This window comes from Microbacterium murale (assembly GCF_030815955.1).
Classification (GTDB): Bacteria; Actinomycetota; Actinomycetes; order Actinomycetales; family Microbacteriaceae; genus Microbacterium; species Microbacterium murale_A.
This window is the reverse complement of record NZ_JAUSXK010000001.1, coordinates 1,471,288-1,581,592: the sequence shown is the minus strand read 5'-3', so window position 1 is coordinate 1,581,592 and position 110,305 is coordinate 1,471,288. Positions and strand designations below refer to the sequence as shown.

116 protein-coding genes (2 of these 116 running past the window's edge) are annotated in these 110,305 nt (G+C 66.6%); 68 read left to right on the top strand and 48 right to left on the bottom strand.

What is annotated here, in order from left to right:
* The 5 genes from QFZ46_RS07770 to QFZ46_RS07750 form a co-directional block, all read right to left on the bottom strand.
* Window positions 1–742, bottom strand: the 5' portion of a protein-coding gene (locus QFZ46_RS07770; RefSeq protein ID WP_307360085.1) for a carbohydrate ABC transporter permease. 98 nt of this gene lie to the left of the window's left edge; the window shows 742 of its 840 coding nt (coding positions 1–742); it begins with the start codon at window positions 740–742; its stop codon lies off the left edge, out of view.
* Window positions 739–1,674, bottom strand: coding sequence for a carbohydrate ABC transporter permease (locus QFZ46_RS07765; RefSeq protein WP_307360082.1), 936 nt, complete (start codon window positions 1,672–1,674; stop codon window positions 739–741). The genes QFZ46_RS07770 and QFZ46_RS07765 overlap by 4 nt, the downstream gene beginning before the upstream one ends.
* Window positions 1,671–2,738 carry a LacI family DNA-binding transcriptional regulator gene (locus tag QFZ46_RS07760; RefSeq protein WP_307360079.1) on the bottom strand — a complete coding sequence of 356 codons (1,068 nt, stop codon included), beginning with the start codon at window positions 2,736–2,738 and terminating at the stop codon, window positions 1,671–1,673. The genes QFZ46_RS07765 and QFZ46_RS07760 overlap by 4 nt, the downstream gene beginning before the upstream one ends.
* A 181-nt stretch (window positions 2,739–2,919) precedes the next feature.
* Window positions 2,920–3,579: a VOC family protein gene (locus QFZ46_RS07755; protein WP_307360078.1), complete on the bottom strand. Its 660-nt coding sequence runs from the start codon at window positions 3,577–3,579 to the stop codon at window positions 2,920–2,922.
* 66 nt (window positions 3,580–3,645) lie between these two features.
* Entirely contained in the window at window positions 3,646–4,563 is a 918-nt protein-coding gene (locus tag QFZ46_RS07750) for a DUF808 domain-containing protein (RefSeq protein ID WP_307360077.1), read from the bottom strand.
* A 183-nt stretch (window positions 4,564–4,746) separates the two neighbouring features.
* Here QFZ46_RS07750 and msrA point away from each other — a divergent pair, with 183 nt between their 5' ends.
* A complete protein-coding gene (msrA, locus tag QFZ46_RS07745; protein ID WP_307360076.1) occupies window positions 4,747–5,295 on the top strand; it encodes a peptide-methionine (S)-S-oxide reductase MsrA in 549 nt (182 codons plus the stop codon).
* 49 nt (window positions 5,296–5,344) lie between these two features.
* Here the strand turns inward: msrA and QFZ46_RS07740 are convergent, their stop codons facing one another.
* From QFZ46_RS07740 to QFZ46_RS07695, 10 genes are all read right to left on the bottom strand, one after another.
* Entirely contained in the window at window positions 5,345–5,671 is a 327-nt protein-coding gene (locus tag QFZ46_RS07740; protein WP_307360075.1) for a DUF5655 domain-containing protein, read from the bottom strand.
* 133 nt (window positions 5,672–5,804) lie between these two features.
* Window positions 5,805–6,779, bottom strand: coding sequence for a glycoside hydrolase family 130 protein (locus tag QFZ46_RS07735; RefSeq protein ID WP_307360073.1), 975 nt, complete (start codon window positions 6,777–6,779; stop codon window positions 5,805–5,807).
* 15 nt (window positions 6,780–6,794) lie between these two features.
* Complete coding sequence (locus QFZ46_RS07730; protein ID WP_307360070.1) at window positions 6,795–7,637, bottom strand: carbohydrate ABC transporter permease; 843 nt, start codon at window positions 7,635–7,637, stop codon at window positions 6,795–6,797.
* Complete coding sequence (locus QFZ46_RS07725) at window positions 7,634–8,530, bottom strand: carbohydrate ABC transporter permease (RefSeq protein WP_307360068.1); 897 nt, start codon at window positions 8,528–8,530, stop codon at window positions 7,634–7,636. Before QFZ46_RS07725 ends, QFZ46_RS07730 begins: the two co-directional genes overlap by 4 nt.
* 4 nt (window positions 8,531–8,534) lie before the next feature.
* Window positions 8,535–9,803, bottom strand: coding sequence for an extracellular solute-binding protein (locus tag QFZ46_RS07720; RefSeq protein ID WP_307360066.1), 1,269 nt, complete (start codon window positions 9,801–9,803; stop codon window positions 8,535–8,537).
* Entirely contained in the window at window positions 9,800–10,831 is a 1,032-nt protein-coding gene (locus tag QFZ46_RS07715) for a LacI family DNA-binding transcriptional regulator (protein ID WP_307360064.1), read from the bottom strand. The genes QFZ46_RS07720 and QFZ46_RS07715 overlap by 4 nt, the downstream gene beginning before the upstream one ends.
* A 164-nt stretch (window positions 10,832–10,995) precedes the next feature.
* Complete coding sequence (locus QFZ46_RS07710; RefSeq protein WP_307360061.1) at window positions 10,996–12,279, bottom strand: hypothetical protein; 1,284 nt, start codon at window positions 12,277–12,279, stop codon at window positions 10,996–10,998.
* 10 nt (window positions 12,280–12,289) lie between these two features.
* Entirely contained in the window at window positions 12,290–13,339 is a 1,050-nt protein-coding gene (locus QFZ46_RS07705; protein WP_307360059.1) for an NAD(P)-dependent alcohol dehydrogenase, read from the bottom strand.
* Between the two features lie 43 nt (window positions 13,340–13,382).
* Window positions 13,383–14,186 carry an alpha/beta fold hydrolase gene (locus QFZ46_RS07700; RefSeq protein WP_307360058.1) on the bottom strand — a complete coding sequence of 268 codons (804 nt, stop codon included), beginning with the start codon at window positions 14,184–14,186 and terminating at the stop codon, window positions 13,383–13,385.
* A gap of 34 nt (window positions 14,187–14,220) precedes the next feature.
* The gene (locus tag QFZ46_RS07695; protein WP_307360056.1) at window positions 14,221–14,769 is read right to left on the bottom strand and encodes a MarR family winged helix-turn-helix transcriptional regulator; all 549 of its coding nucleotides are present in this window, start codon (window positions 14,767–14,769) and stop codon (window positions 14,221–14,223) included.
* Between the two features lie 72 nt (window positions 14,770–14,841).
* Here QFZ46_RS07695 and idi point away from each other — a divergent pair, with 72 nt between their 5' ends.
* The 11 genes from idi to QFZ46_RS07640 all read left to right on the top strand — a co-directional run bounded on the left by idi (window position 14,842) and on the right by QFZ46_RS07640 (window position 24,142).
* Window positions 14,842–15,396: an isopentenyl-diphosphate Delta-isomerase gene (gene idi / locus QFZ46_RS07690; RefSeq protein ID WP_307364530.1), complete on the top strand. Its 555-nt coding sequence runs from the start codon at window positions 14,842–14,844 to the stop codon at window positions 15,394–15,396.
* Complete coding sequence (locus tag QFZ46_RS07685; RefSeq protein ID WP_307360053.1) at window positions 15,389–16,450, top strand: polyprenyl synthetase family protein; 1,062 nt, start codon at window positions 15,389–15,391, stop codon at window positions 16,448–16,450. Before idi ends, QFZ46_RS07685 begins: the two co-directional genes overlap by 8 nt.
* Complete coding sequence (locus QFZ46_RS07680; RefSeq protein ID WP_307360051.1) at window positions 16,447–17,328, top strand: phytoene/squalene synthase family protein; 882 nt, start codon at window positions 16,447–16,449, stop codon at window positions 17,326–17,328. Before QFZ46_RS07685 ends, QFZ46_RS07680 begins: the two co-directional genes overlap by 4 nt.
* On the top strand, window positions 17,325–18,884 hold the full coding sequence (crtI, locus tag QFZ46_RS07675) for a phytoene desaturase family protein (RefSeq protein ID WP_307360048.1): 1,560 nt from the start codon (window positions 17,325–17,327) through the stop codon (window positions 18,882–18,884). The genes QFZ46_RS07680 and crtI overlap by 4 nt, the downstream gene beginning before the upstream one ends.
* Window positions 18,881–19,204 carry a lycopene cyclase domain-containing protein gene (locus QFZ46_RS07670; protein ID WP_307360046.1) on the top strand — a complete coding sequence of 108 codons (324 nt, stop codon included), beginning with the start codon at window positions 18,881–18,883 and terminating at the stop codon, window positions 19,202–19,204. The genes crtI and QFZ46_RS07670 overlap by 4 nt, the downstream gene beginning before the upstream one ends.
* Complete coding sequence (locus tag QFZ46_RS07665) at window positions 19,201–19,536, top strand: lycopene cyclase domain-containing protein (protein ID WP_307360043.1); 336 nt, start codon at window positions 19,201–19,203, stop codon at window positions 19,534–19,536. The genes QFZ46_RS07670 and QFZ46_RS07665 overlap by 4 nt, the downstream gene beginning before the upstream one ends.
* The gene (locus QFZ46_RS07660; RefSeq protein WP_307360041.1) at window positions 19,529–20,419 is read left to right on the top strand and encodes a prenyltransferase; all 891 of its coding nucleotides are present in this window, start codon (window positions 19,529–19,531) and stop codon (window positions 20,417–20,419) included. Before QFZ46_RS07665 ends, QFZ46_RS07660 begins: the two co-directional genes overlap by 8 nt.
* On the top strand, window positions 20,416–21,888 hold the full coding sequence (locus QFZ46_RS07655) for an SDR family oxidoreductase (protein ID WP_307360039.1): 1,473 nt from the start codon (window positions 20,416–20,418) through the stop codon (window positions 21,886–21,888). Before QFZ46_RS07660 ends, QFZ46_RS07655 begins: the two co-directional genes overlap by 4 nt.
* A complete protein-coding gene (locus QFZ46_RS07650; RefSeq protein ID WP_307360036.1) occupies window positions 21,885–22,364 on the top strand; it encodes a pyrimidine dimer DNA glycosylase/endonuclease V in 480 nt (159 codons plus the stop codon). The genes QFZ46_RS07655 and QFZ46_RS07650 overlap by 4 nt, the downstream gene beginning before the upstream one ends.
* Window positions 22,361–23,620 (top strand): ferrochelatase, encoded by a 1,260-nt coding sequence (locus tag QFZ46_RS07645; protein ID WP_307360033.1) that lies wholly within the window; start codon window positions 22,361–22,363, stop codon window positions 23,618–23,620. The genes QFZ46_RS07650 and QFZ46_RS07645 overlap by 4 nt, the downstream gene beginning before the upstream one ends.
* A gap of 132 nt (window positions 23,621–23,752) precedes the next feature.
* Window positions 23,753–24,142: a hypothetical protein gene (locus tag QFZ46_RS07640; protein ID WP_307360031.1), complete on the top strand. Its 390-nt coding sequence runs from the start codon at window positions 23,753–23,755 to the stop codon at window positions 24,140–24,142.
* Here QFZ46_RS07640 and QFZ46_RS07635 read toward each other — a convergent pair.
* On the bottom strand, window positions 24,133–25,836 hold the full coding sequence (locus tag QFZ46_RS07635; protein WP_307360030.1) for an AMP-binding protein: 1,704 nt from the start codon (window positions 25,834–25,836) through the stop codon (window positions 24,133–24,135). The genes QFZ46_RS07640 and QFZ46_RS07635 overlap by 10 nt on opposite strands.
* A 135-nt stretch (window positions 25,837–25,971) precedes the next feature.
* On the opposite strand from QFZ46_RS07635, the gene QFZ46_RS07630 reads away from it, so the two are divergent.
* A complete protein-coding gene (locus QFZ46_RS07630) occupies window positions 25,972–27,444 on the top strand; it encodes an MATE family efflux transporter (RefSeq protein WP_307360028.1) in 1,473 nt (490 codons plus the stop codon).
* 59 nt (window positions 27,445–27,503) lie between these two features.
* Here the strand turns inward: QFZ46_RS07630 and QFZ46_RS07625 are convergent, their stop codons facing one another.
* Window positions 27,504–27,980: an Lrp/AsnC family transcriptional regulator gene (locus QFZ46_RS07625; RefSeq protein ID WP_307360026.1), complete on the bottom strand. Its 477-nt coding sequence runs from the start codon at window positions 27,978–27,980 to the stop codon at window positions 27,504–27,506.
* Between the two features lie 112 nt (window positions 27,981–28,092).
* Here QFZ46_RS07625 and QFZ46_RS07620 point away from each other — a divergent pair, with 112 nt between their 5' ends.
* Window positions 28,093–29,328 carry a trans-sulfuration enzyme family protein gene (locus QFZ46_RS07620; protein ID WP_307360024.1) on the top strand — a complete coding sequence of 412 codons (1,236 nt, stop codon included), beginning with the start codon at window positions 28,093–28,095 and terminating at the stop codon, window positions 29,326–29,328.
* A 111-nt stretch (window positions 29,329–29,439) separates the two neighbouring features.
* On the opposite strand, the gene QFZ46_RS07615 is transcribed toward QFZ46_RS07620, so the two are convergent.
* Genes QFZ46_RS07615 through QFZ46_RS07605 form a run of 3 tightly spaced genes read right to left on the bottom strand, consistent with a single transcriptional unit; the run spans window position 29,440 to window position 31,996 of the window.
* Window positions 29,440–30,303, bottom strand: coding sequence for a metal ABC transporter permease (locus QFZ46_RS07615; RefSeq protein ID WP_307360022.1), 864 nt, complete (start codon window positions 30,301–30,303; stop codon window positions 29,440–29,442).
* On the bottom strand, window positions 30,300–31,043 hold the full coding sequence (locus QFZ46_RS07610) for a metal ABC transporter ATP-binding protein (protein WP_307364528.1): 744 nt from the start codon (window positions 31,041–31,043) through the stop codon (window positions 30,300–30,302). The genes QFZ46_RS07615 and QFZ46_RS07610 overlap by 4 nt, the downstream gene beginning before the upstream one ends.
* Window positions 31,044–31,072: 29 nt before the next feature.
* Window positions 31,073–31,996, bottom strand: a complete 924-nt coding sequence (locus QFZ46_RS07605; RefSeq protein ID WP_373457640.1) for a metal ABC transporter substrate-binding protein — start codon at window positions 31,994–31,996, stop codon at window positions 31,073–31,075.
* Window positions 31,997–32,212: 216 nt separating this feature from the next.
* On the opposite strand from QFZ46_RS07605, the gene QFZ46_RS07600 reads away from it, so the two are divergent.
* Window positions 32,213–32,857, top strand: coding sequence for a ClpP family protease (locus QFZ46_RS07600; protein WP_307360020.1), 645 nt, complete (start codon window positions 32,213–32,215; stop codon window positions 32,855–32,857).
* Window positions 32,854–33,444: a ClpP family protease gene (locus QFZ46_RS07595; protein ID WP_307360018.1), complete on the top strand. Its 591-nt coding sequence runs from the start codon at window positions 32,854–32,856 to the stop codon at window positions 33,442–33,444. Before QFZ46_RS07600 ends, QFZ46_RS07595 begins: the two co-directional genes overlap by 4 nt.
* An 8-nt stretch (window positions 33,445–33,452) precedes the next feature.
* Here the strand turns inward: QFZ46_RS07595 and QFZ46_RS07590 are convergent, their stop codons facing one another.
* From QFZ46_RS07590 to QFZ46_RS07575, 4 genes are all read right to left on the bottom strand, one after another.
* Window positions 33,453–33,908, bottom strand: coding sequence for a hypothetical protein (locus tag QFZ46_RS07590; protein ID WP_307360016.1), 456 nt, complete (start codon window positions 33,906–33,908; stop codon window positions 33,453–33,455).
* Window positions 33,909–34,045: 137 nt separating this feature from the next.
* Window positions 34,046–34,408 (bottom strand): helix-turn-helix domain-containing protein, encoded by a 363-nt coding sequence (locus QFZ46_RS07585; RefSeq protein ID WP_307360014.1) that lies wholly within the window; start codon window positions 34,406–34,408, stop codon window positions 34,046–34,048.
* Window positions 34,409–34,518: 110 nt separating this feature from the next.
* A complete protein-coding gene (locus QFZ46_RS07580) occupies window positions 34,519–34,989 on the bottom strand; it encodes an acyl-CoA thioesterase (protein WP_307360012.1) in 471 nt (156 codons plus the stop codon).
* 54 nt (window positions 34,990–35,043) lie between these two features.
* Window positions 35,044–35,919, bottom strand: a complete 876-nt coding sequence (locus tag QFZ46_RS07575) for a helix-turn-helix transcriptional regulator (RefSeq protein ID WP_307360010.1) — start codon at window positions 35,917–35,919, stop codon at window positions 35,044–35,046.
* 284 nt (window positions 35,920–36,203) lie between these two features.
* Here QFZ46_RS07575 and QFZ46_RS07570 point away from each other — a divergent pair, with 284 nt between their 5' ends.
* Both QFZ46_RS07570 and QFZ46_RS07565 read left to right on the top strand, forming a co-directional pair.
* Window positions 36,204–37,223 carry a zinc-dependent alcohol dehydrogenase family protein gene (locus tag QFZ46_RS07570; protein WP_307360008.1) on the top strand — a complete coding sequence of 340 codons (1,020 nt, stop codon included), beginning with the start codon at window positions 36,204–36,206 and terminating at the stop codon, window positions 37,221–37,223.
* A gap of 25 nt (window positions 37,224–37,248) precedes the next feature.
* Complete coding sequence (locus tag QFZ46_RS07565) at window positions 37,249–37,650, top strand: (R)-mandelonitrile lyase (RefSeq protein ID WP_307360005.1); 402 nt, start codon at window positions 37,249–37,251, stop codon at window positions 37,648–37,650.
* 3 nt (window positions 37,651–37,653) lie between these two features.
* Here the strand turns inward: QFZ46_RS07565 and QFZ46_RS07560 are convergent, their stop codons facing one another.
* Window positions 37,654–38,094 carry a DUF6194 family protein gene (locus QFZ46_RS07560; RefSeq protein ID WP_307360003.1) on the bottom strand — a complete coding sequence of 147 codons (441 nt, stop codon included), beginning with the start codon at window positions 38,092–38,094 and terminating at the stop codon, window positions 37,654–37,656.
* Window positions 38,095–38,134: 40 nt separating this feature from the next.
* Between QFZ46_RS07560 and QFZ46_RS07555 the strand changes: the two genes are divergently transcribed.
* Window positions 38,135–38,824 carry a MerR family transcriptional regulator gene (locus QFZ46_RS07555; RefSeq protein WP_307360001.1) on the top strand — a complete coding sequence of 230 codons (690 nt, stop codon included), beginning with the start codon at window positions 38,135–38,137 and terminating at the stop codon, window positions 38,822–38,824.
* A 3-nt stretch (window positions 38,825–38,827) separates the two neighbouring features.
* Here the strand turns inward: QFZ46_RS07555 and QFZ46_RS07550 are convergent, their stop codons facing one another.
* Entirely contained in the window at window positions 38,828–39,799 is a 972-nt protein-coding gene (locus tag QFZ46_RS07550; protein WP_307359999.1) for an acetylxylan esterase, read from the bottom strand.
* A 246-nt stretch (window positions 39,800–40,045) separates the two neighbouring features.
* On the opposite strand from QFZ46_RS07550, the gene QFZ46_RS07545 reads away from it, so the two are divergent.
* Window positions 40,046–41,476 (top strand): cell division initiation protein, encoded by a 1,431-nt coding sequence (locus tag QFZ46_RS07545; RefSeq protein WP_307359996.1) that lies wholly within the window; start codon window positions 40,046–40,048, stop codon window positions 41,474–41,476.
* Between the two features lie 28 nt (window positions 41,477–41,504).
* On the top strand, window positions 41,505–42,347 hold the full coding sequence (locus QFZ46_RS07540) for a sulfurtransferase (protein ID WP_307359993.1): 843 nt from the start codon (window positions 41,505–41,507) through the stop codon (window positions 42,345–42,347).
* 39 nt (window positions 42,348–42,386) lie between these two features.
* Here QFZ46_RS07540 and QFZ46_RS07535 read toward each other — a convergent pair whose 3' ends face one another.
* Window positions 42,387–43,862 carry an HNH endonuclease signature motif containing protein gene (locus tag QFZ46_RS07535; RefSeq protein WP_307359992.1) on the bottom strand — a complete coding sequence of 492 codons (1,476 nt, stop codon included), beginning with the start codon at window positions 43,860–43,862 and terminating at the stop codon, window positions 42,387–42,389.
* Between the two features lie 138 nt (window positions 43,863–44,000).
* Complete coding sequence (locus tag QFZ46_RS07530) at window positions 44,001–44,354, bottom strand: nuclear transport factor 2 family protein (RefSeq protein WP_307359989.1); 354 nt, start codon at window positions 44,352–44,354, stop codon at window positions 44,001–44,003.
* A 111-nt stretch (window positions 44,355–44,465) separates the two neighbouring features.
* Between QFZ46_RS07530 and QFZ46_RS07525 the strand changes: the two genes are divergently transcribed.
* Window positions 44,466–45,248 (top strand): helix-turn-helix domain-containing protein, encoded by a 783-nt coding sequence (locus QFZ46_RS07525; RefSeq protein ID WP_307359988.1) that lies wholly within the window; start codon window positions 44,466–44,468, stop codon window positions 45,246–45,248.
* 180 nt (window positions 45,249–45,428) lie between these two features.
* On the top strand, window positions 45,429–47,243 hold the full coding sequence (locus QFZ46_RS07520; RefSeq protein WP_307359986.1) for a DUF1349 domain-containing protein: 1,815 nt from the start codon (window positions 45,429–45,431) through the stop codon (window positions 47,241–47,243).
* 531 nt (window positions 47,244–47,774) lie between these two features.
* Here the strand turns inward: QFZ46_RS07520 and QFZ46_RS07515 are convergent.
* The 6 genes from QFZ46_RS07515 to QFZ46_RS07490 form a co-directional block, all read right to left on the bottom strand.
* Window positions 47,775–48,713, bottom strand: coding sequence for a carbohydrate ABC transporter permease (locus QFZ46_RS07515; protein WP_307359985.1), 939 nt, complete (start codon window positions 48,711–48,713; stop codon window positions 47,775–47,777).
* Window positions 48,703–49,677, bottom strand: coding sequence for a carbohydrate ABC transporter permease (locus tag QFZ46_RS07510; protein ID WP_307359984.1), 975 nt, complete (start codon window positions 49,675–49,677; stop codon window positions 48,703–48,705). The genes QFZ46_RS07515 and QFZ46_RS07510 overlap by 11 nt, the downstream gene beginning before the upstream one ends.
* A 6-nt stretch (window positions 49,678–49,683) precedes the next feature.
* On the bottom strand, window positions 49,684–50,988 hold the full coding sequence (locus QFZ46_RS07505) for an ABC transporter substrate-binding protein (RefSeq protein WP_307359982.1): 1,305 nt from the start codon (window positions 50,986–50,988) through the stop codon (window positions 49,684–49,686).
* 47 nt (window positions 50,989–51,035) lie between these two features.
* Window positions 51,036–52,661 carry an FAD-dependent oxidoreductase gene (locus tag QFZ46_RS07500; protein WP_307359981.1) on the bottom strand — a complete coding sequence of 542 codons (1,626 nt, stop codon included), beginning with the start codon at window positions 52,659–52,661 and terminating at the stop codon, window positions 51,036–51,038.
* Window positions 52,648–53,799 carry a LacI family DNA-binding transcriptional regulator gene (locus QFZ46_RS07495; protein WP_307359980.1) on the bottom strand — a complete coding sequence of 384 codons (1,152 nt, stop codon included), beginning with the start codon at window positions 53,797–53,799 and terminating at the stop codon, window positions 52,648–52,650. Before QFZ46_RS07495 ends, QFZ46_RS07500 begins: the two co-directional genes overlap by 14 nt.
* Window positions 53,800–53,958: 159 nt before the next feature.
* Window positions 53,959–54,870 (bottom strand): helix-turn-helix domain-containing protein, encoded by a 912-nt coding sequence (locus QFZ46_RS07490; protein WP_307359979.1) that lies wholly within the window; start codon window positions 54,868–54,870, stop codon window positions 53,959–53,961.
* Window positions 54,871–55,168: 298 nt separating this feature from the next.
* Between QFZ46_RS07490 and QFZ46_RS07485 the strand changes: the two genes are divergently transcribed.
* Window positions 55,169–55,831 (top strand): acyl-CoA synthetase, encoded by a 663-nt coding sequence (locus QFZ46_RS07485; protein ID WP_307359977.1) that lies wholly within the window; start codon window positions 55,169–55,171, stop codon window positions 55,829–55,831.
* Complete coding sequence (locus tag QFZ46_RS07480; RefSeq protein WP_307359974.1) at window positions 55,828–56,187, top strand: hypothetical protein; 360 nt, start codon at window positions 55,828–55,830, stop codon at window positions 56,185–56,187. Before QFZ46_RS07485 ends, QFZ46_RS07480 begins: the two co-directional genes overlap by 4 nt.
* A gap of 33 nt (window positions 56,188–56,220) precedes the next feature.
* Here the strand turns inward: QFZ46_RS07480 and purB are convergent, their stop codons facing one another.
* Window positions 56,221–57,570: an adenylosuccinate lyase gene (purB, locus tag QFZ46_RS07475; protein ID WP_307359971.1), complete on the bottom strand. Its 1,350-nt coding sequence runs from the start codon at window positions 57,568–57,570 to the stop codon at window positions 56,221–56,223.
* Between the two features lie 57 nt (window positions 57,571–57,627).
* The gene (locus QFZ46_RS07470) at window positions 57,628–58,092 is read right to left on the bottom strand and encodes a low molecular weight protein-tyrosine-phosphatase (protein WP_307364524.1); all 465 of its coding nucleotides are present in this window, start codon (window positions 58,090–58,092) and stop codon (window positions 57,628–57,630) included.
* A gap of 244 nt (window positions 58,093–58,336) precedes the next feature.
* On the opposite strand from QFZ46_RS07470, the gene QFZ46_RS07465 reads away from it, so the two are divergent.
* Both QFZ46_RS07465 and QFZ46_RS07460 read left to right on the top strand, forming a co-directional pair.
* On the top strand, window positions 58,337–58,600 hold the full coding sequence (locus tag QFZ46_RS07465) for a hypothetical protein (protein ID WP_307359968.1): 264 nt from the start codon (window positions 58,337–58,339) through the stop codon (window positions 58,598–58,600).
* Window positions 58,597–59,883, top strand: a complete 1,287-nt coding sequence (locus QFZ46_RS07460) for a hypothetical protein (protein ID WP_307359966.1) — start codon at window positions 58,597–58,599, stop codon at window positions 59,881–59,883. Before QFZ46_RS07465 ends, QFZ46_RS07460 begins: the two co-directional genes overlap by 4 nt.
* A 59-nt stretch (window positions 59,884–59,942) precedes the next feature.
* Here the strand turns inward: QFZ46_RS07460 and QFZ46_RS07455 are convergent, their stop codons facing one another.
* Window positions 59,943–60,344, bottom strand: coding sequence for a phage holin family protein (locus QFZ46_RS07455; RefSeq protein WP_307359965.1), 402 nt, complete (start codon window positions 60,342–60,344; stop codon window positions 59,943–59,945).
* Between the two features lie 81 nt (window positions 60,345–60,425).
* On the opposite strand from QFZ46_RS07455, the gene QFZ46_RS07450 reads away from it, so the two are divergent.
* The 5 genes from QFZ46_RS07450 to QFZ46_RS07430 all read left to right on the top strand — a co-directional run bounded on the left by QFZ46_RS07450 (window position 60,426) and on the right by QFZ46_RS07430 (window position 65,438).
* Window positions 60,426–61,511, top strand: coding sequence for a histidinol-phosphate transaminase (locus QFZ46_RS07450; RefSeq protein WP_307359963.1), 1,086 nt, complete (start codon window positions 60,426–60,428; stop codon window positions 61,509–61,511).
* A gap of 85 nt (window positions 61,512–61,596) precedes the next feature.
* Window positions 61,597–62,742, top strand: a complete 1,146-nt coding sequence (locus QFZ46_RS07445; protein WP_307359962.1) for a thiamine pyrophosphate-dependent enzyme — start codon at window positions 61,597–61,599, stop codon at window positions 62,740–62,742.
* Window positions 62,739–63,719 carry an alpha-ketoacid dehydrogenase subunit beta gene (locus tag QFZ46_RS07440; protein ID WP_307359959.1) on the top strand — a complete coding sequence of 327 codons (981 nt, stop codon included), beginning with the start codon at window positions 62,739–62,741 and terminating at the stop codon, window positions 63,717–63,719. Before QFZ46_RS07445 ends, QFZ46_RS07440 begins: the two co-directional genes overlap by 4 nt.
* A 23-nt stretch (window positions 63,720–63,742) precedes the next feature.
* On the top strand, window positions 63,743–65,077 hold the full coding sequence (locus tag QFZ46_RS07435) for a dihydrolipoamide acetyltransferase family protein (protein ID WP_307359957.1): 1,335 nt from the start codon (window positions 63,743–63,745) through the stop codon (window positions 65,075–65,077).
* Window positions 65,078–65,246: 169 nt separating this feature from the next.
* Window positions 65,247–65,438, top strand: coding sequence for a hypothetical protein (locus tag QFZ46_RS07430; RefSeq protein ID WP_307359955.1), 192 nt, complete (start codon window positions 65,247–65,249; stop codon window positions 65,436–65,438).
* A gap of 36 nt (window positions 65,439–65,474) precedes the next feature.
* Here QFZ46_RS07430 and QFZ46_RS07425 read toward each other — a convergent pair whose 3' ends face one another.
* Complete coding sequence (locus tag QFZ46_RS07425) at window positions 65,475–66,695, bottom strand: ROK family transcriptional regulator (RefSeq protein ID WP_307359952.1); 1,221 nt, start codon at window positions 66,693–66,695, stop codon at window positions 65,475–65,477.
* A gap of 100 nt (window positions 66,696–66,795) precedes the next feature.
* On the opposite strand from QFZ46_RS07425, the gene QFZ46_RS07420 reads away from it, so the two are divergent.
* From QFZ46_RS07420 to QFZ46_RS07335, 18 genes are all read left to right on the top strand, one after another.
* Window positions 66,796–68,121 (top strand): ABC transporter substrate-binding protein, encoded by a 1,326-nt coding sequence (locus tag QFZ46_RS07420; protein ID WP_307359948.1) that lies wholly within the window; start codon window positions 66,796–66,798, stop codon window positions 68,119–68,121.
* Window positions 68,118–69,074: a carbohydrate ABC transporter permease gene (locus QFZ46_RS07415; protein ID WP_307359946.1), complete on the top strand. Its 957-nt coding sequence runs from the start codon at window positions 68,118–68,120 to the stop codon at window positions 69,072–69,074. Before QFZ46_RS07420 ends, QFZ46_RS07415 begins: the two co-directional genes overlap by 4 nt.
* Entirely contained in the window at window positions 69,074–69,949 is an 876-nt protein-coding gene (locus tag QFZ46_RS07410) for a carbohydrate ABC transporter permease (protein ID WP_307359945.1), read from the top strand. The genes QFZ46_RS07415 and QFZ46_RS07410 overlap by 1 nt, the downstream gene beginning before the upstream one ends.
* Window positions 69,950–69,995: 46 nt before the next feature.
* Window positions 69,996–71,681, top strand: coding sequence for a glycoside hydrolase family 13 protein (locus tag QFZ46_RS07405; RefSeq protein WP_307359942.1), 1,686 nt, complete (start codon window positions 69,996–69,998; stop codon window positions 71,679–71,681).
* A gap of 156 nt (window positions 71,682–71,837) precedes the next feature.
* On the top strand, window positions 71,838–72,851 hold the full coding sequence (locus tag QFZ46_RS07400) for a metal ABC transporter solute-binding protein, Zn/Mn family (RefSeq protein ID WP_307359940.1): 1,014 nt from the start codon (window positions 71,838–71,840) through the stop codon (window positions 72,849–72,851).
* A 41-nt stretch (window positions 72,852–72,892) separates the two neighbouring features.
* Window positions 72,893–73,687, top strand: coding sequence for a metal ABC transporter ATP-binding protein (locus tag QFZ46_RS07395; protein ID WP_307359938.1), 795 nt, complete (start codon window positions 72,893–72,895; stop codon window positions 73,685–73,687).
* A 112-nt stretch (window positions 73,688–73,799) separates the two neighbouring features.
* On the top strand, window positions 73,800–74,684 hold the full coding sequence (locus QFZ46_RS07390; RefSeq protein WP_307359936.1) for a metal ABC transporter permease: 885 nt from the start codon (window positions 73,800–73,802) through the stop codon (window positions 74,682–74,684).
* Window positions 74,685–74,693: 9 nt separating this feature from the next.
* Window positions 74,694–75,113, top strand: coding sequence for a Fur family transcriptional regulator (locus tag QFZ46_RS07385; protein ID WP_307359934.1), 420 nt, complete (start codon window positions 74,694–74,696; stop codon window positions 75,111–75,113).
* Complete coding sequence (locus QFZ46_RS07380; protein ID WP_373457639.1) at window positions 75,110–76,153, top strand: permease; 1,044 nt, start codon at window positions 75,110–75,112, stop codon at window positions 76,151–76,153. Before QFZ46_RS07385 ends, QFZ46_RS07380 begins: the two co-directional genes overlap by 4 nt.
* Window positions 76,146–76,943, top strand: coding sequence for a TIGR03943 family putative permease subunit (locus QFZ46_RS07375; protein WP_307359933.1), 798 nt, complete (start codon window positions 76,146–76,148; stop codon window positions 76,941–76,943). Before QFZ46_RS07380 ends, QFZ46_RS07375 begins: the two co-directional genes overlap by 8 nt.
* Window positions 76,933–78,666, top strand: a complete 1,734-nt coding sequence (locus QFZ46_RS07370; protein ID WP_307359932.1) for a hypothetical protein — start codon at window positions 76,933–76,935, stop codon at window positions 78,664–78,666. The genes QFZ46_RS07375 and QFZ46_RS07370 overlap by 11 nt, the downstream gene beginning before the upstream one ends.
* Before the next feature lie 4 nt (window positions 78,667–78,670).
* Window positions 78,671–79,333, top strand: coding sequence for a DNA-3-methyladenine glycosylase (locus QFZ46_RS07365; RefSeq protein WP_307359930.1), 663 nt, complete (start codon window positions 78,671–78,673; stop codon window positions 79,331–79,333).
* Between the two features lie 132 nt (window positions 79,334–79,465).
* Window positions 79,466–79,702 carry a 50S ribosomal protein L28 gene (gene rpmB / locus QFZ46_RS07360; RefSeq protein ID WP_307359928.1) on the top strand — a complete coding sequence of 79 codons (237 nt, stop codon included), beginning with the start codon at window positions 79,466–79,468 and terminating at the stop codon, window positions 79,700–79,702.
* Window positions 79,702–79,872 (top strand): 50S ribosomal protein L33, encoded by a 171-nt coding sequence (gene rpmG / locus QFZ46_RS07355; protein WP_033105718.1) that lies wholly within the window; start codon window positions 79,702–79,704, stop codon window positions 79,870–79,872. Before rpmB ends, rpmG begins: the two co-directional genes overlap by 1 nt.
* A 2-nt stretch (window positions 79,873–79,874) precedes the next feature.
* Window positions 79,875–80,180 carry a 30S ribosomal protein S14 gene (rpsN, locus tag QFZ46_RS07350; protein ID WP_307359925.1) on the top strand — a complete coding sequence of 102 codons (306 nt, stop codon included), beginning with the start codon at window positions 79,875–79,877 and terminating at the stop codon, window positions 80,178–80,180.
* 339 nt (window positions 80,181–80,519) lie between these two features.
* Window positions 80,520–81,341, top strand: coding sequence for an endonuclease domain-containing protein (locus tag QFZ46_RS07345; RefSeq protein ID WP_307359924.1), 822 nt, complete (start codon window positions 80,520–80,522; stop codon window positions 81,339–81,341).
* A gap of 319 nt (window positions 81,342–81,660) precedes the next feature.
* The gene (locus QFZ46_RS07340; protein WP_033105720.1) at window positions 81,661–81,948 is read left to right on the top strand and encodes an HU family DNA-binding protein; all 288 of its coding nucleotides are present in this window, start codon (window positions 81,661–81,663) and stop codon (window positions 81,946–81,948) included.
* A gap of 152 nt (window positions 81,949–82,100) precedes the next feature.
* On the top strand, window positions 82,101–84,107 hold the full coding sequence (locus tag QFZ46_RS07335) for a cytochrome c oxidase assembly protein (RefSeq protein WP_307359921.1): 2,007 nt from the start codon (window positions 82,101–82,103) through the stop codon (window positions 84,105–84,107).
* Between the two features lie 4 nt (window positions 84,108–84,111).
* On the opposite strand, the gene QFZ46_RS07330 is transcribed toward QFZ46_RS07335, so the two are convergent.
* Entirely contained in the window at window positions 84,112–85,170 is a 1,059-nt protein-coding gene (locus QFZ46_RS07330; RefSeq protein WP_307359919.1) for a hypothetical protein, read from the bottom strand.
* Between the two features lie 71 nt (window positions 85,171–85,241).
* Here QFZ46_RS07330 and QFZ46_RS07325 point away from each other — a divergent pair, with 71 nt between their 5' ends.
* On the top strand, window positions 85,242–86,633 hold the full coding sequence (locus tag QFZ46_RS07325) for an ATP-dependent DNA helicase (protein WP_373457638.1): 1,392 nt from the start codon (window positions 85,242–85,244) through the stop codon (window positions 86,631–86,633).
* On the opposite strand, the gene QFZ46_RS07320 is transcribed toward QFZ46_RS07325, so the two are convergent.
* Both QFZ46_RS07320 and QFZ46_RS07315 read right to left on the bottom strand, forming a co-directional pair.
* Window positions 86,630–87,277: a biliverdin-producing heme oxygenase gene (locus QFZ46_RS07320; protein WP_307359915.1), complete on the bottom strand. Its 648-nt coding sequence runs from the start codon at window positions 87,275–87,277 to the stop codon at window positions 86,630–86,632. The genes QFZ46_RS07325 and QFZ46_RS07320 overlap by 4 nt on opposite strands.
* A gap of 46 nt (window positions 87,278–87,323) precedes the next feature.
* A complete protein-coding gene (locus QFZ46_RS07315) occupies window positions 87,324–87,638 on the bottom strand; it encodes a DUF2470 domain-containing protein (protein ID WP_307359913.1) in 315 nt (104 codons plus the stop codon).
* 99 nt (window positions 87,639–87,737) lie between these two features.
* On the opposite strand from QFZ46_RS07315, the gene QFZ46_RS07310 reads away from it, so the two are divergent.
* The 4 genes from QFZ46_RS07310 (at window position 87,738) to QFZ46_RS07295 (ending at window position 91,370) form a co-directional block, all read left to right on the top strand.
* On the top strand, window positions 87,738–89,021 hold the full coding sequence (locus QFZ46_RS07310; protein WP_307359911.1) for a serine hydrolase domain-containing protein: 1,284 nt from the start codon (window positions 87,738–87,740) through the stop codon (window positions 89,019–89,021).
* A 30-nt stretch (window positions 89,022–89,051) separates the two neighbouring features.
* A complete protein-coding gene (locus QFZ46_RS07305; RefSeq protein WP_307359908.1) occupies window positions 89,052–89,894 on the top strand; it encodes a tryptophan-rich sensory protein in 843 nt (280 codons plus the stop codon).
* Between the two features lie 63 nt (window positions 89,895–89,957).
* Window positions 89,958–90,527, top strand: coding sequence for a Dps family protein (locus QFZ46_RS07300; protein WP_307364520.1), 570 nt, complete (start codon window positions 89,958–89,960; stop codon window positions 90,525–90,527).
* 12 nt (window positions 90,528–90,539) lie between these two features.
* Entirely contained in the window at window positions 90,540–91,370 is an 831-nt protein-coding gene (locus tag QFZ46_RS07295; protein WP_307359905.1) for a DUF72 domain-containing protein, read from the top strand.
* 4 nt (window positions 91,371–91,374) lie between these two features.
* Here QFZ46_RS07295 and QFZ46_RS07290 read toward each other — a convergent pair whose 3' ends face one another.
* Both QFZ46_RS07290 and QFZ46_RS07285 read right to left on the bottom strand, forming a co-directional pair.
* A complete protein-coding gene (locus tag QFZ46_RS07290) occupies window positions 91,375–92,571 on the bottom strand; it encodes a 4-hydroxybenzoate 3-monooxygenase (RefSeq protein ID WP_307359902.1) in 1,197 nt (398 codons plus the stop codon).
* A gap of 122 nt (window positions 92,572–92,693) precedes the next feature.
* Window positions 92,694–93,443: an IclR family transcriptional regulator gene (locus QFZ46_RS07285; protein WP_307359900.1), complete on the bottom strand. Its 750-nt coding sequence runs from the start codon at window positions 93,441–93,443 to the stop codon at window positions 92,694–92,696.
* A gap of 107 nt (window positions 93,444–93,550) precedes the next feature.
* Between QFZ46_RS07285 and QFZ46_RS07280 the strand changes: the two genes are divergently transcribed.
* From QFZ46_RS07280 to pcaC, 6 genes are all read left to right on the top strand, one after another.
* Window positions 93,551–94,306 carry an IclR family transcriptional regulator gene (locus QFZ46_RS07280; protein WP_307359897.1) on the top strand — a complete coding sequence of 252 codons (756 nt, stop codon included), beginning with the start codon at window positions 93,551–93,553 and terminating at the stop codon, window positions 94,304–94,306.
* Window positions 94,307–94,389: 83 nt separating this feature from the next.
* Window positions 94,390–95,208, top strand: a complete 819-nt coding sequence (gene pcaH, locus QFZ46_RS07275; RefSeq protein ID WP_307359896.1) for a protocatechuate 3,4-dioxygenase subunit beta — start codon at window positions 94,390–94,392, stop codon at window positions 95,206–95,208.
* Entirely contained in the window at window positions 95,208–95,804 is a 597-nt protein-coding gene (gene pcaG / locus QFZ46_RS07270; RefSeq protein ID WP_307359894.1) for a protocatechuate 3,4-dioxygenase subunit alpha, read from the top strand. Before pcaH ends, pcaG begins: the two co-directional genes overlap by 1 nt.
* Window positions 95,804–97,144 carry a lyase family protein gene (locus QFZ46_RS07265; protein ID WP_307359892.1) on the top strand — a complete coding sequence of 447 codons (1,341 nt, stop codon included), beginning with the start codon at window positions 95,804–95,806 and terminating at the stop codon, window positions 97,142–97,144. The genes pcaG and QFZ46_RS07265 overlap by 1 nt, the downstream gene beginning before the upstream one ends.
* Complete coding sequence (locus QFZ46_RS07260) at window positions 97,141–97,923, top strand: alpha/beta fold hydrolase (RefSeq protein WP_307359890.1); 783 nt, start codon at window positions 97,141–97,143, stop codon at window positions 97,921–97,923. Before QFZ46_RS07265 ends, QFZ46_RS07260 begins: the two co-directional genes overlap by 4 nt.
* On the top strand, window positions 97,920–98,309 hold the full coding sequence (gene pcaC / locus QFZ46_RS07255; protein WP_307359888.1) for a 4-carboxymuconolactone decarboxylase: 390 nt from the start codon (window positions 97,920–97,922) through the stop codon (window positions 98,307–98,309). Before QFZ46_RS07260 ends, pcaC begins: the two co-directional genes overlap by 4 nt.
* A 53-nt stretch (window positions 98,310–98,362) precedes the next feature.
* Here the strand turns inward: pcaC and QFZ46_RS07250 are convergent, their stop codons facing one another.
* Genes QFZ46_RS07250 through QFZ46_RS07235 form a run of 4 tightly spaced genes read right to left on the bottom strand, consistent with a single transcriptional unit; the run spans window position 98,363 to window position 101,859 of the window.
* A complete protein-coding gene (locus tag QFZ46_RS07250; RefSeq protein ID WP_307359884.1) occupies window positions 98,363–99,310 on the bottom strand; it encodes a VOC family protein in 948 nt (315 codons plus the stop codon).
* On the bottom strand, window positions 99,307–100,422 hold the full coding sequence (locus QFZ46_RS07245) for a 4-oxalomesaconate tautomerase (RefSeq protein WP_307359881.1): 1,116 nt from the start codon (window positions 100,420–100,422) through the stop codon (window positions 99,307–99,309). Before QFZ46_RS07245 ends, QFZ46_RS07250 begins: the two co-directional genes overlap by 4 nt.
* Complete coding sequence (locus tag QFZ46_RS07240) at window positions 100,409–101,113, bottom strand: 4-carboxy-4-hydroxy-2-oxoadipate aldolase/oxaloacetate decarboxylase (RefSeq protein WP_307359880.1); 705 nt, start codon at window positions 101,111–101,113, stop codon at window positions 100,409–100,411. Before QFZ46_RS07240 ends, QFZ46_RS07245 begins: the two co-directional genes overlap by 14 nt.
* Window positions 101,110–101,859 (bottom strand): PIG-L deacetylase family protein, encoded by a 750-nt coding sequence (locus QFZ46_RS07235; RefSeq protein WP_307359879.1) that lies wholly within the window; start codon window positions 101,857–101,859, stop codon window positions 101,110–101,112. The genes QFZ46_RS07240 and QFZ46_RS07235 overlap by 4 nt, the downstream gene beginning before the upstream one ends.
* A 155-nt stretch (window positions 101,860–102,014) precedes the next feature.
* Between QFZ46_RS07235 and ligM the strand changes: the two genes are divergently transcribed.
* Both ligM and QFZ46_RS07225 read left to right on the top strand, forming a co-directional pair.
* On the top strand, window positions 102,015–103,418 hold the full coding sequence (ligM, locus tag QFZ46_RS07230) for a vanillate/3-O-methylgallate O-demethylase (protein WP_307359876.1): 1,404 nt from the start codon (window positions 102,015–102,017) through the stop codon (window positions 103,416–103,418).
* 94 nt (window positions 103,419–103,512) lie between these two features.
* Window positions 103,513–104,400, top strand: coding sequence for a bifunctional methylenetetrahydrofolate dehydrogenase/methenyltetrahydrofolate cyclohydrolase (locus QFZ46_RS07225; RefSeq protein ID WP_307359874.1), 888 nt, complete (start codon window positions 103,513–103,515; stop codon window positions 104,398–104,400).
* A gap of 25 nt (window positions 104,401–104,425) precedes the next feature.
* Here the strand turns inward: QFZ46_RS07225 and QFZ46_RS07220 are convergent, their stop codons facing one another.
* Window positions 104,426–105,352 (bottom strand): LysR family transcriptional regulator, encoded by a 927-nt coding sequence (locus QFZ46_RS07220; RefSeq protein ID WP_307359872.1) that lies wholly within the window; start codon window positions 105,350–105,352, stop codon window positions 104,426–104,428.
* Between the two features lie 140 nt (window positions 105,353–105,492).
* Here QFZ46_RS07220 and QFZ46_RS07215 point away from each other — a divergent pair, with 140 nt between their 5' ends.
* The 5 genes from QFZ46_RS07215 to QFZ46_RS07195 all read left to right on the top strand — a co-directional run.
* Window positions 105,493–106,845, top strand: a complete 1,353-nt coding sequence (locus QFZ46_RS07215) for an aminomethyl transferase family protein (RefSeq protein WP_307359869.1) — start codon at window positions 105,493–105,495, stop codon at window positions 106,843–106,845.
* A gap of 172 nt (window positions 106,846–107,017) precedes the next feature.
* The gene (locus tag QFZ46_RS07210; RefSeq protein ID WP_307359868.1) at window positions 107,018–107,482 is read left to right on the top strand and encodes a MaoC family dehydratase; all 465 of its coding nucleotides are present in this window, start codon (window positions 107,018–107,020) and stop codon (window positions 107,480–107,482) included.
* The gene (locus QFZ46_RS07205; RefSeq protein WP_307359867.1) at window positions 107,479–108,384 is read left to right on the top strand and encodes an SDR family NAD(P)-dependent oxidoreductase; all 906 of its coding nucleotides are present in this window, start codon (window positions 107,479–107,481) and stop codon (window positions 108,382–108,384) included. The genes QFZ46_RS07210 and QFZ46_RS07205 overlap by 4 nt, the downstream gene beginning before the upstream one ends.
* Window positions 108,353–109,978 carry an AMP-binding protein gene (locus QFZ46_RS07200; RefSeq protein ID WP_307359865.1) on the top strand — a complete coding sequence of 542 codons (1,626 nt, stop codon included), beginning with the start codon at window positions 108,353–108,355 and terminating at the stop codon, window positions 109,976–109,978. Before QFZ46_RS07205 ends, QFZ46_RS07200 begins: the two co-directional genes overlap by 32 nt.
* A gap of 21 nt (window positions 109,979–109,999) precedes the next feature.
* Window positions 110,000–110,305, top strand: the 5' portion of a protein-coding gene (locus tag QFZ46_RS07195; RefSeq protein ID WP_307359864.1) for an amidohydrolase family protein. 570 nt of this gene lie beyond the right edge of the window; 306 of the gene's 876 nt are visible here — the first part of the coding sequence; the start codon lies at window positions 110,000–110,002; its stop codon lies beyond the right edge, outside the window.

Below are 110,305 nucleotides of genomic sequence, written 5' to 3'. Positions count from 1 at the left end.
CGGCCAGCGGGCCGAGCTGCGTCTGCCCTTCGGCACCCAGGAAGGAGCGCAGCGCGATCGGAAGCGTGTAGAGTTCAGGGCTCTGCAGCAGCACGAGGGCGAGGAAGAACTCGTTCCACGCCGAGACGAACGTGAACATCGCGGTTGCGACGAGACCTGGTGCGAGCAGCGGAAGGACGATCGTGCGGAGGATCGTGATCCGCGACGCGCCGTCCATCTCACCGGCCTCCTCGAGCTCCGGCGGGATGGCGGCGACGTATCCCTGCAGCATCCAGAGCGTGAACGGCAGCGTGAACGTGACGTAGACGAGGATCAGGCCGAACAGGGTGTCGTTGAGGTTGATCGAACGGAGCACCAGGAACAGCGGGATGATGATCAGGATCGAGGGGAAGACCTGGCTCGTGAGGATCCAGACCGTCCCCGCCGCGCGAAGCTTGCCCCTGAGTCGGGCGAGGGCGTATGCCATCGGCATGGACAGCAGCACCGTGATCACCATCGTCGCGATCGAGACCAGGAGGGAGTTTCCCGCCGCGGGCAGGAGATTCTGCCGCTCGAGCGCTGAGCCGTAGTTGCTGAAGTCCCAGTTGGCCGGCAGCAGGTTGACGGCGAGGGAGTTCAGTTCTCCCGACGACTTGAACGACGCCGACAGCAACCACAGCAGAGGGAATCCGAGGAAGAGCAGGAACGCAGCGAGGGCCGCGTACATCAGCACCGTCGCGTACCAGGGGCGCTTCGTGGTCATGAGCGCTCTCCCTTCGTCTGGCGGAACTGGTTGATGAGATAGAGCGACAGGATCAGCAGGATCGCGATGACGAGCACGTCGCCCATCGCGGATGCGTATCCGATCTCACGGTTGCGGAACGCCTCCAGATAGGTGAACAGGGGAGGGATCATCGTCCGTCCGCCCGGGCCGCCCTCTGTGAGCACGTAGATGAGCCCGAAGGAGTTGAACTGCCAGATGAAGTCGAGGGCCGTCACGGCGATGATCACGGGCCGCAGCGCGGGGAGCGTGATGTGCCAGAACCGGCGGAAGGCTCCGGCGCCGTCGACGGCCGCTGCTTCGTGCTGCTCTGCCGAGATCGACTGCATTCCGGCCAGCAGCAGCAGCACCGTGGTCTGCGGGATGCCTGCCCAGACGCCGACGACGATGACGGCGGGCAGCGCGGTCGAGAAGTCACCGAGCCAGTTGACTCCGGGGATGCCGACCGCCTCGAGGGCGCCGTTGAGGGGCCCGGAGTTGGGGTTGTAGATCATCCGCCACACGATCGCGATGACCACCGGCGGCATCGCCCAGGGGATCAGTGCCAGAACGCGGGTGAGACCCTTCAACCGCAGGTCGCTGTTGAGCAGCAGCGCGAGTGCCATTGCGCAGACGAGCGTCAGAAGGGCGACTGAACCGGCCCAGACGAGGCCGATGCCGAAGGAGCCCCAGAAGCGGTGATCGCCGAGCAGCTCGATGAAGTTGCCGAAACCGATGAAGTTGATCTCCGCGTTCCGCTTCAGCGTGGCGTCCGTGAAGCCGAGCGCCACACCGCTGACCAGCGGGATGACGGAGAAGATGATGATCGGCAGGAGCGCGGGAACGACGAGGGCGATGGCCTCGCGGCGTTGCGCGCGGGTGCGGTGACCGATCCGCTTCGTCTGTCGAGGTGGTTTCGTGGCGATGGTGCTCATCCGGCTGCCCTCTCTTCGTCGAGCTCGGTGGAGTCGGTCTCGTGATGAGGAGCGCGACCCTGTGCACGCGCACGGGAGAGTGACGAACCACGAACGACCAGTGCCGGTGCGACGGTGACGGTGTGCGCGGCGCGGGAGGGTTCGGCGATGCGCGCGAGCAGAAGCTCCGCCGCGACACGACCGCGCTCGTCGGCGCCGAGGTCGACGCTGGTCAGGCCTGGGCGGATGACTCCGGTGAGCTCGGTGTTGTCGATGCCGGTCACAGCGATGTCGTCCGGGACGGTCAATCCGAGGTCTTCCGCAGCACGGATCGCACCGATCCCGATCAGGTCGTTGGCGGCGACGATGGCGTCGGGCCGCCGATCGCCGTCGAGGACTCGGCGAGCGGCGGCGTACCCCGCTGCGATCGTGAAGTCGTCGGCGTCGATGCTGCGTGTCGAGACGAGCGGGTGCGCGGTGACGGCGGTGTTGAAGCCGTCGCGGCGGAAGGTGCCAGGCGTCGTGTCGCCTGGACCGTTCACGAAGGCGATATCACGTCGGCCTTCGGCGACGAGGTGATCGACCACAAGCCGCATCGCCGTGACCGAGTCGGCCCGGACCGTGTCGAGGCTCGTGCCATCGGGCAGGCGCCCGAGAACCACGACCGGTGTCGGCGTCTTCGCGAGAGCGGCGAGAAGCTCGTCGGTGACGCGGAGCGGCGAGAGGATCATGCCGTCGACGTAGCCACGCCCGAGATCGCGCACGACGTCGACGGATGACGACGACGTACCGGTCGATGACAGGACCAGGCGGTACCCCGATGCGGACACCACGCGCTCGATCGCGGTCATCATCTCGACATAGACCGGGTTGCCGATGTCAGCGACGGCGTAAGCGAGCTGGTGCGTACGGCCGAGTTTGAGCGACCGTGCGGTCGCATCTGCGACGTACCCGAGTGTCGCAGCCGCGTGCTGCACCTTCGCGATCGTCTCGGCGCTCGCGATCTGGCCGTTCAAAGCCCGTGACGCGGAAGCGATCGATACACCCGCATACTCGGCGACCTGAGTGATGGTGACCCGGACCACGCGCTCTCCCTTGAGTGCTGTAAACGTTTCCAACGATTCACAAACTATGCCACCGAGGTGGTTCGCTGTCAAGATCACACGTCCGCGGCGCAGCGCGGGGTCGAGTCCGTGCCTCTGGTCAGAGGCGGTTCACGACTTGTGGATGACAGCGGAGATCACCCCGGCTGCCGGGAAGCGGGCATCACCCCTCGATGTCTGCCCACCCCGCGATATCGACGCCGTGGTTGTCGGGCGAGGCGATGGTCCACGACTCGGGTGCCGTGTCAACGTCAGCGATGCGCCCGCCCGCAGCAACCGCTGCTCGAACGCGCCCCTCCGCCTGATCCGCCGGCACCGAGACATCGATGTGCGTCCGGCCACGCCCTGGTCGCGCCGGGCTGAGCTCGTGAAACCAGAGATGCGGTCCGCGCCGCAGCGGATCGATCAGATCCTCATCTCCGACTCGGCGGTAACCGAAGGCCGCTTCCCAGAACGGTCGGGTGTCGACTCCGGCATCCTGCGCCACCGCGATGCCCACCACCATCAGCATGCTGGGGTCTGCGACCAATCCCATTGATCGGGCCGCCGCGCTGACTGTGACCGCGAGGTCGGCATCCTTGCGACTCAGGGCGCCGTCGGGGCGCGAGCACGACCTGATCACCACGCCTTCTGGACGCACGTCCACATCCGGCTCATGGCCGACGGTCGTGGCGGCGGCCGAGATCGCGCCGACGAACTCTGCTGCCTGTGCGAATGACGAGGTGCGGTAGAACGCATGCGCTCCCCAGAACAGCACGCGCCAATCCTCAACACCGGCCGTCGCGTGGAACTCTTTAGGCAGGAGCTGCTCGAAGACGTCCATGCCGTCGAGGCTACGCCCGCTCTTATTCCAGGAGAAGGCCGCCCGGCGTGCGCTCGGCACTGCGGACTAGGCGGCCACCGCCGTCGGCGATTCTTCGCCCTCGTGGAAGCTCGGCTTCTTGCCCAGAATCCGTCCGATCAGCAGCACGACCCCGACGACGATGAGGCCGACGACAAGCCCGGCCACGGCCGAGACGAACGTCTCGCCGACCCACGCGATGACCCCTCCGGCCGGCGCGAGGAAGTCATGGATGCTGTGCAGCATGTCGCTGAAGAATGTCAGCCCGACCTCGCCGAGGTTCGCGAGCAGCAGGTGTCCGCCGACCCACAGCATCGCCACGGTGCCGACGACGCTGATGACCCTGAACACCGCAGGCATCGACCGTACGATCCGTGTGCCGGTGTGCCGCACGCGTCGGGAGGGGTTCTTCGCCATCTTCAGACCGATGTCGTCGATCTTGACGAGCAGCGCGACCGCTCCGTACACGACGATGGTCATCATCAGCGCGATCACGGCGAGGATCGCCAGTGTCATCCAGATGCTGAGCCCGGCATCGAGATTCGCCAGCGAGATGAGCATGATCTCGGTGGACAGGATGAGGTCGGTGCGGATGGCACCCCACACGAGCTTGTTCTCGTTGCGGGCGCCCTCGTCTGCATGACCGTGATGGAATCCGAACCATTCCAGAACCTTCTCGGCGCCCTCGAAGCAGAGGTACGTGCCGCCGAGGATGAGAAGGTACGGCAAAACCCAGGGCGCGAACGCGGTGAGCAGCAGTGCGATCGGGATGATGATCACGAACTTGTTGACGAGTGAACCGAGCGTGATCTTGAAGACCACCGGCAGCTCTCGTGCCGGGGAGATGCCCTGCACATACTGCGGAGTGACGGCGGCGTCGTCGATCACGACTCCCGCCGCTTTCGCAGACGCCTTCATTGCGGCGCTCAGAATATCGTCGACGACGGCGAGCAGACCAACCGACATGCGTCCCCCTGTATGAGTGGCAGGAAAGCAACATTACTGGCAATGCAGCCGCCATACCGCGCCGTTCGAACTGCGCGAAGTGCTGTACCTGCCGACGAATGAAGCACATTGCGCGATTCGAGAGGGGCACTGGAATGTCGGTAGCCGTCAGACTGTTCTTATCCCTGACAGAGGAGTAGCACTATGACTGACACCGGAACCATCACCCGCACCCCCGGCACCGAGACGGCAGTCCTCGCCGGCGGATGCTTCTGGGGCATGGAAGACCTCGTCCGCCGCCAGCCCGGCGTCCTCGACACCAGAGTCGGTTACACCGGCGGCCAGAACGCGAACGCGACCTACCGCAATCACCCCGGTCACGCCGAAGCGCTCGAGGTGGTTTTCGACCCCGCGAAGACGACGTACCGCGACATCCTGGCGTTCTTCTTCCAGATCCATGACCCTTCGACGCTGAACCGCCAGGGCAACGACATCGGAACGAGCTACCGTTCGGCGATCTTCCCGCTGAGTCCCGAGCAGGAGCAGATCGCGCGCGACACGATCGCCGACGTCGATGCTTCAGGCCTGTGGCCCGCCAAAGCCGTCACCACGATCGAGCCGGCGGGTCCGTTCTGGGAGGCCGAGCCCGAGCACCAGGACTACCTGATCACCTACCCGAACGGCTACACCTGCCACTTCCCGCGCGCGGGATGGGTGCTGCCTCGTCGTGAGGATGCGACCGCGACCGCTTGAGGCACCACGGTCAGCGCGCGTTCCGATAGGCGCGCTCCGCCCATCCGAGTTACTCGCGATCGACGTCCTTCACCAGACGCAGCTCGAGATGGTGCATCCAGGTCGTCGGCGACGGATGCGCGATCTCCTTGACTCGATGGGAGTCCAACGGCTCAGGCAGCGCCAAGGAAAGCACGAGAGGGACGTCCGTGGCCACGTAGTCTCCGGGATGCCACGCGAACGCGAACCCGCGCCGAGCGCGGAATGCGACCTGGCTTTTGGACACACGGACGTCGACGTCGTCGAAGCGGAGCAGTCGCCGCCCGACGGCTCGGTAGATCGACACCGCCTTCTTATCGGTGCCGAAGAACTGCTCGCCCTCCACCGAGTCGGTCACACGTTAACGGTACGCCTGCTGCCTCAGCTCTCGCCAAGCTCAGCTCAACTCAGCGTCTCGACGTCGATCACGAAGCGATAGCGCACATCGGATGCCAGCACCCGCGCCCCAGGCCTCTAACGCCTGACCCGCCTCACTCCGCGCGCAGAGAGCGCCCCCAGGGCTGAGCCGGGTCGTGGATGGCGACGGCCAGGGTCGTGTCCGACTGGCCGTAGTACGCGAACCATCGATCCTTGAACTTCACCAGCCCCTCCACGAACGTCACGTTCGAGACCAGGCCGTTGGTGTCTTCGAACGTCTGCGGGCGAAGCCAGGGCTGCTGAAGCCGGGCGATCACCTTCGTCGGCTCGTCGGGGTCGATCGCGATCTGGCCGCACCGGTAGTCGACATCGACGGAGCCGTCATCGTTCACCGTTCGCGTCGCGCCGTTGGTGAGGAAGACGAGCAGTCCGTTGTCGGACAGTACAGGCGACGTGCCGATCTCGACCAGGGCCTCGTCCCACGTACCCGGCGTCGGGGAGTACATCGGGTCGGTGTCGGCAGTGCCGGGTGTCCAGTGGATCAGATCGTCGCTGGCCGCCCAGTAGATCGCGCCCTCGCCGAAGTACATCCACCACTTGCCCTGCATCTTCACCGGCACGATCACGCCGGCCTTGGACCAGTTGAACCCGCGCGGGTCCATGGTCTTGAAAGTGTCGAACTCCTCGAACAGGGGTCCGTGCTTCGTCCAAGTGCGCAGGTCCGCCGAGGTCGCGAGGCACAGCTGGGCGCTGTGGCGGTCCCAGCCGGTGTAGGTGAGGTAGTAGGTCCCGTCGATCAGCGCGATCCGCGGGTCCTCGCATCCGAACCGCTCATAGTCCTCGGAAGGGGAGAGGATCGGTGCATCCTCGCGCGTGAAGCTCACGCCGTCGTGCGATCGGGCCATGCCGATGTGCGACACGATGTCGTCGGCATGCGCGCGATAGAGCAGTACGACCTCGTCGCCGTCGACGAGCGCCGCCGGGTTGTAGAGGTTGGCTGATTCCCAGCTGTCGCCGCGCGGGCGAAGGATCGGGTTGCCCTCGAACGGAGTGAACGGGCCGAGGGGGAAGGTGGCTCCGGTGAACATGGATGCCCTTTCTGGCTAGCCTTTGACAGCTGCGCCGAGGTCGGTGGCTCTGAAGAACCGCTGGAAGACGATGAACAGGATCACGACGGGGAACGCGAGCGCCGTGGCACCCGCGAGGATCGCGCCGTTCGGGTTGGCAGTGGACTGCGCGACGTTGGAGATGTAGTTCGCCAGCGACACCGCGAGCGGTTGCAGCGAGGCATCCTTCGTGATGAGGAAGGGCCAGAGGAATTCGTTCCACGGGCCGATGAAGGTGACGAGGACCACGGTCACCAGCACGGGACGGATGAGCGGTATCGCGACCGACGTCAGCAGGCGGATCTCTCCCGCCCCGTCGATCCGCGCCGCTTCGAAGATCTCCACCGGCAGCGCCTTGAAGAACTGCACGAAGATGAACACCGCCGTGGTGTTGATGAGGAACGGCAGGATCATTCCGAGATACGAGTCCCCGAGACCGTAACTGCGGGTGATCTGCACATAGAGCGGGATCATCAGCAGCTGGAACGGCACCATCTGCACGAGCAGCATCAGCACCCAGATCACACCGCGGCCACGGAAGTCGAGGCGCGCGATCGCGTAGCCGGCCAGCAGCCCGAACACCACGGTGCCGAGCAGCACGCCGGCCGTGAAGATCAGCGAGTTCAGCAACGATCCCGCCAGGTCGATCCGCGAGTCGATCGCGATGAAGTTGTCGATCGTCCACCCGCTGGTCGGGAAGAGCTCGTCAGGGGCGTTCGTCGGGCTCTCCTGGAATGCGCCGACGATCATGAAGTAGAACGGGAAGGCGAACCCGATCGCTGCGACCGTGAGCAGGACGATGCTCAGGATGCGGGGGATCTTGCTTCTGCGTTTCATCATCTCTCCCTCGTCGCGCGGTTGGCAGCCAGCGACAGCATCCCGACCAGGATCACGAGGATCATGCCGATCGCGGCCGCAGTGTCGGGATTCTGCTGCTGGATGCCCAGCTGGTAGATGAGCAGGACGGGTGTGGACGAGGCGCCGTCCGGGCCGCCGCCGTTGGTCAGCAGGTAGGGCTCGGTGAACAGGTTGGCGCCGGTGATGATCGAGAGGATGAGCACGAGCGTGGTGGCATTGCGCACACCGGGAACCGTCACGTGCAGGAAGCGCTTGAAGGCGCCGGCCCCGTCTGTCTCCGCCGATTCATACAGCTCCTTGGGCACGTTCTGGAGCGCGGCGAGGTAGAGCAGGATGTAGAAGCCCAGCTGCTTCCACGTCACGTAGAGCGCGATCATCGGCATCGCCAGCCCGCTGTTCACGAGCCAGGAGGGGTCGGGAGCGAGCGGGCCGAGGATCGTGTTGATCAGACCGTTGCCCGAGAACAACAGCATCCAGACTCCGACGAGCGAGACGCTCGCAGTCAGATAGGGCACGTAGAACGCGACCCGGTAGGCGGCCACCCAGCGGATGCCCGTGTTCAGGGCCGCCGCGAGCACGAGCGAGAGCACTGCCGTCAGCGGCACATTGATGACCAGGAAGATCAGAGTGTTGCGGAATGACCCGAGCACCCGAGGATCGGTGAGCACGGTGACGAAGTTGTCGAAGCCCACGAACGGGCGCTCGACCTCGACACCCGGGGCGGTGAAGAAGTAGTCATGGAACGCGATGTACACCGCGAACGCGAGCGGATACGCGAAGATCGCGATCACGAACACGAAGTACGGCAGCGCGAACAGGCCGCCGATCGGTTGCGCACCCCACCATCGGGTGCGCAACCGCCGCTTGTCGGTCATGAGCTCACTCGGCGACGAGGTCGTCGATCTTCGCCGACGCGTTCTTCAGGAACTCGTCGATCGAGTTCTTTCCGAAGATCACGGCTGCCGAGTACTCGTCGCGGAACGCCTGCCACGCCTCCACAGAGTTCGGGATGCTGGGCACATCGGCCGTCGACTCGGCCTGCTCGGCGAATGCCACGTAGTTCGGGTTGGCTTCGAAGTAGTCGGCGTACGTGCCGATGAGATCGGTGCGCATCGGCATCTGCCCGGTGAGTTCGAGGAGCTGGCCGTCGCTGTCGACGCTCGTGGAGAACTTGAGGAACTCCCACGCCGTGGCCTGGTTCTCGCATGCGGTGAACATCGAGACGCTCTTGGAATCGGCGAACGTGACCGGGTTCTCGCGGCCGTCACTCGTCGGCACCGGCATGAAGCCGACGTCGACGGTCTCGGCGTATGACGGGATCGCCCAGGGGCCGGCGAGCTGCATCGCGGTGGTTCCGGCAGACATCGCGTCGTCGGTTGATGCTTCGTTCGGCGAGAGCTTCTCCTCGTAGAACGTCGCCCAGAACTCGGCGACGGCCTGTCCAGCATCCGAATCGAACGTGGACGCCCCGTCTTCGACGAGCATCGTGCCGTCGGTCTCGGCGAGGTACATCGGGTAGAAGTCGAACCACGGCTGGTAGAACTCGCTCGTCGGCGCCGGCCAGATGGCACTCTGCACACCTGAGGCGACGATCGCACGAGACCTCTCGAGGAACGCGTCGTAGGTGTTCATCTGCGGGTCCTCGGGGTCGATTCCCGCGGCTTCGAACAGCGCCTTGTTGTACATGACCATGACAGGATTCGACTTCCACGGCAGCTGATAGAAGCTGCCGTCGCTCGCGTAGGCATCCACGTCTCCGCCCCGGTCGCCGATGTAGTCGCTGCCGCCTTCGATGGAGCTGAGATCGACGAGCCCGCCCTGCTTGACCCAGCCGGAGACAGCGGCCGGAGCGACGTTGTAGACGAGGCAGGGGGCGGTGCCGGCCGTGATCGCCGCGGTGATGGCCTCTTCGGAGGATGACCCTGCGGGAATCTCCTGCGCCGTCACCTTCTCGTCGGGATGCTCGGCGTTCCAGGCGTCTACGACAGCGGTGCCCCAGGCGACCTCCTGCTCATTGTTCGAGAGCCAGACATCGATCGGGCCGGTGCCCTCGGCTGCGCCCTCGCCCCCGCCGCCGCCGCCGGACGAGCATCCGGTGGCGACGAGTGCGACGGCTGCGATGAGTGCTGTTGCACGGATCTTCTTCATGGTGTCCTCCTTGACACTGTGGGTGTTGCGGATGCTGTCGACCCGGTGCTCTCGCGGAAGTGCACGACGTTGCAGTCGACGATCTCGGTGCGGGGTTCCGCGCCGAGGATGTCCGCCTGGAGGAGGCGGGCTGCCGCGCGGCCTCGCGCAGCGGGATCGGAGGAGACGCTGGTCAGCGTCGGGGAGAGATGAGCCGACAGGTGATCGTCGTCGAACCCGGAGATCGCGAGATCGCGGGGGATCGAGAGACCCTGTGAGCGCGCGTAAGACAGTCCGGCGATCGCCATCGTGTCGTTGGAGTAGAGGATGGCGGACGGGCGGCTCGAAAGCGCCAGCAGCTCCGCGGTGAGTGTGCGGCCGCTCGCGGCACTGAAGTCGCCTTCGCGAAGCAGCTCTACGCTGCCGACGGCTTCGACATATGCCTCAGCGCGCGCCTTCGAGTGCACGTAATCGAGCGGCCCGGAGACATGGGCGATGCGCTCGTGCCCGTCGGCACGGAGCTTGGCGACGATCTCACGGACCGGGGCGGCATCATCGGTGCGGACGCACGAGAACCCGGTGGGCTGATCGTACGCGCCGACCAGCACGGTCGGCAGGCTCAGCTCGGCGAGGAACGGGACACGCCAGTCTTCCGTGCGCAGGTCGAGCAGGAGCGTCCCGTCTGCCCGACCGCGGCTGAGTGCACGATAGGCCCGCTCCTCTGCCGCGCGGTCGGGGACGACCTGGAGGATCAGTGCCGTCTCGGTCGGGGCGAGCACCGATTCGACACCGGCGATGAAAGCAGGGAAGAACGAGTCGTTGGCGATGACTTCCGGGTCGCGGGCGAGAACCACCGCGAGCGCGTTGGCTCGACTGGTCGCGAGCGCTCTCGCGCTCTGGCTCGGCACCCAGTTGAGGCGCTCCACCGCCGCGAGCACCCTGTCGCGGGTTTCGCTCGAGATCGGGCGGTTACCGCTGAGGGCGTGCGAGACCGTGGCCTTCGTGACGCCGGCCTCGCGGGCCACATCGGCGATCGTCGTGCGAGTCATGCCACCTCCTCGTAGCTGCTGGGCCTGGGCACACGCATCGAGCTGCACGTGAACCGGTTTGATTGGAGTGTAAACCGGTTTGACGGCGAGTGTCAATGAGTGTGCTCGGCGGTCAGGTCGTTACAGAGTCAGCCGTCGTCGCGGATCAAGGCGCGTCGAGCTCGTCATCCTCGTCTCCCGAACGCGATGGCGCTCAGCGCTCCGATCGCGACGGATGCAGCAACGACGCCGCCGAGAATCGGCAAGCGCATCGAACCCGTCACGGACGGTGTGACGGCAGCCGCCGTCCTCATTTCGAGTCCTGAAAGGCGGTCAACTTCGGATTTGAGTGCGGCTTCCAGGACCGCGAGCCGGGCCGTCGCCTGCCTCGACTCAGTGATCAGGGTCACACCTGGAAGCGTCCAGCCGAACCCGGCGTTCTGGAGCCTATGAGCGCGGCAGATGAAGTGAGTGGCGACGACCAGGCCCGCAGCGACAACGGTGAACGCGGCAAGAGCACCGTAGAACCACGCGATATCACCCGTCCGAAGAATGAGTGGTGTCAAGATCACCATCGCTGTGGTGCCGACGAGTAGTGACGCAGGCGCGAGAAGCGTGAAGCACAAGAACATCTGCAGTCCTCGTAACGCGACGGCGCTCGCGTTTCTCGCTGCCCACGTCTGCATGAAGATGAGCACGACGAGTGCACTCGCGACCAGGAGGACGCGCGCCCAGAACGGAGCAGCCAGCTCCCCGTCCGAGATGCCGGCCACGAGGAGCCCTGTCAGGAAGACAGCGATCAAGCTGGCGACGATGGCGATCAGCCAGCGCAGGCGGAGTTTGTCGCGTGCCACGCTCGAGAAATCTGCTTCACGTGCATCCGCTTCCTGCGCCGCCTGCTCTCTTGCGTGCCGGAGATCCGAGAGGACGTCCGTGCCGTAGTACTGGCGCAACTCGGTTCCGAGATAAAGGGCCAGCCCTGCTGCGGCACCGGTGAAGACCAAGAGTCCAGCGGAGGGAGAACGTGTCTCCGGCAGGCCGAAAGATACGACCAACGTGATGATCACGGCAAGGAGCCAGCCGCCCGTGGTGAGCGCAGCTGCGGCCTGCATCAGGACGGAGAACCGATTGCGAAGTCCGTGAGTGTCACGACTCGCGTGGTGCAGCCGTGGCGTGGAGAGGATCTGAAAGGTCACGAACTGGGCGGCGCAGACGAGCGCAAACCACCACACACCATCGCCGAGGACCCATTCAGCCCACGCGGGGAAGGCGCTGACGAGGTCGAGGATGACAGGCGTGCCCGGTTGCGTTGCGCGAAGCCCGCCGAGCATGCTCTCCAAGACGCAGAGCATGGTGAGTACCACGGCGGCGCCGACTGTAAGAGCTGATTGCCGAACAAACGACTCACGCAGTGTCGCGTACCGCCGGGCACCGTCGAAGAACCCCGCGGCGGGTGTGGCAGTTGCCATGCGAACGGCGTCAGGCCTTCAGCGTCTCGACGTCGATCACGAATCGGTAGCGCACATCGGATGCCAGCACTCGGGCCCAGGCCTCGTTGATCTGATCGGCCGAAGTGATCTCGACCTCAGGGGCGATGCCGTGCTCGGCGCAGAAGTCGAGCATCTCCTGGGTCTCCGCGATGCCGCCGATGTTGGACCCGGCGAACGAGCGGCGCGCGCCGATCAGAGTGCCGGCGTTGACCGGCATCGGCTCAGACGGCGCGCCCACGTTGACGAGGGTGCCGTCCAGCGCCAGCAGCTTCAGATACGCATCGATGTCGACGGCAGCGGAGACCGAGTTGATGATCAGGTCGAAGCTGGAGCGCAGCGACCGGAACGTCTCCGGGTCTTCGGTGGCGAAGTAGTGATCGGCGCCGAGCCCGAGCGCGTCATCCTTCTTGCTCAACGAACGTGAGAGCACCGTGACCTCTGCGCCCATGGCATGCGCGATCTTGACGGCCATGTGGCCGAGCCCGCCGAGCCCGACGACGGCGACCCTCTTGCCGGGGCCGGCGTTCCAGTGCCGCAGCGGCGAGTACGTCGTGATGCCGGCGCACAGCAGAGGAGCGGCCTTCTCGTACGGGATCGCCTCAGGCACCCGCAGCACGAAGCTCTCGGTGACGATGACTTCGGTGGAGTATCCGCCCTGAGTGATCGTGCCGTCGAGGTCACGGGCGCCGTAGGTGCCGATCGCGCCCTTCAGGCAGTACTGCTCGCTTCCCGCCGCGCAGTTCGCGCACTCGCCGCAGGAGTTGACCAGGCATCCGACGCCGACGCGGTCGCCGACCTTGAACTTCGTCACCTCGGAGCCGACCTCGGCCACGGTGCCCGCGATCTCGTGACCGACCGTCAGCGGGTAGTGCTGCGGACCCCAATCACCCTGCACTGTATGGATGTCCGAGTGGCAGATGCCCGCCCATCGGATGTCGATGCGCACATCTGCTGCGCCGACGTCGCGGCGTTCGATCGTGCCGAGGGCGAGTGAGTCAGTGGCGGAGGACGCGACGATGGCGGGGATCACGGTGGTCATGATCCGAGCGTAGACCGAATGCCGATGCAGAGGCCGAACAGGATCAATCGGCCGCTTCGAGGAACTCCAGCGCGGCATCCTTGAACGCGCGGGACCCGGGCGCATTGAAGTGGTTCCGATCGGGGATCTCGAAGAACCGGCCCTGCGGCGCGGCGTCCGCCAGAGCGCGGGAGCCGGCGATGATGGCGTCCTTCGATCCGGTCGCGAAGAGGATCGGACTGGTGGGCGCGTTCGACGGGTCAGGGTCGACCGTCCGGGTGAGGCGCATGCCCTCGGCCAGCGCCAGGAGTGAGTGCAGGTCGTTGCCTGAGACTCGCTCCGTCAGCGCGATGTAGTTCTTCGTCGTCTGATCCTGCACCGGCTCACCCTTGTCGACATATGCGCGCACCTGATCGACGTCGAGCCGTTCGAGGGGGATGCCGTCCGGGACTCCGCCGAGCACGGCCCTGGTGATCCGCTGCGGAAGGTCGCGCACGACCTCCCAGCCGACCCTGGCCCCGAGCGAGTACCCGACGTAGAACGCCTCCTCGACGAGGTAGACGTCCATGACCGTCTCGACATCGGTCGCCAGCGTGCGGATCGCGTACGCTGCGGCGTCGTGCGGTTTGTCACTGGACCCGTGGCCGCGCTGATCGAGCGCCAGCACCCGATACCCGGCGCCGGTGAGGTCGCGCACCCATCCGGTGAGCACCCAGTTGTCGCGTGCATTGGAGGCGAAACCGTGCACGACCACGACGACCGGGGCATCGATGTCGCCCCAGGTGTACGTCGCCAGTCGCGTGCCGTCAGCCGCGTACACGAGCTGCGGGTTCGGCATCCTGGTCAGTTCAGCAAGGGGAGCAGCCACTGTTCCATCATGGCACCGAGAACTTCACCGAGGTTCACGCGAGCTCGCCCTGAGGCTCGTCGGCCTCGCTGAGTGCCGTCAGGAATCGGATCACGGCCTCGCGATCAGCCGGCGGCATCGCTGCGGCGGCTGCGAACCGACGTGCGTGCTGGCGCCCGATGGTCTCGTGGGCGGAGATCCGCGTGGTCTCGGTGACCTCGATGCACACGGTCCGGCGATCGCTCGGATGCTGCGTGCGAACGAGGTGTCCTCCGGCGACGAGCCGATCGACGAGCTTCGTCGTCGATGCGCTGGAGATTCCGACCTCGCGGGCGATGTCCTTCGGCGTGACGGCGCGATCCTGCTGCTGAGCCCTGATGATCATCCGGATCGCGCGCATGTCGCTCTCGTTGAGTTTCATATACCGCTTCGAGGCCTCGGAGAGAGTGCGGGCTGCCTCCTGCCATCCGCGCAGCGCCTCCATGACTCTGACGCACTGGTCGATGTCGGCCTCTGTCAGATCCGAACGGTCGACCAGGTCTGAATCACGGGAGAAGTAGCGCATGCCGGCGTCCTGTGGGACGTCGCGCTTGGGATCTGGCACTGTCTCAGCTTACATTTCCTATGATAAGTTGAACTCTCGCTTAGCTAACGAAATGAGGTGAGCGCGGTGGAGATGGTCGTTCTGGTCGACGATGCGGGCACCCCGATCGGTGCGCAGAGCAAGGCCACGGCACACGGATCCGCGACGCCTCGGCACCTGGCGTTCTCGTGCCATGTGGTCGACGCCGATGGTCGTGTCCTCGTCACCAGGCGAGCGCTCACGAAGCAGACGTGGCCGGGAGTGTGGACGAACTCGTTCTGCGGCCATCCCGCGCCCGACGAGAGCCTGGAAGATGCCGTCCGGCGCCGCGCCGCGTTCGAGCTCGGTCTCGCCGTCGACATGATCGAGTGCGTGGCTCCCAAGTTCGGATACGTGGCACGGGATGCCTCCGGCATCCAGGAGAACGAGCACTGCCCGGTCTTCATCGCCAGGGCAGCGTCCCCCCTGTCGCCGAATCCGGACGAGGTCGCCGAGACGCAGTGGACGACGGCATCCGCGCTCGCGCTCGCGACCGGCATCGCCCCCTGGGCCTTCAGCCCATGGCTCGTCGAGCACCTTCCGCAGGTTCTGCCGCATCTTCCCGGCGACGCCGAACGCCACGTCGACGGGGTGGACGAGCATGGGTGATCCCGACGTCGGCGTCGATGTCACCGCCGTGTTCGACGCGAGGCTCACGGAGATCCTCGCTCACAGGAGGGGGCGCTCTCAGGCGTTCTCCGCGCCGTACGCGCAGCTGTGGGATGCCCTCGAACGCATGGCGCTCGGCGGCAAGAAGGTGCGTCCGCGGCTGCTGCTGAATGCGCACACGGCGCTCGGCGGCACCGATGAGCGCGCGGCTGTCGACGCTGCCTGCGCGATCGAATTGCTGCACGTCGCGCTCGTGATCCACGACGACGTCATCGACCGCGACCTGGTGCGCCGCGGCGAGATGAATATCACGGGACGATTCGCGTCCGAGGCGCTGCTGCGCGGCGCACCCAGGCGAGCGGCGCACGCGTGGGGAGAATCGTCCTCTCTGCTGGCCGGCGACCTCATGCTCACGCTCGCGCATTCCGTGCTCGCCAGGCTCGACGTGGACGAGCGACGACGGCAGGCCGCGCTCGAGATCTTCGATGAGACCGTCTTCGAGAGCGCAGCGGGTGAGCATCATGACGTGTGGCTCAGCATGCATCTGGAATCCGCGACTTCGGATGACGTGCTGGCCATGGTCGATCAGAAGACCGCCGCATACTCGTTCCAGGCGCCGCTCACTCTCGCTGCGGTTCTCGCCGGTGCGCCGCCGGTTCTCGTGGCCGAGCTCGCGGTGATCGCACGCCGCATCGGTGTGATCTACCAGCTTCGCGACGACGTCCTCGGCGTTTTCGGGGACGAACGTGAGACAGGCAAGTCCACCTCGAGTGATCTGCGAGAGGGGAAGGAGACTCTTCTTGTCTCTTATGCGCGTTCGGACGCGGCCTGGGCAACAGTCGCACCGTACTTCGGCGACGACGAGATGAGCGCGTCGGAGGGCGAGAGTCTTCGTCGGGTCATCGAGGAATCCGGTGCGCTCCTGTTCGTCGAGTCGCTCATCTCCGATCGCTGCGACGAGGTGCATCGACTGATCCGTGAGTCGCAGCTGCCGGCACCCATGGCCGAGCAGCTGGTCGACCTGGTCTCGACCTGCCGTACACGCACCTCATGAACTCGACCGATCTCTCCCTCTACACCGCGACCGCGAACGCCAGCGCGCGCGTCGTCATCCGTCGCTACTCGACGTCGTTCGGCTGGGCGAGTCGTCTCCTCCCGGGATCGATGCGAGATCACATCGCGCGCATCTACGCGCTCGTGCGCGTCGCCGACGAACTGGTCGACGGGCCCGCCGAGGCCGCTGGGGTCGACCGCGAGACCCGAGCGGCGATGCTGGACGACCTCGAGGCGGAGACCGAGCGCGGTCTGAGGCTGGGGTTCAGCACGAACCTGGTGGTGCACGCGTTCGCCACGACGGCGCGTGCGCACGGGATCGGGATGGAGCTGTGCGCACCGTTCTTCGCTTCGATGCGCAGAGACCTCGATGCGGCCGTGTTCGACGAAGCGCAGCTCGACGAGTACATCCACGGATCCGCCGAGGTCGTCGGCCTCATGTGCCTGGCCGTGTTCGAGGATGGCAGCAACCGCGGCAGCGGCGAGCGCGAACGACTTCAGGAGGGCGCTCGGCGCCTCGGGGCGGCATTCCAGAAGGTCAACTTCCTGCGCGACTTCTCCGGCGACCACGATGAACTCGGGCGCACCTACCTCCCGGCCGCGGCGCCGGTGAGCCCCGCGCCGACCCTCACCGATGACTCCAAGGCCGAAGCCGTCGCATCCATCCGCGATGATCTCCGCGTGGCGGATGCCGCCATCCCGCTCCTCGATCCTTCATGCCGACCGGCGGTCTGGGCCGCGAGGGCGATGTTCGGCGAGCTCACCGACCGCCTCGATGCGGCACCGGCGTCTGCGCTGATGACCTCCAGGCTTCGCGTGCCCGACCCTGTCAAGGCACGGATCCTGGTGCGCGCGCTGGCGATGAAGGCGCGGCCGTGAGCGGCAAGAGGGTCGTGGTCGTGGGTGGCGGCGTGAGTGGCCTGGCCACGGCATGCCTGCTCGCCCGAGACGGGCACGACGTGACCCTGCTCGAGAAGAACCGCGATTTCGGCGGGCGAGCCGGAGCATGGGAGAAAGACGGCTTCACGTTCGACACCGGGCCGTCGTGGTATCTCATGCCGGAGGTGTTCGAGCACTTCTACCGGATGATGGGGACCAACACCGCGGAGCGGCTGGAGCTCGTGCCGCTGCAGCCCGGCTACCGCATCTACGGCGAGCCTTCTGGTGCAGAGCCGGAGGAGGCCATCGATGTACCGGCGGGGGATCGCGCCGTCGCCGAGCTCTTCGAGAGTCGGGAGCGCGGAGCAGGCGTGCGGATTCGCACCTACCTCGCATCCGCGACGAAGACGTACCGCGCGGCGGTGCGCTCCTTCCTCTACAACCCGTTCTCGTCCTGGCGCGACTTCGCCTCGAGAGCCGTACTGGCTTCCGCGCCTGCGGTGCTTCCGCTGCTGACCAGGTCGCTGTGGTCGTTCGCCACGCGGCGGTTCCAGGATCTGCGTCTGCGGCAGATCCTCGCGTATCCGGCCGTCTTCCTCGGCACATCACCGTTCGCCGCTCCGGCGCTGTACCACCTCATGAGCCACATGGACCTCGTCGACGGAGTGAAGTATCCCGTAGGCGGCTTCCGCGCGTTCGTCGCCTCACTCGTCGACATCGCGCGTGAGAACGGCGTCGAACTCCTCGCCGACAGCGATGTGAAGGCGATCTCCAGCGCAGGCGGTGCGGTGCGTTCGGTCGAGTACACCCGCAACGGCGAGGCGCACCGGCTCTATGCCGACATCGTCGTCTCGGCTGTCGATGAGCACCACACCGAGACGGTGCTTCTCGAGCCCGCCGACCGGTCGTACCCGGAGAAGCGCTGGGGCGCACAGGTCTCAGGGCCCAGCGCCGTGCTCATCATGCTCGGTGTACGCGGAGAGCTGCCGCAGCTCCGGCACCACACGCTGTTCTTCTCGAACGACTGGCACGACAACTTCGACGCGATCTTCGGGTCGCCGACCCGCATCCCCGAGGCGCCGTCGCTGTACGTGTGCACACCGAGCGCGACGGACGACGGCGTGGCTCCCGCCGGCTGCGAGAACCTGTTCGTACTCGTGCCGCTGCCCGCCGACACGAAGATCGGGGCCGGCGGCATCGATGGGGCCGGTGACGAACTCGTCAACCTGGCGGCGGATCGGGCCATCGCGCAGATCGGCGCCTGGGCGGGCATCCCCGAGCTGAGCTCGCGCATCGTCGTGCAGCGCACGTTCGGGCCCGCCGATTTCGCCACGGACTTCAACTCCTTCCGCGGCAGCGCGCTGGGTCCGGCGCACACACTCGCCCAGAGCGCGTTCTTCCGCGGCGTCACGCGGTCACGGCGGATCGACGGACTCTTCTACACCGGTGCGACCTCGGTTCCGGGTGTCGGCCTGCCCATGTGTCTCATCAGCGCGGAACTCGTGCTCAAGCACGTCAGGGGCGATCACTCGCCCGGGCCGCTGGAGGAACCGTGAACCTGGTGTACGCGGCTGCGCTGCTGATCAGCCTCGCGTGTCTCGTCCTGCTCGATCTGCGTTTCACGCTGGTCTTCAGGCGGACACCGGCGATCGCCGCCGGGGTACTGCTCATCGGCGTGGTGTTCTTCATCGCCTGGGATGCGGTCGGGATCAGCCTCGGCGTGTTCCGTCACGTCGACTCGCGCTGGGCCACCGGAATCCTGCTCGCACCGCAGTTCCCGCTCGAGGAACTGCTCTTCCTCGTCTTCCTCGGCTACCTCACGCTGGTGCTGCTCAGCGGCTGGCGGCGCTGGCGAGCGAAGCGGAGCACCCGATGACGTACTTGCTGATGTCGCTCCCGTTCATCGCGATCGCCCTCATCGTGTTCGGCCTCGGTGCTCTGCATGCGCGTCGTCACCGTGCGCTCGGACCGTATCTGTCCTCCTGGGCGGTGGCCACAGCATCCCTCGTCGTCCTCACCGTCATCTTCGACAACGTGATGATGGCAGCCGGATTCTTCGATTACGGCGTCGAACACATCTCGGGCATACGCCTCGGCCTCATACCGATCGAGGACCTGATGTACCCGATCGCCGGCGCCCTGCTGCTCAGCGGGTTATGGCAGATGCTCGGCGTCACAGGGCCCCGAGAGGAGGGCCGCGATGCCTGAGGTCCTCGCGACGAGTCGCACGCTGCTCATCGCCTCCCGCCCGCTGAGCTGGATCAACACGGCGTATCCGTTCGCTGCTGTGTATCTGCTCACGACCGGGCGCATCGATGTCGCGCTGGTGGTTGGCACCCTGTTCTTCCTCGTGCCGTACAACCTGGCCATGTACGGCATCAACGACGTATTCGACTACGAGTCCGACCTCGCCAATCCGCGGAAGGGCGGAGCAGAGGGGGCCAAGCTGCCGCCGCGACTGCATCGCATCACCCTCCTCGCCTCCGGGCTCCTCGCCGCACCCTTCGTGATCACACTCCTGATCCTCGGCGCGCACCGGCCGATGTCGTGGGCGGTGCTCGCGGTGAGCCTGTTCGCCGTTGTCGCGTATTCCGTTCGCGGCCTGCGGTTCAAGGAGATCCCCTTCCTCGACTCGGTCACCTCCAGCACGCACTTCGTCACGCCCGCCCTCTACGCGATGGCACTCGCCGGCACAGACGTCACCATGCCGCTCGTCGTGACGATGGCCTCGTTCTTCTGCTGGGGGATGGCGAGCCACGCGTTCGGCGCCGTGCAGGACATCGTGCCGGATCGTGAGGCCGGCATCGGATCGATCGCAACCGTGCTCGGCGCGTCGAGGACCGTGCGGTTCGCGGTTCTGCTGTGGGCCCTCGCCGGTTTCCTCATGCTCCTCGCGCCATGGCCTGCGAACCTCGCTGCGCTCGCCGTACTGCCGTATCTGATCAGCGCGGCGCCGTATCTGCGCGTGGACGACGTGCACTCCGGCGACGTCAACCGCGCCTGGCGCCGCTTCCTCTTCATCAACTACGCCGTGGGGTTCGCGATCACCCTGCTGCTCATTCTCTGCACGTCGAGAGGACTGTTCGCATGACTCGAGTGCTCGTCACCGGCGCGACCGGCTACATCGGCGGTCGCCTCGTTCCCCAGCTCCTGGCGGCCGGTCATGAGGTGAGCGTGTACGTGCGCTCGCCGTGGAAGCTGCGCGACGTGCCGTGGCGGCAGCAGGTCACGGTGTTCAAGGGCGACTTCTCGGATGCCATCGCCACCCGCCGCGCGATGAACGGAGTGGACGTCGCGTTCTATCTGGTGCACTCGATGAGCGCCGGTCGGGATTTCGTGGATGCCGAGAAGCGCGATGCCGAGCAATTCGCGGAAGTCGCCGCCGCCGCGCAGGTGAGCAGAATCGTGTATCTCGGCGGACTGCACCCCGCCGGCGCGGACCTATCGAAGCACCTCTCATCCAGGGCGGCGGTCGGTCAGACCTTCCTCGACGGCGAAGTGCCCGCGATCGTGTTCCAGGCCGGCATCGTGATCGGCTCCGGGTCGGCGTCCTTCGAGATGATCCGCCACCTCACCGAGGTGCTGCCGTACATGCCGGCGCCCCGCTGGGTGCGCAATCATGTGCAGCCCATCGCCATCCGCGACGTGCTGCGCTACCTGGTGCGCGCCGTGTCGCTGCCGGACGGACTCAATCGCACGTTCGACATCGGTGGACCAGACATCCTCCGGTACGGCCAGATGATGAACGGGTACGCGGTCGAGGCCGGGCTTCCACAGCGCGGGATCGCCGCGCTTCCCGTGCTCACGCCGTGGCTCGCCTCGCAGTGGGTGAGCCTGGTGAGTCCCGTTCCGCGATCGATCGCAGTGCCGATCATCGCGTCGTTGCAGAACGACTGCGTCATGAGCGAGCACGATATCGACGACTACATCGAACCTCCTGATGGTGGGCTTCTCCCGTATCGGGTCGCCGTGCGGCTCGCGCTCAAGCGCGAAGAAGAGGGCGAAGTCGAGACGAGCTGGCAGAGCGCCACGGTGCCGGGTGCGCCGAGCGATCCGCTGCCGAGCGACCCCGATTGGGCAGGGCACACGGTCTTCACCGACCTGCGCGAACGCCGCACGGTTGCCTCGACTGCCGCGGTCTGGGACGTGATCGAGTCGATCGGCGGCGAGAGGGGCTGGTACTCCTTCCCCCTGGCGTGGGCTGCGCGGGGCTGGATCGATCGCCTCGTCGGCGGTGTCGGGATGCGGCGGGGCCGCCGGCATCCGACGAGATTGCACACCGGTGACGTGGTCGATGTCTGGCGTGTGGAGGCGGTCGATCACGGGCACACGCTTCGCCTGCGAGCGGAGATGCGGATGCCGGGGCGCGGGTGGCTCGAACTCGGCGTCGAGCCGGCCGACGGCGGGAGTCTCTACCGCCAGCGGGCCGTGTACTTCCCGAAGGGACTGACGGGCCGGCTGTACTGGTCGATGCTCCTTCCCTTCCACGGCGTGATCTTCAACGGAATGGCCGCGAGCATCCTGCGCGAAGCCGAGCGTGCGACGGCGGAGAAGCGATGAGGCTCTGGTCGGTGCACCCGAAGTACTTCGATCGTCAGGCGCTCACGGCGTGCTGGCGCGAGGGGCTGCTCGCCCAGGCGGTGATCTCCGAACCGGGCAGAGGTTATTCCCGGCACCCGCAGCTGAGACGGTTCCAGGCGACGGTCGAGCCCCGCGCGACGATCGGCGACTATCTCAGCGCCATCGTCGATGAAGCGGACGCGCGGGGGTATCGCTTCGCCCGCGACAAGATCCGGGTGGCGGGGCACGGACGGACGCTGCCCGTGAACGACGGCCAGCTCGCCTACGAGTGGGCGCACCTTCTGGCGAAGCTCGAGCGCCGCAGTCCGTCGGTGTGGGAGCGGTGGCGTGAGGTGCAGATCCCCGAGCCTCATCCGAGCTTCACGGTCGTCAGCGGTCCGATCGCCGAGTGGGAGAGGGTCGTGACGCCAGCCCCCGGTCGCAGCAGCACAGGTCAACAGGAGGCAGGAATATGAGCACTGAATCAGAGCAGCAGTACGACGCTTCCGCCGGGGCGGGTGAGTCCGCAGCATCCGGCCGTCGCGAGATCAAGCCTCCGAAGGCATCAGGTGTGCACTTCGAGCAGGGCGCGAAGGTGCCCTCCGCCTCACCGGCGGCGCAGCCCGGGCCCGAGCACGTCATCGAGCCCGTCGCCTACGACGCCATTCTGCTGTCGGGTTTCGGCGGTCCGGAAGGACAGGACGACGTGCTGCCCTTCCTCCGCAACGTGACGCGGGGTCGAGGCATCCCGGACGAGCGCCTGGAAGAGGTCGCCCACCACTACCGTCGGTTCGGCGGAGTGAGCCCGATCAACGACCAGAACCGCCTCCTTCGCCAGGCGTTGAAGTCGGCCCTCGCGGAAGCCGGGCTGGACCTGCCGGTCTACTGGGGCAACCGCAACTGGGCGCCCTACCTCGACGAGGCGCTCGAGAGCGCGGCGAACGACGGCATCCGTCGCATGATCGCGATCCCGACCAGCGCGTACTCGTCGTACTCGTCGTGCCGGCAGTACCGCGAGGACTGGGCCGACGCTCTCGAGGCGAGCGGCACGCAGGGGATCATCCAGATCGACAAGGTGCGGCAGTTCTTCTCCCACCCCGGCTTCATCCAGCCCTTCATCGAAGGCGTGCGGGACGGGATCGCGGCAGCGGCACAGGCCGGGCATGACGCGTCGAGCGTCGAGGTGCTGTTCTCCACGCACAGCATCCCCACTCAGGACGCCGAGCTGTCCGGGGCCGGCCTGTTCACCGACGTCGACGGCGGAGGGTACGCGGCACAGCACCTCGCCGTCGCGGAGGAGGTCATGGCTGCAGCGGCACCAGGGGTGTCGTGGCAGCTGGTCTACCAGTCGCGGTCCGGCCCTCCTTCGCAGCCCTGGCTCGAGCCCGACATCAACGACGCACTCGAGTCGCTCGAGCAGCGCAGCGCCGTGCTGATCGTCCCCCTCGGGTTCGTGAGCGATCACATGGAGGTCATCTGGGATCTCGACACCGAGGCGACCGAGACGGCGGGCCGCCTGGGCCTGTGGAGCCTTCGAACGCCGACACCGGGAACGCATCCGGCGTTCGTCGGCGCGCTCGTCGATCTGGTGCGGGAAAGGATCTCGGGACGCCCCGTCGGACAGCGTGCGAACGCGACGACGCTGGGCCCATGGTTCGATGTCTGCCGACCCGGATGCTGCGCGAACAAGCGCCTCGGATTCTCGCCGGCGATCGCGGGGCTGCAGCCCTGAAACCGAACGACCGGGTGACGCCAGATGACCGATTGAGTAACATCATCCTTGAGATGGATGCGGACGCCGCGGAAGCTCCGTATCTTTGGATACACGGAGGCTGAACCGGGGGGTTTGGACGATATGTCGTCAATGAGTGCGTTACGTGAGCTGGCAGCGTTCTTCCTGCCTGTCGGACTCACTGGAGCAGGAATCGCAGTGATCTGCGCGATCGTGGCAGGGGTCGCCCTGGCACGCGGAGCGGTGGGCCTGAGCGGCGGAGCGACAGCTGTCTGGATCGTCGGCATGATGCTCAGCATCGCTGCCGGCTTCTCGGGCCAGTGGATGCCGACCGCCGTCGCAGGCGGAGCGCTGGTCGTGGCGCTCGTGCTCGGAGCCCTCGTGCGAGCAATGCTGAGTCGGCGTCCGTCTCGCCCGTCTCGCCCCGAACGCGCCGAGACAGCTCCTGTGGCGACTGCTCGCCCGCGCCGTGCCGAAGGGCTCAGCGGCGCGAACCTGGGCACCGTCCTCGTTCAGCGGTAGTCGCGGTCCAGGTGCTGGCCTGCGACATCTCCGCCCGCGACGCGCTCGGCCTCGCGTGCCCGCAGCTCGACCCGGCGGATCTTGCCGGAGATCGTCTTGGGCAACTCGGGCACGAACTCGATGATCCGCACCCACAGGTGTGCAGACAGGCGTTCGCGCGCGAAGCCGTAGATCGCCCGTGCCGCATCGGCCTCGGCCGGAGCATCCGCTCGCAGGCAGACATACGCCTTCGGCACCGAAAGCCGAGTGGGGTCAGGGCTCGGAATCACCGCAGCCTCGACCACCAAGTCGTGCTCCAGTAGCACCGACTCGAGCTCGAACGGCGAGATCTTGTAGTCCGACGCCTTGAACACGTCGTCTGCTCGACCGACATACGTGAGATAGCCGCCCTGGTCACGCGAGGCGATGTCGCCGGTGTGGTGGAAGCCGCCCAGGCGTGATTCGGCGGTCTTCTCCGGATCCTCGTAGTACCCGGCCATCAGGCCGAGCGGCGATTGCGCCAGGTCCAGCGCGATCTCTCCTTCGCCGTCGGTCACCTCGCCGGTCGCAGGATCCAGCAGCACGACCGGGTAGCCGGGGAGCGGCCTGCCCATCGAGCCGTCCTTCACGATCTGGCCGGGGGAGTTGCCCACGCACGCCGTCATCTCGGTCTGGCCGAATCCGTCGCGGATCGTCCCGCCCCAGGCGTCCCTCACCCGGCTGATCACCTCGGGATTGAGGGGCTCGCCTGCGCCGACGAGCTCGCGCGGCGGGTGCGCAAGACGCGAGAGGTCGGCCTGGATGAGCATGCGCCACACGGTCGGCGGGGCGCAGAACGTCGAGACGTGATGCGTGTCCATGACCTGCATGAGCGTGTTCGCATCGAAGCGATCGTAGTTGTAGACGAACACGGTCGCCTCGGCGAGGAACGGTGAATAGAAGCTCGACCAGGCGTGCTTCGCCCACCCGGGGGAGGAGATGTTCAGATGCACGTCTCCTGGCTGCACGCCCAGCCACCACATCGTCGACAGATGCCCGACCGGATACGAGACGTGCGTGTGCTGCACGAGCTTCGGCCGGCTCGTCGTGCCGGACGTGAAATACAGCAGGCTGGTGTCGCCGGCGGGAGTCGGGCCGTCGGGTTCGAATTCTGCCTGCGCGCTCGCCGAATCGGCGAAATCGTGCCAGCCCTGAGGGAGGTCGCCGATGCCGATCCGCTGGACGCTCTCGTCGATCTCGCTGAGGCGTTCGTGCAGCGCGCCGAGCGTGACGACCGCGCGGGCGTGACTGTGCTCGACGCGGTAGGCGAGATCGGATGCCGAGAGCAGCGTCGATGTCGGAACAGCCACCGCGCCGATCTTCGTGATGGCGAGCATGACCTCCCACAGTTCGATCGTGTTGTTCAGCATCACGATCAGATGGTCGCTGCGGCCGATGCCGAGTGACCGCAGCCAGTTCGCCACTTGGTCGGAACGGGTGGAGAGTTCGCCGTAGCTCCAGCTCGCAAGGCTCAGGTCCGCGGAGACGATCTGCACTGCGGGGCGATCCGGGTCGGCGGTCGCGACGACGTCGAACCATTCCAGAGCGAAGTTGAATTCGTCGAGCTGCGGCCAGCGGAATCCTTCGACGGCAGTGTCGTAATCGGTGGCGTGGGTGAAGAGGTGCGCGCGCATCTCTCGGATCGCGATGGTGGCGGCGGTGGCGGTGCGGCTCATCCATCCATCCTGCACCGTCGATCACGAATCCGGTGCGGGGTCTTCCCTTGCCGAATCGATTCGATAAACTGGACGCTTCGCCGGCTCTCGGCATCCGATCCCCGTCCTCCCCGCGTTCCGGAAGTTCTTCTCCGCATGGCCACCTCCCTCACCACGGGCCGCCCCTGGCGCGTCATCCTGTCGTTCTCCGTTCCGCTGCTCATCGGCAACGTCGTGCAGCAGCTCTATCAGGTCGTCGACACGATCGTCGTCGGCCGTGAGCTCGGAGTGAACTCGCTCGCCGCCGTCGGCGCGACCGGAAGCCTGCTGTTCCTGCTGCTCGGGTTCGCGTGGGGAATGACGAGCGGTTTCGCGATCCCGACGGCCCAGGCGTTCGGCGCCCGCGATCACGGTGCGGTGCGGCGCTCGGTCGCCACCGGAACCGTGCTCGCCGCGATCGCCAGCGTGATCATCACGATCGCGGGGCCTCTGCTCGCAGAACCCGTGCTGCTGCTGATGCAGACGCCGCCCGAGCTGCTCACGGAGGCGGTGCTGTTCACACAGATCAGCTTCCTCGGCGGGGGCGCGACGATGTTCTTCAACTACTTCTCCGCGATCATCCGTGCCATCGGCGACTCCAAGACGCCCCTGGTCTTCCTCACGATCGCGTGCGCCCTGAACGTCGTGCTCGTCATCGTGCTGGTCGGGCCCGTGGGCTGGGGCGTCGCAGGAGCTGCTCTCGCAACGGTCGTCGCACAGGCGATCTCGGTGCTGCTGTGCCTCGCGTTCGTCAGGCGGCGGATGCCGGCGCTGCACGTGCACCGCGCCGACTGGCGGATCACCCGCGGCGACCTCGCCGAGCACCTGCGCCTCGGACTGCCGATGGGATTCCAGGCGTCGATCATCGCGATCGGCACACTGGTGGTGCAGGTGGCGCTGAACATGCTGGGCGCCGACGCGGTCGCGGCGTACACCACGGCATCCCGCGTCGACAGCCTCGCTACCGCGCTGCTGGCATCGCTCGGACTCGCTGTCTCGATGTACGTGGCGCAGAACTTCGGCGGGCGCCGCCCCGATCGCATCCGCGCCGGGGTCAAGCAGGCCACATGGATGGCGCTCATCGCGTCGCTCGTGCTGGGCGCGGTGCTGATCGCATTCGGAACCCACCTCGTGCGACTGTTCGTCGGCGACGGGTCGGACGAGGTCGTCGAGCTCGCCCATCTCATGCTCGTCATCAACGGTGCCACCTACACGCTGCTGGGAGTGCTGTTCGTGCTGCGCGGTGCACTGCAGGGACTCGGCCAGGCGCTGATCCCCACGGTCACCGGCATAGTCGAGCTGGTCATGAGAGTGGGGGCGGCGGTCGCGCTCGGAGCTGTGTTCGGCTTCGGCGGTGTCGCGGCGAGCAACCCGCTCGCCTGGATCGGCGCGGTCGTGATCCTGATCCCCGCGTACATGCGTGCGCACCGTGCGCTGGCGCGCATGCCGATCGACCCGGACGAGCTGACTCTCACCACGCCGATCGCCATCGTCGGGCCGGACAACAGCTCGCTGAACGTGGATGCCGTGGTGACGGCGTCAGTGCCGATCATCACGCAGCGCCGATGGAAGAAGCTGCTCAGGCGCTGAGCCGATTCCGTTCGAATCGCGCAGAGCGCTCCATCTCGGCCGGGGTGAAGCCCTTCGCGCTACTTGGTCGGCTCGGCGAGTACGCCGCGCCCGCCGCGCAGCTCGAAGACCAGCTGAGTCTCGGTGCCGCGCACGACGGGGTGCACTGTGATGTGCTCGAGGACGATGTCGCGGAGTGCGGCGGCATCCTGAACGGCGACATGCACGAGGAAGTCGTCGACGCCGGCGACATGGAACACCTGCAGCACGCACGGTGTCGCGACGAGCGCGTCGAACAGTGCGTTCACCTTCTCCCCGGTGTGGTTGGCCAGGCGCACCTTGATGATGGCCTCGAGCGGGTAGCCGAGTGCGGCGGCATCCAGGCGGACGCGGGTGTCGCGGATGATGCCGCGGTCGCGCAGGCCGCGCACCCGATGCGCGCAGGTGGACTCGGCGAGCCCTAGTCGCTGAGCGAGAGCCTTGTTCGTGAGGTCGGCGCGAGCGCTGAGCGCCGCAAGGATCTCAAGGTCGACTTCGTCGAGTTGTGCTTTGGCCAACGTCTTCCCCTCTGCGCCGGTTCTGGTTGCTGAAGAATTCGGATCATGCTGCATCTACTGCGGATACTGTCGAATCCTCCCATTCTGATTGGGATTCCGGCAACGTGGAAGCATGAGCGCCGCACTGCATCCCGATACCGTCGCCGTCCACAGCGGCAGAGCCGATCTCACCGAGCTCGGCGTCCACGCCCTGCCGATCGATCTGTCAACGACCAATCCGCTCCCCGATATCGAGCGGGGCGGCGAGTCGTACGAGGCGATGGCGACCGGCGGCCGCCCGCCTGCCGACGGCAGCATGGTCTACGCGCGTCTGTGGAATCCGACCGTCGCGCGCTTCGAGGATGCTCTCGCCGAGATGGAGCATGCAGAGGCCGCTGTCGCGTTCTCGTCCGGCATGGCCGCGATGACAGCGGTGATCCTCGCGCAGACGGCATCCACCGGACTGCGCCACGTCGTGGGGGTGCGGCCACTGTACGGCGGCACCGATCACCTGCTCGGCTCAGGCCTGCTCGGTGTCGAGACCACCTACTGCCACCCATCGGGGGTGCGGTCGGCGATGCGCCCTGACACCGGGCTCGTCGTCGTGGAGACCCCGGCGAACCCGACGCTCGAGCTCGTCGACATCGCCGAGATCGTCGCCGCGGCCGGCTCTGTTCCGGTCGTGGTCGACAACACGTTCGCGACGCCGGTGCTGCAGAATCCGCTCGACCACGGCGCTGCGATGTCGCTGCACAGCGCGACGAAGTACCTCGGTGGGCATGGCGACGTGATCGCCGGCGTCGTGGCATGCAGCGAGGAGACTGCCGAGGCGCTACGACGTGTTCGCGCCGTGACCGGTGGCCTGCTGCATCCGCTCGGCGCGTATCTGCTGCACCGCGGACTCACGACGTTGCCGGTGCGCATGCGCCAGCAGCAGGAGAACGCGCGGCAGGTGGTGCAGTGGCTGATCGACCAGCCAGAGGTCGACGAGGTGTTCTTCCCCGGACTCGACGGTGATCCACGAGGAATCCTCGAGCGTCAGATGCGTGGCACCGGGGCCATGATCGCGATGCGGATGGGCGGCGGGTACGCCGCGGCGAGTGCCGTCGCGTCGTCGGTGTCGCTGTTCACCCATGCGGTGTCGCTCGGGGGCGTGGATTCGCTCATCCAGCATCCGGCCGCGCTCACACATCGTCCGGTGCCTGCCGACGCGCGCCCTGACGCCGACGTGCTGCGGCTGTCGATCGGGTTGGAGAACGCCGGTGACCTGATCTCCGATCTCGCGCAGGCGTTCGCCTCGCTGGGCGCTCGCAACTCCTCAAGCGCGGTCGCCGTCGACGCGGAACTGGCCGGATCCTGGTCGATCTGACCGATCCTTGAGGAGTTGTGAACGACTGCGCCTCGGCATGACTCCGGAGAATCTCCGCGATTCGGCATCACCGCGGCGGGTGCGGGTCTGATGTGTCGCTTTTGTCCGGAGTCATGCGGTCGCACCGGCAGGTACCCGTCGCCGCAGGTGCTTGCCGATCACACCCTGCCGCGGGCTGAACAGGTACACGAGCGCGAACACGCAGCCCTGCACGACGACGACGAGTCCGCCGGACGCCGCGTCGATCCAGTAACTGAGGTAGATGCCGACCACGCTGCACAGCGCAGACATGACGGGCGCGATCACCAGCATCCGCCCGAAGCGATCCGTCAGCAGATACGCCGTCGCACCGGGGATGATCAGCATCGCCACGACCAGCACGACGCCGACCACCTGCAGCGCGACGACCGCGGTGAGGGCGAGCACGCCGAGCAGCAACGCCCCGAGCATCCTGGGGGAGAGGCCGATCGCGAAGGCGTGCGTCGGGTCGAATGCGTAGAGGGTGAGGTCGCGGCGCTTGATGATCAGCACGGCGAATGCGATCGCGGCCAGGATCGCGATCTGCACGAGGTCGCCGGTGGAGACTCCGAGGATGTTCCCGAAGATGATGTGGTTCAGGTCGGTCTGGCTCGGGGTGACGGAGATCAGCACCAGACCGAACGCGAAGAGGGTCGTGAAGACGATGCCGATCGCGGCATCCTCCTTCACCCTGCTCGTGCCTCTGATCAGACCGATCAGACCGACGGCGAGGAATCCGAACACCAGAGCGCCGATCGCGAAGGGCGCACCGAAGACGTAGGCGAGCACCACGCCTGGCAGCACGGCGTGCGAGACGGCATCACCCATCAGCGACCAGCCGACCAGCACCAGCCAGCACGAGAGGACGGCGCACACGACTGCCGCGATCACAGTGGTGATGAGCGCGCGCACCATGAAGTCGTACTGCAGGGGCTCGAGTATCCAATCCCAGATCATGACGCCTCCTCCGGATTTGCATCGCTCTCCAGCCCGAACGCCCGTGACAGGTTTGCGGGCTCGAGCGCCTCGGCGACCGATCCGTGGAACAGCACCCGGCGCAGCAGCAGCACCGCCTCGTCCGCGAGAGAGGGGAGCGCATGCAGATCGTGCGTCGAGACCAGGACCGTACTGCCGGATGCGGCGAGCTCGCGCAGCAGACGCACGATCGTCGCCTCGCTGCGCTTGTCGACGCCGGCGAACGGCTCGTCGAGCAGCAGGATGTCTGCGCCCTGGGCGATGCCGCGGGCGACGAACGCGCGCTTGCGCTGCCCTCCGGAGAGCTGCCCGATCTGCCGCTCTGCGAGGTCCGTGAGCTCCACCCGCTCGAGGGCATCGTCGACGGCCCGCCTGTCTGCAGCTCGCGCTCGCCGCAGCGGCCCCTGGCGGCCGTAGCGGCCCATCATCACGACATCCCGCACCGAGACCGGGAAGGTCCAGTCGACGTCCTCGCTCTGCGGCACGTAGCCGATCAGACCGCGGCGGCGAGCGGATGTCGGATCCGCTCCCTGCAGTCGCACCTGTCCTGCGGTCGGTCGCACGAGGCCGATGATCGTCTTGAACAGGGTGGACTTTCCTGATCCGTTCATGCCGATGAGCCCGGTGACGCGTCCGGCTTCGACCGTGAGCGAGACGTCGTCGAGCGCGAGCACTTCGCCGTAGCGGACCGTGGCACCGCGCACCTCGATGGCACCGTGCATCTCGTTCGCACCGCGCACCTCGGGCGCACTCATGGCGCGGCCTCGGAACCGGTCAGCCCGGCGACGATCAGGTCGGCGTCGTGGCGGATGAGGTCCAGGTAGGTGGGCACGGGACCATCGGCCTCCGACAGCGAATCGACGTAGAGCGTGCCGCCGAAGGTCGCCCCCGTCGCCTGCACCACCTGCTGCATGGCCTTGTCCGACACTGTCGATTCGCAGAACACGGCCGGCACCTCGTTCTCGTCCACGAACTCGATCGCGGCTGCGATCTGGCGCGGCGTCGCCTGCTGCTCGGCGTTCACTGCCCAAATGTAGGCCTCGGTGAGTCCGGCATCCCTGGCGAGGTACGAGAAAGCGCCTTCGCAGGTGACCAGGGCGCGCTCGTTCTCGGGAAGCTCGGCGAGCTCGGCGACCAGGTCGTCCTGCACCCGCTGAAGTTCGGCCTTGTACGCCTCGGCGTTGGCTGCGAACTCGTCCGCGTGCTCTGGATCGAGGTCGCTGAAGGCCGTGGCCATCGTGTCGACGTACAGCTGCACATTGGCAGGGCTCATCCACGCGTGGGGATTGGGCTTGCCGGCATAGGCGTCCTCGGTGATGTCGATCGCATCGACGTCTTCTGAGACCACCACGTGCGGCACGTCGACGGACTCGACGAACTGGGCGAACCAGACCTCGAGGTTCAGCCCGTTGTCGAGGATCAGATCAGCATCCGTCGCCTTCCGGATGTCGCCCGGTGTCGGCTCGTACCCGTGGATCTCGGCGCCGGGCTTGGTGATCGACTCGACGCGGAGGTGGTCGCCGGCGACGTTCTGGGCGATGTCGGCCAACACCGTGAAGGTGGTCAGCACGACCGGGCGGTCGTCTTCGTCGGCGGCATCAGGGCCTGCGCAGCCGACGAGCGCGACGGCACTCGCGATGAGGACGGCCGCGGCGACGCGGAAATTTTTAGGCACACCGAAAACGTACCTTTTAGGTGGACCGAAAACAACCGTGTCCGTCCCTGCATCGGCACGGATGCAGGGCGAAAGCACGGATGCAGGGCGCATCGCCGGGAATTCGACCTGCAGGTGTTCGATGGACCTGCAAGTGTGCAGACTTCTCTGCCGACGGCAGAGCGGCTCACAGCAGATTCCGCCCCGGTGGATCCCGGGCCGGCGGAGGCTGAGGGCATGAGCGAAGAGAACCCCATCCCGCAGTTCGGCCCAGAGGCCAGACGCGCACTTTTCCACGAACGCATCCTGGTGCTGGACGGCGCCCTCGACGACGACAACGGCACGCTGCTGATGACGCAACTGCTGTCGCTGTCGGCCGAAGACCCTGTCGCCGACATCGCCCTGTGGATCCACTCGCCCGGCGGCTCGGTGCCGTCGATGCTGGCGATCCGCGACATCATGCACCTCATCCCGAACGATGTCGCGACCCTTGCGCTCGGGACTGCGGCCAGCGCAGGGCAGTTCCTGCTCTCCGCCGGCACGAAGGGCAAGCGCCGCGCGCTGCCGCACGCGCGCATCCTCATGCATCAGGGGTCGGCGGGCATCGGCGGCTCGGCCGTGGAGATCGAGGTGCAGGCCGACGACCTGCGGCAGATGCGCGACACCGTGCTGGGCATCATCTCCGATGACACCGGTCAGCCCGCCGAGCGCATCTTCGAGGATTCGCTGCACGATCGCTGGTACACGACCGCGCAGGCCGAGGACTACGGATTCATCGACGAGATCGTCGACTCGATCGCGCAGGTCTTGCCTCGGCGCCGCGCGCGAGTCGGATTGGGCACGGATGCCGGAGCATCCGCCACGGAAGGAGCGAAGTCATGAGCAGCTACACGATCCCGAACGTCATCGCGCAGCATCCACGGGGTGAGCGCGTCATGGATGTCTACTCGCACCTGCTCGCCGAGAGGGTGATCTACCTGGGCACAGGCATCGATGCCGGGGTCGCGAACGCGCTGATCGCGCAGCTGCTGCATCTCGACGCAGACAGCCCCGATACCGGCGTCCAGTTCTACATCAACAGCGAGGGTGGCGACCCTGGTGCCGCGCTGGCCATCTACGACACTCTGCAGCACATCCGTCCGGCGGTCGCGACGACTGTCGTCGGCCAGGCGATCGGGCCGGCGGCGCTGCTCTCCGCTGCCGGAGCGCCGGGGCAGCGAGCAGCATTGACGCACGCGCGGATCGTGCTGCATCAGCCGGCAGGGCAGTCGCGCGGGGCGATCCCCGACCTCATCCTCGCCGCCGACGAGGTGGTCAGAGTGCGCTCCGACATGGAGGCGATCCTCGCACGGCACACCGGCCGCACGGTCGAGGCGCTGCGCGCCGACACCGACCGGGATCGGGTGTTCACGGCATCCGCGGCGCTGGACTACGGCCTGATCGACACGGTACTGGGGGAGCGGGGGTAGGCCGGGCGCTACCCCCTGCGCTCGATGCCGCGACGGGACCTGAGGCTCGCGATGAGCAGCAGTACGGCGGGTACCAGAAGCATCACGAATCCGCTCGGGCCGACCATCCACACGCAGAGGACCGCCCAGATGCCGAGGATGAGCGCAACATAGAGCGGCACGGTGTCGCCGCGTCGACCTGCGCGCAGGATGAGGAGTGCCAGCAGCACACCGGGAACGACGAAGCCACCGGGAAGGCCCCAGAACTGCACCGCCGCCTCCATCGGCAGCTGGGTGGTTCGGAACGGACCGGCCATCCATGCTCCCCACCACGGGTGCAGAGCGAAGGCCACGGTGTGAAGGGCCGAGATCGTCAGCAACGCGATCGCGGCTGAGATCGTGAGCCGGTCGGGCCGGCCGGAGCGGCCGGAGCGGTCGGCCCGACCGGAGGACGTGGAGGCTGCGGTGGGATCAGGATGCGTCATGCCTCAATCGTGCGATCCTTCGTCGCCGTGGTCCTCCCCCCGAGGGGCGATCAGCCTCGCCCGAGCGGGTGAGGTGCGCGCCGATTGCCGGACGTGCGTCGTCGATGGGAACGAGCGTCAGGCCGCGAGGGCGCGCGTCAGGCCGCGAGGGCGAACGCGCCCCGGGTACCGGCAGACACGACAGCGGATGCCGGAGCCGAGGCTGTACGCAGTTCGTCGGCGACGCTGCTGGCGAGTTCGATGAGTGTCGTGTCGAGTGCCCCGGCGATCGCGGCGATCATCTCACTCGATGGCTCTTTTAGCCCGCGCTCGACCTCGGAGAGGTACTGCGGTGAGACGCCGGCCTGCTCGGCGGTCTCGGTGAGGGTCTCTTCACGCTCGTGCCGACGGCGCCGGAGCTGGTCTCCGAGCAGATGCCGCCACAGCGGCTCTGGTCCGTTCTGAGGGCGCGGTCCGCGAGACGGATGAGGCGTGCGGGGGAAGGGGACGATCTCGGCCATGGTTCACGGTAACTCCGCCGCGCGCCGGTGTCACCGCTGTTCTGCTCAGAGCAGAACGCGACAGCCCGTGTGCATCTGAACGACGAGTCGCTACCTGGGCGGATGCGGATTCAGGGGGAGGGGAGCCTGATCGTTCCGGTACCGGGGTGCTCGTGCGGCATGCGGTCGCGGTCGTAGGTGATGTTCGAGTAGCCATGCGGCACGGGGTGCCCGTCTTCACCGAGGCTGACGAAGACGATCTTCTCGATCGTGAGAATGCGCTTGCGAGTGATCATGTTGCGCACCACTGCGCGCATCGTGAGAGAGGTGCGACCGAAATGCGTTGCGGTCAGGCCCATCTCGATGAGGTCCCCCTGGAGGGCAGATGCCTCGAAGTTGATCTCCGAGATGAGCTTGGTCACCACGCGATAGTTGCCGAGCTGCACGATCGCGTAGATCGCGGCTTCCTCGTCGATCCACTTCAGCAGGCTTCCGCCGAACAGCGACCCGTTCGCGTTCAGATCCTCCGGCCGCACCCACTTGCGGGTGTGGAAGTTGATGCCGTCGTCGGAGGGGTTCCAACCGGATGCGTGCTTTGCCATCCTTCAAGCGTAGAAGCTCGATGATTCGGGAATGTTTCGAAGGTCAGGTCGCGCTCATACTTCGCGCCGCACCGGAACCTCTGCCGCGGCATCCGTCGCCGCCCAACTGGCGAGCAGTTTCAGCTTCTCCTCCGACGGCGTCCCAGGCTCAGCCGTGTAGGTCGACAGGTGCAGCCCTGGATCCGCCGGTAGTTCGAACGCCTCGTAGGTGAGCTCGAGATCTCCGAACGCGGGATGATTGATCCGCTTCACCCCGGTGCGGTGATAACGCACGTTGTGCGCCGCCCACAAGGTGCGGAACCGGTCGCTTCGCGTCGAGAGTTCTCCGACCAGATCGGTGAGCTTCTTGTCATAGGGGTTGCGGCCGGCTTCACCGCGGATCGTGGCGACGAGCTCCTCGGTGGTGCGCTCCCACTCCAGGTAGAAGTCCCGCGCTGCGGGATTCAGGAATGCGAAGCGCGCGCTGTTGGGGGCGGGCTCTGCGAACAGCGGGGCGTACAGTGCCTTTCCGAGTGCGTTGCCGGCCAGAAAGTCGAAGTAGTTGTTGCGGACGAGCGCCGGTGCGCCGGTCATCGCGTCGAGCAGGCGTTGGATGCTGGGACGCAGCCCGTCCGCCTTCTTGCGAGGCTTACGAGCCATCGGCGAGGCGTTCGCCGTGCGGGCGAGATCGAACAGGTGCGCGGTTTCGGCATCGTCGAGTTTCAGGGCCCTGGCGAGTGCGTCGAGAACGCTGTCGGATGCTCCGGACAGGTCGCCCCGCTCGAGGCGGGTGTAGTAATCCACACTCACCCCTGCGAGCAGCGAGACCTCCTCGCGACGGAGTCCTGGCACGCGGCGGTTGCCGCCGAACGCGGGGAGTCCTGCTTGATCTGGAGTGATGCGCGCACGCCTCGTGGAGAGGAACTCGCGCACCTCGTTACGGGTGTCCATATCTGAGACGGTACGCCGTTCGTCCGCACGAAGGGAGGTACTGGCAGTACCGGGAACGCCGCGCACTGCCGCGCGTCCGCGTAGGAGAGTGGGATGGACCCATGGCCAGAACGCGGAACCCTGACTCGAGGAACCCTGGGAGGCTCTGACCACCCTGACACTTTGGGGGTCGAATACACGGATGTCGGACGGATTCGCCCGGATGCGCCGACATCTGTGTTCCGGACCCCCAGAGTGTCGGCTGCCGCAGCCCGAACGTGAGACAACGAAGGAGAACACACCATATGCGTGGAGTAGTCATGTACGGACCCGGCGACGTCCGGGTCGAAGAGCGTGAGAAGCCGACCATCACCCGGCCGACGGATGCTGTCATCAAGATCGCGGCGACCTGCATCTGCGGATCGGACCTCTGGCCCTATCGCGGCACAGACACCGTGCACGAAGCACCGATGGGGCACGAGTACGTCGGCGTCGTCGAGGAGATCGGCGCGGACGTTTCGACCATCAAGGTCGGCGACTTCGTCGTCGGATCCTTCATGGCCTCCGACAACACCTGCGAGATCTGCCAGGCCGGTTACCAGTCCCGCTGCGTGCACGTCGTGCCCATGGGCCAGTACGGGACGCAGGCCGAGTACAGTCTCGTCCCGCACGCCGACGGCACACTCGTCGCCACTCCAGCACAGCCCGACTCCGACCTGATCCCCGCGCTGCTCGCCGCTTCCGACGTGCTCGGCACGGGCTGGTTCGCCGCCGTCGCCGCCGAGGTCGGTCCGGGCAAGACCGTCGCGGTCGTCGGTGACGGAGCCGTCGGGCTGCTCGGCATCCTCGCCGCGAAGGAACTCGGCGCGGAGCGGATCATCGCCATGAGCCGGCACGCCGACCGCCAGGCGCTGGCGCGCAAGTTCGGTGCGACCGACATCGTCGAAGAGCGTGGCGACGAAGGTGTGGCGAAGATCAAGGAACTGACGAACGGGCTCGGCGCGCACAGTGTGATCGAGGCCGTCGGCACTCAGGAGTCGATGATGCAGGCGATCCGCTCGACGCGCGCCGGCGGACACGTCGGCTACGTCGGCGTCTCGCACGACGTGGCCCTGCCGGGCCAGGAACTGTTCTTCTCCGGCGTGCACCTGCACGGCGGCCCGGCCCCGGTCCGCCGCTTCCTGCCAGAGCTCATCCAGCTCATCTGGGACCGGAAGATCACGCCAGGAGACGTGTTCGATCTGACGCTGCCGCTCGAAGATGCCGCTGAGGGCTACAAGGCGATGGACGGGCGCCGCGCCACCAAGGTGCTGCTGACCGTCTGATCCCCGAACGACGAGAAGGAGAACCATGAACATCGAACCCCGCACCCCGACCGTCAAGAACCCTCCGGAGCAGTTCACCGGCGACGTCTGGTTCGACCCGATCATCGCTCCGCACGATGCTGACCAGCGGATGTCCGGCGGCCTGGTGCGCTTCGCGCCGGGCGCCAGGACGGCGTGGCACTCGCATACCCGCGGCCAGTACCTCCGTGTCACAGAAGGCATCGCGCTGTGCGGCACCCGTGACGGAACGGTCGTCGAGGCGGAGCCGGGCCGGACCATCTACACCCCGCCGGGGGAGGAGCACTGGCACGGTGCGACAGAGGACTGCTTCATGCAGCACCTCGCCCTGCTCGAAGGCGCCGATGACCCTGCCTCGACCACGGTCTGGCTCGAGCACGTGAGTGACGAAGAGTATCGGCGCCGCTGACGCCTAGTGCTGGCGCTCGAGCCGCCGACGCTGGTCGTCGAAGGCGCCGCGGAGCAGATCGAGGACGGAGGCGGAGGTCAGCTCCGCCGGATTGACGACCGAGACCCAGCCCGCCATGCCGTAGAGCGGATGCGGGACGATGACATCAGTGATCGTGTGAGCCCATGGGCCTGTCCCGGTCAACGTCACGGCACGGTCTCGCCCGACGTGGATGTTCACACGCCATCGTCCGTCGACGCCAAGGCGCGAGGCGGTGTCGTCCGGGTAGTCCTTGGTGACGACCGTCGCGAACGGTTGGGTCCGCTGCGGAATCTCACCGTCGGGGGAGAAGTAGAAGTAGTGGTCTCCCCACGAGATCTCAGGGAACGTGCTCCCGTGTTCCGGTGAGAGCACGAGGACATGGTCGAAGGTTTTCACTGTGTCAAGAATCTGTTGCATACTCATGATTCAAGTGTCTTCTTCAAGTGCTTATGGAGGGTTGCGAATGATGCGACTCTCGACAGCCGAAGCGGCGGCGGCATCCGGCTATTCGCATCAGCAGATCCGCGACCTCGAGCACACGGGAGTGATTCCGGCCGCGTCACGTCGCGCGAACGGATATCGCGAGTTCGATGAGGTGCACCTGCACGCACTGCGCGCATATCGGGAGCTGGCGATCGCTGTCGGTCCGGTCGTCGCCAGACGCACCCTGAGCGAAGTGTGGAATGCCGAGTCTGACGTCGCTGCGGCGCTGCTCAGTGCGCTGCACGTGGATCTGATGCGAGAGCGCGAGCAGGCACTCGATGCCCTGGCCGCGCTCAGAGCGATCGGTGGGGAACCGGATGCCGCGCCTGCCGACGCCATGACGATCACCGAGTTGTCAGCGGCCCTTGGCGTGCGGGCATCGACTCTGCGCTTCTGGGAAGACGAAGACCTCGTGCACCCTGAGCGCGTGACCGCGCGCGCCGCCCGAAGCTACCCGCCGGCGGCGATCCGTGAGGCCCGGATCGTCGCGGCGCTGCGGGCTGCCGCCTATCGCATCCCGCAGGTGCATGCGACGATCACCGCGCTGCGGTCGATGGCCGAGATCGACGGGCCGATCACCGCCCTCGAGTCGCGGCTGGGGGCGATCTCCGAGCGGATGAGTGTGCTCCTCAGGGTCGGCGCAGTGATCTTGGAGCTATACCGCCGATGACGCTCAGCCCGCGAGCTGCTCCGCGAGGAACGCCGCCTGCTTCTGCCATTGCACGCCCTGCCCGCCCTCGTGCTCGTTGAACGCGTACTCGGCGATCTCCGCGACCCCGCCCCAGTTGTTCCGTGCAGCGAAGACCGTCGAAGGCGGGCAGACCGGGTCCATCAGGGCGACCGAGAAGAGGGCTGGGGCCGTCGCCCGGCGCGCGAGGTTCACGCCGTCGAAGTACGACAGGGTCTCGAAGATGCGCCCTTCCGCGCCGCGGTGGACTGACAGGTACCGAGCGATTTCGTTGTACGGGTCGCGCCCGGTGAAACCCACCGCGCGCTCGAACTGGCACAGGAACGGCACGTCCGGCATCGCGGCGATGAGGCCGGTGGAAAGGCCGGCAGCGGCGATCGCGATCCCGCCTCCCTGGCTTCCGCCGCACACGGCGACCCGCGATGCGTCGACCCGGTCGAGCGAGCGGATGGCGTCGATGGCGAGCACGGCATCGGTGTAGACCCGTCGGTAGTAGTAGTTGCTCGGGTCTTCGATCCCGCGGGTCATGAACCCGGAAGCGGCCGGTCCCGAGCCATGCGGATCGGGAGTGACACCGCCGGTGCCTCCGTTGCTGCCCTGTCCACGAGTGTCCATGAAGAAGTGCGCGTATCCGGACGACGCCCATCCCAGTCGCTCGTGCGGCAGGCCGCGGCCACCGCCGTACCCGTTGAATTCCACCACTGCAGGCAGCGGCTCATCGGTGTCGACGGGAAACAGCAGCCATCCGCCCACAGGGTCGCCGTTGAAACCGCTGAAAGTCACGTCGTACACCTCCACCGACTGGAGGGGGGAATCGATGCGTCGCAGCTGAATGGGCTGCGCTGCCGCACGTGATTCCTCGAGAGTCTGCTCCCAGAAGTCATCGAAGTCGGCGGGCTCCGCGACCTCGGGGCGGTAGGAGCGGAGCTCCTCAATGGGCAGATCGAAACGCGGCATCGCGGCATCCTTCTATCGGGGGTCGGCGGCAGTTTATCCGCGTGACCGGCCGGCGCCGCAACGGCGCACGCATCCGGCTGCGCCGATGAGCATCTTCCGGTTCCGGATGGCAGGCGAAATCATTAGGCTGAGTACCGAGTTCGCACCTCGCTTTTCCTCCCCCCATTGTGCAAGCCGTCGTTCCTTCTCTGATGCTGTGTGTCACGAAGGCTGAGCGGTGAGCATCCTCCAGAAAGGTCTCCCCCTGTGAGCAACTCCGCCGAGAACAACGTCGACGAGCACGGGGCCGACTTCTTCGATCAGCTGGCCCAGGGGCAGCCCCGGGAGCAGGGAAACTTCACGATCGGTTTCCGCGGCTACGACCGCGGTGAAGTGGATGCCGCGCTCGCCGGTCTGCGGATGCAGGTGCAGCGCGCGGACGCTGATCTCGCAGAGGCCCGCGCTGGTGTGAGCCGCGATGTCGAATCGGTGCGGTCCGAGGTCTCGGCGGCGCTCGCAGACAGCGAAGCGCGCATCGCCGAGCTCGAGGCGCAGAATCAAGAACGCGTCGCCGCGCTGGAGGCCGACCTCGCCGCGGCTCGCGCGCAGGCCGACGATGCCGAGCAGCAGGTCGCGACGCTGACGAGCGAGCTCGTGGATGCTCCCAAGACGGGTGCGGAGACCGAGGGGTCGCGTCTGCAGTTCGAGGCCGTGCTTCGCGTCGCAGAGGAGCAGGCGTCCGTCCTGATCCAGAACGCCGCGGTGCAGGCCGAGCGTCTGCTCGAAGCCGCGCGGGAAGAGGCCGAGTCGCGTCGGGTCGAGCTCGCCGCAGAGGTCGACCGCATCACCGCGCAGGCGCAGCACGACGCCGATCAGGTGCGTCTGCGGATCGACACCGAGTACACCGCGCACGAGGCGACCATCCAGCGCGAGGCGGCGCACGCATCCGAGAAGGTCATCCAGGCCGAGCAGGAGGCTGCGACGGTTCGCACCGAGGCCGAGAAGGGATCGGCCGCGCTGCGCTCCATGGTCACACGCGAGACCAGCCAGCAGCGAGCGGATGCTGAGCGCGAGGTGCGCGAGATGAACGCACGCGTGCTGGAGTTCGAAGAGACCCTGACCCGCCGCCAGGACGACGCTCAGCAGGAGTTCCTGCTGCTGCACAACCAGGCCGTCGCCCACGCCGAGCGCATCACGACCGACGCGAATGAGCAGGTCGCGGCATCCCTCGAGCACTCCAAGCGCATCTCCGCGAAGGCCGACGACTACGAGCGTCTGATGCGCTCGCAGGCTCAGGCCATCGAAGCCGATGCTCAGGTGCGCGCCCGCGAGACTCTCGAGCGCGCGCGTGTGAAGGCGCAGAAGATCGTCAGCACGGTCACCGGCCACACGACCGAGGTGCTGCGCGACGCAGAGGACCGCACCCGTCAGCTGCGCTGGCAGCAGCAGCAGTTGAACAGCTTCATGGCAGAGGTTCGCGAGCTCATCCGCCCCGACGGCGTGCTCGGATCGGATGCTGCGGATGACGGCGACACGGATGATGCAGATGACGTGGACGTGCTCGAAGAGGGCGACGAGTTCATCGAGCTGGCACCCGAGGGTGAAGAGGACGACCTCGACGAGTCCGACGATGACGAAGACGCTGATGACGAGTCCGCCGATGAGGACGAAGACGAGGGCGACGACGCCAAGAGCTGACTCCGGCTCGAGGTCGTAGCCTGGGATCATGTCCCATCTGGTGAGTGTGAACGAGCTGGCCGAGCTGGTGCGCGATGACGCCGTGCGTGTGATCGATGTGCGCTGGCGTTTGAGCGTTCCGGGCGGTCGCGTGCAGCCCGACGGTCGGGAGGAGTACCTGCAGGGGCACGTTCCCGGGGCGGTGTTCGCCGACCTCGAGCAGGAGCTGACGCGGCACGGTCGGCCCGACGAGGGGCGGCATCCGCTGCCGACTACCGCGCAGTTGCAGGACGCTGCGCGCCGCTGGGGTCTCGACGACGGTGACGTGGTCGTCGTTTATGACGATGCCGGCGGGCTGCCCGCGGCACGCGCGTGGTGGTTGTTGCGCCAGGGTGGCGTCGACGTGCGGGTTCTCGACGGAGGTTGGCAGGCCTGGAAGGACGCCGGCGGTGATATCGAGAGCGGTTCGATGGAGTACTCGCCTGGAACGGTGACCTTGACGGACATCGCCGGCGACAGCCTGACGATCGACGAGGCTGCTGCCTTCCCGGCATCCGGTGTGCTTCTCGACGTGCGGGCGCCGGAGCGTTTCCGTGGCGAGACCGAGCCGCTTGACCCGATCGCTGGACACATTCCCGGAGCCGTGAACCTGCCGACCGGGAAGCATGTTGCGAGCGATGGCACCCTGCTCGATCTCGAGTCGCTCAAGAAGAACTTCGCGGATGCCGGCATCACCGACGGCACGCCGGTGGCGGCCTATTGCGGTTCAGGCATCACCGCGGCGCACACCGCGCTGGTGCTCGCCGAAGCGGGCATCGACGCGAAGATCTTCCACGGCTCCTGGAGTCAGTGGTCGAACACTCCAGATCGTCCGGTCGCCACGGGGGAGTAGCCGCAGCCCGCGCCCTGCGCCCATTCGCCGTCCGCCCGATCAGGCGGTGGCGGGTTCTCGACGGCGTTCGCGTTCTCGTGAGCGACCGCTGGCCGGTGACCGCCCCCTGCCCGCGCTTCGCCAGATCTGATCCGGATCCCACCATCGCGGTCCGCGCACCTCGGGGACCCCATCACGCATGCGGATCCGCCATTCGGAAAGGTGCAGGTTCCGATGATGCCACCAGCACAGCAGCACACCGTTGTCGGTATGCGTCGGCCCGCCGTCCGCATGCTCGCGGACATGATGGATCTCGCACCAGGTGGCGGGGACCGTGCAGCCAGGGATGATGCAGCCGCCGTCACGCAGCGTGATCGCTCGCCGCTGCAGAGCATTGAAGATGCGCGCTGAGGTGCCGATCGAGACGATTCGTCCGTTGTCGTCGAAGAGCACGCGCTGAATGCTTCCCGCGCAGCCGGTCTGCGCGGCCACACGTGCGGGGATGAATGCGCCGGTGTTCAGCACCTGCGCCCAGCCCTTGCCGGTCGCGTAGTCGGCAGCATCGATCGCGACGACAAGAGTGGGTGCCGCGCCGCCGAGGGTGGGCATCTGGTTCGAGCTCGCGGCTGCATTCAGAATCGCCGCGAACGCGTCGTGCTGCTTCTGAGTGCGGGTGCGCGAATCGGCGCGCGCGAGGTCTTCGTCCGGCAACTCGTCGGACGGCACGAAGTGCACTCCTGGTGCTTCCTCCGGTGCCTCCACTCGCGGGTTCAGCTGCGCATCGAGCAGCAGCTGCAACTGCCCGGCGACCTCCGGCAGCAACTCGCCTCGCACAGGCACAGTTCCCTCACGCAGTGCTCCGATCGAGAGGCCGCGCCTGCGCGCCGCGCGCTGATCCTCTGGTTCTGCGCCGTCCTGATCGAGATATGCCACCAGCACCTGCGACAGCAATCCGAGTTCCTCAGGCGTCGGAAGGGGCCCTGAGCTCACAGCATCCGATTCCGAATCGGTCACGGAGTCGATCCCCCGGGCGAACGCCCCGAGCTGCCGGTCGGCCTCCTGCAGCTCCGCCTCCAGGATGCGCGGCCCGGACTGCTCCAACGGTGCGATTGCGGACACCAGTCCCGCGACTCCGATGTCGCCCGCGACCATCGCGTCGCGCAACCGTGGGTACGCCGGCAGGAAGCAGCCCTCGGTCACGCTGCGCTCTCGACGCATCCACCGTGCCGCGCGCACCATGCGTCGTGCCGCGTGAGTGTCGCACAACGTCAGCATCCGCAGCAGATCTGCCGGAGTCGAGCACCCGTAGGCGAGCGTGATCCGGTCGTCGTACATGGGCGCCGACCGCTCGACGACCATCACTGTCGATTCGATCTGCATGCCCTCGATTCGGCGCTGCATCCGCCCGCACGTCACCAGCAGCTCGGCCAGATCGGCGTTCGAAAGTTCGGAGATCACCTCATCGGCGAAGGCACCGCGCGCCACAGCATTGAGCGAGTCCTCGAGACCCTTGAGCTGCTCCACGACCTTGTGCATGATTCCATTGAACACCCCGGGTCGGACATTTATACGACAGACTTGGAGTCTGTGGATAAGTACCGTCGAGTATTTGAACGACTCAGGCGGACCTGTCGGAGGGCGCGGAGGATGCCTGCGCCCTCCGACGTCCACGGATCAGGCAGGTACCTTGTCGAGGAAGCCGATCACACTGCGGATGCGTCCGTCCTCGTCGAGGGTCACGACATCGAAGCCGATGATGATCGGCTCTGCACCAGCGGGACCGAGCCCCCACTGGAAGCGCGTCTGCGAGTGGTGAGCGTCTGGCCCGGACACCAGACTGAACACGAAACCGGGGAACTGCTCGTGGACGGCAGCGATGACGGCGCTGATGCCCTCGCGTCCGCTGACCTCTGCGAGCGGGTCGACGTATGTCGCATCGACCGACCAGTGCCGTTCGAGAAGCTCCTTCCCGGCGGCGATCGTCGGGGCGTTCCATGTGTCGAGGTATGCGTTCACGATGTCGTTCATGGTGTTTCTCCTGTCGGTGTTGTGATGACGCCAGTCGATCGCACGGAGGTCATCGCGTCGATTACCTCGGAGGTAATCATCCGGTGACGAAGGGTGGATAGAGTCGGGAACATGACGATGACGACGGAGACCGACGCGCCGGTGGGTGCGCTTCTCAAGGGCTGGCGTGAGCGAAGACGGCTGACGCAGATGCAGCTCGCAATGGACACGGATGTCTCGACGAGGCATCTGAGCTTCGTCGAGACCGGTCGGTCCAGGCCTACGCCGGGCATGATCGATCGTCTCGCCGAGTCGCTGGAGATCCCTCTGCGTGAGCGCAACGGACTGTTCCTGGCCGCCGGATACGCGCCGAAGTACCTGGAGCGCGATCTGCGATCGCCCGAACTGCACGCGGTCGCCGATGCTTTCCGGCTGCTCCTCGACGCCCACATGCCCCATCCCGCCCTCGTGCTGGATCGGTGGTGGAACGTGGTGGATCGCAACGCCGCCACCGATCTCCTCCTCGTCGGCTGCGCCGATCATCTGGTCGAACCGCCCGTGAACGCCGTCCGACTGTCGCTGCACCCGGATGGGCTGGCGCCGCGTATCCGCAACCTCGGGCAGTGGAGGGCATTCCTGCTCGGCCAGGTGCGTCATCGTTTCGAGCGAACCGCAGACGCGCAGTTGGGTGAGCTCTTCGAAGAGGCGAGCGGTTACCCGGGGCCGGACGCAGAGCGGGCGGCGCCTCGTGATGTCGTCGTGCCTCTGCGTCTGGGGGTCGGCGACGATGAACTGTCATTCTTCAGCATCGCCGCGTCCGTCGTCTCAGCGGTGGACGTCACCGTCGACGATCTCCACATCGAGGCGTTCTACCCGGCCGATGCCGCGACGGCAGACGCGCTCAAACGGGCGTAGATCTGCATCGCTTCCGCCCGCCGTTCCCGCGCAGCCTGCACCGAAAATGCTCCGCACCGCCAAATAATGCGCATTATCGCCGTGACCGCGACCGCTGGGCGTGGGTACGATCAGGCGCTGTGAGCAAGGCGGGCGCCTTGCCTGAGCGACGCCGATGAAGGCGCCGAGAGGAGCAAGTCCATGGCCATTCGACGGAGAATCGCCGCGGCAGCGGTCTCGCTGACGCTCGTCGCCACTGCGTTCATCGCGGGCACGGCGTCGACCGCGGCATCCGCTGCACCGGAAGACGAACTTCCGGTCTTCACCACGCAGGGTCCGATCATCGATCGATTCACGGACGAGACCTGGAATCCGGGGAACGAGTTCATCTTCCCGTCGGTGTTCCACGCGGGGGAGTATCTCGAGAACCCTCTCGGAGAGTGGTACGTCTACTTCGCTCCGCATGACGCCCCCGGCGGCATCAACCTCATGTACGCCGATTCGCTCGACGGGCCGTGGACCCATCACGATGTCAATCCGATCGTGTCGAATGTCTGGGATGGCATCTACGACGTCTCGCATGTGTCCGCACCAGATGCCGTGTGGAACGAGGACACCGGGCAGGTGTTCCTCTACTTCCACGGCGAGAACGACACCGATCGCTACGCCACGTCGACGGACGGCGTGCACTTCGACTACGGCGGCGTCGTCATGACGACCGAGCAGTTCGGGCAGAACGCCACCGAGACCTCGTACAACCGCATCTTCGCCAACCCCTTCCCGGAGAACGGGTGGGAGCACGCGATGTTCTTCATGGTCAACGACACCTCGAACGTGCGACGCATCGGGCTCGCCTATTCCCACGACCTGATCAACTGGGAGGCGCAGCCGGGGTGGGTGGTCGAGCCGACCGCGGTCGAGGGGACGAACGTCGCAGGACCCGAGATCTGGGAGTGGAACGGCACGCAGTATGTGCTCTACGGATCGAGCGCGGGCACGATCTTCGCGAAAAAGCTCGACGAGAACCTTCGCAGCGTCGGCGACCCGATGCCGCTGTACATCCCGAGCCCGTTCCCGCCGGAGGAAGGACGCACATCCTCGCCGCAGATCGTGGATGAGGACGGCGTCACCCACATGATCTTCGAGATCGGCGGACGCAGCGGCACGACCATCGCCCACGCGGTGCTCGACCCCGAAGGCACGAGGGATCCGCTCAACACGCATCCCGAGGACCCGTTGTACGAACTGTGCGCGGGCGAGGGCTCCGACGAGTTCGACGGCGAGGCGCTGGGCGAGGCGTGGACTGTCGTCCGCGACGGCGAGAATCGTCAGCGTGTGGAAGACGGTGATCTGGTGATGTCATCCCCGACCACCTCGATCGACGGTGCGACCATCCCGCAACTGGCCGTTCCGGGTGGGGCGTGGGAGGTCACGACCGAGCTCGACTACGCGCCGGTGGCCAAGTACCAGCAGGCGGGACTCGTGCTCTACCGAGACGACCTGAACAACGCCAAGCTCGTCTGGTCGTACGCACAGCAGGGCCAGCGGCTCGATTTCACCTGGAAGAACAACGGCAAGGATCGCTTCGACACGTGGACGTGGGAGGACAGCGTCTTCCCGCCGGCGGATATGGGTGGCACCGTGTGGCTGCGCATGAGCAGTGACGGCGAATGGGTGACGGCTTCTCTGTCCACGGATGGCCAGAAGTTCATCCGCATCGGCCAGCCGATCGAGTCGGACGTGCTCGCGGCCACCGGCATCGGAGTGTCGGCCTTCCGCGGTGTCGCAGGCGCGCCCGATGCCGAGGCACGATTCGACTGGCTGCGGTTCACGCCGAGCGAGGATGAACTTGCCGCTTGCGAGGACGGCTCTGGTCCCGGGAGCGGGCCGGGGAATGGCCCGGGGAACGGTCACGGGAATGGCCCGGGGAACGGTTACGGGAATGGCCCGGGGAACGGTCACGGGAATGGCCCGGGGAACGGTTACGGCAATGGGCGCGGACTGCTCACGAGTTGACGGGAGCCGCGTGCGATGACGACTCCGTCGTGCGGCGCTGGTGACGCGGATGTGCGTCCACCGGCGTCGCACGCGAGCGGCACTGCCCGTCGCGACCTCTCATCGCCGTCGTCTTGGATCATGTGCCATCGGGTGAGTGCGAATCGAACCCGTCGAGTTCCGCGGCGCCGACGGCGCAGTGATCGAGCACGGATCGGATGGAGTGGGTGGTCCGGATGGTCGTCGAGGGTCGATACGAGGAGCGAGCAGGGTGAGCACGGCGTCGGATTCCGGCTCGCTGACGATAGCGGTTCCCGCAGCGGTTCCGTGCGCAGTCAGGACTTCCCTCAAGCACGATTGGATGCTGCAGTGCAGACGCTCTCGACGCTCGACGGCTGGAATCCTTGGCCCCGCCCTCCCTGACTGCAGTCCTCCCGGCGTTCCCGGGAGGTCGAAAGGAGGAAAGTGTCGCCTTCCGTTGAGAGAAGCCGACACTTTCCTCCTTTCAGCGCGCGCGACAGCACGCGCCACAGGGGACAGGCGAAGTACGCGCTAGCCCTTCAGCCCGGTGTGCGCCAGCCCCTGCACGAACTGCTTCTGCGCGAACAGGAAGACCAGCAGCACCGGTACAACCGTCAGCGTCGTCGCGGCCAGCTGCACGTTCCACATCGGCCCGCCGTACGCATCGACGTACTGGGTCAGAGCCTGCGGCAGCGTGAACATGTCCTTGCTCGAGAGATACACGATCGGCTCGAGGTAGAGGTTCCACGACTTCAGGAACGTGAAGATCGCCACCGCCGCCAGTGCCGGGCGAGACAGTGGGAACGCGATCCGCCAGAAGATGCCCCAACGGCCGAGGCCGTCCATGCGCCCGGCCTCCTCCAGCTCGGTCGGAAGCCCGAGGAAGAACTGCCGCATGATGAAGATCGACAGCACAGCCGGTGCGCCGAAGATCGGGATCACGATGAGGGGCCAGTGCGTGTTGATCAGACCCATGCCATTGACCAACCGGAACAGCGGCACGATCGTCACCTCGCTCGGAACCAGCAGGCCCACGAGCACCACCAGAAACAGCGCATTGGCACCGGGGAAGCGGATGCGCGCGAATGCGTAACCGGCCATCGCCGCGACGAGCAGCGTCCCGAGGGTCACGATCACCGCGATGTAGAGACTGTTCCAGTACTGCTGTGCGAACGGCTGCAGACGGAACACCTCGCCGTACGCGTCGAAGCTCGGATTCTCCGGCCACAGCGTCGGGACCTTGCGCAGGATCTCGCTCATCGGCTTGAGGCTCGACGTCGCCATCCACCAGGTGGGGAAGACGAACGGGATGCTGATGACGGCGAGCAGTACGACGAGGCCGATCGAGATCCACCGGCGCTTTGCACGCGAGCTGCCGGCGCGCACACGGTGCGGAGGGGTGGCCGATCCGGTCACCACGGTCGTCGTGTCGATCGGGTCGACATCGGCCAGCGGAGCGTCAGTTCTCATTGAACACCCACCTCTTTCGCGTCTGCCATTGGATGAGGGTGAGGATCAGGACGATGATGAACAGCAGCACGGAGATACCGCTGGCGTAGCCGAAGTCATTGAAGCGGAACGCCTGCTGGTACAGGTAGTAGACGAGCACCGTCGTGGAGTTGCCCGGTCCGCCGCCGGTGAGGACGGCGATCTGCGCGAACACCTCGAGCGATCCGACGATCGTCAGGATCGAGACCAGCAGGATGGTCGGGCTGATCATCGGCAGGGTGATCGCGCGGAACCGGCGCCAGGCGCCTGCGCCGTCGATGCGCGCGGCCTCCATGATCTCCTCCGGAACACCCTGGAGTGCGGCGAGGAACAGGATCATGTTCATGCCGACGTTCTTGAACACCTGCACGACGATCACCGACATCATCGCGGTGAAGTCGTTCCGGAGCCAGTTCGGACCGTCGATGCCGACGAGGGAGAGGAATCCGTTGATGCCGCCGTCCGCCTGCAGCAGGAAGCTCCAGACGATCGTCCACGCCACCAGCGACACCACCACAGGTGAGAAGAAGAAGGTGCGGAACGTGGTCGTCCCAGGCAGCTTCTGGTTGAGCAGCACGGCGAGGAACAGCGCGAGCGTGATGTTCAGCACCACGAGGCCGATCGAGAACCAGAGGCTCGCGAGCAGCGAGTCGTGCAGGCCCTGATCGCTCAGCATCCGCTCGTAATTCTCGGTTCCGGAGAAGACGAACGTGTTCGCCAGGACGTTCCAGTCGTGCAGCGAGAACCAGAACACCGCGAAGAGCGGCGCGATCACGAAGGCGAGCGCACCGAGCACTGCTGGCGCGACCATCGTGTATCCGACGATCCAGTCCCCGCGGGTCGCGGCCGCGCGGCGGCGGTGCGCACCCGCGGGGCGGGGAGGACGCTCTGCGCGTCCCCTCCGCTCCGTGGTCTCGGCCGCGTCGCTGGCGGCGGTGGTGGTCATGCGGGATCAGCCCTCCAACAGCGGCGAGACGGCGGCGCAGGTGTCTTCGAGGACGGCCTCGACATCGGCATCAGCCGTCCACAGTGCGTCGAGCTCCGCACGCACGGTGTCCTGCAGCTTCGCGAAGTTGGCGTGCGTCGGCTTTGTGACCGCGTCCTGGATGCCGTCGACGACGACCGCTTGCAACTGCTCTTCGCTGAGCTTCGGGTTGGCGGCGCCCAGCGTCTCGGCGTTCAGCAGCGACTCCCGCGGCGGCGGGAAGTACGTCGCGAGCTTCTCGGCGTTCTCAGGCGCGGTGAAGTAGGCGAGGAAGTCCGCCGCGATCGTGGGGTGCTCCGCATTCGCGAAGACGCCGATGCCGGCCTGGCCGATGACGTTCTGCTGTCCCTCAGGGCCGGCCGGAAGCGGCACGATGTCCCACGCAAACGAGTCATCGAGAGCTGATGCGCGACTGATCTGAGTGATCGTCATCGCCGCGTCGCCTGCGAAGAAGTCGGCGGTGACGCCCGGCTCCGGCATCGCAGCATCCGTGAAGATCGCGTCGTGGATCCACGTCATCGCGTCGACCATCTCCGGTTCGGTGAACGTGCACTGCGTGCCGTCCTCGCTCCACGGCGCCGCGCCCCATCCGTTCCATACCGAGGCGAGCACCTCCCAGGCCTTGTAGTCGAAGTCGCGGACGACGAGGCCCTGCTTCCCCGAAGCGGCGGCCGCCGCGGCCGACATGTCGCGCGCGGCATCGAGGGTCCAGTCTCCGGATGCGACGAGCTCAGCAGGGTTCGGCTGGCCTGCTGCTGCGAGCTGATCGGTGTTGACGAACATCGCGAACGGGCTGTTCGAGAACGGGTAGGCGAAGAGCCCGTCGTCCTGCTGCCAGAGCGCGAGCGACGAGTCCAGCAGGTCGTCGTACTCGTACCCTTCGGCCTCCTGCAACGTCGGTGCGATGTCGATGAGCGCACCGCTCTGCACGAACTCCGGTGCGTAGCTCTCCAGGATCCACCCCAGGTCCGGCGGGTTGCCGCCGGCGAGCTGCGTGGTCAGGGTTGTCGTGTACGCGTCGAACGGAATCGGTTCGAACGTCACACCGGACACCAGGTCGGAGTTCTCCGCGACGTAGGCATCCGCGATCTCCTGGAAAAGGGCGAGCTGTGTCTCATCAGCCGTCCAGACGGTCATGCGCAACTCGACCGGTTCATCGGGCGTCTCGGTCTCGGCGGGTCCGCTGCTGCATCCGGCGAGGGTGAGGGCGACGGCTGCGATGCCGGCGCCGACCGCGAGGGGTGCACGTCTACGTGGTTGCGGGTAACTCATTGGTCTCTCCATTCTGTGAATCGTGGTGTTCGAGTGGGCTTCGGGTCTCAGTACGCGTATACGCGTCCCTCCGGCCAATGCCGCTCGACGCCGGTGGCATCGAGCTCGCTCTGGTAGGCCTCGAGCTGCGTGGTGTCGGAGTGCACGGCGTGCGGCGTCGTGTCGGTCGCGACGCAGAACGAGGCGAGATGCCCGGCGGCTTCGCCGATATTCCACTCGACGGGGTGCAGCCGGTAGCAACCGTTCGTGATGTGCGTGGTGCCGATGTTCTTGTTCGCCGCGAGCAGGTTCGTCACGCGTCGCGGGATCAGCGCTCCGAGGGGGATCTCGAAAGGCGCGGATGCCACGTCGATGTAGGTATCGCCGCCGGTCGACGGGTGCAGGTCGATCCGGTACATCCCGACTCCGACAGACTCCTCGTAGCGGGTCGCCCCGGCGTCGCCTCGGATCTCGTAGGAGACGTCGTTCTCGGTGATCGTCGTGAGCGCCCGGATACGACGGGACTCGCGGTGGTACGGCGCCTGGGCGAGTCCGTCGGCCGAGCCCATCACGTCCGGTCGGAGCCTGAGGCCGGGAAACCCGGTGCCGCCGTCGGCTCTGGGAGCCTCGGTCTGCATCCAGTACAGCATCGACAGGCTCAGTTGCCGCGCGTCTTCGTAGCGCTCGAGCTCCGTCTCGCGGGGGACGTCGAGCACATGCTCGAGGAAGTAGTCGATGCTCGGCCAGTTGACCAGCGAGATGTCACTCTCGTAGAAGCCGGGCGCGAACAGGTCACGGGCGGCGATGCGGCGAAAGAACCACAGATTCTGATCGCCGGCGTTCTTCGACTGGTCGGCATCGACCGCGAGCGCATCGTCGCCCGGGTTCGGGCCGAAGGCGCGGGTGTCGATCTCGAGCGTACGAGGGTTGGGCGCTGTCCACGAAAGGAGCGGGTGACCCTGCCATGCGGATGGCGTGTACTCGCGCCAGAAGTCGTAACGAGCAGGGCGCTCGATCGTGTGGTCGCCGTCCACATGCTCGACGGCGAAGCAGACGCTGAGCGCCTGGACGTTGTCGGGCTGGGCAGTCTCAGGGGCGCTGGGCTCCCCGGTCTCAGACCTGGACTCGAACCCGGTCACATACTCAGTGCCCGTGAGCGGCAGAAGCTCACCGGTCTCCGTCGCATCGATCACGTATGAGGCATGGACCGTCACATCAGGCTCTCCGATCTCGGAGGCGAGGGTCACGGAGGTGACACGGTCACCGTCGGCCGTCGCGGCGATCGGGCGGTGCCTCTCGAGCAGGGTGATCCTGCCGGTCGAGCGGTGCGGGGCGAGCATCTCCTCCAGCACGCCGACGGCGATGCGCGGCTCGTGGCACAGCTTCGACACCCAGCCGGCGCCAGGATTCAGCTCGGCCTTCGCACGTGCGTCGTCGATGAGCGGGTACCGGCGTCGATAGACATCGCGGATGCCGTCACGCAGCGCCCGATAGCGGGCGGTGATGCCGAACTCCTCGACCCAGGGGTGCTCGTCCGGCGGCACCGCCTGTGAGGTCAGCTGCCCGCCGATCCACGGGAACTCCTCGGTCAGGATCACGCGCGAACCGCGGTCGGCGGCGGCAAGGGCGGCGGCGACGCCTCCCAATCCTGCTCCGACGATGAGGATGTCGGTGGTCAGTTCACGCGTGGTCACTGAGGGTCCCTTCGGGGCTGGCGGCCGGAGCCGTTTCGGTCGATGCGGAAGTCGTGAGTGCCTGCGCCCGGTCATCGGCGTCGCGCGCAGGAGCCAGCGAGTCGCCGTCGACGTCGGGGCAGTCGAGGATCTGGTGGAGATCTGCGTCGTCGAGAGCGGTGGCGTCGGAAGCGCGCCCGCTCGCCGCCTCGCGTTCGACGATCCGGGAGAGGAGCACGAGAGCGCGAGCGCCCATTTCCTCGCGCGGGACCGTGAACCCCGACCAGCGTCGCGAAGCGCGTCCTGGGTGGATCGGCTGCCCCAGGAGCAGCATCGATACGTCATGAGGCACGCGCAGGCCGCGCGCCTCCAGCGCGTCGGCGAGTTCGTCCGGTGAGTTCTCGGGGGCGACCAGGATGGCGGTGAGCCGGCGCTCCGCGATCTCTTCCGCGCCGACGGGCACATCGTGCAGGTCGACGAAGCGTGGCGGCAGACCATGTGCCCGCATCGCCTGCCGATACCCCTCCACTCGATCGAGCGTCGACTGGTCCGCACTCTGCGGTCCGGCATAGCCGATGCGCCGGTGACCCGAGGCGATCAGATGTTCGACCTGACGGGTGGTCGCCGTGATGTAGTCGGCGCCGACGTAGGGGAGCAGCCGTCCCTCGCTGATGCGCTTGCCGACGAACACGAACGGGTAGTTCGTATCGAGGAGATGCTGCAGCTCGCCCTGGTCCTCGTGCTGGCCCAGCAGGAGGCACCCGTCAGCGATCCCGAGCCGTTGCCATCCGTCGCGAGACAACCTGCGCTTCCCATCCACGACACGGGCAGAGGTGAACAGGAGGATATCGACGCCGACCTGCTCGGCGGCATGCTCGATGCCGACGAGGAAGGGGCCGTAGAAGTCCCGCCCGCCGCGAGGGAATGTCGTCTCGTAGGTGAAGACGCCGAGGATCTGGTTCCGGCCGCCGGCGAGACTCTGCGCGACCGGGTTCGCGGAGTATCCGGTGATGCGGATCGCGTCGAGCACGCGCTTGCGAGTCTCTTCGGAGATGCGCACGCCGATGGGCGCGTTGCCGTTGAGGACGAAGCTCACTGTCGACTGGCTGACGCCGGCCATCGCGGCGACGTCGGCCTGTGTGGAGCGGTGACGCGGCATCGATCCTCCTCGATCTGACGCTCGGCATGAATGCGTGGTGACGAGACAGCAGTCTGTGCTGCGTGGTGCGCACCGTCAACCTGATAATGCGCATTATTAGCGCAGAGTGGCCTATCGGCGGGTCACGGATGGCAACTGCAAATCCGCATTATGGCGCTGTCACGCCCGGTCGCCGTACCCCCAGCGCAGCACGAGCATCCCTGGTCCCCACGCATGGCGGACCTGGTGCAGTGTCGTCGCACCGTTGAGGAACATCGGCGTCTCGACGGTCTCGCCAGGTGTCTCAGCCGTCTCCTCGAGCCAGGTGGGCAGCGCGTCCGGATGGAATCTGGTCCAGAGCACCAACTCGCGCGCGCGTCTGGCGACTCCGTGACCGGTCTCGCGCGTGCCGGGGTAGCCGGGTGGATACTCCAGCTTCCATTCCAGCATCGTCGTCTGCGCCGGCCCCAGCGGGCGTTCGAGTTCGAACATCGCACCGTGCACCTCGCCGCTGGGATGCGAGTGGAGCCGTGAGATGCGACCACCGGACACCACTCTGAAAATCGGTGCCGGTGTTCGGACACCGGGCGTGAGATCGAGGTAGGGGACGCTCGTGATCGTGCCCGACGTGCACTGCAGCAGCGTGCGAGTGGTGCGCGAGATCACGAATCCATCGGCGCCGACGTCTGTCACGGCTGTGGTGGAGACGTCACGACCGGGGTCCATGACCGGTGCGCCGAGCGCAGTGAACGTCTCGGCGGTCGCACGCTCGAGCCGCGCGGCCTCGAGTGGGTACTGCGGGGCGCCGATGGGGCCGACGCGCTGACTCGACCCGACGATGTGGCGCAGCGAACCGGGATCGATCTGCAGCAACGACTCGATCTCCGCGAGCGCTGAAAGCGATCGCGGGCCTTCCGGGCGCCTGGCACCGGAGCGCCAATAACTGAGCGTCGCCGCCGAGACGGGATTTCCACTGGCCGCCAGTCGCTCCCGCAACCACGTCAGCGTCACACCGCGTGCGGTGATCGCGGCACGCAATGTCGCCGCGAAATCGGCCCTCTGCTCAGTGTTCGCCGGATCTTCTTCGTACATCACAGACCTCCCCCAGGTATGTGAAGAACCACTCGGTACCTTGAGCATATGACCACACGCAGGCACCTCGGGCCCGGGGCGCCTTGCGCGGGTCACGTGGTCAGATCGTTGCGGGCGGGACTCCGTCTCCGCATCGATGCTTGACCTGGCGCAGTGCCCCCTGCGTGAACTGTGGGGTTCGGTGATCGTGTCTGGGGACGCCGCCGAACCCCACAGCAGAGCCGTTGACTGGCGGACGCGTCGGCCAGTCGCCCACGCGTAGACTGGATGCACCACCCTGGAAGACCGAGGAATCGTCATGTCTGCCCCAGCTCGCACCTTCACCGTGCGCAACATCCAACTGCTGCGCGCTCTTTTCGCGGCGGCTTCGGCGCTCATGATCACGTTCTCGCCTGATCACTCGGCGGCTGTCGGTTTCGCGGTCTTCGGCGGATTCGTCGCCGCGAGCGGATTCATCTTCGCGCTCGGCGCCTGGCTCACCGCGCCGGCGGGGTCGCGTTGGCCGTTCATCCTGCTGGCGGTCATCGACCTGCTCGCGGCGATCGTCAGCGGCATCCCGACCTGGCGCACCGACTCGGTCTTCTTCATCGTCGTGATCATCTGGGCGGCGGCATCCGGCCTCGTCGAGCTCATCGCCGGTCTTCGCGCCAGGGGGACGGATCCGACAGCGAAGGATGCCATCACCGTCGGCGCCCTCGGACTCCTGCTCGCGGTCGTCCTGCTCATCATCCCTGCCGGATACTCGCTGCAGTACTCGGTGGACGACGCGGGAGCATTGACGCTCACCGGCATCATCCTCGCCGTAGGCATGGTCGGCGGCTACACCGCGATCGTCGCCGTGTTCCTCGCGATCGCCGGGTTCTCACCGAATCGCACGGACGTGTCGAAGGATGCCTCGACGAAGGATGCCGACACCGATGACGCCACAAGCGCACCGGTTGACACTGGAGGAGCCGCGTGAGCGAGAAGAAGGCCAATCGACGAGAGCTGCTGCGTCCGCTGCATCTACTCGGGATCGCGCTCGTCTGCGGCATCTTCGCGGCCGTCGTCACCCTGGTCTCGACCGGTGCGTTCACCTCGCGCGTCAACGCATCGATCGCGAACGGCACTTACCAGGGCCTCACACCGATCGTTCTGGGACTGGTCATCGGCGGCGGCGCGTTCATCGTGACCCTGCTGATCATGTCGATGCTGATCCTCGCCGTCGACCCGCGTGACTACCAGGACAAGACGCTCGATCGTCCTGTTCTGTACGACGAAGAGCCCGACGAGGGGCCGGCGTCGGGAACCACGGACACAGACTCCTCGACGGCCTGAGTCAGCGGACCCGCCGGCCGCAGCGCCGACGCCCTACTTCGCGAGCTGCTCGGCGATGCCGACGTACGTCGCGGGTGTGAGCGCGAGCAGGCGCTGCTTCGCAGCATCCCCGATCTCGAGGCCCTCGACGAACGATGCCAGCTCTGCCGCCCCGACGCGGTGACCGCGGGTCAGCTCCTTCAGCAGCGCATAAGGGTCGCTGATCGTCGAGCGACCGGCGACGACCTCGGCGCGGATCACGGTCTGGATCGCCTCGGCGAGAACCTCCCAGTTCACATCGAGGTCGGCGAGCAGCACATCGCGGGCCAGAGAGATCTCGTTCAGCCCGCGCCGCAGGTTGTCGAGTGCGAGCAGAGAGTGCCCGAATGCGACGCCGATGTTGCGCTGCGTGGTCGAGTCGGTGAGATCGCGCTGCAGTCGCGAGGTGACCAGCGTCTGCGACAGCGAGCCGAGCAGCGCTGCCGAGAGTTCGAGGTTCGCCTCGGCGTTCTCGAAGCGGATCGGATTGATCTTGTGCGGCATCGTCGAAGAACCGGTGGCTCCGGCGACCGGGATCTGCGTGAAGTAGCCGATCGAGATGTAGGTCCAGATGTCGGTGGCGAGGTTGTGCAGGATGCCGCCGGCATGACGGACCCGGTCGTAGAGCTCGACCTGCCAGTCGTGCGATTCGATCTGGGTGGTCAGGTTGTTGAAGCCGAGACCGAGGCCCTCGACGTACTCGCGGGCGATCGTCGGCCAGTCCGCGTCCGGATCCGCAGCGAGATGCGCCGACCAGGTTCCGGTGGCGCCGGAGAACTTCGCGAGGTAATCGGATGCGGCGATCTGCGCGCGCACGCGCTCGAGGCGCCATGCGAAGACCGCGAGCTCCTTGCCCATCGTCGAGGGTGTCGCGGGCTGGCCGTGCGTGCGGGAGAGCATCGCAGCATCCGCATGCTCGGTCGACAGATCACGCAGCTTGGCGATCAGATCGTCGAATGCCGGTAGCCACACGTTCTCGACCGCACGCTTGACGGTGAGCGCGTACGAGACGGAGTTGATGTCCTCACTGGTGCAGGCGAAGTGCGTCAGCTCTGCGATCGAGTCAAGCCCGAGCGTCGACAGGCGGTCGCGCACCAGGTATTCGACGGCCTTCACATCGTGACGAGTGACGGCTTCCTTCTCGGCGAGCCAGTCGATCTCGGTCTGGCCGAAGTCGCGGTACAGGCCGCGCAGGCGCTCCTTGTCGGCATCCGCCAGCGGCGATGTGCCGAACAATGAACCGTCGGTCAGAGCGATGAGCCATTCGACCTCGGCTTCGACGCGCGCACGGTTCAGGCCGGCTTCGGAGAGGTAGTCACCGAGGGGAGCGACGGCGGGACGGTAGCGCCCGTCGAGGGGGCTCAACGGCTGGACGGGGAAGGAGTTCGGGGAAGTCAGGGGAGTCCTCCTGATCGGGCCCCTTCAGTTCTGGGGCATCGTGCGGGGCGTCGTGCGGCTGGAACGCAGGGCGGGTTCGAGCTGACGGAACAGGCCTCGGGTCGCGGTCTCAATCATAGCCAGCACGGCGTCGAACATCTCCGCCTCCGCATAGTAGGGGTCGGGCACGTCCAGGTTCTCGGCGTCATGGCCGAACGTCAGCAGCAGGGTCACCTTGCCCTCCTGATCCTCATCGCGCGCCCACTCCCGGAGGATCCGCTCGTGGGTGCGATCCAAGGCGACCACGAGGTCGTTGTCGGCGAAGGATGCTGCGGTGAAGGGCTTCGCCCGATGACGGGAACCATCGTATCCACGTCGTTCGAGGGCCTCGATGGTTCGATTGTCCGCGCGCTCGCCCACGTGCCATTCACCAGTGCTGGCGCTGCTCGATGCGATCCGCGATCCGAGCCCCTGGCGCTCCGCGAGGTCGCGGAACACCACTTCCGCCATGGGAGAGCGGCAGATATTGCCCGTGCACACGAAGATGACGCGGAACGGTTCCGGCGAGGTCACCGTCCCATTCTGCCCTTCGGCATCCTTCCTGCACAGTCGAGGCGCCTTCCTCGCGCGCCTCGCAGCTGCTCACTTCCTGTGCCGCTTCTCTCCTTCTGCACGGCTTCATGATCGGACCGACTCTGCACGGTTCCCGCACCGGCGGGGATCATCGCAGCATGACGCCGGGCATTCTTGGCGCATGCTGAACATCATCGCGGCCGACACGTGGTCCTCGGAAGCCATCTGGAGGTGGTTCTCGGCGCAACGCGCGCTCAACGAGGCGATCACCGCCCTCGAGGATGCCGGAGCGGGACTCCTGCCGCTCGTGGACGCGAGCGACTGGCAGGCCGACGGAGTGCGGGCTCTGCACACGCTCATCGTCGATCTGAAGGCTCGAGCCACGGTCGAGGTCGGCGTGCTGAGCAGTCGTCTGTGGGAACTCGAGGCGTCAGGGCGATCATGAGCGACGGAGTCGACATCACTCACGGCGGCGCCATCAGCGTCGACCCCGAAGCTCTGCGAGCGGTCGCGGAGAGCATGAGCAGAATCGCACCGACACTCGCGGATGCGGCAGCAGCGATCCGCAGCGCCCACGCGTTCATCGTCGCGACGCCGAAACTCAGCGGTCATGTCGACACCGTGGCACTCTGGGCGAGCGGGCAACGGATCGATGTTCTGCACGACGAGTGTCGGACCGCATCCGTCAACACGCTGTTGATGGCCGATGTCTACGAAGTCGTCGAGCTCAGAGCGCAGCTGGCTGCACTCGCGATTCAGGACAGTGCGCAGGCCTTCACCCTCAATGCGCGCATCGCGCAGCTCGTGGCATCCGACCCGCGCGTGGCGGAGATGGAGACGTGGTTGCTCGCCGCGTGGAAGGACAAGCGGTTCGAAGGGCTGCGCGATCAGCTCGACCTTGGTCCCACCGGTCCGGCGGGAGCAGCCGGCCCCGATCTGGGCGCGCTGCTGGGCCTCGCGGCGATGGTCGCAGCGACCGGCACCGGCAGGGTCGCACCGAATGCGACGCTGTCCGGGAGCGGCGGGCCGGTGTCGGCGACACCTGTGAAGACGAACCAGCCGATCGCTCCGCCGACGAGCCTGGCTGAGGCGTTGAGGCGGTTCCCGACTGAGCAGGGCGCGCAACTCAAGGTCGAGAAGTACACCATGCCGAACGGCACGAACAGATTCGTGCTCTATGCGAAGGGGACGCAGGTGAGCGTGGATCCGAAAGAACCCTTCGATCTGAAGTCGAATCTCGACCTGTACACCGGGCAGGAATCGGCGTCGTACGTCGCGACGCTCGAGGCCCTGGAAGCTGCCGGCGCGCAGCCCGGCGACGAGGTGCACGTGTATGCGCACTCGCAGTCGGCGATGAACGCCGCGTACCTGTCATCGCAGAGTGAGTTCGAAGTGACGGTGCAGGTCACCGCGGGCAGCCCTGTGCATCCGGCGGTCGGAGAAGATCAGCTGCTGATCGAGTTCCGGCACACTGACGACGCGGTCAGCAGCCTCGCCGGTGGCGGATCGCCGGGTGGCACCGGCTCACCGGACAGCATCGTCATCACCCGAGACGGCGATCCCTCAGATCTGCTCCTTCCAGCGCATCTGATGGAGAGCTATGCCGCGACCGCCGAGATGGTCGACGCGTCGGGAGACGTGCGCCTGGACGCGTGGCTCGACAAGGCGAGAGAGCTCAACGAGGCCGTGGCGATCGAATCGACGGAGTACGTCGCGCGGCGCGAATGATGCGCCCTGTGGCCAATCGGGCGCCGTTCACTCGGGCCCTGTGGTCAGTCGGGCGCTGCTCAGTCGCGGCGCTGCTTCTTCTGGGGTCGAAGGATCGCGCCGAACACCGCGTTGATGATCGAGATGATGATCGCCGCGAGCACCCCCCACCAGAAGCTGCCGACCGTCAGACCCCAGCCGAAGCCGGAGGTGATCCACGCGGTCAGCCATAGGAGGAAGCCGTTGATGATGAACCCGATGAGACCGAGCGTGAGGATGTAGAGCGGAAATGCGACGACCTTGATGACCGTGCCGATTATGGTGTTGACCAACGCGAAGATCGCCCCGACCGCGAGCAGCGTCAGAACCAGCTGCAGAGTCTCCCCAGGGGGAAAGGCGATGATCGCGACCTGCAGCGCGGGGATCAGCGTGACGACCCAGAGGGCGAACGCGTTGATGACGACTCTGATGATGAAGCGCATGGTGGATTCAGTCTCGCACGACGGGTGGCGGTTGTCACCGGGCGTACGTGCAGCAGCTCGCTCCGCTCGTAGACTGACCTCGTGACCGAGCCGATCCTTCCCCGCATCCGCCCAGAGATCGCTGCCCTCGCGCCGTATCGGCAGGGCAAGCAGGCAGGGCCCGATGCCTTCAAGCTCTCCAGCAACGAGAACCCGTTCGAGCCGCTGCCGTCGGTGCTCGAGGCGCTCGCGCGCACCACGCCGATCAACCGCTACCCGGATGCAACGGCCACCCGCCTGCGCGAGCGCCTGGCCGCCCGCTACGGCGTCGACCTCGACCAGGTGCACGTCGCCAGCGGCAGCGTCGCGATCCTGTACCAGCTGGTGCAGGCAGCGGCATCCGTCGGTGATGAGGTCGTGTACGCGTGGCGCTCGTTCGAGGCGTATCCCGGTCTTCCTCTCGTCGCCGGCGCGACCGGCATCCCGGTGCCGCTCAAAGAGTCGGGCGATGCGGAATCCAGCGGCCGCCACGACCTCGACGCGATGGCGGATGCCGTCACCGACCGCACCCGCGCGATCCTGCTGTGCACCCCGAACAACCCCACCGGCCCGGTCATCACGAGTGAAGAGTTCTCTTCCTTCATCGCTCGCGTCCCCGCCGATGTGCTCGTCATCCTCGATGAGGCGTACGCCGAGTTCGTCACCGCACCCGACGCGGTGGATGGACTGAAGGAGCGGGTCATCGAGAAGCACCCCAACGTCGTGATCCTGCGCACCTTCTCGAAGGCGTACGGACTCGCCGGACTCCGCGTCGGCTACGCGATCGGTCAGGCCAAGGTTCTCGACGCGGCCAGGGCCACCGGCATCCCGCTGTCCGTCACAGCAGCCGCAGAGACCGCCGCGATCGCGAGCCTCGACGCAGAGGCCGAGCTCATGCAGCGCGTCGCTGTGATCGTGGAGCGGCGGACGACCCTGGTGACCGCGCTGCGTGCACAGGGCTGGAAAGTGCCGGACGCGCAGGGCAACTTCGTGTGGCTGCCCACCGGCGCGCGCACCGACGAGATCGCCGCAGCCTTTGTGGCCGCCGATGTCATCGTCAGGCCGTTCTCCGGCGACGGCATCCGGATCTCCGTCGGTGAGGAAGCCTCCATCGACCGAGTGCTCCACGTCGTGTCCACTGTGCTCTGACCAGCGGTTTCTCCGGGCTCCGGGCAGATACGAGGGCGTCCTAGGTATGCGTGACCGGGCATGCGAAGGCGGCTAGCTTAGAACGGTGACCTCGTCAGAAACTGATCTCGTCCGCGTCCTCGAGGCGGATGGCCGTTTCGCGCCCAGCCCTGCCGCCGAGCAGTATCTGCCGCTGATCGAAGCGATCAGTGATGCAGAGCTCGAGCAGTTCTATCGCGACATGGTCGTCATCCGCGCCATCGACAATCAGGCAACCAACCTGCAGCGCCAGGGGCAGTTGGCGCTCTGGCCGCCGAGCCGCGGCCAGGAGGCGGCCCAGGTGGGTTCCGCCCGTGCCGCGCGAGCGCAGGACACGCTGTTCCCCTCGTACCGTGAGCACGCCGTCGCGCGCATCCGCGGCGTCGATCCGATCGGCATCATCAAGCTGATGCGCGGCATCTCGCACGGCGGCTGGGATCCGACGGACCCCGCGAACGGCAACACCCGGCTGTATACCTTGGTGCTCGGATCGCAGGTGCTGCACGCGACCGGCTATGCCATGGGCCTCAACTTCGGCGACCGTTCCGGCACCGGCGACCCCGAGCGGGACGAGGCCGTGATCGTCTACTACGGCGACGGCGCCTCGAGTCAGGGCGACGTGCACGAGGCGATGGTGTTCGCCGCCAGTTACCAGACCCCGACGGTCTTCTTCCTGCAGAACAACCAGTGGGCGATCTCGGTGCCGGTCGCGACGCAGACGCGTGTGCCGTTCGCCCAGCGCAGTGCGGGCTACGGCATCGACAGCATCCGCGTCGACGGCAACGACGTGCTCGCCAGTTACGCCGTCTCTCGTGTGGCGCTCGATGGAGCGCGAGCGGGCAAGGGCCCCCGCGCGATCGAGGCGGAGACGTACCGTCTCGGTGCGCACACCACGAGCGACGACCCGACGAAGTACCGCACCAGCGACGAGGAGAAGTCGTGGGAGCTGCGGGATCCGGTGCCGCGCATGCGTGCCTTCCTCGAAGGACGCGGAGCCGCAGGATCGTTCTTCGCAGAGGTGGATGCCGAGGCCGCCGAAGCGGCGGAAGACCTCCGCGTCCGCACCCTCGCGCTCGAGTCGCCTCCCGCGAACAAGATCTTCGATCACGTCTACAGCGAGCAGCATCCGTTGATGGATGAGCAGCGGGCGTGGCGCGAACAGTACGAGGCATCCTTCGAACAGCCCACGCAGAACGGCGGGATCCGCGCATGACGCTCGAGACGATGCCGCTGAGCAAGGCCCTCAACGCCGGCATGCGCAAGGCCATGGAAGACGACCCGAGCGTGCTGTTGATGGGTGAGGACATCGGAAAGCTCGGCGGAGTGTTCCGCATCACCGAGAACCTGCAGCGCGACTTCGGCGAGAAGCGCGTGCTGGACACGCCGCTCGCGGAGTCGGGGATCGTGGGAACGGCGATCGGCCTCGCGATGGCGGGTTTCCGCCCGGTCTGCGAGATCCAGTTCGACGGATTCGTGTTCCCGGCGTTCGACCAGATCACCTCCCAGCTGGCGAAGATCACGAACCGGCACGAGGGTGCGCTGTCGATGCCCATCGTGATCCGCATCCCGTACGGCGGCCACATCGGTGCGATCGAGCATCACCAGGAGAGCCCCGAGGCGTACTTCGCACACACTCCTGGCCTGAGGGTCGTCTCGCCGTCCACGCCGAACGACGCGTATTGGATGATCCAGGAGGCCATCGCCTCGAAGGATCCGGTCATCTTCCTTGAGCCGAAGAGCAAGTACTGGCAGAAGGGCGAGGTCGATCTCGAGCAGTCCGCCGCAGCGCTGCACGCGTCGCGCGTGGTGCGCACCGGCACCGACGTCACTCTGGTCGGTCACGGCGCCATGGTCACCACGTTGCTGCAGGCAGCCGCGCTCGCCGAGAGCGAGGGCACGAGCTGCGAGGTCGTCGACGTGCGGTCTCTGTCGCCGGTCGACTACGGCCCCATTCTCGACTCGGCCCGCAAGACCGGCCGCGTGGTCTATGCGCAGGAGGCGGCGGGCTTCACGAGCGTCGGCAGCGAGATCGCCGCGACCGTCATGGAGCGCGCGTTCTACGCACTCGAGGCTCCGGTGCTTCGGGTGTCGGGGTACGACGCTCCATTCCCGCCCGCCAAGCTCGAGGGCACTTTCCTCCCGGATGCCGACCGCATCCTCGAGGCCGTCGACCGGTCGCTGGCCTACTGACTCCGGTTCCGAAAGGACTTGCAATGAGCACGCAGAACTTCAACCTCCCCGACGTCGGTGAGGGTCTGACCGAGGCTGAGATCGTCACGTGGAAGGTCGCCCCCGGCGACGACGTCGCGATCAATGACGTGATCTGCGAGATCGAGACGGCCAAATCGCTTGTCGAGCTGCCATCGCCGTACGCGGGTGTCGTCGGCGATCTGCTGGTAGGCGAGGGCACGACGGTCGAGGTCGGTACGCCGATCATCAGCTTCGTGTCGGATGCCGCACCCGCCGCTGCCACGCAGCCGCCTGCCCCCGCGGAAGAGCCGGGCGGCTCGGTTCTCGTCGGCTACGGCACGGGTGCAGGGGCGACTTCGCGGCGCACGCGTGCCGCTGCGCGCCCGGTGCGCTCCTCGGTCGGCGTCATCGCGAAGCCGCCGATCCGCAAGCTCGCCCGCGACCTCGACGTCGATCTGTCCTCGGTCACTCCGACCGGAGCCGACGGCGAGGTCACTCGCGACGACGTCATGAAGCAGGCGTCACAGGCGAGCGTGTTCCGCAACATCGAGACCCCGGAGTGGGGCGCGGTGCGCGAGGAGACGGTGCCGGCGCCGAAGAGCGCTCCGGTCGGCCTCGCGCGCGGTGTGGCTGCATCCGGTTCTCACGGTTCCGAGGCGCGCACCGAGTCGATTCCGGTCAAGGGCGTGCGCAAGGTCAGCGCCTCCGCCATGGTGCAGAGCGCGTACACCGCGCCGCACGTCACGGTCTGGAAAGAAGTCGACGCGACGCGCACGATGGAGCTCGTCAAGCGCCTGAAGACATCACCCGACTACGCCGACATCAAGGTGTCTCCGCTGCTGATCGTCGCGCGCGCGGTGATCTGGGCCGTCCGCCGCAACCCCATGGTCAACGCGGCCTGGGTCGAAACCGATGGCGGCGCAGAGATCTCGGTGCGCCATTACGTCAACCTCGGCATCGCCGCGGCGACCCCGCGCGGTCTGCTCGTGCCGAACATCAAGGACGCACAGGACCTCAACATGCGCGAGCTCGCCCGTGCGCTCAATCGCCTCACCCTGACGGCGCGCGAGGGCAAGACCCCGCCGGCGGATCAGCAGGGCGGAACGATCACGATCACCAACATCGGCGTGTTCGGGATGGATGCCGGAACCCCGATCATCAACCCGGGCGAGGCCGGCATCGTGGCGATGGGCACGATCAGCCAGAAGCCGTGGGTCGTCGACGGCGAGGTGCGTCCGCGGTTCGTCACCACGGTCGCCGGCTCCTTCGACCACCGTGTCATCGACGGCGACGGCATGAGCCGCTTCATCGCCGATGTCGCCAGCATCCTGGAGGAGCCCGCGCTGCTCGTCGACTGATCGGGGTGCCGTCCCGGGCGGAACCCTTGACCCTGAAGAGTCGTCTGCGCCACAGTGAGGTCATGAGCGCCACCCGCTCCTGATCTTGGCAATGCGATCAGGGGGGCGAAGGCGCACTGGAGACTGGCATTCGTGAAGAAGTGAACGACCAAGGGAGCGGCGTCTACTGATGTCAGACTTTGCTGATGACCTCAACGCGTGGGTTGCTCGACAGGCCCAGTCCTCTGTGGAAGAGCAGATACTCGCTGCCTACGCGGAGGAGCATCCCGCTCCGGAGGGGCAGGAGTGGTTCATCGCTGGGCAGCAACGCGAGAGCGATGGGATCGCCTACCGCTTCGACTTGCGAGCTGCCCCGGAGTGACGAGAAGTCGTCGCGTTCGAAGGACCGATGCCGCCGCTATGCGAGCGCGCTGAGCCGCCGCTCCGCGAGCTGGGGCACCGTCCGCTCGCGGGCTGCGCGGCGCGCGGTCGCGATGGCTCCGGCCGAGACGACGGCGGCGCCCAGCGTTGAGGCCACGATCTCGGGCGCCGGAAGGTGAAGCTCTTCCGGGAGGATGCGCCGGGCGGCCGCGAGCACGGGTTCGATGCTCTCGGCCACCGCACCGCAAACGATCACGCGCGAGGGGTCGTACATGCTGCCGAGCACTCCGACGATGCGTGCGACAGTCGCGCCGACGCGGTCGGTGATGAGCACAGCATCCGCGTCTCCTGACGCCGCGAGCGTCAGAACGATGCGCGAGTCGATGCGATCCTCCGCTACAAGTCGTCCGACCGCACCGTCGACCGCGATCTCGCCGGCCGTCATCGCCGCCCTGGCTTGGTTCTGCAGTGAGTACCGGAGTCCGAAAGCCGAGCCGACGCCCACGATGTGATCGAACACGATGCCCTCGCCGACGCCGCCGTGGGCGCCGTGCAGCACGTGACCGTCGACGACCACGCCGCCGCCGAAGCGCTCGCTGGCGAGCAGGGCGACGTAGTCGCGGCATCCGATAGCAGCGCCCACCGCGCCCTCTGCGATGGCAGCCAGCTGGGCGTCGTTCTTGATCTCGACCACAGGAGCCCAGTCACGAAGCGCGTCGGCGAGGCCGGGATTCGTGCGCTCCCAGAAACCGTCAGGATGCGGCGGCGAGATGCCGTCGCGATTCACGGGGGCGGCGACGCCGACGCAGAGCGCGAGCACGCGGTCTCGGGGGGTGCCCGATTCTTCCAGCGCTGCGCGCAACTGCTCGATGATGGCCGCCCGGCGCTCATCTGCCGACTGGGTGGAGTCCACCTCGACGCGGTGGTGCACGAGCGTGGCGTCGAGCGGATCGGCCACGGTCACCGCAAGGTGCGTGTCGCCGGCGTCGATGCCCACGACCACGCCGAGATCGGCGGAGAGGGCGAAGCGTCTCGCCGGGCGGCCGGAGCGGTAGCTGCCGGCTGCGCGCGCGTTGGGGAGTTCGCGCAGAACCTCGGCTCCGACCAGCGTATCGATCGCGTCGATGGCCGTTGACCGGGTGATCGCAGTGGCGGCCATGACGTCGGTGGCGGTGAACTGCCCCGCCTCCCAGGCGAAGTCGAGGACGGACCCGACGCTTGCGCGTCCGGTTCCGAGTCCTGTCGAGACTTCTGTCACAACCCTTGACCTTCCTCTCGTTCCAATGAGAGAGTACCTCCCGACAGTAAATTCGCCCACTAGATTTAATGTGCGGATCAATCGGATCGAAAGGACGACGGTGTCTGAGAAACGAACACGCACGATACGGATGATCGCCGGAGGGCTCGGCCTGGCGATGGTCGGCGCCGCTCTCACGAGCTGTGCGGCAGGCTCAGGAGCGGAGACGATCCGCTTCACCTTCAACAAGCGCGAGGCGATCCCGTTCATGACCGATCTCGTCGCCGAGTACAACGCGTCGCAGGACGACGTGCACGTCGAGATCGACACATCGGGACCGGACGTCATCTCGGCCAGCTTCGTGCGGGGGAACCCGCCCGACCTCATTCTCGGCAACTACAACTACGAGATCGCGCGCTTCGTGCAGCGCTGTGCTCTCACGGATCTCTCCGAGACGGACGCCGCGGCTAGTATCCGGGACGACCTGCAGCCGCTCATGGAGCAGTACGGATCGTGCGAGGGCCGCACGAGTGCCCTGCCGTACTCGGTGATGGCTGCGTCCGTGATCTACAACAAGGAGATCTTCCGGGCCCAGGGGTTGGAAGTGCCGCAGACCTGGGACGAACTGATCGCCCTGTGCGATCAGCTCAAGGACGCCGGGATCGACCCGTTCTACGGCACGTTCAAGGATGACTGGACCGTAGGGCAGGGCTGGTACGACTACACGATCGGCGGCTCCGTCGACACGATCGAGTTCTTCGACGCCATGGCGGTCGAAGGCGCTGCGGTCGGCCCAGACTCCGAGGTCTCTTTCGAGAAGGATTTCGCCGAGCCCATGGCGCAGATGATGCAGCTCGCGGACGACTACACGAATGAGGATGCCGCGAGCCGAGGATACGGCGACGGCAATCTCGCCTTCAGCAAAGGCGAGGCGGCGATGTACATGCAGGGGCCGTGGGCGTTCAGTGAGATCGCGAAGACCGCGCCCGACCTCGAGCTCGGCACCTTCCCGCTGCCCATGACCGATGACCCCGCCGACCTCGGTGTGCGCGTGAACATGGACCTCGGAGCGATGATCCCCGAGGGATCGCGGCACCAAGAGGCCGCGCGCGACTTCCTCGAGTATCTGTACCTCCCCGAGAACATCGAGGAGTACAACGCGTCGCAGCTCGGCTTCACGCCGACGAAGGACGCCCCTGCGCCGGACGATCCGCGGATCGAGGGGATGATCGACTACTACGAGAACGGGCAGATCTACCAGGGCCCCTCGGTGCTCGTGCCCAAGACGATCCCGGTGATGAACTACGCGCAGGCGATGGTGCTGGGAGCCTCGACCACCTCGACGCTGCGCACCATGGACGCGGATTGGGCTCGCATCGCCTTCCGCGCGCCCATCCCCACCACAGGCGATGCGGCAGTCGGCGAGACAGAGGAGTCCGCACCGTGAGCACCACCGCAACCGCGAACACCACGCGGCCCAACAGCCCGACGACGGACACGACCTCGATCGTCACCGGACAGGGACGCAAGCTCCGTCGGCACACCCGCAGGGTCGAGCCGATCTACTACCTGTTCCTGCTTCCGACGCTCGTGCTCTTCACCCTCGCGATCACGCTCCCGGCGGTGATGGGCATCTTCTTCAGCTTCACCGACTCGATCGGCATCGGCGAGTGGAGCTTCAACGGGTTGACCAACTACATCGCGATGTTCAGCGACCCGGCGATCCTGCAGAGCTACCTGTTCACGTTCGGGTTCTCGATCGCGACGGTGATCGTCGTGAACGTCATCGCGTTCCTGCTCGCGGTGGGCCTCACCTCCCGCATCCGCTTCAAGACGGGCCTGCGCACGATCTTCGTGATCCCGATGGTCATCTCGGGCATCATCATCGCCTACGTCTTCAACTTCCTGTTCTCGAACTCGATTCCTGCCGCGGGCGCGGCCACCGGCATCCCCTGGCTCGAGACGAGCCTGTTGGCCAACCCGGATCTCGCTTGGGTGGCGATCGTGATCGTGACCGCGTGGCAGGCCGTCCCCGGTGCACTGCTGATCTACATCGCGGGCCTGCTCTCCGTGCCGAACGAGGTCTACGAGGCGGCGAGCATCGACGGTGCGAGCAAGTCCCAGCAGCTCACGCGCATCACGATCCCGCTCGTCGCGGGGTACGTCGTGATCAATGTGATCCTCGGGTTCAAGGGCTTCCTGAACGCCTACGACATCATCGTCGGACTCACCAACGGCGGGCCAGGGACCTCGACTCGCAGCGTCGCGATGACGATAATCGCGGGCTTCAACAGCGGCGACTACGCCTACCAGATGGCCAACGCGACGATCTTCTTCATCGTCGCCGTATTGATCTCGCTTCTTCAGCTCTCGCTGACCCGCGGAAGGAATGCCCTCTGATGTCGACGCAGACGATCACCACCCAGACTGCCGGGAAGAAGCCGCGCGTGCGCATGGAGCGTGTGAACTGGTCGGGCACGATCATCCTGATCCTGTGCGCGGTCACCGTGCTCCTGCCGCTCTACGTCACGATCTCGATGGCCTTCAAGACCACAGGGCAGGCGGTCGACGGCAACGCCTTCTCCCTGCCGGCGCCGTTCAGCCTCGACGGGTTCGTCGAGGCGTGGAACCTCACCAGGTTCCCGGTCGGAGCCGGGATCTCGCTGCTTGTCACCGCCGGCACCGTGATCGCGACCATCCTGCTCGCCGCCTTCGCGTCATACGCGATCGTGCGCAACTGGGACCGCCGGTTGTTCCGCTATTCGTTCTTCTACCTGCTCGCGGCCATGTTCATCCCGTTCCCGGTGGTGGCGCTGCCGCAGATCCAGCTCACCGGCCGCGTCGGACTCGACAACCCGCTGGGTGTGATCATCCTCGCGACGATGTTCCAGCTCAGCTTCAGCGTGCTGCTGTTCACCGCGTTCCTCCGGTCGATACCGATCGAGCTGGAGGAGAGCGCGCGCATCGACGGAGCCACGACCTGGCAGACGTTCTGGCAGCTGATCTTCCCGCTGCTCGCCCCGATGAGCGCGACCGTGGGGATCTTCGCGTTCCTCTATGCGTGGAACGACTTCATGATGCCGTCGCTCATCATCTCCGATCCGGCGATGCAGACGCTGCCGGTGCGGCAGAACCTGTTCCAGACCCAGTTCAGCAACAACTACAACGTGTCGTTCGCCTCGTACTTGATGGCGATGGCGCCCGCGATCCTGGCATACCTGTTCACGCAGCGCTTCGTCATGGAGGGCGTCACGCAGGGTGCAGTGAAAGGCTGACACCGCAGCCAGGACCACCGCAAGAAAAGAAGGAGCACCACCCCTCATGACTGAAGCGCTTCTCACTGAGACCCGCGAAGACGAGAAGACCGCAGCCTGGTGGCGTCAGGCCGCCGTCTACCAGATCTACCCCCGCAGCTTCGCCGACGCGAACGGTGACGGCCTCGGCGACATACCGGGCATCGTCTCCCGTGCCGACTACCTCGCCGAGCTCGGGATCGACGCGGTGTGGCTGAGTCCGTTCTACCCCTCTGCGCTCGCCGACGGGGGCTACGACGTCGCCGACTACCGCAACGTCGATCCTCGCCTCGGCACGCTCGACGACTTCGATGCGATGGTCGCGGCACTGCACGAGCGCGGCATCCGTGTCGTCGTCGACATCGTCCCGAACCACACCTCGGATCTTCACGAGTGGTTCCAGGAGGCGCTCGCCGCTGGGCGAGGATCCGCCGCGCGGGAGCGATACATCTTCCGGGAGGGCAGCGGCCCCGACGGTGCGGAGCCGCCGACCGATTGGGGCGCTGCATTCGGCGGCGGAGCATGGGAGCGCGTCGACGACGGGCAGTGGTACCTCCACAGCTTCGCCCCCGAGCAGCCGGATCTGAACTGGGATCATCCCGAAGTCCGCGAGGATTTCCTGACCACCCTGCGCTTCTGGTCGGATCGCGGGGTCGACGGCTTCCGCATCGACGTCGCGCACATGCTCACCAAGGATCTGACCGAGCCGCTGCCTTCCCGGGCAGAGCTCGATGCGATGGACCGCACCTCCGGTCGCCACCCTCTGACCGACCGCGACGATGTGCACGAGATCTACGCCGAATGGCGAAGGGTGTTCAACGAGTACGATCCGCCACGCACCGCCGTCGCTGAGGCATGGGTCGAGACACCGGAGCGCCGTGCCAAGTACGCCTCGGCAGAGGGGCTCGGTCAGGCGTTCAACTTCGATCTCCTCGTCGCGGACTTCGATGCCGCGCAGTTCCGCCGCATCATCGCCGACAATCTCGAGCAGGCGCGGGCGACCGGGTCGTCGACCACCTGGGTGCTCTCCAACCACGACGTCACCAGGCATGCCACTCGATATGGACTTCCCGCGCTCGACGGGCGTCCGGTCAAACAGGGCACTGAGTGGGTGGCCGCAGGCGGTCCCGAGGACCAGCTCGACCGTGAGCGGGGCATCCGCCGTGCGCACGCGGCCACGCTGCTCCTGCTGGGACTGCCCGGCAGCACGTACCTCTATCAGGGCGAAGAACTCGGCCTGCAAGAGGTCGCGGACATCTCGGCGGAGCAGCGGCAGGATCCGTCGTTCTTCCGTGGCGCCTCGTTCGACGGTCTCGGCCGAGACGGATGCCGTGTGCCGCTGCCCTGGACGGCATCCGGCCCGTCCTTCGGATTCGGCGCGGCCGGTGCGCATCTGCCGCAGCCGGCCTGGTTCGCCGAGTACGCCGTCGACGTCGAAGCGGCAGATCCGTCGTCGACCCTGTCGCTGTACCGCGAGGCGCTGCGTCAACGGCGCATCCTGCAGACCGACGAGAGCCTGGAGTGGATCGAGACCGGCAGGACCGACGTGCTGCACTTCGCACGGCCGAACGGCTGGGAAGTCGTGACGAACTTCGGTGCCGAGCCGTTCGAGCTCGGGCGGGATGCCGCGCGCGTCGTGCTCGGCACCGCTGTCGACGGCGCCCTGCCCGGGGAGAGCACCGTCTGGATCGCGCCGGACGGTCTGCTCAGCTGACCGTCCTCGGAAAACGGAGACCATTCGTCTGTGTCGCGGCGTGTCGAACGATGACGCGCCGCGCCACGCCGAGTGCGGTCTCCGTTTTCCGGATGCGGCTTTCCCCGGACGTGCCGTCGAGTTGATAATGGTTCTCATTAGCCTTAGGCTGGACGGATGAAGAAGTCCGTCGCCGCCGTCGCGCTCGCATCCGTCTCCGCTCTCGTCCTCGCCGGATGCGCGCCCACCGCTGCCTCGGAAGGCGCGGGTGACGATGTGATCCAGGTGGTCGCCAGCACCAATGTCTACGGATCGCTCGCCGAGCAGATCGGTGGCGATCGCGTCGACGTGACCTCGATCATCACCTCCGCCTCGCAGGATCCGCACTCGTACGAGGCATCCGCCCGTGATCGCCTGTCCGTGCAGGACGCCGAACTCGTCATCGAGAACGGCGGTGGGTACGACTCGTTCGTCGACACCCTGATCGGAGAATCCGACGTGCACGTCTTCACGGCGGCCTCGTTCTCCCACGACTATCCCGGCAACGAGGGACACGAGGATGCCGAGGCTCACACTGAGGAAGAGCACACTGAGGAAGAGCACGCGGAAGAGGAAGGTCACGACCACGCTGAGGAAGAGGGCCACGAAGGCCACGACCACATCGAGGGCTTCAACGAGCACGTGTGGTTCGACCCGCACACGATGATCCACGTCGTCGAGGGCATCGCGGCGGAGTTCAGCGAGCTCGACCCTGATGGCGAGGCCGACTTCACCGCAGCGGCCGCCGAGATCGTCAGCGACCTCGAGGGCTTCGAAGCCGAGCTCGAGACGCTCGGCACCGAGGCCGGCAACGCATCCGTCTTCATCACCGAGCCGCTGCCCGGTTACATCGCTGCAGCGGCCGGTCTCACCGATGTGACGCCGGAAGGCTTCGCCGAAGCCGTGGAAGAGGGCACCGACGTCGCACCCGCAACCCTGCTCGCTGCTCTCGACGTCATCGACAACGGCGACGTGAAGGCGCTGCTCACCAACGCGCAGACCGGCGGTGCCGAGACCCAGCGTGTCGAAGAGGCGGCAAAGGCCGCCGGCATCCCTGTCGTCGCATTCACGGAGCTGCTCGAGGACGGATCGTCGTACTCTGAGTGGATGCGTGATGCGATCCAGGACCTCGCCGCCGCACTCGAGCAGTGAGTGCGGGGCCATCCAGCGCGAGCGCAGGTGGATCAGCACCGGTGCTCGAGATCAAAGGCGCAGCGCTTCATCGCGGGCACCGCGAACTCTGGTCCGGCCTCGATCTGACCGTCGAGCCCGGTGAGTTCATCGCCGTGCTCGGGCCGTCCGGCTCGGGCAAGACCACTCTCATGCGTGCGATCCTCGGCCTCCAGCCGCTGAGCGCAGGCAGCATCCGAGTCGCGGGCAGTCCGGTTCGACGCGGCAACCCGCGCATCGGCTACATCCCGCAGCAGCGTCCGCTCCCGCCAGACACCAGCATGCGCGCCCGCGACGTCGTCGCCCTCGGTGTCAATGGCACCCGGTTCGGTCTGCCCATCCCGCGACACGGTGACAAGGCCAGAGTCGACGCACTGCTCGAGGGTGTCGGAGCCGCGCACTTCGCGGATCGCCGGGTCGGCCTGCTCTCCGGCGGAGAGCAGCAGCGGCTGCGCGTCGGTCAGGCCCTCGCCGATGCGCCGACTTTGCTGCTCTGCGACGAGCCGCTGTCGAACCTTGACCTCGCGAATCAGCTCGGCATCACCGACATCATCGACCGGCAACGCCGCGAGCGCGACGCCGCCGTGCTGTTCGTCACGCACGACATCAACCCGATCCTCGGCCGGGTCGACCGCATCCTGTACATCGCCGGAGGGCGGTTCGTGCTCGGCACCCCCGATGAAGTGCTGCAGAGCCGCGTGCTCACCGATCTCTACGGCACACCGGTCTTCGTACTCCGTGCCGGCGACCGCCTGGTGGTCGTCGGCGTTCCGGATGCCGAGCCGCACCACGACCACGATGCGGGAGACGTCGCATGATCGCGGCACAATTTCGCAGATGTGCGCGTGCTTCGCACCAATCGCGAGGATATCTGCGAGTCAACTGCACTTCTGCGAAGTTCGTGCACGGATGCTACGCGGAGGTGACCGCATGATCGCGCCGATGATCGACTGGGGAGACGTCTTCTCCTTCCAGGACTACGGTGCACTCGTCGCCCTGCTCGCGAACTCGATCATCGCGGGCGCCGTGCTCGGCATCGTCGGCGGACTGATCGGCGTCTTCGTGATGCAGCGCGACCTCGCCTTCGCCGTGCACGGCGTGAGCGAGCTGTCATTCGCCGGTGCCGCCGCGGCCCTGCTGTTCGGCGGGAGCGTCGTGGCCGGATCCCTCGGCGGAGCCCTGGTCGCAGCGATCCTGATCGGCATCCTCGGATCGAAGGCGCGTGATCGCAACTCGGTCGTCGGGGTGCTGATGCCGTTCGGCCTCGGCCTCGGCATCCTGTTCCTGTCGCTCTACGAGGGTCGCAGCGCGAACCGCTTCAGCCTGCTGACCGGCCAGATCGTCTCGGTGTCCAGCCCCGACCTCGGCTGGCTGATCGGCATCAGCGCGGTCGTGCTGATCGGTCTGCTGCTGATGTGGAATCCTCTGCGGTTCGACTCGCTCGACAACGTCGCAGCGTCCGCCCGCGGCATCCCGACCAAGGCGCTCAGCCTTGCCTTCATGGTGCTGCTCGGTCTCATCGTCGCGGTCAGCGTGCACATCATCGGCGCTCTGCTGGTCATGGCGCTGCTGGTGACCCCTGCCGCCGCGGCCATGCGCGTGGCCGCGGGCCCGCTCACCGTGCCTCTGCTCGCGGCGCTGTTCGGCTTCGTCTCGGCGGTCGGCGGCATCCTGCTCGCACTCGCCGGCACCCTGCCGGTCAGCCCGTACATCACGACGATCTCCTTCCTCATCTACGTGGGCTGCTGGCTGGTCCAGCGCGGGCGCGATCGGGTGCGGCGTCGCTCTCAGCCCTTGACAAGCGCCGCGGCTTAGACTCTCGGTATGGTTCAGCGCAATACCTGGCAGCGCGAGCGAGTGCGCGAAGCACTCGCCGATGCGCGCGGTTTCGTGAGCGCGCAGACTCTGCACGCCACACTCCGTGACGAGAACACCGGTATCGGTCTCGCCACGGTCTATCGCACGCTGTCCGGCCTTGCGACCTCCGGAGATGCCGACTCGTTGCAGAGTCCGGAGGGTGAGGCTCTGTATCGCGCCTGCTCGACCGAAGGTCATCACCACCATCTGATCTGCCGATCATGCGGGTTGACCGTCGAGATCGAGGCGAAGGATGTCGAGGCCTGGGCGCAGCGCACCGCCTCGCTGCACGGCTTCAGTGAGGCCGAGCACGTCGTCGACATCTTCGGACTGTGCACCCCGTGCGCGAACAGGCGCGCAGCGGCTGAGGGATCCGCGTCCGCGTGAACATCGTCAGTCCGCCGCGCGCGTCGACGGCTGCAGGGCCCGGTCGCAACTCGCGCGCTCCTCGCTCGCCATGGATCGGCGTCGTCATCGGCGTCGTCATCATCGCGGCGCTGTTCCTGATCGACAGGTTCGCCCCGGCGCTGTTCCAGGCGTCGCTGCCGAGCCGCGCGCAGGACGGCCTCACCCTCGCGCTGAGCGTGCTGATCGAGGCACTGCCGTTCGTCGTGCTCGGCGTCGTACTGTCGATCGTCGTGCAGGTGTGGCTGCCGCCGGATACCATCCAGCGGTGGTTGCCGACGCGCGGATGGGCCCGCCGAGCGGTGCTGTCGCTGCTCGGGATGCTGATCCCGGTGTGCGAGTGCGGCAACGTGCCATTCGCACGCGGTCTGATGATGCGGGGGCTGGCGCCGGCAGAGGCGATGACCTTCCTGATCGCCGCCCCGATCGTGAACCCGATCGTCATCATCACCACTCACGCGGCTTTCGGATGGGACGGCGGCATCCTGGTCGCCCGCCTCGTCGGCGGCTACCTGATCGCGAACCTGATCGGCTGGATCTACAGCCGTCATCCCTCGCCCGACGCTCTGCTCACCCAGCAGTTCACCGCCACCTGCGAGCGGGTGCAGCACGAGCACGGCACTCCCACGCGTCGCAGTCTCACGCAGTTCCTGATCGAGTTGCGCGCGGTCATGCCCGCACTCGTGATCGGCTCCGCGCTCGCCGGGGCGGTGCAGGTGCTCGTTCCCCGAGACATGCTGCTCGCGATCGGATCGAACCCGGTGCTCTCGATCGTCGCGATGATGGCGCTCGCGATGACGGTGGCGATCTGCTCGAACGTCGACGCGTTCTTCGCCCTGTCGTTCGCCTCGACGTTCTCATCGGGAGCGCTGATCGCGTTCCTGCTGGTCGGGCCGCTCGTCGACATCAAGATGCTCGCGCTGCTGCGTACGACTTTCACCACGCGCACCCTCGTCGGCGTCGTCGCCGTCGTGGTGATGAGCGCATTCGCGATCGGGATCGGGGTGAACGTCTTTGGCTGAGCAGTCTCGCACCCGCTGGCGCGCACTCGGATCGCGCTGGCTCGGTCTCGGCCTCGCCGTCGTCATCTCGATCGTGACTCTCGGTCTCGGAGTCGCGGGGCAGCTGACGCTCTACATCAGCCCCGAGTCGATCTGGTTCGCATGCGCCGGTGCAGTCGTCGTGCTCGCCGGCGCGATCTGGTCGTGCACTCTTCCGCTGGGTGCTGAAGTCGATCATGGGCATGATCACGGTCTTGACGATGCTGATCCGGATGCCGTGGCATCCCCTCGACGCGCACTCAAGCTCGCCGGCACCATTTCGGCTGGGATCGTCGCGAGCGGCGTCGTCGTCGCGGCCCTCGTGCTGCCGCCCGCATCGCTGTCGGTCGAGCTGGCGATGTCGCGGGCGGATGCCGCCGGCACCCTCTTCGCCGGTGCGGACACCCCGACCCTCGGCGTCGCCGACACCACGACTTTCGGCGTCGGGGAGTGGTCGAGCGTCTTCGCCACAGCCACTCGTCCAGAGGCCTACGACGGTTCCACCGTCACGCTGACCGGGTTCGTCACGCCAGGCGACGAAGCGGATGCCGTGAACCTCACCCGCATGATCATCACGCACTGCGTGATCGACGCCCAGCCGGCCGCCGTGCCCGTGAGCGTGGCTGCCGGTGAGAGCGGCAGCGGAGAGTTCGCCACGGGCCAGTGGATCGAGGTCACCGGCACGGTCACCGCCGACAGCGACGGATCGCTGCGCGTCGTCCCCACCTCGGTGGTCGCGATCGATGAGCCAGGGGATCCTTATGAGTACTGAGGATCGCCCCGAGGTGCCCCAGACGCGCGCCGAAGCCCGTGCCGCTCGAGAGGCTGCGGAGCGGGAGGCTGCGGAGCGGGAGGCTGCGGAGCGCGAGGCTGCGGAGCGCGAGGCTGCGGAGCGCGAGGCTGCGGAGGCCGCGGCGCGGCGTTCGACGGCTGAGCCCGGCGACGCGCCCGCGATCCCACCTGCGCCGGCCGATGCGATATTCCTCCCTGCCGTCGTGGAGCCTGTCGCCGCTGCCAGCGTCGCTCTGCCGGCCACTGAGCCTGCCGGTGCCGGCTCCCCGGGCGCTGAGCCTGCCGCCGAGCCGGCTCATAGCTCCACCAGCGCGGCACCCCATCGCGTCGCCGCTCCCAAGGATCGCCGCTTTCTGTACACGATCCTCGCTGTGGTCGCCGTACTCGTCGTCGTGGTCGGCGGTCTCGGTGCGGTCAGCCTCTTCCAGGGGCCGCGCGTGAGCCAGGTGCAGGTCGATGCGGCGGAGGCCATCGAGGTCTCCGGCAGCCGCGTCATCCTCACGGCCAACCAGTCGCTGCAGGAGATCGACGAGTCCCAGGTGACGGTCGAGCCGGCAGTTCCGTTCACGGTGGATGCCGCAGGCCGGAGCATCGGCATCCGCTTCACGGTCCCTCTCGACGATGCGACCGAGTACACCGTCGATGTGGCAGGTGCCACGGGCGTCGGTGGGGGGCCGGCATCCGATCTCTCGACCACGTTCACGACGCCGGCCGCAAAGATCTTCCTGCTCAACCGCTCCGAAGACGACGACTCGATCTTCCGCACCGACCTCGGTGGCGAGAACGCGGTGCCCGTGTTCACCCACCCGCGCATCAACGACTATCGTTCGACGACGACCCGGCTCGTCGTCGCCGTCGAAGACGACGACGGGTCGCGGATCCTGGTCATGGACCACGACGGCGACAACGTCCGTGAACTGAAGCTCCCGGGCGACGGCTACGTCAGTTCCGTACAGGTCTCTGAACGGGGCGGGCTGGTCGGCTACACCTATTCGGACCGGGAACTCAGCGAGGACAGCGGCCGCGCGAGCGTGCTCGTCACCCAATCGCTCTCCGGTGACGACGAACCGCACATCGTCGAGGTCGGTGATGATGAGGCCAGCATCGCCGAGTGGCAGTTCGTGCCGGATTCGGCCGCGGTGCTGTTCATCGACTTCGCCGGCACGCTCTCTCTCGATGACCGATCCGGTGATGCAGGGGCACAGAACATGGGCATCGCCATGAGCCTTCTCGGCATCTCGCGCGGCACCTACACGGCCATCGTGAAGCGGGCAGACGGCAGCACCATGGAGTTGAATCTCGCCGACGGTTCCGAGACTCCGCTCGCTGCATCCGAGCCCGCCTTCGGCCCGGCGACCACGATCGCCCCGTATCCCGGCGGCACGCTGCGGCACGTCGTCGCTCGTGGTGATGATGGTCTCCCCACCGGGCAGGCCATCATCAGAGTCGACGACGAAGGTGCGGCATCCTCCCTGTTCGAGGTCGCCTCCGGCAACGCGATCCTGCAGGCGTGCCCATCGCCGAGCGGGCAGTACGTAGCGGTGACGGTTGCGCCGAGACTGGTCGAGAACCCTTATGACGACATGCTCGTGCCGCTTCCCAGAACCATGCAGACGCACCTGATCGACCTGCGCTCCGGCGAGGAGATGGTCGTGCTCACGGGTTTCGACGCCTCGTGGTGCCAGATGGCACCGACGTTCTGAACTCATGACGCTCCGCCGCGCGACTCGAGGCGACCTCGACGCTCTGCCGCTCGAGGTGGCGCCCAGACTGCTCGGCGGTGAGTTGCGCACCGTCGTCGCCGGCGTCGGGGTGCGGCTGCGGATCACCGAGGTCGAGGCTTATCACGGCCAGGGCACTGGCGAGTTGGCGGACCCTGGCTCTCACGCACGCATGGGCAGAACTGCACGCAACGCCACGATGTGGGGCGAGCCGGGACACCTCTACGTGTACCTCAGCCATGGCATCCACTCCTGCGTCAACGTCGTGTGCGCGCCCGACGGGATCGCCGGCGGGGTGCTGCTGCGCGCCGGCTCCGTGGTCGAGGGAACGGATGCCGCGATCGCGCGATCGGGTCGAGCAGGGCGTGATCTCGCCCGCGGACCTGGACGATTCGGGCAGGTCTCGGGTCTTCGGCATCCGGTCCACGATGGGATCGATGCGATCACCGGAGCGGAGCTGCACGACGTCAGTGCCGAGCTGTGGCTGGCGCAGCCCGTCGAGCGCGTCGCGACCGGTCCGCGCGTCGGGGTGGCGGGGCACGCGGGCACCCATGCATTCCCCTGGCGCTTCTGGATCGAGGGCGATCCGTCGGTGTCGCCGTTCCGCTGGGGGCGAGGCGCAGCTGACGCGCAGGCCATGCTAGACTGACTCTTTGTCTGCGCACACTCCTGTGCGTAGTTCGTGTGCTGTCTCCCTCTGAGCTTGTCGAAGAGGTGCGGCGCGCAGACAAGGGATCTTGGGTGAGACCGTCCGGTTTCACGGTAATGAAGGAGTAATCACATGGCAGCAGTGTGCCAGGTGACAGGAGCTGTTCCCGGCTTCGGTCACAACATCTCGCACTCGCACCGCCGGACGAAGCGTCGCTTCGACCCGAACGTGCAGAAGAAGACCTATTTCGTGCCTTCGCTCGGCCGTAAGGTCACCCTGAACGTGTCCGCAAAGGGCATCAAGGTGATCGACGTCCGCGGCATCGAGAACGTGGTCAAGGACCTCAAGGCGAAGGGTGTGAAGCTCTAATGGCTAAGAAGTCTCAGGACATCCGTCCGATCATCAAGCTGCGTTCGACGGCAGGCACCGGGTTCACGTACGTGACCAAGAAGAACCGTCGCAACACCCCCGACCGTCTCGTGCTGAAGAAGTACGACCCGGTCGTCCGCAAGCACGTCGAATTCCGAGAGGAGCGCTAAACATGGCTAAGAAGAGCAAGATCGCTCGCAACGAGCAGCGCAAGGTCATCGTCGAGCGCTACGCCGCGCGTCGTGCCGAGCTGAAGAAGACCCTGGTCGACCCGGCCGCCACCGACGAGGCCCGCGAGGCTGCACGCCTCGGCCTGCAGAAGCTGCCGCGCAACGCATCGCCGGTGCGCGTCCGTTCGCGTGACGCCATCGACGGCCGCCCCCGTGGCATGCTGACGAAGTTCGGCATCTCGCGTGTGCGCTTCCGCGACATGGCACACCGTGGCGAACTGCCCGGCATCACCAAGTCGAGCTGGTAAGCAACGCTTTCAAAGGGGCGAGGATCTTCGGATCCTCGCCCCTTTTGCGTGCCTTGGACGTGTGCCGGGCAGGTGTGTGCGCCTCCGCGTTGCGTCTGCCCCCTTGCCCCCCGCCGCCCTGCCATCTGCCCCTGCCCGCCGCCCTGCCATCTGCACCGAACCGGAGGACTTCGCACGAAGTGGAGGATGCGGAAGCAGCATCCGCTCCTCCGGTTCGTGCGATCTCCTCCGTTCCGGATCGTCGCAACCTGTCCTGCACTGACATCGGATGCTGCGCGCTTGCCAACATTCGCGGGATAGCGCCCCTCGAACGAGAGCCCGACGGCGCATTCTTCAGACATGAACCTCATCGCGGAGTTGCGAGAACGTGGTGGCGTCGCTCGTACGCGCTCCCTGATCCTCGCGGGAGTGAGCCCTCATGTGCTGCGGACGCTGAAAGCATCTGGCGAGGTCAGGACGGTCCGAAACGGATGGGTCGCCCTGCCCGACGCCGATCGGATGAAGGTGGCGGCGGCGAAGCGCGGCGTTGTCCTCAGCTGCATCACGGTCGCCGCCCGATGCGGCCTTTGGGTGCCGGACAGTTCACAGGTCCATGTCGCGGCGGCATCTCACTCAGGACGCGTCGACGCGGGCGATGCGATCGTGCACTGGGCTCGGCCTGTCCTTCCGCGCAATCCCGACGAGTGCGAGGACTCGCTGGAGAACGCGCTCGTGCTGACGGCCACGTGCAGGCCGTTCGAGGAGGCCCTCGTCGTGTGGGAGTCGGCGCTCAACAAGCAGCTCGTCGATAGGGCGGCGCTCGCCCGGCTTCCGCTGCCTCCCGCAGCGACGATGGTTCTGGATGCCGCGCGCCCCTTCGCGGATTCCGGGCTCGAGACGATGGTCCCTCATCGGTTGCGCTGGATGAAGCTGCCCTTGACCCCGCAAGCATGGATTCTGGACAGGCCGGTCGATCTTCTGATCGGCGAGCGGCTCGTGCTGCAGATCGACGGTGGGCACCATGTCGGCGCGCAGCGCTCGAGCGATATCGAGCATGACGCGCGTCTCAAGCTCCGCGGGTATCACGTCATCCGAGTCAGCTACCACCAGGTGATGAACGGATGGCCGCGCGTGCAGGCCCTCATCATGGATGCCGTCGCCCAGGGCCTGCACCTGGCGTGAGTGCGCGCTGTCGAAGGACGAGTGACATGGCCGCGCGAACCGGAGGACTTCGCACGAAAGGGAGGGCGTGGGTGCAGCATCCGCTCCTCCGGTTCGTGTGATCTCCTCCGGTTCGCGCGGGTCAGGGTGGCCCGGAGAGAGCCGAAATCTGTGAACAGAGTGACCAAAGTGAAGCGACACGCGGGTGAAAAGCCCAAAACCCGCGAAATGACGCGGAAATGTGGGCAGTGGTTGATACATTCGAGGCGGTCACTCGACCAGCGGGCGGCATCCGCTTCCCGAACCATAACGATGCGACACTTTGTCGCTGGAGGATGACATGGCTGACAAGTCCATCACCAAGACCGAGCTCGTCGCGAGCATCGCAAGCGCCACCGGCCAGAGCCAGGCCACCGTCTCCGGTGTCCTCGACGCGCTCTTCGGCACGGTCTCCGACGCCGTTGCAAAGGGCAGCAAGGTCTCGATCCCGGGCTGGATCTCGTTCGAGCAGGTCGACACCGCAGCTCGCACGGGCCGCAACCCCCAGACCGGCGCCGAGATCAAGATCCCGGCCGGCAAGCGCGTCAAGGTGACCGCTGGTTCCAAGCTCAAGGCAGCCGTCAAGTAAGACCGCTCCTTTCGAAGGCCGTCCCTCCGGGGGCGGCCTTCGTGCTGTGCCGGGAGGAGTGCTGTGCCCCGGGGGAGGTCTGTGCCGGAGCGGGATGGGGCGTGCGTTGCGACCCGTGCTTCGCCCACGCCGCGCGCGCTTAGGCTGGAAGGGTGACTTCTCCCGACCTGCGCACTTCACGCGCGTCGGCGTACCGCGTGGCCGGGCTCCTCATCCTCGCCGTCGCGGCCGCCGTCGCCCTCGTGGCGGCACTGCAGTTCGGCGGGGGTGCAGCACCGCTGCTGATCAGTGACCCAGGAGCCTTCGTGCGCTGGGGTCTCCCGGTCGCGCGGATGGTCAACAACATCAGCGCGGCCGTCATGATCGGCTCGATGGTTCTCGCGCTGTTCGCCTTGCGAGCAGGAGAGAAGCCGTTCGAGACGGCGCTGGACACTGCATCCGTCGGTGCGGCCGTGTTCACCGTCTCATCGGCTGTGACCGCGTTCCTGACCTTCCTCGGCGCTTTCAACGTCCAGCTCAGCCTCGAACAGCAGTTCGGCGAGCAGCTGGGGCGATTCCTGCTCACGCTGCCTCTCGGTCAGGCATGGCTCATCACGACGATCATGGGCGCGCTGGTCACGATCCTCGCGTTCGCGTGGCGCGGCTGGACGTCCACTCTCATCACGGCGGGCATCGCCGCTGCAGCATTGCTCCCGATGGCGAATCAGGGCCACTCGGGTGAGCTCGCCGGCCACGTCATCGCCGTCAACTCGATCCTGCTGCACACCGTCGGCGCGGCGGTCTGGCTGGGCGGTCTCATCCTTCTGGTCGTACTGCGCGGGCAGAAGGGCACCGATCAGACAGCCCTCGTCCGCCGCTACTCGTCCCTCGCGATCGCCGCGTTCTTCGTCGTCGCCGTCTCCGGCATCATGCGCTCGACGGTCGGCCTGGGCGGTTGGGACGGGCTCTGGACGCCGTACGGCGTCATCATCCTCGCCAAAGTCGTTCTGCTCGGCGGGATGGGCCTGCTCGGCGCCTGGTACCGCGCGCGCTTGATCCCTCGACTGGGCGGTGAGCGGGCTTCGCGCTGGTTCTGGATGCTGGTGCTCTGCGAAGTCGCGTTGATGGGTTTGGCATCCGGAGCCGCCGCGGCGCTCGCGCGCACGCCTCCGCCGACCGGAGAGACGGCGGCGATTCTGAAGACGCCGGCCGAACTGCTCACCGATTCCCCGCTGCCCCCGGAGTTCACGATCGACAGATGGTTCACGGGGTGGGACATCGACATCCTCTGGGCGATGGGAGCAGCACTCGGACTGTTCTTCTACCTCGCCGGCGTCTGGCGCATGCATCGTCGGGGTGACCGCTGGCCGATCTACCGCACGGTGTTCTGGACGCTCGGGCTGCTCATGCTCGTCTGGGTCACGTGCGGTCCGATCAACCTGTACCAGGACTACCTCTTCAGCGTGCACATGCTCGGGCACATGATGCTCACGATGGCGATCCCGCTGCTGCTGGTCTCGGGGGCGCCGATCACCCTCGCGCTGCGCGCGATCCACAAGCGCGACGACGGCACCCGTGGCGGGCGGGAATGGATCATGTGGGCGGTGCACTCGCCCTTCTCGCGGATCATCACCCATCCCTTCGTCGCCGCCGGGCTCTTCATCGGGTCGCTGTGGGCGTTCTACTTCACCGACCTCGTGCGGTGGTCTATGTACGAGCATCTCGGCCACGAGTGGATGGTCATCCACTTCCTCATCACCGGCTACCTGTTCGTGATGAGCCTTGTCGGCATCGACCCGGTGCCGTATCGGCTGCCGTATGCAGGCCGTCTGATCACGTTGATCGCGGTCATGGCGATGCACGCGTTCTTCGGCATCGCGATCATGATGCAGGAGGGGCTCATGGTCGCCGAGTGGTTCGGCTCCATGGGGCGCACCTGGGGGCCGACTCCGATGGAGGATCAGTACCTCGGCGGCGGCATCGCCTGGTCGATCGGCGAGATCCCCACGCTGATCGTCGCCATCACCGTGGCGATCCAGTGGAGCCGCGACGACACCAAGGTGCAGCGCCGGAACGACCGTCATGCCGACCGCACCGGCGACGCGGAGCTGGAGGAGTACAACGCTCAGCTCGCAGCACTCGCCGATCGCGACGCGCGTCAGAAGGCGCGAGAGAGCTGACGCGTCAGGCCCCTGCGGAGCCGACGCGGATGGACGCCGATCCGTCGGGGAGGATGGAGATCGTTCCGTTCACGCGGAAGGGGACATCCTCCGACACGTGTTCGATCGAGCCGTCGAAGAGCGAACGGATGTCGACCTCGATGTGAGCGACAGCATCCGTCGCGGGTATCTGCCACCCGGCGCCATCCGGTTCGACGGTCACCGTCGGTTGCGTCGTGATCGTCCAGGTCGGGAGGTTGGCGATGCGATTCTGCACCTCGAGCCCGAACGGGCAGGCCGTCGGCTGCAGCACCTGCTGCGTGGTGCACTCGGTGAGGAACTCCTCGACGCGGGTCTGCACGACCGCCAGGAACTCTTCGGTCGGCTTGGTCTGAAGATCGACAGGGGTCTGTGTGAGCGGGGAGTCGGCGAGCACGCTGACGCCGGGCGACGTGGAGATCGCCGTGTCGACGGTGACCGAATACAGACCGGGCGTGAAAACCAGCATCGGCAGCGCGTCCAGCGGTGCGGCCTCCGCCCCGGCGGATGACACCTGGCGTCGGTCGAGCTCGAACCCGTTGACCGCGAACTGGTCGGATCCGAGCACGTTGAGCGAGATCGCAGCGAGGGGGGTGTGGGCGAACCGCCAGTTCGGGGTCACGCCCTCCCACCCGTCCTGCGTCACATCGAAGGTGCTGGTGCCGGGGTGTGATCCTGCGACGTACGACACCGTCACCGACGTGACGCCGTCGGTCGTGACCTCGTCGACGACGTCGATCTCGCTGAGCGGAGCCAGCGCTGCCTGGCGCAGCAACGCCTCGGATGCTGTCACCTCGATGCCGGCTTCCTGGAGCGTGTCGCGATCGATGGCGACGCCGGGAACGTGCAGCGCATCGGCCGCGCGACCGGCCGCGAGCAGATCGAGGTACCGCGTGACGAAGGCACCGGGTCCGTAGTACTCCTTGTACAGAGATGCCCCACCGGCCGCGATCGCGCCGAGGAGAAGGACGCCGACGACTGCAAGTGCGGTGAGATCCACCCAGAGGCGGCGGCGCCGGGGCGACGTCGACTGAGGCTGATCCATGGCGTCAGTCTAGGAGAGCGCCCTGAGACAGTGCCGAGCGTTGCGGGCAGTGGCGCCGAGCGGGACGTACCATGAGAGTCGTGTCTCTTCCCGCCCTCTCATCCGAGCAGCAGGAGCTGTATCGGCTCATCGAGGACACCAGGGAGCATGTCTTCATCACCGGTCGCGCCGGCACCGGCAAGTCGACCCTGTTGCAGTACTTCGCCTGGAACACCGAGAAGCAGATCGCGATCTGCGCCCCCACCGGAGTCGCTGCGCTGAATGTCGAGGGGCAGACGATCCACTCGCTGTTCCGCCTCCCGATCGGGCTGATCGCCGAGAGCGAGATCGAGCAGAACGACGCGACCCGCCGCATCCTCAACGCCATCGACACGCTGGTGATCGACGAGATCTCGATGGTCAACGCCGACCTCATGGACGGCATGGACCGGGCGCTCCGTCAGGCCAGGGGGCGACGGGCGGAGCCGTTCGGCGGCGTGCAGGTCGTGATGTTCGGCGACCCGTACCAGTTGGCACCGGTGCCGCCTCGCGGTGACGAGCTGCGCTATGTGCAGGACCACTACCGCTCGTTCTGGTTCTTCGACGCGAAGGTCTGGGCCGGCGCGACCATGGGCGAGTCCGATGGTCTCATCGACCTCGGACGGCACGGCGCCGAACTGCACGTGCGCGAGCTGGTGCAGATCCACCGTCAGTCGGATGACGGTTTCAAGGCGATGCTGAACGCGGTGCGCTACGGGCGTGTGACGGCGGAGATCGCCGGAGTGCTCAACAGTCAAGGCGCGCGCACGCCCCCCGATCCCGAGCCCGGCGAGGTGCCGATGATCACGCTCGCGACGCGCAATGACATCGTCAACAACATCAACCGTCGCCACCTCGCGGCTCTCGCGGGCAAGGAGCAGACCGCGCGGGCGGAGATCAACGGCGACTTCGGACGAGGGGACTCCTCATACCCCGCCGACGCCGAGCTCAAGCTCAAGGTCGGCGCTCAGGTCATGTTCCTGCGCAACGACGTCTCGATGACAGGCGAGCCCCCGCGCTGGGTGAACGGCACGATCGGTACAGTGAAACGCATCCTCGGCGGGTCGGTGCGGGTGGAGATCGACGGTGAGGACGTCGAAGTGGAGCCCGCAGTGTGGGAGAGGTTCCGCTACTCCTACGACCAGAGCACCAAGACTCTCAGTCGCGACGTGATCGCAGAGTTCCTGCAGTTCCCACTGCGGTTGGCGTGGGCCGTCACGATCCACAAGTCGCAGGGGAAGACGTACGACCGGGCGATCATCGACCTCGGCGGCGGGGCGTTCGCACCGGGGCAGACCTACGTGGCGCTTTCACGACTGACGTCATTGGACGGTCTTTACCTCTCACGGCCCCTGCGGCCGAGCGACATCAGGGTCGATGAGGACGTGCGCCGCTTCATGCGCGAGGCCTGGGAGAAGGCGTCGACGCCCGAGGTCAACGCCTAGGCGGCCGCGCGAGCCCTGTCGAGATCCAGGAACAGCTCGGTGTTGAACTGATAGGCCAGCAGCACCTCGTCGATCACGCGCTCGCGCTCCGCATCGTCCCATGGCGCGGCATCCAACTGCTCGCGGTAGACATCCTTGAAGGCGTTGGGGTCGGCGATGTCGTCGAACAGATAGAAGCCCACGCCGTTGGTCTCGAATCCGAAGCGGCGCTGCATGACGCGCCCGATGAAGACGCCACCGGAGAGGTCGCCGAGGTAGCGGGTGTAGTGGTGCGCGACGAAGCCGCCTGCCCACGTCGCCCCGACCTCGTTGATGCGGTCGACGTAGCGCTGCGTCGTCGGCAGCGGGGAGATGCCGGCCTGCCAGTCGGGCCCGATGAGGAACTCGAGATCAGCCTCGATGGCGGGAAGGCGGGTCAGCTTGTCGCTGATGAACACCGCGGCCACTGGATCCTTGCGCATGCGTTCGCCGACGGATTCCAGCGCCTCGTAGATGAAGTAGTGCTGCGTGACGAGGGAGACGTAGTCCGCGCGCGAGCCTTCGCCCCTGAGCAGGTCGGACATGAATCCGGCGTGCTCGCTGCGTGAGTGCGAGCCTGAGGAGCGCTCGCGCAGAGCGGCGGAGAAGGAGAGGATTTCGGCCATATCGCCAGTGTAAGGGCAACCTAACCTCGGGGAGAAGGGGCTGCTCTCAGGAATGCGGGCGCGGCTCGACGCCCAGCTTCTCGCAGGCGACGTCGTACAGCGCGACGATCTCACGGCGTACGGCCGCCCGCTCGGAGATCTCGCCGCCTGGCCACGGCACTCGCAGCTCCTCCGGAATGCCGGCGCGCACGATCTGCCAGGCGCCGCCGTCGCCGTCGACGTCGGTCATCACGGCACTCGTGATCTCGAGATCGGATGCCGTGGCGAAGGCACGAGCGATGAGGAGGTTGTCGTCGGCATGATCGCCGTTCATGTGACGGAGGATGGCTGCGACGACGTCGGGTTCGAAGATGTGGGGCACGACATCACTGTACGTCTGCCGGGTGTGCGGTCCATGGATGACGTGTTTCGCTGAGTGCGCTTTAGACTCGGGAGCACAAATCATCCTGGAGTCACCTACATGCACCTTCTCTCGTCGCGCCGTTGGCGTGCCGCCGCCGCAGGCGCTGCTGCGCTCGCGCTCGTCCTGACCGGTTGCTCCGGAGAGGAGTCCTTCTCCTACACGCCTCCCGAGCAGGTCAATGGCGCCTTGCCGGATGACACGGCGGCACAGTTGCAGGCAGCAGTCGAGAACGCAATGGTGTCCACCGGCGCGACCGGCGCGATCGTCGGTGTGTGGGTGCCGTGGAGCGGCACCTGGGTCACCGGCCTCGGCACGCAGTCCGTCGAGGATCAGTCGGAGATCACGACCGACATGAGCTTCCGCGTCGCAGACGTCACCCGCATGATGACCTGCGACGTGCTGTACGGCCTCGTGGATGACGATGTCGTCGAGCTCGACGCGTCGGTTCCCGAGTATGTGTCCGGGGTCGCGCAGATGGAGGACGTGACTCTGCTCGACCTCTGCAACGGCACCAGCGGGGCCGGCTCATCCGAGGCAGCGGTCAAGGGCATGTGGCTCAACACGCCGGAACGGGTGTGGCCGGCGTTGGAGCTGGCGTCGTTCGGCCTCGGTCAGGACGCCGTGGCGCCGCACACGACCTATCGTGATTCGGATGCCGGCTACCTGCTGCTCGGTCTTGCGCTGGAGCGCGCGTCCGGCAAGAGCGCGTCGCAGCTCATCGCCGAATACGTGACTCGGCCGCTCGAACTCGCTGGCACGTCGCTGCCTGGTTCCGAGGCTGCGGCTCCCGGTGAGAGCGCGCTCAGCGGCAACTACCTGCCTCCGATCGAAGGCGGCTACGACTGCGCTGCGCCCGTCGACATCACTGCGCTCTCGGCCAGCAGCGGATTCACCGATTCTGGCGCGGTCTCGACGATTGACGACCTCGGCCGTTACGTTCAGGCGACCGCGCGTCAGGCCCTGCGCGACGAGGGCGCCAAACCCGGTCGATTCTCGACTCCGCTGCCCGCACACGAAGGCGCGGATTCCTGGTTCCAGGCCACGGGCGGTGCCTACCTGGTCGGACCGCTCGTCGGCCAGCACGGCTGGACCCCCGGTTACGCGACGGCGGCGTACTCCGACCCTGAGACCGGCTTCACCGTCGCCGTCGTGCTGAACAACTCGACGGCGGGGAGTTCGCCCGCGGCCTACCTCGCCTGGGAGCTCGCCGCGATCGCCTCGAAGGCGCCGGCGGCGAGCGGGCAGACAGCGCCGGAGTTCGGTCTGCCCTTCACGGCGGAGCAGTATCACCAGGCCATCGCCGACAGCGCCATCTGCGCCACGCCGCCGGCAGCGGAGTAGTCGTCGCAGCGCCCCGTCTACTGTGGGGACATGTCCCAGACGGAGAAGTCTGACCGTGTCCGCCGCATCGTCGTCGCGCTGAGCGTTGCGGGCGCCGTCGTCGCGGCGCTCTTCGGGTCAGGGCTGCTTGGCGGCACACCCATGCCGGAGGCCGCGGGCGGCGCGTTCGCGGCTGATGCCACGGTGCTTGCGCCCGCCGGTGTCGCGTTCGCGATCTGGTCTGTGATCTACCTGGGGTTGGTGGGATACGCCCTCTGGCAGCTGGTTCCCGCTCAGGCGGCGAAGCCGCTGCATCGCTCGGTCGGCTACGGCGTCGCAGCATCTGCCCTTCTGAACGCCGTGTGGATCATGTGCGTTCAGGCCTGGCGCATCGCAGAATCGTTCGTGATCATCGTGATCCTGCTCGGCGTGCTGCTGGTGACATTCGTCCGCGTCTGCCGTCGGCGGCGCCGCGGCACGATCGCGGAGATCGTCCTCGTCGACGGAACGATAGGCCTGTATCTCGGGTGGGTGACGGTCGCGGCCGCCGCGAATCTGGCTGCCTGGCTCGCTGCTGTCGGGATGGACGAGTGGACCAAGGCGCCGGGGACTCCTGGTGTGATCACGCTCATCGTCACCGGACTCATCGCCGCGTTCACGGCCTGGCGAGGCGGACGGTTGGCACCGGCTGCGGCGACGGCGTGGGGGCTGGTCTGGATCGCGGTCGGGCGTTGGGCCGAGAATCCGGCAGCACCGGTCGTGGCATCCACCGCTGTCGTCCTGGCTGTGGCGGTGCTCGCGATCACGGCGTGGCGCTTCCGTGCACGCGTGAGGCGTGCCGGCGCGGAAGGCGGACCCGTCGCCGCCCACTCGGACGAACAGCGGCTGGGGTGAAGCCCCGCTTGTCAAGGCCCTGGATGGCGTCGGCCGACCGCGGCTACCGTCGCTGTCATGATGATGGCAACGACGAAAGCATCCGAAAAGCAGGCACCCGCCGAGTCCCGTCGCGCGGCGCGCGGCGGCACGGGTGAGAAGAGCACACGCCGACAGAACGCCGAGAAGGGGTTCGTCGCATCCAAGGAGCTGAGCGCGCACCTGCAGGCGGTGCTGGTCGACCTGATCGAACTCGCGATGCAGGGCAAGCAGGCGCACTGGAATGTGATCGGACGCAACTTCCGTGACACGCACCGACAGCTCGACGAGATCATCGAGGCGGCGCGGGAGTTCAGTGACACAGTCGCCGAGCGGATGCGGGCGCTGCATGCGGTGCCGGACGGGCGCAGCGATGTCGTCGCGGCGACCACAACTCTGCCGGAGTACCCGCAGGGGGAGATCGACACCACTGAGACCGTCGACCTGATCACCGTCCGGCTCGAGGCTGTCGTGCACACGATGCGCGACGTGCACGACGATGTCGATGAGGCGGATCCCACCAGCGCCGACATCCTGCACGCGATCATCGAGAAGCTCGAGCAGTTCGCGTGGATGGTGAGTGCCGAGAACCGGAAGCCCGCAACGCGGGGCTGACTGAGGTGCGCCGTGACATCCGGCGTCGTGCGTGTGGGCACATCCGGCTGGCGGTACGACGGATGGCGCGGTGATTTCTACCCGGCGGGGCTTCCGCAGCGCCGCGAACTCGAGTACGTCGGGGAGCAGTTCTCGACGCTCGAGCTCAACGGATCGTTCTACTCGCTGCAGCGGCCCGCGAGCTTTCACCACTGGCGCGAGTCCGTGCCGGAGGGATTCGTGTTCGCCGTCAAAGGGTCACGATATGTGACGCACATGCTCCGTCTGCGCCACGTGGAGACCGCACTCGCGAACTTCTTCGCGTCAGGCGTTCTCGCACTGGGGCCCTCCCTCGGACCGGTGCTGTGGCAGCTTCCGGAGCGGCAGGAGTTCCACCCGGAACTGCTCGCTGCGTTCCTCGCGCTTCTTCCGCGCTCGACGGGCGCTGCGTTGGAACTGGCGAGGCGGCACGATGATCGACTTCGCGACAGATCGTGGCTCGAGATCGATGAGGATCGCCCGATCCGCCACGCGCTCGAGCCGAGGGCCGAGAGCTTTCACGATGCCGGGGAGTTGCTGCGCGAGCATGGAGTCGCGATGGTCGTGGCCGACACCGCCGGTCGGTTTCCACGTTTCGACGAGCTCACGGCGGAGTTCGTCTACGTCCGGCTGCATGGCGCAGAGGAGCTCTATCACAGCGGGTACACGGATGCCGAGCTGGACGGGTGGGCGGAGCTCGTCAGGCGCTGGTCCCGCGGCGCCGGCGACGAGCCGCCGAGGGACGTCTACGTGTACTTCGACAATGACGCCCGCGGACACGCTCCGCACGATGCGCGTGCGCTCGCGATCCGGACGGACGCGTGAGAGCTCAGTCGATCGGCCATCCGGTGTACGCCTCGGCGAGATAGGTGCGACCTGCGTCGGACTCCACGACCGAGTGCAGTTCGCCGATCTGGCGGTGTCGGTCGAAGTCGCTCGCGTCTGGCGTCGAGTGCAGCATGCTCGTCATCCACCACGAGAAGTGCTGTGCCTTCCAGATTCGGCGGGAGGCCTGCTCGGCGTAGCCGTCGATCAGGCGTTCATCGTTCTCGCTGAACAGCGAGCGCAGGGCGCGAGCGAGCAGGACAACATCGGCGACCGCCAGGTTCATCCCCTTCGCCCCGGTCGGCGGCACAGTGTGAGCGGCATCGCCGACGAGGGCCGCGCGACCGCGACGGAGTTCGTGCGCCACGAAGCTGCGGAAGCGCAGCACGTCGCGCTGGAAGATCCTGCCCTCCTTGAGGGCGGTGCCCGGCACGCGGGCCTGCAGCGTTTCCCAGATCTCGTCCTCGCTCAACGCGTTCGGGTCGGCGTCGGGGTCGCACTGGAAGTACATGCGCTGCACCTCCGGGCTGCGCTGGCTGATGAGGGCGAAGCCGTTCGGGGAGTTGCTGTAGATCAGTTCATCTGCCGACGGCGGCGCTTCGGTCAGGATGCCGAACCAGGCGAACGGGTACTCGCGGAAGAAACCGCCGGTGGACGAGCCGGTTACGGCGGGCCGCACGACCGAGCGCGAACCGTCGGCCCCGACGACGAACTCGGCCTCGATCGTGATCTCCTCGCCGTCCGCGGTGGTCGCGACGACGCACGGGGTATCGGTCTCGACGCCCTCGACTCGGGTTGCAGTGACGCCGAAGCGCAGATCCTGACCCGCGTCGAGGCGCAACCGCAGCATGTCCTTGAGCACCTCATGCTGCGGATAGAGCCAGACGCTACGACCCACCAGGCCGGGGAAGTCGATGCGGTGCCCCTCGCTTTGGAAGCGCAGTTCGATACCGTCGTGGCGGTTCCCGACCGTGTTGACGCGTGAGTTCGGATCGATCGCGGTGAGCAGGTCGACCGTGCCCTGCTCAAGGATTCCGGCGCGGATCGTCGACTCGATCTCGTCGCGTGAGCGCTGGTCGATGATGATGGACTCGACGCCGGCGTCGGCGAGCAGGTGGGAGAGGATGAGGCCGGCGGGCCCCGCTCCGACGATCGCGACCTGAGTGCGGATCTTCTGGGAGTGCGGTGCGCCTGCGCTCATGGCGTCTCCTTCGACGGTGTTCTGCGGGGTTCTGAGCGGGCGATCTCCGGTATCGGCATCCGCTTGTCGACCAGTGTGCCGTGCGCACATCGCGCCCTCGTCACTTTCCCGTTGAATGGGAGTCAGCGCGACAGATTGAGGTCTTGCTCGATGGCCGTGGCGGCGTCCAGCAGTGCGTCGACCGCAGCACTCGTCGCGCTCTCGCGTGGCAGCACGACCGAGAGCGCAGCGACGACCTCGCCGTGATCGCGCACCGGCACAGCGACGCCAGTGGAGACGGCTTCTATGGATCCCGGCGCGATGACGTATCCGTGTCGCCGGATCGATGCGAGCACTGCACGCAGGGTTGCGGCATCCGTCGCCGTCTCGCGCGCGACGGCGCGCAGCGGTCCGGCGAGGACTCGTTCCCTGATCGAAGGGTCGGCATGGGCGAGCAGCACCAGACCCGACGACGACGCGTGCACGGGAAGGCGGCCCGCGATGCGCGTGATGTTGGCGCCGGCATCCGGATGCGACAGCCGCTCGAGGAAGAGGGCCTCCTCATGCTCGAGCACGGCGAGCTGGGTGTGTTCGCGGATCAGCGCCTGCACGTGCTCCATGTGCGGCAATGCAGCCTGGCGCAATCGCAGTGCGCTCGAGCCGCGCAGAGCGAGCTCCCACAGACGCAGGCCGAGGCGGACGCGCTTGTCCTCATCGCGCTCCAGCAGACCCGCGTCGATCAGGTCGCCCACGATGCGATGCGCGCTGGATACCGGCAGGTCGGCGCGGGCGGCGATCTCGGTGGCGGTCTGGACGGTGCGGTCGATCGTGAACGTGTCGAGCACACGGACGATGCGCTCGGTCATCGAGTCGCCGGACAGGGAGTTTGCCATCGGTCTAGATCTATCACGCGACGGCGTCAGCCGTACGAGGGCCTGACGCGTGCCGGTAGCCTCGAACCGAGAAGAATCGATCCGCAGAATCGAGCGAAGGATGCAGGATGAGCGATGGGGTGCTGGACCGCGCGCTTCTGGTGCTCGGCTGCTTCCATGAGGACGCACCGGATCTGACAGCGGCCCAACTCGCCGAGTGCACAGGGCTCGCGGTCTCCACGCTGCATCGACTGCTCGCGACGATGATCGAACGCGGACTGCTCGTGCGCCTGCCCCCCCACCGCTACGCGGTGGGAGCGCGACTGTGGGAGCTCGGCGAGCTCTCGCCGCTCTCGCTGCGCCTGCGTGAGACTGCTCTGCCGCACATGATGCGGCTGTATGAGGCCACTGGCGAGAACGTGCACCTCGCGGTGCTCGACGGCCCCGACCCCGCGAGCTCGGATGCGCTCTTCGTCGGCCGGGTCACCGGGCGCAGCTCGATCCCCACGGTCAGCAGAATGGGCAGCCGTGAACCGCTGCACACCACCGGCGTCGGAAAAGCCCTGCTGTCGACGAGGGATGATGTCTGGCTCGAGCAGTACTTCCACCGGAAGCTCGAAGCAGAGACCACGCTTTCGATCACGGCAGAAGCAGCATTGCGCGCCGACATCGAGCTCGCGCGCGTCCGCGGCTTCGCGACGACGCGGGAGGAGATGACGCTGGGCAACGTGTCGGTCGCCGCCGCACTGGGGCGCGTCGATGATCTGCCGCCGGTAGCGATCGGCGTGGTAGTCCGCCTGCAGCGTGCCGATGAACGACGGCTCGCTCCGTTGGTGATTCAGGCGGCGAAAGATCTCAGAGATGAGCTGAGTATCACTCAGTGAGAATCGGCGACGAGTCTCCAGCAGGCTGATGGGACGCTGGAATCAGCCGCAGCGTCGAGGCGACGCCATAAGGAGACCCACCTATGACCACCGATTCATCGGCAGCAGCCCCCGAGAGTCTGCTCGCATCACCAGACATGCCGACACAGCAGCAGATCAGCGAGGAGATCTCCGAAGCGCATCGCAGCGCAGCGGAAGCTGAGGCGCGGGGCGAGCATGTCGATCGCACCACGCGCGACTTCGCCCCGTACCGATCCAGTGTGTTGCGGCATCCGACGAAGAACCCGAAGCTCGTCGACCCTGAGACGATCGAACTCTGGTCGCCCGCCTACGGGCAGCGCGACGTCGCGGCGATCGAAGCCGACCTCACGCTGCAGCATTCCGGCGAGCCGCTCGGAGAACGCATCACCGTGCAGGGCCGTCTCCTCGACTCATGGGGTCGTCCGATCCGCAACCAGTTGCTGGAGATCTGGCAGGCGAACGCCGCCGGACGCTACATCCATCAGCGGGACCAGCATCCGGCACCGCTCGATCCGAACTTCACCGGTGCCGGGCGCATCGTGACCGATGATGATGGCGCGTACAAGTTCACGACCATAAAGCCGGGCCCGTACCCCTGGAAGAACCACGTCAACGCGTGGCGCCCAGCGCACATCCACTTCTCGGTGTTCGGCACGGGCTTCACGCAGCGCAACATCACGCAGATGTACTTCCCCAGCGATCCGCTGTTCGCACTTGATCCGATCTACAATACGATCCCGCGTCAGAGGGATCGGGACAATCTCATCGCACGCTACAACCACGACTACACCGTGCCGGAGTTCTCCATGGGTTATGAGTGGGACATCGTCGTAGACGGCCCGGATGCCACCTGGTTCGAGTCCGAAGAGGGAGACCACTGATGCCTGCGCCGACCGCCCCCAGGACCCACCAGCCGACAGCCGGACAGACTGTCGGCCCCTTCTTCGCCTACGGCACCGAGTTCGAGAAGATGAACCAGGTCGCCTTCCCGCACAGCCCCGGTGCGATCGTGCTCTCCGGACGGGTGCTCGACGGCAATGGCGCAGCGGTGCCGGACTCGATCGTCGAGATCTGGAGCCGCGATGCCGACGGGGAAGTGCCGCGCGCTCGCGGCAGCTTCCGGCGCGACGATCACAGCTTCACCGGATACGGCCGCACTTTCACCGATGACGAGGGTCACTGGGAGTTCTGGACGCGCAACCCCGGCGCCGGCACCGGTCATGCCGCGTTCTTCGCGACCATCGTCTACGCCAGGGGTCTGCCGGACAAGCTGCACACCCGCATCTATCTGCCGGACGACGAGGCTGCGCTCGCCGCGGACCCGCTGTTGTCGTCCTTGACCGAGGAGGAGCGCGCTACGCTCATCGCAACACGTCTGCCGAACGGATACCTCCACCAGGAGATCCGCCTGCAGGGGCAGAACGAGACTGTCTTCCTCCGGTTCGCAGGCGCCGCGGAGGGCGATCAAGGAGAGTGATGATCGACGAGGGACTGCTGTCTCCCGGCACGAGCGGACATGACGGGTCGGTATCGGACGCCGTCGTATGCGACGCCCTCGTCACCGTTGAGATCGCGCTCGCCCGTGCCTGGGGTGAAGTAGGGGCGCCGCCGGAAGCCATCGTCGACAGCATCGGCGTGGCGCTCGGCTGGGCGGGTGCCGGAGAGCTCGCGCAGGGGCACGGCATCTCCGTCGCGGATCTGGCGGCTGCCGGTCGCGCCGGTGGCAATCCCGTCATCCCGCTCGTGAAAAAGCTCCGTGCCGTGGTCGGTGACGACGCCGCCGAGTGGGTGCATCGCGGTGCGACCAGTCAGGACATCATCGATTCGGCCTTGATGCTCGTCGCCGCGCGCGCAGTCGCCGAGATCCGCGACGGCCTCACCGCGCTCGATCGTTCTCTTCGCTCTCTGGCGGTCGCGGAGCGAGACACCCTCACCGTGGCGCGCACGCTCACACAGCACGCCGTTCCGACGACGCTCGGTGCACGCGTCGCCGGCTGGCAGCAGGGTGTAGCCCGGGCACTCGTGCGCCTTGCCGGCGTGCAGTTGCCCGCTCAGCTCGCCGGCGCAGGGGGTACCCTTGCAGCCTTCGTCGAACGATCGGATGCCGACACAGCGGCGCGCCTCGTCGGGGCATTCGCCGCGGAGCTGAAGCTGGAGGCGCCTTCGGCGCCCTGGCACACCTCTCGCTGGCCGGTCACCGAACTCGGCGACGCGCTCGTGCAGACGCTCGATGCCCTCGGGAAGATGGCCGCAGACGTCGCGACCGCTGCCCGGACCGAGATCGGCGAGCTCGCCGAAGGCGCGGGCGGAGGATCCAGCGCCATGCCGCAGAAGCAGAATCCGGTGGCTGCCGTGTTGATCCGTTCCAGCGCACTTCGTGCTCCGCAACTGGGAGCGACCTTGCACCTCGCCTCGGCGCTCGCCGTGGACGAACGCCCGGATGGTGCCTGGCACGCGGAATGGCAGACGCTGCGAGAGCTGCTGCGGCTGAGCCTGGGCGCCAGTGCGCTCGCCGCAGAGCTCATCGCCGGCCTCGACATCGATCATGATGCGATCGCGCGCAACGCCGCGGTATCCGGCGGGCTCATCCTCGCCGAGCGGCTCTCGATCACTCTCGCCCCTGTGATCGGAACGGATGCCGTGACTCGAATCGTCGCTGCAGCTTCAGGCGGTGAAGACCTGCACACGCTGGTCGCAGATGCCGTTCGAGACTCTGGTGCGGCCCTCGACGTCGACGAGCTGCTCGACCCCGAGGGCTATCTCGGGCTGGCGGAGCATCTTGCGTCCGCGCCCACCAGGTCGGAGGAGGAGCGGTGACCGTTCCGAGGATCACCGTGACCGCGCCGGTCGGTCCGTCCGGCGCCCCGCTGCTGCTGCTGGGGCCCTCGCTCGGTACCTCCACCATCCTGTGGGAGAACGTCATCCCGCTGCTCCAGACGTCGCACCGCGTCGTCGCTTGGGATCTTCCCGGCCACGGCACTGCACCAGCGCCCACCGAGGGGTTCACCGTCGCAGAACTGGCGGATGCCGTGGCTGATGCCGCCGCCGGCCTCGACGCCGACAGCATCCGCTATGCCGGCATCTCACTCGGCGGTGCTGTCGGGATCGAACTTCTGCTGCGGCATCCGAGCCTCGTCGATGCGGCAGCGATCATGTGCTCCGGCGCGAAGATCGGCGACGCCGCCGCATGGGAGGGTCGCGCGCGGCAGGTGCGGCAGATGGGCACCGGCACCCTTATCGTCGGTTCCGCCGAGCGCTGGTTCGCGCCGGGATCGATGGAGCGCGAACCAGTGCTGACCGGACGGCTGCTGCATGCTCTCCGCGACGCAGATGATGCAGGGTACGCCTTCTGCTGCGATGCTCTCGCAGAGTTCGATGTGCGCGATCGTCTCGGTGAGATCAGTGCTCCGGTGCTCGCGGCGTGGGGGGAGTACGACGAGGTGACCCCTGAATCATCCGCCGCTGAGATCGCCACGGGGGTGCGGCACGGAAAGACGGTGCGCATCGCCGACGCCGCACACCTTCCCGCGGCCGAGCAGCCGCAGGCCGTGGCATCCGTATTGACCGCATTCTTCGCCGAGGAGGCCGCACGATGAACGCACGACTCTCTGACGACGAGCGATACGCGCAGGGCATGGAAGTGCGCCGCGAGGTTCTCTCTGACGAGCACGTCGATCGTTCGATCGCGAACACCACCGAGTTCACGAGCGACTTCCAGGACTTCATCACCCGCGTCGCCTGGGGTGATGTGTGGAGTCGCCCCGGTCTTGACCGTCGCGCCCGATCGGTGGCGGTGCTTTCAACGATGATCGCGCTCGGACATCACGAGGAGTTCGTCATGCACGTGCATGCGGCGCTGCGCAATGGGCTCACCGTCGATGAGATCCGTGAGGTGATCCTGCAGTCGGCGATCTACGCGGGCGTTCCGGCCGCCAACACAGCCTTCCGCCTTGCGGACGCCGTGTTCTCTGAACAGGGGTAGGGGGGGTGTGCTCATCTCGAGCACACCCCCCCTACGTCTCGTGTCTTCGCGTCTCAGTTGACCGGCGTCCCGTGCGTGTGGAACGACTCGATCGTCTTCATGCCCCACGCCTGACCCTTCTTGCGCTCCTCCTGCGACCATTCGACGACGGGCTGATCCGGATCCAGCAGCAGTCTCGCACCGGCCTGAGCGAACTCGATCCGGTTGCCGCCGGGCTCCCAGACGTAGAGGAAGAACGTCTGGTTGATCGCGTGCTTGTGCGGACCCGACTCGATGTGGATGCCGTTCTCGAGGAAGATGTCGGCAGCCTTCAGGATGTCTTCACGGGTGTCAGGCGCGAACGCGATGTGGTGCAGTCGGTTGCCGTGCTTGGTCCAGTCGTCGGAGTAGACCACGTCGTACGACTTCTGCGCGAAATGGAACCACCACGCCGCGAATTTGCCATCGTCCTGGCGGATCCGCTCGCTCTCCCGGCCGGCCAGAGCCGTCGCGATGAACTCCCCGTTGGCCTCGACGTCCTTCGCGAGGAAGTTGATGTGGTCGAGGCGGCGTGCGTTGACGCCGCGCCCGGGGAATCGTGATGCCTGGTTCTTGAGCGCAGGCTTGTCGTCGGTGGCGACGTAGCGCTCGGTGTCGTAGTAGATGCCCATGTCATGGCCATCCGGGTCGGTGAACGTGAAAGTGCGGCCGGTGCCGACCTCGCCATCGACCCATCCTTTTCCGAGCCCGGTCGCCTCGATCGCGGCGACACGTCGCTCGAGCGCCTCCTGCGAAGACGCCCGATAGGACGTGCGGCCGACGCCGGCGGCATCCGAGGCGGTGAGCTTGATCGTGTACACCTCGTAGTCGTCCCACGTGCGCAGGTAGACCGAGTCGCCGTGCTCGGCGACAACCCGCATCGCCAACAGTTCTTCGAAGAACCACCGGCTTTCCGCGGGCGTGGGCGTGAGGAGCTCAACGTTGGCGAGATGGGCGACGTCGAACGATGATGAGTGAGTCATTGCACTTCCTTGTCTGCGCGAGAGCGCACGGGGGTCGATGAATGAGGGCGAGGAAAGACGGTGCCGTCGAACAGCTTGCGCGCAGTGCGGATCGTCGTCGACGTCGCCCACCACGTGCCGTCGCCGTCCCGGCCGACACGCACCTCGGCCGGGAGGATTCCGCTCGGATGCTCGATGCCGAGCTGCGCGGAACCGGGAAGCTGCGCGACCGCGTCGGCCGCAGTGCCGGGGATCTGGACGGCGGCAGCGACGGAGGCGGCCATGAGTACCCCGAGAGAGGTGTGAACCCTGGCAGGGATGAACGCTCTCGTCGAGATCGCTCCGCCGTGCTGCGGCTCTGAGACGAGTATCACTTTCGGAACGGTCTGATCGCTGACGTCGCCGAGCCCCATCGCCTGGCCTGCGGCGCGGCGGATGCGTTCCACGGCAGCGGTGAGGGTGGGATCGGACTCGAGCTCGAGCGGGCTCTCCTGTCCGCTGATGCCCAGCGGCTGTGCGCGCATCAGCGCGATCGGCATGCCGTTGTCGATCAGGGTGACCTCGTGGCCGTCGATCCGGTCGAGGATGTTGCCGGTGGGGAAGAGCGCGCGGGCTCCGGGGAGCATCTCGATCCGGATCGGATCGCCCGTACCAGGGACGCCGTCGATGGCGGTGGAGCCGCTGTAGAGGGGAGATCCATTGCGGGTCGTGAACGAAGCGAGTGCGTCATCGCCGGTGTTGACCAGACGGATGCGAACGCGTGTCTCACCTTCGTGCGCCTCGACCAGGCCTCGCTCGACGGCGAAGGGTCCGACACCTGCCAGGAGATTGCCGCAGGTCTGCGTCGTCGCCACGCGGGCGTCGTCGACTCCCACCTGAAGGAACAGATAGTCGACGTCGGCCTCAGCGGACGTCGAAGGCGAGACAACGGCGACCTTGCTCGTGAGGGGATGGGCACCCCCGATGCCGTCGATCTGACGCGCGTCGGGGCTCCCCATGATGCGGAGGATCAGCTCGTCGCGCGATGCGGGATCGTCCGGCAGATCATCAGCGAGGAAATACGCGCCCTTCGACGTTCCCCCGCGCATGAGCATGCATCGGATTCCCGCATCGAACTCCTCACCAGCGCTCATCCTCGTACTCCTTCTGGGAGATGAATGAGACCCCGAGGTCGTCCAGGACCGGGCGCAGTGCGTTGACATCCATCGATGTCGCTCCCGCCTGGTACTTCGCGCGGTTCTCCGCTTCCTTGAGCACACGTCGGCGTGAGAGCTCGAGCGCTTCGTCCGCGTGCGCGCGCGGCACGATCGTCACTCCGTCATCGTCCGCGACGACGACGTCGCCGGGGTGGATCACGGTCGAACCAATGACGATCGGCACGTTCACCGATCCCGCGGTGTCTTTCACGGTGCCCTCCGCGCTGACGAATCGGGCCCACACCGCGAAGGGCATCTCGCGCAGTTCCTGAGCATCGCGCACGCCGGCGTTGGTGACGTAGCCCCGCACGCCGCGGGTGTGCATCTGCGTGGCCATCAGGTCGCCGATGTGCCCGTAGGGCGACTCTGTCAGGGTCGCCACGATGATGATGTCGCCGGGCTGGGACTGCTCGATCGCCGCGTGAACCATCAGATTGTCGCCTGGGGCGGTCAGCACCGTGATGGCGGAGCCGGCGACCCTCGCTCCCTGCTGGATCGGTCTGATGTCCGCACCGAGATACCCGATGCGCCCCATCGCCTCGTGCACAGTGGCCGAGCCGAATTCGGCGAAAGCGTCGACCACCGAGAGGGGGAGGCGCTCGATATCGGTGACGACTACGTGACTCATGCGAGGACGTCCGTCACCTGGGGGTAGTAGCGCACGTACGCTTCGCCCATCGTGTTGTGCGGGAGGCCGAGGTTGGGGCCGGCGTTGCGCCTGACCTGCACGCCGCGGCGCACTGCAAGGTCTGTGTAGTACGACCACATGTGCTTCTGCGCAGGAAGACATTCCATCGCCGCGCGCTTCTTCTCGAACGCGCTGGTGATGTCGAGGAGCAGGGTCGGCTTGAAATCGGACTGCTCGGATTGGTGCGGCTCGAAGAAGAAGACGGGGGGTGCTCCGATGATCTCGTCCCGAGTCGGGTAAGTGCCGTCGGAATTCGCCACCCCGATCGCCTGCGCGAGGATGCGCGCCTGAAGGGCCATGCGGGCGGCAGCGGGATGATCTCCGTTGTACGGATCCGAGAGGGGATGAGTCAGAACGACAGAGGGCTTCACGTCGCGGAACACATCGACGAGCTTGCGCACGGCCTCGTCCGATTCGAGGAGCGGGTAGTCCCCGAGGTCCAAGAACACGACTTCCGCGCCGAGGGCGGTTGCCGCCGCAGTGGCCTCCTCGCGTCGGATCGCCTTGATCTCGTCGAGTGACTTGCCATCGAGCCACTGGCTCGCCGACTCACCGCGTTCGCCGTACGACAGGCATGCGACCACCACTCGTTCGCCGCGGTCGGCGGCAGCGGCGATCGCGCCACCGGCCCTCCAGACGAAATCACCAGCGTGTGCGCTGACGACGAGCAGGCTGTTCTCGTTCACACTGACTCCTCTGTCTTGGTGCGTGGCGCCGACTCTACCGGCGACTCATGACGGCTGCGTCACGCTTCACTATATACGTAGGGTCTGGACATAGGTAAAGTTCTTCGCTAGCGTGACCTCGCGCCTACTCACGAGACAAGGAAGTCGAGACACCCATGACCACGAACCTTCAGCAGCTCATCGATTCGAAGGGGAATGTCGTCGACATGCTGCGTGATTCGCAGCTGGGCACGTACATCTACCCCGTCGTTCCTGCAGAGTTCAGCAACTGGCGTCGCGAGCAGAAAGCCTGGCGCGAAACCGCTGTGCTCTACGACCAGTCCCACCACATGGTCAACTTCTTCCTGTCCGGTCCCGACGCGTTGAAGCTTCTCAGTCACACGGGCATCAACAGCTTCGCCAACTTCCCGCTCAACACGGCCAAGCAGTTCGTTCCGACGGCGTCCAACGGCGGCGTGATCGGCGACGGCATCCTCTTCCACGAAGCCGAGAACGACTACGTGTACGTCGGACGCGCGCCAGGGGCGAACTGGCTGCAGTTCCACGCCGAGACCGGCGGATACGACGTCGAATTCCGTTACGACGACCGCTCCCCGTCACGTCCCTACGGCGCCGCAGTCGGGCGGGAATACTTCCGGTTCCAGATCCAGGGACCCAATGCGTGGGCGATCATCGAGAAGCTCAACGGCGGCACCCTGGAGAAAGTCAAGTTCTTCCACATGGGCAGCATGGTGATCGACGGCGTCGAGGTGCGCACGCTGCGCCACGGCATGGCCGGCGCGCCTGGCCTGGAGCTGTGGGGCGCGTACGAGCACCACGGCAAGATCCGGGATGCGATCCTCGAGGCCGGAGCCGAGTTCGGCATCGAGCCCTGCGGCTCGCGCGCCTACTCGTCGAACACCCTCGAGTCGGGCTGGATCCCTTCGCCGCTCCCGGCGATCTATTCCAGCGAAGGTGAGCGCGCGTATCGCGAGTGGTTGCCGAGCAACAGCTACGAGGCCATCAACGCTCTGGCCGGATCGTTCGTCTCCGACAGCATCGACGACTACTACCTGAACCCCTGGGAGCTCGGATACGGATCATTCGTCAAGTTCGATCACGACTTCATCGGACGCGAAGCGCTGGAAGCGCTCGAGCCCGAGCAGCAGCGACAGAAGGTCACGCTCGCCTGGAACGACGAGGACCTCGCGAAGATCCTCACCTCGGTGATCGACCGCAGTGGACCCGGCTACCAGTTCTTCGACCTGCCCAACGCCAACTACGGTTCGTCGAACTACGACTCCGTCATCGATGCCGACGGCAACAACGTGGGGCTCTCGTTGTTCACGGGTGTCACCGCGAACGAGCGGCGCGGGCTCTCGCTCGCGACTGTCGATCGTGATGTCCCGGTCGGTGCTGAGGTGCGCGTCGTATGGGGCGAACCGGACGGTGGCTCCGGCAAGACGACCGTCGAGCCGCACGAGCAGATCTCGGTGCGAGCAGTCGTCAGCCCCGTTCCCTACGCCGAGACCGCGCGCAGCGAATACCAGGGCGGGTGGCGCACCACCGGCAAGCTCTGATCCGCAGGCCAGGGCATCAACTCTGTTCCGGCCCGCTGTCACGGGCGGGCCGGAACAGCGTCTTCCGTACTCATCCTCGATCGACGGGACATTCATGACTGCGCAGAAACTGGACGGTGCGGCCACGGCCGCCGCCATCAAGCACGAGTTGGCCGAACGTGTCAGCCGCCTCGCAGCTCAGGGGATCGTTCCCGGGCTGGGAACTCTGCTCGTCGGAGATGATGCGGGCTCCCGCTCGTATGTGACGGGCAAGCATCGTGACTGCGCGGAGGTCGGCGTCGCATCGATCCAGATCGAGCTGCCCGTAACCGCGACGCAGGAGGAGATCGAGGCGGCCGTCCGCGAATTGAACGCCGACGCAAGGGTCACCGGTTTCATCGTTCAACTGCCGTTGCCCGAGGGGGTCGACGAGAATCGCATCATCGAACTGATCGATCCCGTGAAGGATGCCGACGGCCTGCACCCGACGAACCTCGGACGTCTGGTTCTGGGAGTCGACCCTCGCACTGCCGTGGAGGCGCCTCTGCCGTGCACGCCCGCAGGAATCGTCGAGCTTCTCACGCGCTATGACGTGCCTCTCCAGGGTGCGCATGTCACCGTCATCGGAAGAGGAATAACAGTAGGTCGCCCTCTCGGTCTTCTGCTCACGCGCAAGGGTACCGACGCCACCGTCACACTGACGCACTCCCGCACGGCGGATCTCGCCGCAGAGGTCCGGCGCGCGGACATAGTCGTCGCCGCCGTCGGGGTACCTCATCTCGTGAAGGCGGACTGGATCAGACCAGGTGCCGCGGTCCTCGACGTCGGCGTGACCCGAGTGGGAACGACGGAATCGGGGAAGGCGCGGCTCGCGGGGGACATCGATCCAGCCGTGGCCGAAGCAGCCGGCTGGATCTCACCCAACCCGGGCGGCGTCGGGCCCATGACGCGCGCGATGCTGGTCGCCAATGTCGTGGAGGCGGCGGAGCGCAGCATCCGCTGAGGAGTCGATGCCAGGCCCATCGACGTCACGGCTGGCGCGCGTCGCCGTGAATCGCGAAGAAGCGGCCGGAGGAACCGCGCACTGCGTCGGTGACCGTCGTGGACAGCCAATCGAGCGCGGCAGTGTGCACAGTCGTCGCACGACGGTAGAGGTGCACCTCTACCGGAGGCATCGCGAACGGAAGAGGTCCGACGCGGATGGGCCACGTCTCCGCCCAGCCGTCGGCGATGCTGTCCGGCACCGTGGCTATCAGATTCTGCTGCGTTGACAGCAGGGGTGGCAGTGTCGCCCAGTGGTCGATGATCACGGATGCCTCGAAGCTCGCGCCGGCGCGTCGCTGAGCCGCCTCGAGCTGGTCGTGCCCCGAGTCGCTCGAGACCACGACATGATCTGCATCCGAATACTCGCGCACACTCAGCATGTCCGGCAGCGTGCTGCTGCGTGACATCGCGACACCGTACGACTGCGACTTCAGGAGTGTGCGCTCGAAGCCGGGGATCGACGCTGTACTGATCGCCAGGTCCACCGCCCCGCGGGCCAGCCACGACGGCAGTTCCGCCGGCTGGAGTGCAACAACGGCGAGGCGGATGTGCGGCGCTGCTGCGCGCACGGCGGAGAGGATCGCCGGGAACCAGCCGATCTCTCCGAGCTCGGACAGGGCGATGCGGAAGAGTCTCGTGGAGTCGCTCGGATCGAATCGATGCACGGCATCCAGCGTTCGATCGATCCCCGCCATCGCCTGCCGAAAACCGGGGTAGACCGAGTCGGCCAGCGGGGTAGCATCCATTGATCGACCATTGCGGCGAAACAGGGGGTCATCCAGTTCACGGCGCAGCCGGGTCAAGGATTGACTCACCGCAGGTTGGGTGACGAAGAGTCTGCGCGCCGCGGTCGTGAGGTTTCGCGCTTCGTAGATGGCGACGAAGACCTTGACCAGATTCAGGTCCATCATCGGCCGTGCGTCGAGCCTTCGGAGCGTGCACTCCGAAGGCTAAGCAACTCTCTCGCAGTCATAAGTGAATCTTATCCGCAACGCTGATGAGAAGAAGCACGACCTCAGTAGACTCGGGGCGACATAACAAGGGAGTTCACATGTCACAGACAGCTGCAGATGTCATCGCACAGGCGGGCGGAGTGCTGCCCGCGCTGCGGAATGCGCCCGGCCGGCCGACGGTGTTCCCGGTCACGCCTGAGTTCTCGAACTGGCGATCCGAGCAGCGAGCGTGGCGGGACTCCGTTGCCCTCCTGGATCAATCGCATCACATGACCGATCTGTTCATCTCGGGTCCGGACGCTCAGCGGCTGCTGTCGGATGTGGCGGTGAACAGCTTCGCAAAGTTCCCCGCCGGTTCGGCGAAGCAGTTCATCGCAGTGAATCACGAGGGCTACCTGATCGGTGACGCCATCCTCTTCCACCTCGACCAGGGCGTATACGACCTGGTCGGGTGGCACATGGTGATCGACTGGCTGCAGTTCCACGGCGAGACCGGCGATTACGATGTCACGTTCGAGCGTGACGGCAACTCCTTGGTGCGCGAGGGCGATCCGAAGCTCTACCGCTTCGAGGTGCAGGGGCCCCACGCGCTGGCGCTCATGGAGAAGGTCACCGGGGCGCCCGTGCCGGCCACCAGGTTCTTCGGCATGGCTGAGTTCGAGATCGCGGGCGTTCGCGTGAGTTCACTGCGCCACGGTATGGCGGGTCAACCTGGATTCGAACTGTTCGGACCGTGGGCGGATGCAGAGCGGATACGAGAGGCGCTGATCGCGGCCGGCGAAGAGTTCGGGCTCGTCCTGGTCGGCTCGAAGGCATACTCCTCGGCCAATCTCGAGTCGGCGTGGGTGCCGTCGCCGATACCGGCGATCTTCACCGGACCAGCTGCCGACGACTACCTCGCCTGGCTCCCCGCGGCACGGTTGGGCTCGTTGGCGGGAAGCTTCGACGCGGATGATGTCGAGGACTACTACCTGACTCCGTACGACCTGGGATACGGCCGCAGCGTGGCGTTCGACCACGACTTCATCGGTCGTGAGGCGCTCGAGCGGATCGCCGTCGCGCCCCGACGGGTCAAGGTGACCCTCGTCTGGAATCCGGATGACGTCGCGGCGGCGCAGCGTTCGCTGCTGGAAGAAGGTGTGCCCGCGAAGTACATCGACTTTCCCAAGGCGCGCTACGGGCAGTATCAGATGGACCGTGTCCTGCTCGAAGGTCGCGCGGTGGGTATCTCGCATGACTGCGGGTACATCACCAACGAGCAGGTCTTCGCGTCGCTCGCCAGTGTTGACCAGGACGCTGCAGCACCCGGCACTGAAGTGAGCGTCGTGTGGGGCGAAGAGCCGAACTCGGAGAAGCCGGCCGTCGAGCGGCACCGGCAGGTGTCGATCCGAGCGGCTGTCGAACCCGCCCCGTACTCGAGGTTCGCTCGCGAGAACTATCGCTCGAACTGATACGGGTCCACGAGAAACGCCGAGAAGCGGCCTTCACTCCCAGCGGGAGCGAAGGCCGCTTCCTGGTGTCGGACGTATATGGCGATCGCCGATCATTTCAGGTAGCCTGATATCACGAGCGATGATGCTCGACGTGCACAGCGCGTCGGCAGGATGAGAAGGATGCACCGCGATGACGCCAGCCACGACTCTGTTCACACCGGTCGAAGAACTCTCCGATATCCAGGGCGACACATTCGGCCCCTCCGAGTGGCGGGAGGTGACGCAGGACGACGTCAACCTTTATGCGCGTGTCTCCGGCGATGACAATCCGATTCATCTCGACGAGGACTTCGCTGCAGCCACGCCCTTCGGAACGCGGATAGCTCACGGCATGCTCACGCTCGGCCTTGTCGTTCCGTTGATGCGCGAGGTGTTCGAGGTGACCGGGTTCAGCATGGGGGTGAACTACGGCATGAACAAGGTTCGCTTCCCCGCGCCTGTTCCCGTCGGTTCGCGCATCCGTGTTCGCGGCGAGGTCCTCGCCGTCCAGCCGATCGCCGACGGATCGCAGATCATCGTTCGCGTCGTGTTCGACGTCGAAGGCAGTGAGAAGCCTGCGTGCGTGGCGGAGCTGGTTCTGAGGTACTACCGATGAGCGTCGCGATTCGCCTGGATGGCAAGTCGGCGATCGTCACCGGTGCCGGACGCAGCCTCGGTCGCGCCTACGCGATCGCGCTCGCCGCAGCCGGGGCATGCGTCGTCGTGAACGATGTCGATGCTGAGAGCGCTGAGCAGACTGTGACGGCGATCCGCGAGGCCGGCGGCCGCGCGATCTCCGTCATCGCGCCGGTGGGCCCGAGCGCGACGGCGGAGGCCCTCGTCGCCGCCGCCCAGGAGGAGTTCGGCCGGATCGACATCCTCATCGCCAATGCAGGCGTGCTTCGGGACCGCGTGCTCTGGAAGATGGGGGACGACGATTTCGACCTCGTCACAGAGACGCACCTGCGCGGATCGTTCACCTGTGGTCGCGCCGCTGCGATCGGCATGCGAGAGCAGGGGGAGGGCGGTCGCATCGTGCTCATCGGCTCACCGGCAGGACAGTTCGGAAGTTTCGGACAGACGAACTACGCGGCAGCCAAGGCCGGCCTCGTCGCGATGGCACGCACCTGGTCGCTGGAACTCGCCAAGGCGGAGATCACCGTGAACGCCGTCATCCCGACTGCGCTGTCACCGATGACCGCCACGATCCCGGCGTACACGAAGGTCTACGAGGACTACGTGGAAACCGGCGTGATCCCTTCCGAATACCGCCGTGATCACGCACTGGGATCGGCAGAGGATGTGGCTCCGCTCATCGTCTGGCTGGCCTCCGATCAATCCGCCGCTGTCACCGGCCAGGCGATCGGGGTCGGCGGAGATCGACTGACTCTCTACTCGCACCCTGCAGTGCTCAAGACCTTGGACCAGGACGGCGGATGGTCGCCGGAGCAGATCGACGCCGCATGGCGCGAGGATCTCGCCGATCTTGCACAGCACTCCGGGCCGCGGGTGGCGTGACGTGCGCGCGCACTACTCCGATGTATGGCAGGCGATCACCCGGGTGATTCCTGAGCATGTCGCGATCCGCACCGCCGATGAGGAATGGTCGTACGCGCGATTCACGCGTGAGGCCGGCGCATTCGCCGGCGCACTGGCGGACCGCGGGGTGGGGAGAGGGGATCGAGTCGCGCTCCTGTTGTACAACCGTCCGGAGTTCCTCATCGCGCTCTACGCATGCCTCGGGGCCGGGATAACCCCTGTGCCGTTCAACTTCCGATTCCGACCGAGCGAGGTCGCGGCGCTGCTGGATGATTCGGGCGCCAAAGCGCTGGTGTACACGACCTCCCTCGCCGACGTCGTGGCCGACGCCGTCGCACAGTCGACGGGCGACATCGCCCTGATGCAGGTCGATGACGACGGGGCATCCGCAGACGCTCCAGGGGTCACCTGGGACGATGCGATCGCCGTGGACGCGCAGCTCCCCGCCCACGCTCCGGACGGTGCGGAACTGTGGATCTACACCGGCGGTACGACCGGCCGACCGAAGGCGGTTCGCTGGGATGCTCAGGACATGTTCGAGGTCCAGATGTTCTCGACGTATACGCTCGCGGGGCTCTCGTGGCCCCAGACGGTGTCTGACGCGGCGAGCATCGCCTCCGGACCGGACATGCCGTTGATGGTGAACCTGCCGCTCGCGCCGTTCATGCACGGGACCGCGCTGACGACATCCATGAACACGTTCACGCTCGGGGGGACCGTGCTGGTGACGTCATCGCCGAAGCTGGATGCTGACGCAGCTGTGCGTTTCGCGAACGACGCCTCTGCGACGCGGATCATCGTGGCGGGCGACGCGGTCGCGGTGCCTCTCGTGGATGCAATCGAGAGGCTGGGTCAGGGGCTGCCGACAGTCACTTCGGTGATCAGTTCCGGAATGCGATTCAGCCCCGAAGTGAAGGCGCGTCTGCATGCGGTCGCCTCCCTCACGGTGATCGATCTGCTCGCCTCGTCCGAGGGCGGCGCATTCGCGGTCACCACGACCACCGGCCTGCAGGATCTGCCGGGTCGTCCTCGCCTGCAACCAACGGCCACCGTGCTCGACGACGATCGACGCGAGGTCCACGACCGCCCAGGTGCGCTGGGCGTGTTGGCGCAGCGCGGCGCACTGCCGATCGGCTACCACGGCGACCCGGACAAGACGGCGGCCACTTTCCCCGTGATCAATGGCATCCGGCATGTGGTGCCGGGGGACCTCGTGCGTGTTCAGGAAGACGGCTACTTCGAGTTCCTCGGTCGGGGCAGCGGGGTGATCAACTCGGGCGGAGAGAAGGTCTACCCGTTGGAGGTCGAGGAGGCGTTGCTGACGCATCCGGGAGTCGCTGACGTCGTCGTGGTCGGAGTACCCGACGCGCGGTTCGGTGAGATCGTCACGGCGGTCGTCGAACGAACCGCGGAGAGCGAGGTCACGGCCGATGAGCTGATCGACTTCATCGATCCGCTCCTCGCCGGGTACAAGCGGCCGCGACACATCCTGTTCCGCTCCAGTATGGAACGGACACCGACGGGAAAGGTCGATCTCGCTCGGATGCGCGCATTGATAGCCCTCGACCGATAGCCCGACCAGAGGGAACCACGAATGAACCTTGACGCCATCCGCGCGATCGATACCCACGTCCACATCCAGGTCGATGATCACGGCCATTTCGGTGCGACGGATGAGCAGCGCGAGGGGATGGATCGATACTTCGGGACATCAGATCCTGCGCTCAGCGTCGACGAGACGGCTGCCTACTATCGCGAGCGCAGGATGCTGGCCGTCGTCTTCACGGTTGACGCGACAACGAACTCCGGGCGGCGCCCGAACAGCATCGACGACATCGTCGCCGGAGCTCAGCGCAACCCGGATGCACTCATCGCGTTCGGTTCCGTCGACCCGCTCCAG

What these genes read in the sequence shown, in the direction of transcription:
- QFZ46_RS07765 (WP_307360082.1), bottom strand. Translation starts at nt 1,674, where the DNA reads ATGAGCACCATCGCCACGAAACCACCTCGACAGACGAAGCGGATCGGT.
- QFZ46_RS07755 (WP_307360078.1), bottom strand. Translation starts at nt 3,579, where the DNA reads ATGGACGTCTTCGAGCAGCTCCTGCCTAAAGAGTTCCACGCGACGGCC.
- QFZ46_RS07750 (WP_307360077.1), bottom strand. Translation starts at nt 4,563, where the DNA reads ATGTCGGTTGGTCTGCTCGCCGTCGTCGACGATATTCTGAGCGCCGCA.
- msrA (WP_307360076.1), top strand. Translation starts at nt 4,747, where the DNA reads ATGACTGACACCGGAACCATCACCCGCACCCCCGGCACCGAGACGGCA.
- QFZ46_RS07735 (WP_307360073.1), bottom strand. Translation starts at nt 6,779, where the DNA reads ATGTTCACCGGAGCCACCTTCCCCCTCGGCCCGTTCACTCCGTTCGAG.
- QFZ46_RS07730 (WP_307360070.1), bottom strand. Translation starts at nt 7,637, where the DNA reads ATGATGAAACGCAGAAGCAAGATCCCCCGCATCCTGAGCATCGTCCTG.
- QFZ46_RS07725 (WP_307360068.1), bottom strand. Translation starts at nt 8,530, where the DNA reads ATGACCGACAAGCGGCGGTTGCGCACCCGATGGTGGGGTGCGCAACCG.
- QFZ46_RS07720 (WP_307360066.1), bottom strand. Translation starts at nt 9,803, where the DNA reads ATGAAGAAGATCCGTGCAACAGCACTCATCGCAGCCGTCGCACTCGTC.
- QFZ46_RS07715 (WP_307360064.1), bottom strand. Translation starts at nt 10,831, where the DNA reads ATGACTCGCACGACGATCGCCGATGTGGCCCGCGAGGCCGGCGTCACG.
- QFZ46_RS07710 (WP_307360061.1), bottom strand. Translation starts at nt 12,279, where the DNA reads ATGGCAACTGCCACACCCGCCGCGGGGTTCTTCGACGGTGCCCGGCGG.
- QFZ46_RS07705 (WP_307360059.1), bottom strand. Translation starts at nt 13,339, where the DNA reads ATGACCACCGTGATCCCCGCCATCGTCGCGTCCTCCGCCACTGACTCA.
- idi (WP_307364530.1), top strand. Translation starts at nt 14,842, where the DNA reads ATGGTCGTTCTGGTCGACGATGCGGGCACCCCGATCGGTGCGCAGAGC.
- QFZ46_RS07685 (WP_307360053.1), top strand. Translation starts at nt 15,389, where the DNA reads ATGGGTGATCCCGACGTCGGCGTCGATGTCACCGCCGTGTTCGACGCG.
- QFZ46_RS07680 (WP_307360051.1), top strand. Translation starts at nt 16,447, where the DNA reads ATGAACTCGACCGATCTCTCCCTCTACACCGCGACCGCGAACGCCAGC.
- QFZ46_RS07665 (WP_307360043.1), top strand. Translation starts at nt 19,201, where the DNA reads ATGACGTACTTGCTGATGTCGCTCCCGTTCATCGCGATCGCCCTCATC.
- QFZ46_RS07660 (WP_307360041.1), top strand. Translation starts at nt 19,529, where the DNA reads ATGCCTGAGGTCCTCGCGACGAGTCGCACGCTGCTCATCGCCTCCCGC.
- QFZ46_RS07655 (WP_307360039.1), top strand. Translation starts at nt 20,416, where the DNA reads ATGACTCGAGTGCTCGTCACCGGCGCGACCGGCTACATCGGCGGTCGC.
- QFZ46_RS07650 (WP_307360036.1), top strand. Translation starts at nt 21,885, where the DNA reads ATGAGGCTCTGGTCGGTGCACCCGAAGTACTTCGATCGTCAGGCGCTC.
- QFZ46_RS07645 (WP_307360033.1), top strand. Translation starts at nt 22,361, where the DNA reads ATGAGCACTGAATCAGAGCAGCAGTACGACGCTTCCGCCGGGGCGGGT.
- QFZ46_RS07640 (WP_307360031.1), top strand. Translation starts at nt 23,753, where the DNA reads ATGAGTGCGTTACGTGAGCTGGCAGCGTTCTTCCTGCCTGTCGGACTC.
- QFZ46_RS07635 (WP_307360030.1), bottom strand. Translation starts at nt 25,836, where the DNA reads ATGAGCCGCACCGCCACCGCCGCCACCATCGCGATCCGAGAGATGCGC.
- QFZ46_RS07630 (WP_307360028.1), top strand. Translation starts at nt 25,972, where the DNA reads ATGGCCACCTCCCTCACCACGGGCCGCCCCTGGCGCGTCATCCTGTCG.
- QFZ46_RS07620 (WP_307360024.1), top strand. Translation starts at nt 28,093, where the DNA reads ATGAGCGCCGCACTGCATCCCGATACCGTCGCCGTCCACAGCGGCAGA.
- QFZ46_RS07615 (WP_307360022.1), bottom strand. Translation starts at nt 30,303, where the DNA reads ATGATCTGGGATTGGATACTCGAGCCCCTGCAGTACGACTTCATGGTG.
- QFZ46_RS07610 (WP_307364528.1), bottom strand. Translation starts at nt 31,043, where the DNA reads ATGCACGGTGCCATCGAGGTGCGCGGTGCCACGGTCCGCTACGGCGAA.
- QFZ46_RS07600 (WP_307360020.1), top strand. Translation starts at nt 32,213, where the DNA reads ATGAGCGAAGAGAACCCCATCCCGCAGTTCGGCCCAGAGGCCAGACGC.
- QFZ46_RS07595 (WP_307360018.1), top strand. Translation starts at nt 32,854, where the DNA reads ATGAGCAGCTACACGATCCCGAACGTCATCGCGCAGCATCCACGGGGT.
- QFZ46_RS07590 (WP_307360016.1), bottom strand. Translation starts at nt 33,908, where the DNA reads ATGACGCATCCTGATCCCACCGCAGCCTCCACGTCCTCCGGTCGGGCC.
- QFZ46_RS07585 (WP_307360014.1), bottom strand. Translation starts at nt 34,408, where the DNA reads ATGGCCGAGATCGTCCCCTTCCCCCGCACGCCTCATCCGTCTCGCGGA.
- QFZ46_RS07580 (WP_307360012.1), bottom strand. Translation starts at nt 34,989, where the DNA reads ATGGCAAAGCACGCATCCGGTTGGAACCCCTCCGACGACGGCATCAAC.
- QFZ46_RS07575 (WP_307360010.1), bottom strand. Translation starts at nt 35,919, where the DNA reads ATGGACACCCGTAACGAGGTGCGCGAGTTCCTCTCCACGAGGCGTGCG.
- QFZ46_RS07570 (WP_307360008.1), top strand. Translation starts at nt 36,204, where the DNA reads ATGCGTGGAGTAGTCATGTACGGACCCGGCGACGTCCGGGTCGAAGAG.
- QFZ46_RS07565 (WP_307360005.1), top strand. Translation starts at nt 37,249, where the DNA reads ATGAACATCGAACCCCGCACCCCGACCGTCAAGAACCCTCCGGAGCAG.
- QFZ46_RS07560 (WP_307360003.1), bottom strand. Translation starts at nt 38,094, where the DNA reads ATGAGTATGCAACAGATTCTTGACACAGTGAAAACCTTCGACCATGTC.
- QFZ46_RS07555 (WP_307360001.1), top strand. Translation starts at nt 38,135, where the DNA reads ATGATGCGACTCTCGACAGCCGAAGCGGCGGCGGCATCCGGCTATTCG.
- QFZ46_RS07550 (WP_307359999.1), bottom strand. Translation starts at nt 39,799, where the DNA reads ATGCCGCGTTTCGATCTGCCCATTGAGGAGCTCCGCTCCTACCGCCCC.
- QFZ46_RS07540 (WP_307359993.1), top strand. Translation starts at nt 41,505, where the DNA reads ATGTCCCATCTGGTGAGTGTGAACGAGCTGGCCGAGCTGGTGCGCGAT.
- QFZ46_RS07535 (WP_307359992.1), bottom strand. Translation starts at nt 43,862, where the DNA reads ATGCACAAGGTCGTGGAGCAGCTCAAGGGTCTCGAGGACTCGCTCAAT.
- QFZ46_RS07530 (WP_307359989.1), bottom strand. Translation starts at nt 44,354, where the DNA reads ATGAACGACATCGTGAACGCATACCTCGACACATGGAACGCCCCGACG.
- QFZ46_RS07525 (WP_307359988.1), top strand. Translation starts at nt 44,466, where the DNA reads ATGACGATGACGACGGAGACCGACGCGCCGGTGGGTGCGCTTCTCAAG.
- QFZ46_RS07520 (WP_307359986.1), top strand. Translation starts at nt 45,429, where the DNA reads ATGGCCATTCGACGGAGAATCGCCGCGGCAGCGGTCTCGCTGACGCTC.
- QFZ46_RS07515 (WP_307359985.1), bottom strand. Translation starts at nt 48,713, where the DNA reads ATGAGAACTGACGCTCCGCTGGCCGATGTCGACCCGATCGACACGACG.
- QFZ46_RS07510 (WP_307359984.1), bottom strand. Translation starts at nt 49,677, where the DNA reads ATGACCACCACCGCCGCCAGCGACGCGGCCGAGACCACGGAGCGGAGG.
- QFZ46_RS07505 (WP_307359982.1), bottom strand. Translation starts at nt 50,988, where the DNA reads ATGAGTTACCCGCAACCACGTAGACGTGCACCCCTCGCGGTCGGCGCC.
- QFZ46_RS07495 (WP_307359980.1), bottom strand. Translation starts at nt 53,799, where the DNA reads ATGCCGCGTCACCGCTCCACACAGGCCGACGTCGCCGCGATGGCCGGC.
- QFZ46_RS07490 (WP_307359979.1), bottom strand. Translation starts at nt 54,870, where the DNA reads ATGTACGAAGAAGATCCGGCGAACACTGAGCAGAGGGCCGATTTCGCG.
- QFZ46_RS07485 (WP_307359977.1), top strand. Translation starts at nt 55,169, where the DNA reads ATGTCTGCCCCAGCTCGCACCTTCACCGTGCGCAACATCCAACTGCTG.
- QFZ46_RS07470 (WP_307364524.1), bottom strand. Translation starts at nt 58,092, where the DNA reads ATGGCGGAAGTGGTGTTCCGCGACCTCGCGGAGCGCCAGGGGCTCGGA.
- QFZ46_RS07465 (WP_307359968.1), top strand. Translation starts at nt 58,337, where the DNA reads ATGCTGAACATCATCGCGGCCGACACGTGGTCCTCGGAAGCCATCTGG.
- QFZ46_RS07460 (WP_307359966.1), top strand. Translation starts at nt 58,597, where the DNA reads ATGAGCGACGGAGTCGACATCACTCACGGCGGCGCCATCAGCGTCGAC.
- QFZ46_RS07455 (WP_307359965.1), bottom strand. Translation starts at nt 60,344, where the DNA reads ATGCGCTTCATCATCAGAGTCGTCATCAACGCGTTCGCCCTCTGGGTC.
- QFZ46_RS07440 (WP_307359959.1), top strand. Translation starts at nt 62,739, where the DNA reads ATGACGCTCGAGACGATGCCGCTGAGCAAGGCCCTCAACGCCGGCATG.
- QFZ46_RS07435 (WP_307359957.1), top strand. Translation starts at nt 63,743, where the DNA reads ATGAGCACGCAGAACTTCAACCTCCCCGACGTCGGTGAGGGTCTGACC.
- QFZ46_RS07430 (WP_307359955.1), top strand. Translation starts at nt 65,247, where the DNA reads ATGTCAGACTTTGCTGATGACCTCAACGCGTGGGTTGCTCGACAGGCC.
- QFZ46_RS07410 (WP_307359945.1), top strand. Translation starts at nt 69,074, where the DNA reads ATGTCGACGCAGACGATCACCACCCAGACTGCCGGGAAGAAGCCGCGC.
- QFZ46_RS07405 (WP_307359942.1), top strand. Translation starts at nt 69,996, where the DNA reads ATGACTGAAGCGCTTCTCACTGAGACCCGCGAAGACGAGAAGACCGCA.
- QFZ46_RS07400 (WP_307359940.1), top strand. Translation starts at nt 71,838, where the DNA reads ATGAAGAAGTCCGTCGCCGCCGTCGCGCTCGCATCCGTCTCCGCTCTC.
- QFZ46_RS07390 (WP_307359936.1), top strand. Translation starts at nt 73,800, where the DNA reads ATGATCGCGCCGATGATCGACTGGGGAGACGTCTTCTCCTTCCAGGAC.
- QFZ46_RS07385 (WP_307359934.1), top strand. Translation starts at nt 74,694, where the DNA reads ATGGTTCAGCGCAATACCTGGCAGCGCGAGCGAGTGCGCGAAGCACTC.
- QFZ46_RS07370 (WP_307359932.1), top strand. Translation starts at nt 76,933, where the DNA reads ATGAGTACTGAGGATCGCCCCGAGGTGCCCCAGACGCGCGCCGAAGCC.
- QFZ46_RS07365 (WP_307359930.1), top strand. Translation starts at nt 78,671, where the DNA reads ATGACGCTCCGCCGCGCGACTCGAGGCGACCTCGACGCTCTGCCGCTC.
- rpmB (WP_307359928.1), top strand. Translation starts at nt 79,466, where the DNA reads ATGGCAGCAGTGTGCCAGGTGACAGGAGCTGTTCCCGGCTTCGGTCAC.
- rpmG (WP_033105718.1), top strand. Translation starts at nt 79,702, where the DNA reads ATGGCTAAGAAGTCTCAGGACATCCGTCCGATCATCAAGCTGCGTTCG.
- rpsN (WP_307359925.1), top strand. Translation starts at nt 79,875, where the DNA reads ATGGCTAAGAAGAGCAAGATCGCTCGCAACGAGCAGCGCAAGGTCATC.
- QFZ46_RS07345 (WP_307359924.1), top strand. Translation starts at nt 80,520, where the DNA reads ATGAACCTCATCGCGGAGTTGCGAGAACGTGGTGGCGTCGCTCGTACG.
- QFZ46_RS07340 (WP_033105720.1), top strand. Translation starts at nt 81,661, where the DNA reads ATGGCTGACAAGTCCATCACCAAGACCGAGCTCGTCGCGAGCATCGCA.
- QFZ46_RS07330 (WP_307359919.1), bottom strand. Translation starts at nt 85,170, where the DNA reads ATGGATCAGCCTCAGTCGACGTCGCCCCGGCGCCGCCGCCTCTGGGTG.
- QFZ46_RS07325 (WP_373457638.1), top strand. Translation starts at nt 85,242, where the DNA reads ATGAGAGTCGTGTCTCTTCCCGCCCTCTCATCCGAGCAGCAGGAGCTG.
- QFZ46_RS07320 (WP_307359915.1), bottom strand. Translation starts at nt 87,277, where the DNA reads ATGGCCGAAATCCTCTCCTTCTCCGCCGCTCTGCGCGAGCGCTCCTCA.
- QFZ46_RS07310 (WP_307359911.1), top strand. Translation starts at nt 87,738, where the DNA reads ATGCACCTTCTCTCGTCGCGCCGTTGGCGTGCCGCCGCCGCAGGCGCT.
- QFZ46_RS07305 (WP_307359908.1), top strand. Translation starts at nt 89,052, where the DNA reads ATGTCCCAGACGGAGAAGTCTGACCGTGTCCGCCGCATCGTCGTCGCG.
- QFZ46_RS07300 (WP_307364520.1), top strand. Translation starts at nt 89,958, where the DNA reads ATGGCAACGACGAAAGCATCCGAAAAGCAGGCACCCGCCGAGTCCCGT.
- QFZ46_RS07290 (WP_307359902.1), bottom strand. Translation starts at nt 92,571, where the DNA reads ATGAGCGCAGGCGCACCGCACTCCCAGAAGATCCGCACTCAGGTCGCG.
- QFZ46_RS07285 (WP_307359900.1), bottom strand. Translation starts at nt 93,443, where the DNA reads ATGGCAAACTCCCTGTCCGGCGACTCGATGACCGAGCGCATCGTCCGT.
- QFZ46_RS07280 (WP_307359897.1), top strand. Translation starts at nt 93,551, where the DNA reads ATGAGCGATGGGGTGCTGGACCGCGCGCTTCTGGTGCTCGGCTGCTTC.
- pcaH (WP_307359896.1), top strand. Translation starts at nt 94,390, where the DNA reads ATGACCACCGATTCATCGGCAGCAGCCCCCGAGAGTCTGCTCGCATCA.
- pcaG (WP_307359894.1), top strand. Translation starts at nt 95,208, where the DNA reads ATGCCTGCGCCGACCGCCCCCAGGACCCACCAGCCGACAGCCGGACAG.
- QFZ46_RS07265 (WP_307359892.1), top strand. Translation starts at nt 95,804, where the DNA reads ATGATCGACGAGGGACTGCTGTCTCCCGGCACGAGCGGACATGACGGG.
- pcaC (WP_307359888.1), top strand. Translation starts at nt 97,920, where the DNA reads ATGAACGCACGACTCTCTGACGACGAGCGATACGCGCAGGGCATGGAA.
- QFZ46_RS07250 (WP_307359884.1), bottom strand. Translation starts at nt 99,310, where the DNA reads ATGACTCACTCATCATCGTTCGACGTCGCCCATCTCGCCAACGTTGAG.
- QFZ46_RS07245 (WP_307359881.1), bottom strand. Translation starts at nt 100,422, where the DNA reads ATGAGCGCTGGTGAGGAGTTCGATGCGGGAATCCGATGCATGCTCATG.
- QFZ46_RS07240 (WP_307359880.1), bottom strand. Translation starts at nt 101,113, where the DNA reads ATGAGTCACGTAGTCGTCACCGATATCGAGCGCCTCCCCCTCTCGGTG.
- ligM (WP_307359876.1), top strand. Translation starts at nt 102,015, where the DNA reads ATGACCACGAACCTTCAGCAGCTCATCGATTCGAAGGGGAATGTCGTC.
- QFZ46_RS07225 (WP_307359874.1), top strand. Translation starts at nt 103,513, where the DNA reads ATGACTGCGCAGAAACTGGACGGTGCGGCCACGGCCGCCGCCATCAAG.
- QFZ46_RS07220 (WP_307359872.1), bottom strand. Translation starts at nt 105,352, where the DNA reads ATGATGGACCTGAATCTGGTCAAGGTCTTCGTCGCCATCTACGAAGCG.
- QFZ46_RS07215 (WP_307359869.1), top strand. Translation starts at nt 105,493, where the DNA reads ATGTCACAGACAGCTGCAGATGTCATCGCACAGGCGGGCGGAGTGCTG.
- QFZ46_RS07210 (WP_307359868.1), top strand. Translation starts at nt 107,018, where the DNA reads ATGACGCCAGCCACGACTCTGTTCACACCGGTCGAAGAACTCTCCGAT.
- QFZ46_RS07205 (WP_307359867.1), top strand. Translation starts at nt 107,479, where the DNA reads ATGAGCGTCGCGATTCGCCTGGATGGCAAGTCGGCGATCGTCACCGGT.